Below are 115,343 nucleotides of genomic sequence, written 5' to 3'. Positions count from 1 at the left end.
GCTATTTTTGAATTCGCTGCTGGAATTATTCCTCAGCGAATAACGCAACTTATATATTTGCCGTTATTAATAACGGCAAATATATACCTAATTTATTCCGAGTTATCTGGGCTAATATTAACGAATAATTTCGATGTAAACATTTCAATAAAATATTAATAACCAGTTATGGATATTAAATAAATATAACCCAGCACACAAAAATCGCATTTAACGTATAGACAGGTTAAAAATGTGAGAGCGCTATCGTGAAGTTGTCTGACAACCAGGATAATATGTCATACAGAAACACAAGCTATCCCGACAGATATAAACCACGATAATTAATGTGCATGGAGCCTATTAATGAAACCTCTCTCTTTTAGCAAAACGCTGATGTGCGTTTCTCTGCTCGCGTTACTTTCCACCGGGGCCAGTGCCGCAGAAAAGGTGACGCTGAAACTCGCACACAACCTTGAGCGCAGCCACGTTGTTCACCAGGCTTTTGAGGAAATGGCGAAAGAAGTTAAGCAGCTATCTGACGGCAAAATGACGCTCCGTATCTACCCAAGCAGCCAGATGGGCAGTGCGCGAGAAACCATGGAGCTGTTGCAAAACGGGGCGCTGGATTTAACCAAAGGGTCTGCCAGCGATCTGGAATCATTTGATAACGTGTACGCTATTTATAACCTGCCATTCCTGTTTAAAGACCAGAACCATTTTAATAAAGTCGTCTTTGGTGATGTCGGCAAAGAAATTATGGAATCCACGAAAGAGAAAGGATTCTTTGCACTTTCGGCTTATGTCGCCGGTACCCGTAGTTTTTACGCTAAACAGCCTATTACCAAACCTGAAGATTTAAAAGGGCTGAAAATTCGCGTTCAGGCCAGCCCAACGACGATTAAAATGGTGGAATTAATGGGTGGTTCACCAACGCCTATTTCGTTCGGAGAAGTCTATACCGCCATGCAGCAAGGTGTCGTCGATGGTGCAGAAAATAACGTGCCGTCATGGGTGCAAACGCGCCATATCGAAATTGCCAAGGTGTTCTCCGAAGATGAGCATGCCTCTATTCCAGATTTTCTGGTTATTTCTACCAAAACCTGGAACAAGCTGACGCCGGAGCAGCAGCAGATTCTCGCCAAAGCGGCCAAAGCCTCAGAAGCTTATCAGCAGAAGTTGTGGGATCAGGTCGATGCCGACACCCGCGCACAGGCTAAAGCCATGGGTGGAGAGATCGTCAAGGTCGACAAAGCGCCGTTCCGTGCCGCCGTTCAGCCGCTGTTCGATGATTTCAGCAAAGATCCAAAACAGGCCGCGCTGCTGGCCAAATTTGAAGCCGCCGCAGAATAATCCCTTGCGGGCCAGCCCCTGGCCCGCCTTCACCAGGATAACAAACGATGATTTTTACCCGCACTAAACAGGCGGTGGACCGCGCGATCGCCGCATTCTCCGTCGCGGTCATGATCGCGCTGGTTGTATGTGTCGTCTGGCAGGTCTTTAGCCGCTATGTGTTAAGCCAGCCCAGCACGCTCACCGATGAACTGGCGCGCTTCTTGATGATTTGGGTTGGTCTACTCGGGGCCGCCTATACCGTCGGTGCTCAACGCCATCTGGCCATCGATTTACTGGCAATGACGCTGAAACCACAAAAACAAAAGCTACTCAGCGTCGTCATTAATCTGCTGATTTTTCTCTTTGCTGGTTCGGTGATTGTCACCGGCGGCCTGAAGCTTATCGCTAAAACGCTCGCCACCTCGCAGGTGTCCGCTGCGATGCAGATCCCGATGGGCTACGTCTATCTGATCCTGCCATTAACCGGTCTCATCATGATGTTTTACGCCCTATGGTTCATCGTTAATGGCTTACTGAGCCTGAAAAATTCCGCGCAAGGAGCGTGCTAATGGACGGGTATATTGCCTTAACGCTGTTTGGCGCTTTCTTCGTGCTGGTGTTTATCGGCGTGCCGATTTCGTTTTCCATCGGGATTGCCACCGTCGCCTCCATGCTATTGATGTTCCCGTGGGATATCGCGGTGATTACCGTTTCCCAACGCCTGGCGAACGGGCTCGATAACTTCGCCCTGCTAGCGATCCCATTCTTTATTTTCGCCGGTACGCTGATGAACAGCGGCGGCATTGCGATACGGTTAATTAATCTCGCGCAGGTGATGGTTGGTCGGGTGCCCGGCTCGCTGGGCCATGTCAACGTACTCGCCAATATGATGTTTGGATCCATTTCAGGTTCAGCGGTTGCGGCGGCGGCAGCCGTCGGCGGAACGCTGCATCCGATCCAGAGCAAAAAAGGCTACGATCCGGCATTCTCTACGGCGGTTAACGTCTCTTCCTGCATCACCGGCTTGCTGATCCCGCCGTCAAACGTACTCATTGTTTTCTCCCTTACTGCTGGCGGGGTTTCAGTCGCTTCGCTCTTTATGGCGGGCTACCTGCCCGGCATCTTGATGGGCCTGGCTATCATGATCGTCTGCGCGGTTATTGCCAAACGCCGCGGCTATCCGGTTTCTGAGCGCCCAACCTGTGCGCAAGCGGCGAAAGCCTTCCTCGACGCGCTGCCAAGCCTGCTGCTGGTCTTTATCGTGATGGGCGGCATCCTCGGCGGGATTTTCACCGCCACCGAAGCCTCTGCCATTGCAGTGGTTTATACCTTTATTCTATCGGTGCTTATCTACCGCGAGGTGAAGTGGCGAGACCTGCCTAAGCTTATCCTTGAGTCGGTGGTGACCACCTCCATCGTTCTGCTGCTGATCGGTTTTTCTGTGGGCATGTCATGGGCAATGACCAACGCCGATATCCCTTATATGATCAGCGACACGCTGATGGGGATCTCCGACAATCCGCTGGTGATTCTGCTGCTGATTAACATCGTGCTGCTGATCGTCGGTATCTTTATGGATATGACGCCTGCGGTGCTGATCTTCACGCCGATCTTCCTGCCGATCGCTCAGGATCTGGGGATGGACCCGGTACATTTCGGGATCATGATGGTGGCTAACCTGTGTATCGGTCTGCTGACACCACCGGTAGGCAGCGCCCTGTTTGTCGGCTGCTCAATCTCTGGGGTGAAGATCCAACAGTTGATCAAGCCGCTGCTTCCTTTCTATGCAGCACTGCTGATTGCGCTGATGATGATTACCTATATCCCGCAGATTTCCCTGTTTATTCCACAGATTCTGGGGCTGATGTAAATTTTTCTGAAAGGGAGGCGAGCCTCCCTTTCATCCTGAATTACGGAATCACGCCATTTTCGCGCAATTTCGTTGTCTCTTCCTGCCAGACCTTAGCGTCGCGTTCAAGGTCATCAATACTGAATGACACCCCCATCATCTGTTCATACAGCGCCTGACGCTCTTTCTGCAGCGGTGCCAACTGTTTATCTTTTTCCGCCATGTCAGCGGTCAGTTTGTCCCGCAACTGGGTATGCTGGCGGTAGTACTCCTCTTTTGTTTTCTCTAGCGCCACGTTAAGGGCTGCGTGAATAGGAGCGCTATCGCAACCCGCTTTTTTCTGGCAGGCTGCCAGCGCAGGTTCATAAACGTTGAGGTAATACTGAGACTCAAATTTGGCAATGTTATTTTTACGGTCGAGTTCATTCAACTGTTGGACTTGCGCTCGTTGAACCGCACCGCGATCGAGCGGCTTGCCGTTTGCATCCGTTCCCCATGCACGTTTGATTTTCTCATCTTGCGCAGCGAGCTTTTGCTGTAGCGCTTCGTATTCTTTACGCTGTTTCTGAACGATTGTCTTACTGGCCGCAAACTGCGCATCTATTTTGGCAAACTGCGCCATAAAGCCGCTGTCGTTAACCACCAGCACCTTTGAGAGATCCTCTTTCTCTTTAAATGGCCTACCCGCGTTTTTGGCCGCCATCTGCATGGAGAAAAACTCGGTTTTCCAGCTGGAGGCTTTGGTTCCCACCGCCGTCATCATCGCCGAGAACTTGACCGGCTGGCCTTTAGTCCAGGTTCGTTCGTAGAAGAGGTAATCCCCCGCCATACCAACCATGCTATAGAGGTTATCGGTTGCAGCCATATCGCCTTCCACCATGTAGGTGGCACGATTGCCTACCGCTTCCAGCGGGCGAAGCGTCAAGGCGTCCAGACGCATTTCACCACCGGACTGCGCGGCAAACTGCTGCTTGATGACCTCATCGGTAGGCGTGTTGTCTTCGGCGAAGGCGTGAAGGGAGATACTGCTGAGCAGGAGTAGCCCGCATTTCCAGGCGAGTGTCATCGGCAAATTCCTTTTTATGAGTGAGGGTGCATCATACGGAATCTGCGAAGGGAAGAAGGATAAACGAAATCTGATTCTGGCTACCGGCGAAAAGCAGGCAGCCAGTGAAGAAGGGATTATTTCAGGGTGCTAACCAGCGCCTTACGGCTCTCTTCCAGCGACACCACGCGACCACAAACGTCTTTACCGAAAGCCTGGAAATCAGCCTCCTGGTTTTTCCATTCATTCTGAATGGCCGTTTGCAGGCCGCCTAAGCTCCCCAGCACGCCCTGAAGCGGGTTACCGCCGCCTTTTAGCACGGCCTTAGCACCCATTTCGTTGATGCTGTCCTGGAGAATACCGCCCATCGCCTGATTCACCAACTGCTGGCCATCGGCACGAACTTCGTCGATAGCTTTATAGTGGAAGGTCAGACCGTCGGTGCGGTGTTCAATAATACGGTTCATCTGTGCTTTGAGCTGCGCATCAAGCTTGGTCAGACGACCACGCATATTGCTGCTTTCACCCACTTCTTTGGCGATGATTTTATCCAGCGCTACGCGACCTTTTTCTACGCGGCTGCGAGCCCCATCGTCAATCCACGGCAGCGCGCTGCGCAGTTCGGTCTGGTAGTCTTTCGCCTGCTCGCGCTGGGCGGCACTCAGCGTGTAGACCTTACCGTTGTAGGTCACATCGCCGGTTGGGGTAATCACCAGGTTGCCGTTTTCACCTTTGACCTGCACGGTTTTCGGGCTAAGGACGACGTCATCGCGGGGGGTTACGCTGCACTGGTAGTCAGCATGGGCGGACATCGCCGTGAAGGTTAAAACTGCCGTCAGCAGCGTTTTGCGCATCATCACTCTCCCTCAAAACAAATCGGGCCAGCGAATGCCGGCCCCTTATGCTTTATTAGTCCCACCAAACGTCGAAAAGTTCGCTGGTGCGGACTTCTTCGTACTTGCGGTCTTCCAGCCACTTACGGACCAGAGCCTGGTGTTCTTCGGTGCATTTACCGATTTCCTGGGTGCAAATCAGACCTTCCCAGGCCAGATAGCCGCTGCCGTCAAAGGCCAGTTTGTTCGGCTCGATCACTTCATCGATAAACTGGTCGACTTGATTATCGATCTGCTCTGCGCTGGTGCCTTCCGGGAAGCGCCATGCAACGGAGAAACCAATTTCCTGAAACTCATCGATGTGCATCTTTTTACGCAAACGACGGCTACGATTCTTTGCCATTTTATTTCACCCTCTCGAACATTAAGTCCCATACGCCGTGGCCAAGACGATGACCACGCTGTTCAAATTTGGTTACCGGGCGCGATTGCGGGCGCGGTACATAGTCTTTACTTTCAGACAGGTTCTGATATCCGTCAATGGAGGACATCACTTCCAGCATGTGTTCTGCATAGGCTTCCCAGTCGGTCGCCATGTGGAACACGCCGCCCAGCTTCAGTTTGCTTTTTACCAGTTCGGCAAACGGTACCTGAACGATACGGCGTTTATTATGACGCGCTTTGTGCCATGGGTCAGGGAAAAAGAGCTGAACCATGTTCAGGGAGTTGTCCGGGATCATCTTGTGCAGCACTTCGACCGCATCGTGGCACATCACGCGCAGGTTATCGACACCTTCTTCGTGAGCGGATGCCAGGCAAGCACCTACGCCCGGTGAGTGCACTTCAATGCCGAGGAAGTTCTGCTCTGGACGCGCTTTGGCCATCGCCACCAGCGACGCCCCCATCCCAAAACCAATCTCCAGCGTGACCGGTGCTTCACGGCCAAACAGGGCGGCGAGGTCGACAGGCTCTTCGCTGAATTCAACGCCCATCACCGGCCAGTAGTTTTCCAGCGCGTGTTCCTGCCCTTTTGTCAGTCGCCCCTGGCGACGAACAAAACTACGAATGCGGCGCAGTGGGCGGCCGTTTTCATCAAATTCCGGTGAAATGACGTCGTTCTTCATAAAAATTAAGTCTGCTTGTGAGAGTGTTCGGGAAACGGGCATTATCCAAAGTTAGTTGCCGGATGCAAGCACCGGAAAGTTCCTGTTTACAGCATAGTACCGCTGTGCTGCAATCTGGCCCCTGAATAGTACGATACTGGAAGCACAGCTTTGACCATGCAAGCGTCTCAATTTTCAGCCCAGGTGCTGGAGTGGTACGACAAATACGGGCGTAAAACCCTGCCCTGGCAAATTGAAAAGACGCCTTACAAAGTATGGCTGTCCGAGGTAATGCTGCAACAAACGCAGGTTACCACCGTCATTCCGTACTTTGAACGGTTTATGGCACGTTTTCCAACCGTGACCGATCTCGCTAACGCGCCGCTCGATGACGTGCTGCACCTGTGGACCGGGCTCGGCTACTACGCCCGCGCGCGTAACCTGCATAAGGCCGCGCAGCAGGTGGCTACGCTCCACCACGGACGCTTCCCGGAAACCTTCGATGAAGTCGCCGCGCTGCCCGGCGTAGGGCGCTCTACCGCCGGAGCGATTTTGTCGCTGTCGCTCGGCAAACATTTCCCGATTCTCGACGGCAACGTCAAGCGCGTGCTGGCACGCTGCTACGCCGTGGGCGGCTGGCCGGGTAAAAAAGAGGTGGAGAAAAAGCTGTGGGATATTAGCGAGCAAGTCACCCCTGCGGCTGGCGTATCGCGCTTTAATCAGGCGATGATGGATCTCGGCGCCATGGTCTGCACCCGCTCTAAGCCGAAGTGTTCGCTCTGCCCGCTGGAGAACGGCTGTATCGCCACAGCGAATAGCAGCTGGGCGCAGTATCCGGGCAAAAAACCCAAGCAGACCATCCCTGAACGTACTGGCTATTTTCTGATGATGCAGAACGGCCGTGACGTCTTTCTGCAACAGCGTCCGCCCAGCGGACTGTGGGGCGGTCTATACTGTTTCCCGCAGTTTGAGACCGAAGAAGCGCTGCGAGACTGGCTGGAGGCACAGCACATCCCTGCTGATACGCTGACCCAGCTTATCGCGTTCCGCCATACTTTCAGCCATTTCCATCTGGACATCGTGCCAATGTGGCTTACTGTGTCCTCATTCACGTCTTGCATGGATGAAGGCAACGCTCTCTGGTATAACTTAGCGCAGCCGCCCTCCGTGGGGCTGGCCGCACCGGTTGAGCGCCTGTTGCAGCAGTTACGCGCCGATTCACTCGTTTAGCGAGCGGCGACATAAGAGGATTGATTATGAGCAGAACCATTTTTTGTACTTTCCTGCAGCGCGACGCCGAAGGACAGGATTTCCAGCTCTATCCAGGCGATCTGGGAAAGCGTATCTATAACGAGATCTCAAAAGAAGCCTGGAAGCAGTGGCAGCAGAAGCAGACCATGCTCATCAATGAAAAGAAACTGAACATGATGAACCTGGAGCACCGTAAGCTGCTGGAAGAGGAAATGATCAATTTCCTGTTTGAGGGCAAAGATGTGCACATTGAAGGCTACACGCCGCCTGAAAAACAGTAAGGGCCCAACGGCCCTTTAAGACATCAACAACACGCGCTCCCGGAATAATGAAAAAATTACTCGCTCTGGCACTGATAGCGCCGTTGCTGGTCTCCTGTTCCTCAAAAAATAAAGGCGATACCTATAACGAGGCGTGGGTCAAAGACACCAACGGTTTTGACATTCTGATGGGGCAGTTCGCCCATAATATTGAAAACATCTGGGGCTTTAACGAAGTTCTGATAGCGGGCCCGAAGGACTACGTTAAGTATTCCGATGGCTACCAAACCCGTAGCCACATCAACTTTGACGACGGTACCATCACCGTTGAAACCATCGCCGGTACCGATCCTGCCGCTCGCCTGCGTCAGACCATCGTCACCACGCTGTTAATGGGCGATGACCCCGGCTCGGTCGACCTTTACTCCGACGCCGACGATATCCAGATTTCCAAAGAGCCGTTCCTCTACGGCCAGGTGGTCGATAACACCGGCGAAGCCATTCGCTGGCAGTGGCGCGCCGAGCGCTTTGCCGACTATCTGCTGCAAACGCGGATGAAAAAACGCACCAGCGGCCTGCATATTATCTACAGCGTGACCATCAATCTGGTGCCAAACCACCTGGATAAACGTGCACATAAATACCTGGGCATGGTGCGTCAGGCGTCCCGTAAATACGGCGTCGACGAGTCGTTGATTCTGGCGATTATGCAGACCGAATCCTCCTTCAACCCGTATGCGGTCAGCCGTTCCGACGCGATGGGGCTGATGCAGGTGGTACAGCATACCGCCGGGAAAGATGTGTTCCGTTCGCAGGGGAAATCCGGCACGCCAAGCCGTAGCTACCTGTTCGACCCGGCCAGCAACATCGACACCGGTACCGCCTATCTGGCGATGCTGAGCAACGTCTATCTGGGGGGTATCGATAACCCAACGTCCCGTCGCTACGCGGTGATCACCGCCTATAACGGCGGTGCGGGCAGCGTACTGCGCGTCTTCTCCAACGATAAAGTTCAGGCGGCAAATATTATCAACAGCATGGCACCGGGCGACGTTTACCAGACGCTGACCACCCGCCATCCATCTGCGGAATCACGTCGCTATCTGTATAAGGTGAATACCGCGCAGAAGAGCTATCGTCGCAAGTAATCATTCTCACACCATCGGATACGCTCATCCCGGACTCACCGGGGTGAGCGCGCCTTCCCACCGCCCTTCCCCATAAAAATGTTACTTTTGTCACTAAATCGTTTTGCAAAGTAAAAATAATTGCAAAATTTTGCGGCGCTTAACAATGTCCCATCATCAGCGTTGATAGAATCAGCGCAAATAACGCCTCTGAATGTTATCTAAGTAACACACCACACCAAATTTTGTGAGGAAAGCAACATGAATTTAAAGCTGCAGCTTAAGATACTGTCGTTTCTGCAGTTCTGTCTTTGGGGGAGCTGGCTCACCACGCTCGGCTCATACATGTTTGTTACGCTTAAATTCGACGGCGCAGCTATCGGCGCTGTTTATAGTTCCCTCGGTATCGCTGCCGTCTTTATGCCAACGCTGCTCGGCATCGTGGCGGATAAGTGGATCAGCGCCAAATGGGTTTACGCTTTCTGTCACCTGGTCGGGGCCGGTACGCTGTTTATGGCGGCCGAGGTCACCACGCCAAGTGCGATGTTCTTCGTTATCCTGCTCAACTCGCTGGCCTATATGCCAACGCTCGGCCTGATTAACACCATCTCTTACTACCGCCTGAAGTCTGCCGGTATGGATATCGTGAACGATTTCCCACCGATTCGTATCTGGGGCACCATCGGCTTTATTCTGGCAATGTGGGCGGTGAGCTTCTCCGGCTTCGAACTGAGCCATATGCAGCTGTATATCGGTGCCGCACTGTCGGTCGTGCTGGTGCTGTTTACCCTGACGCTGCCGCATATTCCGGTCTCTAATCAGCAGCAGAAACAGAGCTGGAGCAGCATGCTGGGGCTGGATGCGTTTGCGCTGTTTAAAAACAAGCGCATGGCAATCTTCTTTATCTTCTCCATGATGCTGGGCGCAGAGCTGCAGATTACCAACATGTTCGGCAACACCTTCCTGCACAGCTTCGATAAAGACCCGCTGTTTGCGACCAGCTTTATCGTGCAGCACGCGTCGGTGATGATGTCGATTTCGCAGATCTCTGAAACCCTGTTCATCCTCACCATTCCGTTCTTCTTAAGCCGTTACGGCATCAAGAACGTGATGCTGATTAGTATCTTCGCGTGGATGCTGCGCTTCGGCCTGTTCGCTTACGGCGACCCAACGCCATTCGGCACCGTGCTGCTGGTCCTGTCGATGATTGTTTACGGCTGCGCCTTCGACTTCTTCAACATCTCCGGTTCGGTGTTCGTGGAGAAAGAGGTTCGCCCGGAAATCCGCGCCAGTGCGCAGGGTATGTTCCTGATGATGACCAACGGCTTCGGCTGTATCCTTGGCGGTATGGCGAGCGGTAAAGTGGTTGAGATGTACACCGTGGACGGCATCACCGACTGGCAGAGCGTATGGCTGATTTTCGCCGCCTACTCTCTGGTTCTGGCGGTCGCGTTTGTTGGGCTGTTTAAATATAAACATGAGCGTACGCCTGCGGGTGTGCAGACGGTTGCTCACTAAGTTCTCTACCAACGTAGCCCGGCCGAGCGAAGCGACGCCGGGTTTACGTTCCGAGCAGCCCCGGCGTCGCTTCGCTCGGCCGGGCTACTTCCCTACTTCAAAACATACCCATACAACCGACTAATCCCATCAGCATCCTTCTCGCTGTAAACCCCCTGAAGCTCCGGCGAGAAGCCCGGCAGCAGATTCACGCCCTCTTCCAGCGCCAGGAAGTAGCGCTGCACCGCGCCGCCCCACACTTCGCCCGGCACCACGCATAGCACGCCCGGCGGGTACGGCAGTGCCCCTTCGGCGGCAATGCGCCCTTCCGCTTCGCTGATACGCACCAGCTCCACGTTGCCGCGAATAAACTCGCTGTTGGCATCCTGCGGATTCATCACCACTGCAGGCAGGCTGGCTTTGCGGAACATCGCCTTTTGCAGATCCTTCACGTCGAAGCTGACGTACAGGTCGTGCATCTCCTGGCACAGTTCACGCAGGGTGTAGTCGCGATAGCGCACCGGGTATTTGTTGTAGATGGTCGGCAGCACGTCAGCCAGCGGCGTATCGTCTTCAATATGCTGCTCAAACTGACCAAGCATCGCCACCAACTGCGCCATTTTCTCCGCGGATTCCGCCGGCGTCAGCAGGAAGAGGATCGAGTTGAGATCGCACTTCTCCGGCACAATGCCGTTTTCACGCAGGTAGTGCGCGAGGATCGTCGCAGGGATGCCAAACTCGGTGTACTCGCCGGTTTGCGCATCAATGCCCGGCGTAGTCAGCAGCAGCTTGCATGGATCGACGAAGTACTGGTCCTGCGCGTAGCCTGCAAAGCCGTGCCAACGTGCCCCCGGCGCAAAACTAAAGAAACGGCGTTCGCTGGCGATCGTTCTGGTCGGATGATCCTGCCATGGGCGGCCGTCGACGATCGGCGGGATAAACGGCTGGATCATCTTACAGTTCGCCACAATCGCTTTACGCGCTTCAATGCCCAGCTCAACGCACTCCACCCACAGGCGGCGGCCGCTCTCCCCTTCATGGATTTTGGCGTTCACGTCCAGCGCCGCAAACAGCGGGTAGAACGGGCTTGTTGAGGCGTGCAGCATAAAGGCGTTGTTCAGCCGCTTGTGCGGACAAAAGCGTGCCTGACCACGAATGTGGTTATCTTTCTTGTGGATCTGCGAGGTCTGCGAGAACCCGGCCTGCTGTTTGTGTACCGACTGGGTGACAAAAATGCCAGGATCGTTTTCGTTAAGATCCAGCAGCAGCGGCGAGGTGTCCGCCATCATGTCGATAAACTGCTCGTAGCCCACCCACGCGGAGTCGAACAGGATGTAGTCGCAGAGGTGGCCGATTTTATCCACCACCTGACGGGCGTTGTAGATAGTCCCGTCGTAAGTGCCAAGCTGAATGATCGCCAGACGGAACGGGCGCGCATCATCGGCTTTCTCCGGTGCCACCTCGCGGATCTGCTCGCGCAGATAGCTATCGTCAAAACAGTGGTCGTCAATGCCGCCGATAAAGCCGAACGGGTTGCGCGCCGCTTCCAGATAGACCGGCGTCGCCCCGGCCTGAATCAGCGCGCCGTGGTGGTTGGATTTGTGATTGTTGCGGTCGAATAGGACCAGATCGCCACGGGTGAGCAGCGCATTGGTCACGACCTTGTTGGCCGCCGAGGTGCCATTCAGCACAAAGTAGGTTTTATCGGCGTTAAAGACCTTCGCCGCGAATTTCTGTGCGTGCTTGGCGGAGCCTTCATGGATCAACAGATCCCCGAGCTTCACGTCGGCGTTACACATGTCGGCACGAAACACGTTCTCGCCGAAGAAGTCATAGAACTGACGTCCCGCTGGGTGCTTTTTAAAGAACGCACCGTGCTGATGGCCTGGACAGGCAAAGGTACTGTTGCCCATCTCGACGTACTGGGTTAGGGTGTCGAAGAACGGCGGCAGAAGGTCTTCTTCATAGCGACAGGCCGCCGATTCCAGCTCCAGCCACTCCTGCTCTTTTCCGCTAATCACTGCATTCACGCCTTCCGGCACGCCGATCGCGTCCGCCGTCAGCACGAAGACCGGCAGGTTAAAGCCGGTACGTTTGAGTAATGCCAGAATGCCGCTGTGGCTGTCCGCCACCGTAATGACGACTGCTGCCACATCGGTAAAGTCGGTACCGTCCAGCGCCACCACGCTGCGATGGGTGGAGAGACGGGAAACCAGTTCACGACTGGCAGCAATATTCATTGATTTCATAAGCGCAACGACCCACTCAGGGAGAGTAAAAGCCCCGGACAAAACCTCTGGCTTTGCCCCATAAAGCGTCTGGGTGCAACTGGGTTACAGCTCCGACCGCCAGACATCAGTAAAAGCAGACATGGTCTAATCTTACTGTTGTCCTGCAGTGAGCATGCGTTGGCTTCACCGCATGGTGAGCAATGAGAAAGGGGCAGACCTTCGCGAGCAGGCGAAGTGGCACTGGCGATGTAATGGCAAAGATGTCATTGCAGGCGGCCCCGATTCAGGAAAGGAGAAAATTCGCGCAATCATGGCACCATTCACCAGGGGGCGCAAGACGAAATTTTTATGCACTGATACCACGGGAAAACAAGCACTGAACCGATTAATCAGTCCATAATAATGCAGGACTTATCGATAAGTAACAGGAGTTAACGTGGTAATAGGCCCATTTATTAATGCCGGCGCGGTGCTGGTCGGTGGTTTGCTCGGCGCGCTGCTCAGCCAGCGTTTACCGGAGCGCATTCGTGTTTCAATGACCTCTATTTTTGGTCTTGCCTCGTTGGGGATTGGCCTGCTGCTGGTGATTAAATGCGCCAATATGCCGGTGATGGTACTGGCAACGCTGGTCGGCGCGCTGATTGGTGAGTTTTGCTTTCTGGAAAAAGGCATCAATAAAGCGGTTTCCAGCGTACAAAAGCGGATGCTCAAGCCGGGCAAAAGCAGTCAGCACGAGAACTTTATTCAAAGCTTCGTGGCGATTATCGTGCTGTTCTGCGCCAGCGGGACGGGGATTTTCGGGTCGATGCATGAAGGTATGACTGGCGACCCGACCATTCTTATCGCCAAGTCGTTTCTCGATTTCTTCACCGCGATGATCTTTGCCTGCTCGCTCGGTTTTGCCGTCTGCGCCATCAGCGTGCCGATGCTTATCATCCAGCTCTCACTGGCGTTCTGCGCCTTCCTGATCCTGCCGCTGACCACCCCCGCCATGATGGCCGACTTCACCGCCGTCGGCGGCCTGCTACTGCTGGCAACCGGGCTGCGCATCTGCGGGATTAAGATGTTTGCGGTAGTGAATATGCTGCCCGCACTGCTGCTGGCGATGCCGATTTCTGCGGCCTGGACGGCGTTTTTTGCCTGACGCAGTGTGCAAAACGGGCAAAGTGGTGATAGATTGTGCGACTCGCCGCAAATTTTATAAATTTCGTTGACGAGTCGAGGCGATTACGGTTTAATGCGCCCCGTTGCCCGGATAGCTCAGTCGGTAGAGCAGGGGATTGAAAATCCCCGTGTCCTTGGTTCGATTCCGAGTCCGGGCACCACTATTTAAAGAACCCAGCCTATGGCTGGGTTTTTGCTTTCCGGGGTTCCCTGGCCGCAGATGTTACCACCCTGCTTCTGCGATCCAGCATTAACATTTCTCTTAAGTATCTACCACCCTCTCCGGTCACTGTAGCCCTATCTGTCAGAATTCAAATTCCCAATAGACACTATTTCCATCATGCGTCATGGCTAGTTAATTCCTTGACACAAGTCTTTGTCCGGTCTGAAGTAAAGCGAGAACCGGCTTTGTTGAATAAATCGAACTTTTGCTGAGTTGAAGGATCAGATCACGCATCAATTGGCCCATCTACAATAAAGCCCTTATCAACCGTGGCTCCGTCACTTTCTGGTTGGACGATGAGGCGATGCAGTCTACAACGCCCTCATCACGGGGACGACCTCAGTGCTATTCTGACCTCGCCATCACCACCGCTCTGGTGGTTAAACGTGCATTCCGGCTGATCCTGCGTGCTGCACAGGGCTTTATTGATTCTCTTTTTGCCATGATGGATGTCCCGCAGTGCTGCCCAGATTACACTTGCGTCAGCAAACGGGCAAAGTCGGTTAACGTCAGGTTTAAAACGCTCGCCCTGAGTCTGATTTATTCAACAAAGCCGCATTCATATCACATTCTCCTGTTACCATCTTCCAGAAATACTCAATATCATCGCAAGTTAAAAACTAAACACTATGAAAAACTATATACTGAATCTCGTTACTTAATTATGAAAACTAAAAAAATAATAAATAATTATAAAAAAAAGAATCTCATTGGACGTGTGAATGTAACGTTTTATTTTAACATCCATATTTCCAGACATATAAACATGATAATATTTCAGGCTAAATGATCATAATAGATATCTACAATTCATAAGAGAACAAAATATATGAACGCAAGGTTAACAATATTTATTTGCCTGTTAACATTTTTATTGAATGGTTGCGCACGCTCCCCTATTGATGCAAAAAAAAAGAGCGTCGATAGGGTAGAGAGCAGTATCAGTAAAAATACTGTCTCTCAGTTGACAGACAAAGACATCTTCGGCAACGAGACCACACTGGCCATTTCAGAAGAAGACATTCAGGCAGCACTGGGAGGAGAAAAATTTAGCGCCCCGCTAAATTCCACCATTATTCTTGTTCAGTCAGGTAGTCGCGCGCCAGAAATGGTTATGCAGCAAGAAATGAGCAAATACTACCGAATCTCAACATTCTCCGGTATCCCCGACAGGCAAAAAGCCATTTCCTGTAATAAGGCGAAGAATGAAGAAGGGGAAATCGCCTCCAGCGAAAATATGAACTATATGCAGGCACTGCGTTATATTGCAGCAAAAGGACAGCAACAGACGATCATTGTTTACTGGGACACATTACAGGCGGGCAGATATGATACCACAACCAAAACGATAATCTGGTCGGACTATCGAAATGAAAAATTATCTGATTCGGCCTCGCTGCGTTACCTGGTACGTTTCGCCCTGGTAGATGTGGCGACGGGAGAATGGGCGACCTGGTCTCCAATCAATTACGAATACAACACTCTCCAGCCTCTGGCTGGCAAAACGTCTGTAACAGAACAACAAATCGCCCTGCTCAAACAAAAAACCTTTGCAGCCGTCGTTAAAGATCTGGTGAATCGCTACCAGTATTGACCATTTAAATGGTGGTATTCCTGAAAGGCGATCTTAAAAGCCGCCATTGCAGAATAGATTTAAAAAAATGTCGTATGAGGTTACTGATAAAATCAGCCTTCTGGTAATTCTGGTTTCTTTCGGACGTTGGCGGCGCTTTATCTCTCCCTGCATGGAAGTGATGATGAACTGGGATGTACTTTCACCTTCATGAACAAAGTACTGACTCTGCCAGTCACGGCATCTGCTGATTTATTCCAGTTGGCGGAATGTGTGTCACCTTTGTTGTATCGCCAGGTGCCCAGCACCTGGCGTTTTTGTATCTCCCGCCACATTTTTCTTGTGAACTGGCTACGCTGTTTACCCATAAACAACATTATCCAGTGACTTTCCGGTAAAAAACACCAGTATGGCCAGTCGGGTATTTCCTGGCCTTTCATTAACCGGACTTTTTCAATTCCGGCAACAGCCTCCGGATAACACTTACAAAAAGTACCAGCGATCCCAACAGGGTTAAACATAAAATTATTAATGGATATCCCCAATACTGACTCTACAGCTCATCATTATTGCCAAAAATAAATATTGAGACTATAGCCAGCACAAATGGAACAATTAAAATTATTGGGAAAAAAAATATATCAATATAATCAGGAAAACATACCGCAACTACAACTAAAATACCGACAAGAACCCACCCAATGATATTAATAATTAAGACTTCTTTAATTACACTTCTCACCCTTCTGGCTAACAAAAAAATAAAATCCTTCATTTATCTCCTCCTGGATAAACCTGATTTTAAGTTGTCATAAACCCGTTCCATTTCTCCCGAGTCATGGATGCCCATTGCATTTTGACGAAAACACATCACGCCAAAAATCGAAAAAAAACCACCAGGCAGAGAATTGCATATGAGCATATCCAGAGATGTATTTACAAAAATACCGGCACCCTCAACCAGTTTAAATATAAAGAATTCATAGACACTCGCTGATTTATGCTATCGGCCTTTAGGCATAGGATAAATAATGGCGCAGACAATTAACGGCACGCCAATCAATATTGGAAGAAATAAAATATCAAAACAACTAGGGAAAAAAGTCAGTACAATAGATAAAAGACCAAGAACAAATATAACTGACAACATACGTGAAGCAACATCTTGAAAAATCGTGACAACCACCCATCGAATAAATGCTTTCACTTTATCATCCCTTTGAAAAATCGTACTGCATCTTCTTCATTAGCAAAGGCGTAATCACCCTGATATATTGCAGATGGAAGGTACTTATCAAAAAGAAAGAAAAACATTTCCAGATGATTGATATACAATAAATGATAGAGTTTTGGGTTACACAATTTTAGTCTTTCTGTAGTACCGGTAGCCTGAGTAACCTTACCATAATTAGAAACAAAACTAATTATAGTCCCTCCACTCCGGGACAATACAGTTTTTACGGACTTACTCAGGCTTGCCGAACCAGCAATATAGGTCGCAGCTGTGTACGCCAGAATGCCTTCTGTAACCATATCTGTTGCCAAACGAGCAGCGCCCTTCGCGGCCATCTTCTGTAACCTGGCTGTAACAGGATATATGGACTCTCCGATCAGATTTTCAAGAATCTCCTCTTTTTCGTCGGGATCCTGAAGTCGCCGTAAAACCTCTTCGATTTTCCCATCATCAAGTTCAAGGTTTTGGCACAATGAAGATGAATAATTCTTACAGTCGGCCATATACCAGATTATCTTCGCCAGTATTCTGAGCTGCATTTTATCATCATATCGTTGAAGAACGTAAACAATACACAAATACAACATATCAAGAATAGCATCAGTACGTTTTATTAACTCAGCGATGCATATCATCATTCTTTGATCATAATAACGTAGTCCACTACAGGTTTCATTATCTCCCAGAAACAAGCAGACTCCTCTTCCTGCCAGGCGCCCTGCTCCATCCCCCACTGACGCAAGCGTATCCATAACATTTTCACTGAATCGTTCACTGAAAGCACCCACGCCTTTCTCCAGTGACAGGGCCATAGATTGGTTACGTAGTTCCTGTTGAAGGTATGCTTTTACATACAACGAATTGTTCGTTCTCGTCAGATAGCCCATTTTTCACTCCTGATATAAAATGGTTAAAATACCCGCTCGCTCCACAGGCTGTATGCACTGGTTCCGGCTACGCAATGTTCCTGAGTGATACTCTCATAAGTGAACGATACCGATTCTTCCGGTTGCCCACCGCTGTCAGTAATGGAATGAGGAACACTGCTGCGTATACTTGCTATCCTTGCATTGATAAGTTTTACCCGATAATACAATTCGTTAATCCCAAACCGGTTAGTACGATAATATTCAAAATCACAGGTCAGACATTCATTTTCGTTAATAGCTTTGCTCAGCAGCGGTGAAGATTTATCCACCGGCTTGGTAATATTCAGTGACTGATGATTGACGTTCTGCGCCCGGCTTAAACCATGTTTGAGGCTGGTTACCATAATCTGATCCAGATGTGCAAGCTGCGCCTTATTTCCGATAGACGCCAGCGACGAACACCCCGCCGAAATCAGCCCCTGTAACTGCCCGTTTAATGTCATATAAACAAGATTTGCCATAATAATGCTCCTTTATTTTTCTGGTTCACCATCTGCCGTTTCTTGAGAGTGGTTCTGTGATAACAACAACCACCGGTTTAATACGCCATCCAGCCTTTCGTTGATCTGTTTTTCCAGTATCCCAGTATTTTTCCCGGCAGACTGCGCCTGCTGGTACTGCGTCAGCAGATATTCCAGCGGTATCTCCTGGTTCAGCGTGCGCTCGGCCTGATAAACAATGGTTTTGATATAAGAGAGCGTGAGTCCTTCTTTCGCCTGCTCACGCTGTAGCAGCAGTTCAGCGAACTTTCGTAAATCGGTTCGCGTCTGCTGCCAGCCCACCATCTGCGGACTGTTTGCCGCCCGGTCTTTCAGGGCGGTACTCCACTTCACTGTGGCCTGCTGCTGTTGCAGGCTTTCCGGCCAACGGCTGTCTGCCATCCGGGCCATTCGCTGACCGGCTTCCAGCGCCTGCAACGGCGAAGCACCTGTCAGTAGCTGTAGGCGCTGCGGGTAGTCGCTCAGTTGTGGCGATGCCAGCCAGACCGTTGCCGCCCCCAGTGCCGTATCACGTGCCGCCGCCACCTGCTGTTGCAGTGGATACACCTGCCACCACCAGACGACAGCCATGACGAGCACACTACAGAATACCCCGGCGATAAAGCCTTTCACGGTGTTTCCCGATTTCACTGAAGCTGGGGGCAGCGGCAGAGTTGTCACCCCGTGAACCACCACCTTCACCTCCGGCAATTCCGGCAGCGGAGGCTCCGGAAGTAGCGGAGTTGCCGGACTTTCCGGCATATACATCAGTGTCCGGACTGTTGTTTTTGCAGCCGTATCCGCCGTAGGCATTTTTGACGGCGGTTCACACCGTTTGCGCGTGTTCTGCACAAAATAAAGCAGGTTTTCCACACGGGGGACGCGTTTCAGTTCCACCTGCTGGAGCTTGTCGCATATCATCTGCAGGGCGCGTTCAGCCCGGTACAGCAGTGGCAGGTCGGCTTCGGAAAAAGACAGTTGCTGGCGCAGAATATTGCCGGTCCGGGTGTTAAACCAGTCCAACATTTCGGTCCGCGCCACTCCGCCCTGCGGCCAGAATTTATCCCATTCGCGACTTATCAGCGCCGCCAGCAGCTCCACGCCCTCGCAGAATCCCGCCAGCCCCTGCGTGCGTGCGCGAGCCAGCGTGTAGTAGCTGGCAGTGTGCAAATCCACACCGTTGGACTTAAAAATGGTCAGCGCCAACGACTCCACCAGCATCCAGTTCATCTCCGGCTGCGCCGGATGACTGGCCTTGTTGATTTCTTCACGCATGGCGCTGAATTCCGGCAGGCCCCGGGGATCCTGGCCGGTGATAATCGTCTGAATATCCGTACTCATCGTAATATCCTCATCAGTACAGCGTATCCGGCAGCCGGAACCGGCTGAACAGCCCGCCAGCAAACGGGTTGTCCTGCGTATCGCTGTGGATACGGTAGGTCATGGTGCCGCCGTCCACGTTGAAGCGGGCGGTAAAGGTACCGTCCTGCACGCTGGTCAGTTGTCCTGCGCCAAACAGGCGGAACTGCGCCCACGGGCCACTGAAAGCGATGCTGCGCGGCGACGTGTTACCGCCGGCACCCACCAGCGTCAGTTTGCTCTCATTGCCTTCACGCATGTTGTTCGGCCACACCAGATGCACCGTGTAGTTGCGCCCCTGGGCGTAATCCACCAGTTGCCCGTCAAGATTCAGCACGCTGCGCCGCTTGTTGCCCGACAGGGCCACGGTTTCCACCGCATACTGCGCCCCCAGTCCGTTCTGCGGACTGAAGAAGATGTCGCGGATTTTCTGCGCGGTATCCAGCTGATTAAGGACATCTTCGCGGATCACCACATTGTCCCCCCCGTTCAGCCCCTGACTGTTTTCCACGAACAGCTTCAGATGCTGCTGGTAGAACGCGTCCAGCACGCCGCCCGGCTTAAAGAAGCGTTCAAACGCATCCAGCGAAGCGTCCTCTTTCGACTGGGGATTAAACGGATATTTATCAGCCAGTTGGGAGTTAAAGGTCTTCACCACGTTGTCGCGCCAGTCCAGCTCCATATAGTGAACCGCTTCGATCATCACCACGTGCCAGGCCTGATCTGCCAGCTTGGTCACCCAGCGGTTAAGCGGTGCGGGCAGGGTTTTCGCCATCTGCCGGGTGACGAAAACCGGGTCGCTGCTGTTCTGATCCAGCCGGAGCTGTACGGCCTTCAGGGCCGATTTCCCCGGTACGGGCGCATTCTGTATCGCCAGCAGATAGCGGTGCAGATCGGTCAGTTGCTGGTAAACCGCCTGTAAGGTACTGCCTTTATCCTTCTGCTCTTCCAGGACGCTGATTTCCGGTGCAAACTCATGCCCTACCCGGTTCAGCAGCTGCCACTCCGGTTCACTCTGCGCCTGCGCGCGTTCTTTATCGTCCAGTTTTTCAGACAGGACAGGAGGACGGGTATTGTCGCGCAGCGCCGTCAGTATGCGCTGAAGGGGCTGATCGCCGCTGATAATCTGCTCCAGCACGCCAGTCAGCGCCGTCAGCGAGTCATAGTCGCGGATATTCAGGTTATCCATACCCGCCCGCCAGGTGGCGGTATAGTCACTGATATACTGTTCAGTAAGCTGGCGCTGGATCTCCGTCCGGTCAGCCTCGCTGTAAGTCACATTGTGCGTTAGCGCTAGCACCCAGGAATCCATTGCCGTCAGTTTCACCAGTTCATCGCGCTGCTTCACAAAATAACGTTGCAGGCCATAGCGGGTGAGAAACTGCGGAATAACCAGCTTATTGTCGTCAGCCGCGATAAACGCCAGATCAAACGTCGGTCCGGTCTGGTCACGCAGGCTGAGATCGGCGGGTAGCACCCCCAACGCCCGCGTTTTCAGACTCTGGTACACCCGCTGGTAAACCGGCAGCTTACTCAGCTCTTTCTGCGCGGCAGCAACGGTTTTATCGTAAGGTGTCCACAGGCTGACGGCATCGGCGTCACCCTGCTGGCGCTGCGCGTGCCAGTCGGTGTGCGCCAGCGCGTAGTCAAGATGGGACATCAGTTGCGCCTGAATATCACGCTTCCCGTGGAACTGCTCGCTCCAGCGTTTTGCCATAAACTGTTTCACCACCGCATCATTCCGTCCGCTCCTGTCTTCCAGCATCCGGATGACACGCAGTGCGGCGAGCTTCTCTTCCGACTCCGGCGGCGCGCTGTTCATCTGTTTCACCAGCCCGTTCAGTAACGCCGGGAGGTAACGCTGCTCCAGCAATTTAAGGTAGGTCTGCTCCACATACGGCCCGACCCGCGCGCCCTGATAGAGTCCCATATCCGCCAGCCAGCTTCTGTCGCCCCAGTCGCCATAGGCCAGCGTGGCGTCGCGCACCGGGTTCAGCAACGGCAGTTGCAGGTAACCGCTTTCATCCGTTCCCTGCGGCGGCGGCACGTCCATAAAAGATTTCGCCTGCGCCAGCACCGTCTGCCCTGCACGGTAATTTTCGTTATACCCGTGATGCCAGCCCCAAATAAGCAGTCCCCCCACCACCGCGCCGCATCCGACAAAGAGATTCATCCGGCGACGGGAACGGGCCAGCCACAGGCGATTCTCCCCAGCTAGATTCGGCTCGGCCAGCAACACCTCCGGAAACAGCGTGCGGGTGAAGTACGGCGTGGTGTCCACCAGCGGCCAGGTCGACAGAGAGCCATGCTCCAGCCCGTACTGACGGGCGGCGGACTGGGTAAAGATGTCATCCATCTGGCCGCGTTGCAGCGAAGAAGTCAGGTATACGCCACGCAGGCAGATATCCTGATGCTCTCCATCCAGTAACGCCTCCAGCAGGTGGGTAATGCTCTCCCCTGCGCCCTGCATCTGGCGACAGAAACTGAATGCCGCACTGCGCGCCGCCGGGCTGACCTGGGCGAGCATCTGATCCGCCAGCGCCCGGTTCATCTGCTGCCCCCATGTCTGCCAGAAGGCATCCAGCTCACTGTGCCAGGCATTGCTTTCATGGGCGTTGCGGGTAAAAGTGACACCCAGGATACTGTCGCGCTCGTTCCAGTCCAGGGCACGGAACCACGCGGCAAACCCGGTCAATAAATCCAGCCTGGTCAGCACGATATAGACCGGCAGACGGGCATGCAGCGACTGGCGGATCTCCTGCAACTGGCCGCGCAATGTCTGTATCAGTTGCTCGTGACGGCGTTTGTCTGCGGTCAATAAATCCAGCAGATCCAGCGTCAGGATCAGACCGTTAAGGGGCTGGCGCGTGCGCTTTTGCAGCAGCCACCCCAGCCAGTGTTCACGTAGGCGACGGTGTAGCAGGTTGCCGTCATCCGGATCCGCCAGTGCGCCATCGGCATCGAAAATCACCGCCTGTCTGCCGACATACGGCGTGATATATATCTGCTGGTCGATTCCCCGACTGGCGTCCGGCGTATAGATCACATCCGCTGGAAAGCCTTCGCGCAGAAGCGTTGTTTTACCGCTACCCGCTGGCCCCGTGACCAGATACCACGGCAATTGCCACAGGTAGCGTCGGTTGTCCAGATGCCGTTGCAGGCGCAACAGCCAGTGGTCCAGGCAGCGCTGCTGAAAATTAACGGCAACAGAAAGCGGATCCTGATCTTCCTGCCGCTGCTTCTTTTGCTGCCTCTCGATCAGTTGCAGGCGCATCACCACACTGACGGTCAGCCAGATAAGGGCCAGCAGCACCCAGACAGCGGTTGCCAGCCAGCGATTCGCCAGCGGTTTCAGCCAGTATGTCTCGTAAAACTGCCATGCAGGGCCTTTCCACCAGACCCATACCAGCAACATCACCCACGCCAGCGCCAGCAGCCAGATCACAGAGACCTTAAATTTAGGCATTGCGGGTCTGAGCATAGAAGCCATCCCACTGAAAATACGGGGGGTCGGTATTCTGAACACAAAACGCTCCTGTTTTATTAACTCGTCATTTCCGTCGCGAGTTTCGTTTCCAGTTGTTCCAGCAAGGCCGGCTCCCAGTCAGACAACATCACGTGCAACCCTGCATTAAGCAGCATCTGGTAGTGGTGTCGAGCAAGCTGCGTCATGCCGGAGGCTTCCAGCAACTGTGCCGTCAGATACTGGCGGTAATACTGCGCGCGCGGCGTGTTGCCAGGCTGCCGTTCAGCCAGCGCCAGCGCCGCCTCCAGCCCCTGCTCCTGCCAGCACTGCCAGACCTGCTGCGTCATATCATCCATGGCAACCACAACGGCAGCAGGTTTCTGCGGTTCATCTGCCAGCCACTGCCGGGTGACATCGCTGACAAACGGCGAACGGTCGTTAAACAGCAGGGAGCCAAGCGAAGGCAGACGCGCCACAAAACGGCGAACCTCATCACGCACCGCCTGCGCCACGTCGTCGTGGCCGAGCTGCTGCGCTATCTGCGCCGAAAGGTGATGGCCGTCCAGCCAGTAGGGCGCCAGCAGCAGACTCTGCTCCACCTGCTGCCAGAGCGTCATATCCGCACGGGCAAGACGAGCCTGGTAGTCGGAAACCATATCGGCAGAGACCGCCGCCAGCGGAGTACGCCCGTCGCTCTCCGCCTGCGGGACGGAGGTAATGTTCTGCCACAGACCATGACGGCGCAGGCGATATCCCTGCGGCGATGCAGGCTGGCGTTCGCAAAGAATAGCCGCCACCTTCAGCAACGTGTCGCGCCAGGTTTTATCATCATGGCTGTCGATACTCACCACCGGCGCTGCCGTCGTCATCGGGGATGTGGCCGGAATGGCTGCCAGTGCGGCAGTCGATACTGCGGGCGGTACTGGCGCAGGTAAACTGTCACGAAACGCTCTCTGGTACTGAGCAAACAGGTCATCAGCGGCAGACACCAGTTCCGGCACCCCGGACGCTTGCCAGCACTGCGCCAGCCTGGCCAGTTCCCCCAGCAGAGCATCACGCAGCTCCGGGGTGGATGCGGCAGCAAAACCGGCGATACCGGGTTCAAAACGTTTCAGGATCTGGTCGGCAAAGCGCTTTTTATTCGCCGCATTCTGCGGCCAGGCAAGGGTCCAGTAGCGCGTGACGTACTGTGTCAGCATCCTGAGCGCAAGCAGATGATCGCCCGCGTGTTGCAGTGTTCGCAGCAGGTGCGACACCAGGCGAAAATCCTTACTCTCCGAGGCCAGAAGCTCCAGCCCCTGCCGCTGGAGTTCCGCAACATCAAGCTGCGCATGGCTCAGCGACCCCAGTCTGACAATTTCACCGTCGATATATTCCCACTTTGGATTTTCATCGCTGAGCTTGCTGGCCAGTTTCTCTTCCGGCAGACCTTCCTGCAAATTCGACAGCCAGACGTCCGGGTTGTGTATATCCATATTTATTCCCCCGCCCAGTGGCAGGCTTCACGCAACGGCGCGATAGTCTGCGCCAGTCCGTCAATGTTAAAGGTCAGCGTTCCGACAGCACTTCCGGTCCCGGTATCGAGCGTCAGCGCTTTTGCGCCAAAAAGCTGTTTAATCTCATCAATCCCTGCCAGCCCCCGGCTGGCTTCCAGCAGAAAGCCGTTCTCACGCACAAACCAGCGAGAACGGAACGCCCCGTTTTCCGTTTTCAGCGTGACCGGAATATCGCTTTCCTGCCGGGAAGCGGTGAGCGCCACCTGCATCCGGGTGATGTTATCCACACAACTGAAAACCAGCACAGGACGCGGAGGCAGACTGCCGATGGCAGGTGTGGTGATAATCACCGTCTGACGTTCTCCCTCTGTACGGGTAAGCAGCAGCCCGGTGGTGTTATCCTGGCGTTGTTTCTCTTGATCAAAAGCCCGTCTGCGCGCCTCGCCGTCATAACGCGCTTTTACCAGCGCCCCGGCAAAACCGGCGTCGGGTTGTGGCGACAGAATGTTGTCGTAGCAGTCCAGACGTTCCAGGGCAGCAGGCTCTTTCCGGCAGACATTCATGGCATCAAGCGTCACCTGTTCATCCCCGGCATATACCGGAGATATCATCAGCAACAGCGGCAGCAGCCAGCGGGCGGAAAGTCTCATACCACGCCTTCTTCCTCTGTCACCGCATCCTCAACGTCTGCGGTAAACGCGCAGTCCTGCACATCAAGCGAGATACGGGCAATAGCTGTGTTCGCCGCCATTTTCTGCAACAGCAGCAGCGAGAGCGGCGGCAGCATGTCACCGTCGATAACCGATTCCAGCATTCGCGCCCCATTTTCGGCGCGGGTAACGCGCTGCATAATTTCATCGGTAACATTCGGCGTAATCACCACCTCCGCGCCAAAGCGGGCACGCAGGACATTATCCAGACGAGCGAGTTTTCCGGCGATAATGGTGGTCAGTGTTTCCCTTGAGAGCGGCAGGTATGGCACCACCTCCATTCGAGCCAACAAGGCCGGTTTAAAGAAATCCGCCAGCACCGGATACAGTGCATCGTGCATCGCCTCCGGGTTGTCTGCCTGTTCCACAATCACCTGATAACCGAGGTTGGAGGTCAGGAAGAAAACAATGTTTTTGCAGTCAATAACCCGCCCTTCACCGTCGGCCATTTCCCCCTTGTCGAACGCCTGGTAGAACAGGTTGAGCACGTCAGGATGCGCCTTTTCCACTTCATCGAGCAGCACCACGGAATACGGTTTCTGGCGAATCGCTTCGGTCAGCACGCCCCCTTCACCGTAGCCGACATAGCCCGGCGGCGAACCAATCAGGCGCGAAACGGTGTGTTTCTCCTGGAATTCACTCATGTTGATGGTGGTGAGATACTGACGACCGCCGTAGAGCAGGTCTGCCAGCTGCAGCACGGTTTCGGTTTTACCCACACCGCTGGGACCGGCCAGCAGAAACGCGCCGAGCGGACGCCCCGGACGACGGAGATCGGCCCGCGCCGTCAGCAGGTGTTTATGCAGGTGCTTAATTGCCAGGTCCTGGCCTTTAATCGTCTCACCCAGCCACTGTGGCAGGTCAGTGATGACCGACATTTCATTCTGCGACAGGCGGTTAAGCGGCACGCCGGTCCATTCAGCAATCACCGCCGCAATCTGCTTTTTGTCCACATGGGGGGATACCAGCAACTGCGTATGGTGCAAAACCTCCAGCTCAGCGCTCAGGGAGGCCAGGCGTTCAGCCGCTGCGGTTTTATCTTCCGGTACGGTATCCGCCTGCGACGGCGAATCATCATTTCCCGCATCGTCCTCATCCTGCACATCTGCTTCCGTCAGCAATGCCTGACGCAGGACGATAATCTCCTGCACCAGCATCTGCTGCTGATGCCACGCGGCATCCAGCGCCTGAAGCTCTGCCTGCGCCGCTTCATACTGTGTGTAAGCCTCGTCCCGTCGCCCACCGTCCGTGCGCAGGCCAATCCGCATTTCCCGCTCAAGCTGGCGGATTTCCGCTTCACACTGCTGGCATTGTGTGGTCAGCGCCGAAATCTGCTTCGGCGGTGAGGAAAGATTAATCGCCACGCGGGCGCAGGCCGTATCCAGCACGTCAATGGCCTTGTCAGGCAACTGACGCCCGGAGAGGTAGCGCTCGCTCAATGTCGCCGCCGCCTGTAGCGCGTCATCGTCAATCAGCACGCCGTGCGCCTGCTCATACACAGCCGCCAGACCGCGCAGAATAATGGTCGCTTCAGCGGCGTTCGGCTCGCTCACTTTAACCAACTGGAAACGACGCGACAGCGCGGCGTCTTTTTCGAAATACTTTTTATACTCACTCCAGGTGGTGGCGGCGATGGTTTTCAGCTCGCCGCGCGCCAGCGACGGTTTCAGCAGGTTGGAAATATCCAGTCCGCCCTGCTGGTTGCCCGCGCCAATCAGCGTGTGCGCCTCGTCGATAAACAGAATGACGGACTTTGGTGACTGAATGACTTCCGCCATTAATCCTTTGAAGCGTTTTTCAAACTCCCCTTTAACGGAAGCCCCCGCCTGCAGTGCACCGAGATCCAAGGTCATAATGTCGGTATTTTTCAGCTTATCCGGCACCTGACCGGCAATGATGCGCAGCGCCAGCCCTTCAATCAGCGCGCTCTTACCGACACCGGCTTCGCCGACCACCACCGGGTTGTTCTTACGACGACGGCAGAGAATGTCGATCATCAGGTCGATTTCGTTGTCCCGGCACAACACCGGATCGAGCCGTCCCAGGCGGGCATCTTCGGTCATGTTTTTTGCATAGCGCCCCAGCAGACTGTCATCTGTATGGGCTGCGGCAGGCACAGATTTATCCGCATTTTGCATGACCGATTCCGCCGACTCCCGCGTCCAGTCGGCAAAATCCTGCTGTAGCCGGTCACGGTTAATGCCGGTCAGCAAACGGGCGGCGGCGGGCGGCACATAGCGCGATACCGAATGCAACAACGCCAGCAGCAGAATACCGCCACGCAGCTCGCTGGACTGCATTTCTGCCGAGGCCAGCAGCCAGCCGTCGCGCAGCCATTCAACTAGCAGCGGTGAAAAGACCGGATAACTGTCTGTGTGTCGCATGGTGGAAAAGTGTTCCACGGTCAGCGCCTGCCCCAGTTCTTCTGTACCAATCCCGGCTTTACCAATAATGACGCGCAGGTCGCTGCGGCGAATAGCCAGCATCTGCAACAATACATGGCTGACGGTGATTTCGGTGGCCTGCTGGCTCACACAGGCCGTCGCGGCCATTTCCAGCGCCTGACGCGAGAATGGGTTCAGCCGTTTTACCAACGTAGAGAGTTCAATCTGAATCATACGGTGTCCTTACCTGGCAAGCAGCCGATTTAACTGGTGGAGAATGTCCTGAGTCTGGCCGTCGAGGCGCAGCAGATAAAGCAGATACACCAGGGCGAGTACAACTATGCCGCCCAGCAGAAGGTGTCTGACGGTCAGGCGTTTTATCAACCGGTAGCGTCCATCCTGCGCTTCCTTATTCTGGTGGAGTAGTGGAAACGGCGCGTCGCCACGCAGTGGGTGCAGTACGTGATGCAGGCGACGGTATATCTGTTCAAACTCATCCTGTCCCTGCTGCGCCACTTTGTAGCGTCCGCGAAAGCCTAGCGAGAAGCAGAGGTATAAAAACTCCAGCAGATCCTGATAACGCTTTGGCTCTCGCATCAGGCGCTCCAGCAGGATGAACACCTTCTCACCACCCCAGGCTTCATTGTGGAAATGGACCAGCAATGATTGTTTAATCCATTCGTTTTTATTCGACCAGCCGTTGCCGAGCGCAGCTTCATCGATAAACGTACAAAGAACATAGCGAAATGACACAATCACGCCTGGTTCATAGCCCTGCTCCTGCAACAATTGCTCCACTGCCTGCACATCCGTCACCACCTGCGCGAACAGGTGTTCCGGCATACTCTGGCTGTTCATACCCGACAGACGCATCACCATCCCCAGCAACGGCGTGGCGGCGTCAATCATCGGATTCAGGCTATTGCCACGCAGTGTCAGACGGTACTGGCGACCGGAGTCCGGTTCTGACGGAAGCACGAATTCGCTCATCGTCTTATCCTCTTATCGCCCACAGCTGCATATCCAGCTCCGGAAAAGTCCCGGAAATATGCATCGCCAGCGCCCCGGCGTTCACCACGTCCTGCCAGGCAGAAGTGCCTTTTTCCAGTTCAAAGTAGACATAGCCGTCATGGTACGGTAACTGGCGGGGGGCAGCCGGAAGCGCGCGCAGCGGAATACCCGGCACCTGCACGCTGACCATATTGCGGATTTTATCAGTGGCGGCGATTTTCGACTGCTGGGTAAATTGAAGAATAAGCTGGGCATGCGGCATCCGGGCGCGAACCGCCAGCACAAAGACACCGGACTGTAGCAGCGCCGGATCGTTAACCGTCGCCAGGTAAACACCCTCGGTAAAGATCAGCGGCAGGTTCTGTGCGCGGGGTTGCAGCACAATGTTAAGCGCCCGGCGAAGCTCCGGGATCACCGTTTTAAAGGACTGCGTTAAATCGCGATGGTCATAAGACTCGACAGCGCAGGGGAGACGGCTGTTTTCGGTGAACGTCATCAGTTCGCCCAGCAGGCTGACCAGATCCAGATAAAAAATTTCCGGATGCAGGGTATGCAGGCGTGCCCGGTGCGAGAAGAGCATTTGCCAGCGGTTGAGCATCTGCAGCATCATAAACTCGGCCACGTCCGCGATCCCGCTCTGCTCCGGCGAACCAATCCTTTTCGCCAGATCGGCGGCGCGGGTGGCGATCAACCCCTGTACATCCCCAACAAATCGGTTCAGTACCGGACTGACACGCAGCGTCTGGCAGGTGGGTATAAACTCCTCGTCAAGCACCAGCGCGCCACCCGGCTGATGGCTGCGGATGCGGCACAGCGGCAGGACCACCAGCGCACTGAGATCTTCCGCGCCGCTGACAATTTTCGGCACTAACTGGCCCAGCGTCAGCGACTGCATATCACCGTCATCACTGTGGACGTCACGCACATCGTTCCGGGTTTCGCTGTAGCGCTCCGAACTCTGGCCCGCGCTGCGGATCCCCTGTACTTCGCTGACGTTATGGGTGGCCACCGGCAGCGCCAGATAAATATCGTAGCTTGCCGGCGTGGTGAGTTCCCGTGGCTGATACGGCAACGGCAGCAGATCCTGTTCGGGAATGCGGAACACGGTGCCATCCGGCAGACATCCCGTCGCCCGGTCGAGCATCACCTTGCCCTGCGCCAGCAGTTCAGTGTTCAGCGACAGCTCCGTGAATCCCCAGGCAAAATCACCCAGCGCATCCAGCCGCTCGCGCAGCATCGCATCGTTATGGCGCTGCTGCTGCTGAAAGTGCTGAGGCAGCGCAAACATCCCTTCCTGCCAGAGCACCCGGTTTTTCATTGTGGCCATCGTTATTTGTCCTCGGTCTTCATTTCAATACTGTTCTGGCGTACATGTACCAGAAGGCGGTAGTGATGCCCGGTCCCTTCCACCGGCACGATTTGCTTCCATTCGCTGGTCTGGTCGTCAGAAAAATAGGCGACAATGCCAATAAACTGCGTTTTTGCATCCAGATTCACATCCGGCAGCGTTTTGAGCGTGTCCGGCAGCAGGGTGAAATCCTGATGATCGAGATAGTTTTTCCCCAGCGCTTCCGGCAACGGCGTGGACGCCATCAGGTCGTAATCCGCCGCCTGAAATTTTGAGTCATCAGTCAGATACACCAATTGCACATCCACCGGGGTGGGATCGCCCTCGCCGTTCAGGTTGCTGTCCGGCTCGGTCAGCAGCATGATAGTTACTGCTGAAGACTGCTGTTTCAGATCCCCGACCTGAATACCGGGATCGGCGATTACCTGTCCGATCTTTTTGGTCATCGTGCAGCCGCTAACGCAGAGCGCCAGCATCAGCATGACAAAAACGCGCTTCATGCTTCCGGTTCCCGCTGCTTCTCTCGTAATACCCGGTCGTACACCTGGGCATAAACTTCATTAAACAGCATCGCGAACCCCTGCTGCCTGTCCGACGCCAGTTCAGCGTAATAGTGGCGGTACATGCCCCATGCTCCGGCATCATCCAGTTCGCGGCGCAGTTCATGGCTGCGGCGATACTGCACAAAACGGCGCAGCAGGCTCTGAGGAGAGAAAGCCTCAAGCATCATCCGCAGCGCTTCGTCAATCGCGGCCCGATTGGCCTCTTCGTGGTGGCGGACGTTACGCAGGCTCTCGCGAATGGCGGCAGGTGCCGCCAGATGCACCGGGCTTTTGCCTTCGGCGAACATCACCTCCAGCGCGGCGGCATAGTCAAGATTCAGGCGCAGCGGATTATCTTCCAGCGGACGCAGGTGTTTGTCCGACAGGCTGTTCTGGCTGTGCTGCAAATCCAGCAGCCCCTGAATCGCGGCCTGCAACGCACGTCCGGTTTCTTCCAGGAAGGCATCGGCATCCTGCGAGTTCTGTACGCTGAGCGTGCTACCCAATCCACGCAGCAGCGGCGTCACCGCCAGATGTTTCTGCGCCATTTCAGCCGGAGTGAATTCGTCTTCATCATGCGGATCGGCATAAACCGGCGGCAGATCCATAAACGCCGTGTCGATCCCGCCGTTCACCCGCAGATCGGACAGCGGTACGGTTCGTTGCCCGTTAGCCAGGGATGAGACTGTCAGACTTTCACTTTGCAGTACCTGCAAAGGATCGGAGGAGAAACTGTTCACCACCGTGGACGTCAACTGATGACGCTGCTGCATCCCTGGATACTCCGGCTGGCCGTCAGTGGAGATCAGCGCCTCCACCAGACCGTCGCGTTGCGTCACAATACTTTCCGGCGTCACCATCTGTTCGTCATAGCTGATACGTTTGCCTTCGTGCAGAAAGACTTTCAGCGCCAGCGCGCCGAGGCTGATTTCATCCCCCTGACGCAGGCGTACCAGACCGGTATCCGTCGATACCGGCGCAAGGTTAATCATCACTCCCGGCATCAGGCTGCGTAAGCAGTAAGCCCCATCGTGCAGCACAATGGCGCAAGCGCGCCCGGCAACCGAGCCGACACGATCCTGCACCGGCCAGTGGCACCCTTCGGCATGGCCTATTTCGCCGCCATCACCGGAAAATAGGCATTTCGCCGCGCGACCGCTTTCCAATTCATTGCCGTTCATCACCTGTAAGGTCAGTGATAAACCACCGTATTTTTGCTTTTCCTCAACCACAGACTGCTCCATAACATTACTCCCTGATGTGGAGGGTGACGGATGGCGAGGTGACCGGCTGACCGATAAAACAGGTCCGCCCCAGCCGGGAACATGATTTATCCCCCAGCCGCATCCTCCTGGCCTGCTCCGGTGCCAGACACAACTGCAGATCCCAGGCAAACTGGTCTCGCAGCAGGAACGAAATAAACATTTTCAGCGCCTGATGATGATCACCGTCCGGTAAAAATGACAGATAACGCCCCATCTCCAGACCGTTAATCCGCAGCAAAAATTTGCCGCTACGATCCGGTACCCGTGCACCAAGAGTAAAATTGACGCCCAGTACGGAACGTCCGGCGACATGCCCGGCAGTTCGTATTTTCAGATTACGCACCCCCACCCTGTTCTGCTCTGACGGCACAATCGCCACCTTACGCAGTTGCCAGTTGTCGATAGTGACATCCGGCAGATCAAAACAGTGGGAAACCAGATTGCATACCACGTCCGGCGAACGACCCGGCGTCGCCAGAACTCCGGCATAGGCCAGCATCTTGCTGTGGTTGATGGCGAGCCGGTCGCGCACGCTCTGGTTACCCAGTCCCACAAGGGAATACATGCGCCGTGAAAAGATATCCGTCCCGCCATTGCGAAAACAGATGTAGTAGCGGTACTTACGCCAGGCGTGATAAGCAAACTGCGTCCAGCGGTGGCTGAACAGATCAAGGAACGCTTTCAGACCTTGCTCGTTCTGTGCTGATTCCTGTGCCATCCGATCCAGGTAATAGCCGGGCAGCGGCGACTGGCTACCAGAAAAACCGAGAAATTTTGAGGTCAGCACGAACTGCCCCCTGTCGCTGCGCGTGAGTGATGTTAAATCACTGCCCGGAAAGGCGATGCTGGCGTCGGATTTAAACAGCACCACCTCATCTTCCGGCTCGTTGCGCAGGGAAGGTTCACTGCCCGGCCCACCGTAGCGACGGTACAATGATTCCAGCAACACATAGAAATTGATGTCGCGCACATCTGCCGGAAACGTTACATCAGGGCGTGCTGGCCGGTACTCTTCCATTCCCAGACCTCCTGACTTTCCGTGTTGATAATTTTCAGGCAGTGAAACGAATTGATGCTGGCGTACAGAGCAAAAAATTGCGACAGCACGACCCCCAGCAAATAGATCTCACCCTCACAGACAAACGGGGCCGGGTTGATCCACAGCGTGCTGGCCAGTCCTCTTACCGGGACACCCTTAAACAATCGATCCACCGGTTGAGTTTCCATCTTCTCAATGGCATCCAGCTTTTGCTGCGACAACCGGGCCTGCTGCGGATGGTGAATCCCCGGCAGATCGAAGGTACGCAGGATCTGCACCAGCGCATCACGGTCCAGCAGGGAGAGATAGTTCAGGTTCATGCTAGAAATGAGCGACCAGTGCATATCGCCGTCTGTGACCGGATACAACGGACGCGTAGGGCGCGTGACGTTGCTGAAAGAAGCGACCGCAGGATTTTTACCCACCGCGATACAGATATCACCAGTATGCAGCTCTTTGGGGAGCATCCTGTTGGTGCAGACCAGTGAAGCGGTAACCACCTCACCTTCCAGCATGGACGGCTCAGGCAGCCTGCCATCGGCGTGAACAAAGGCGATGGCGTGCTCAAGGCCGCGATGAAACAGGGACGTTTTTGTCCGGTGGTGCCAGTACACCACCTCACGCTGACGACTGTACTCAATCTGGTGGTTAAAACTCTCAAACTCCGGCCAGAAGCGGGTCTGGTTGCCTTTTCCTGATATATTCTCTGAGTCTGCGATATGACCGGAAACAGATTTAACCCTGAAAATGTCATAGGCGTCAGGGTGCTGATGACTGGCTTTCAATGGATACTGTGGCGTACTGCCATCCGGTCTGACAGGTTCAGCATGGTGAACAAACAAGTTGACAGCAGGTGTACAGTAAAGCCGCAATGAACTCTGACGTAACTTTATATCAACCGGCAACGGCTGATTAAAATGAAGACGTAATGTGAACGCGCCTGACGGAAAATCTTCCGGTAACGGTGCAACATCCCGCAGATGGATGAAAAAGAAACTTTCCGGGTAGCAAAAATACTCCTGAAGCACCCGGTAGCCATTATGGACATTTTTAGGCCATGGCAACAAAGCATCTTCACGCTCAAACCCGGCTGCATCCAGCCACAGCTCCGGTAACGGTATACAACGCTCTCCCGCAACTAGTTCAGCATCCATCAGGTGTTCACTGAACCACAGATAGAGCTGATGACGGGTATAGTCATCGTCATTCCCCAGCCAGAAAGTAAGTTTATTAAAATCAATTGCTTGTGGAGAAAATCCGGCACCCACGAAAAAATCAATATCAATGGTGCCTTTTTTGAGAGTGCTGGTGTTACGCACATTGCGAAGTTGCAGCGGCTGCAGCCATGTATCCCGCGCCAGAGTGAAATGGCAGGCAGGAACAAAGGCACCGTCTCCGTCTGTTAATGCCCCTTTATGTCCAGACGCGCCATAATTATTCGGGCGGGTTGCCACCAGCTCATCACGGGAAACCTGAACCGGCGCTTTCAGATCGTTTTCCGGCTTATATTCGATGACCGTCATGGATGGAACAGGGCGCAAATAGTTCGGCCACAGCATCCGGATGATCCCATGAGTGAACTCCGGGAACTCGTCGTCCAGTTTCTGCCTGAGGCCACCAGACAGGAAAGCAAAGGCTTCCAGCAGGCGCTCCACGTCCGGGTCGCCTTCCTTTTCCGCCAAAAAACGGGCCAGATAAGGTTTATCCTCTGCCAGCAGTTTGCCCAGTTGACGCAGATAATCCAGCTCTTCCCGGTAGTAACGTTCTTCAAAAGCCATGATGTTCACTCCACCCGATAGCGCTGGCGGTTATCCAGCAGAATGTCAAACGCCAGAACATCCCTGGCATCGTTGAAATTCACCTGTGCCACAATATGAAAACGCAGTTCCTGCGACGCATTATCATCCGGTATGTCTGCGTCCACCGTCACATCAGCAAGCCGGGGTTCATAACGCAGAATGCAGTCACAGATCCCCCGGCCAATTTCCTGACGAAAATCGCTGGAGATCAACGCATCATCATTCAGGTCAGGAATACCCAGACCCGGCGAGCCATAACAACTACCGGAACGGGTATTCAGGATGTTCACCAGATTGTGTCTGATGGACTGTAACAGTCGTCCGGTCGATGGTGAGTGACGTGACGACCTGGCCGCATTCCCCACCCGCTCAAACAGGCTGCCCTGCATCCTGATATCTCGTTCCGCCATAGCCGTTAATCCCGGTCCAGACGACCGACGAGAGAAAGTTCAAACGAGGCACCCATATATTTGAAATGAGGACGCACGGAGAGCGCCACCTGGTACCAGCCCGGCTCACCTTCCACATCCAGCACTTCAATTCTGGCCTGACGTAGTGGCTTACGGCTGCGCACTTCAGCTGGCGGATTTTCCTGATCGGCCACATACTGGCGGATCCAGGTGTTCAGTTCTCGCTCCAGATCGCCACGCTCTTTCCAGGAGCCGATCTGTTCGCGCTGCAGAACTTTGATGTAGTGCGCCAGACGGCTGATAATGAAGAGGTAAGGTAACTGCGTACCCAGCTTGTAGTTGGTCTCCGCTTCTTTACCTTCCGGGGTATTAGGAAAAACTTTTGGCTTCTGTACCGAATTTGCCGAGAAAAAGGCAGCATTATCACTGCCCTTACGCATGGTCAGGGTGATGAATCCCTCCTCCGCCAGCTCAAATTCACGACGGTCAGTAATCAATACCTCGGTCGGGATTTTGGCCTGTAACTGCCCCATTGCCTCATACAGATGGACCGACAGGTCTTTAACCGCCCCGCCGTTCTGCGGGCCGATAATATTCGGGCACCAGCGGTATTGTCTAAAGCTCTCCGCCATATTGGCGGCAAGCAAGAACGCGGTGTTCCCCCAGAGGTAATCATCATGACTGCGGCTGACATTTTCACGATAATTGAAACTTTTCACCGGATTGTCCCCAGGCGCATACGGCTGACGCAGCAAGAAACGTGGTGAGGTAAGACCGAGATAGCGTGAATCTTCGGCTTCGCGTAACGCGCGCCATTTGGTATATGCCGGCCCTTCAAAAATCGCGCCAACATCCTTGATGCCCGGCAGCTCAGTCCAGGACTCCAGACCGAGGAATTCCGGTGCGACCGATGACAGGAATGGCGCATGTGCCATTGCGCTGACCGCGCTGATGTATTTCAGTAATTTCAGATCTGCCGCATTATTTTTAAACGCATAATTACCGATAATTGCGGCAACCGGCTCACCGCCGAACTGACCGTAACCACTGGAATAAACATGCTTATAGAAACCGGACTGGGTGATTTCTGGGGCGAACTCGAAGTTGTCCAGTAACTCTTCTTTGGTGGCATGCAGCAGGTAAATTTTGATGTTTTCGCGCGGATCAGTACGCTCAACCAGCAATTTCAAGGAGCGCAGCAGTGATTCCAGTTCCTGGATCACCGGGTCGTGAAGAATCAAATCCATCTGACGACTTGTACGATCGTCAATATCCGCAATCATGGCGTTAACTGCCAGAATATCGACTGACTCAGCTTCATTTTGCAACAATGCCGAAATAAATGCAGTCACGCCCTGACGGGCAATACCATAACTTTCAGACTCAGGCTGAAAACGACTCTGTGCCATAATATTGTCCAGCAATGACGATCCCACTTCTGGCGCGACACTGACGGGGGCAACTTCTTCCTGTAAAGACATAGTGAAATCCTTGTGCAAAGTTATTTCTGACTGGCAAGCCCCAGTTCCTGAATCAGTTGTTCACGTGTTTCCTCGTTATCCAGAAGCGCCTGCAGCTGAGCGCGAAATGCCGGGATATTGCCCATTGGCCCTTTTAGGGCAACCAGCGCTTCACGCAACTCCAGCATTTTTTTCAGTTCAGGTACCTGACTGGCGATGCTGTCTGGCGAGAGATCGGCCATCGAGTTGACTTTCAGGTTGATATCCATGCGTGCACCCGTCTTTTCGCTAAGCACAGACGGCACCGAGACGTTCCGTTCAATACCAGACTGAGCCAGTACTGCGTTTAAGGTGTTGCGGTCAACAGCAACTGGCTGACGCTCATCCAATGGCGTGTCATCTGACCTTCCTAATAAATCCCCGGTGACTAGCAGGCTCAACGGGAGTTCAACCTCAGCCGTCTGTCCGCCCGTTTTCGGGATGTAGCGAATGTTAATGCGCTCCTTTGGAGCTATACTTCCTTCTTTGTTATTACTCATAAATATATTCCGTCAATTTATATTTCTATATTAACCCAGGGCTATAAAAACAATCTCCTCAATATATTGAGGAATTTCTTAAACGATGTCCTTATAGTATATAAAATATGATGCAGAATTAATTTCATGGCGTATGATACCCATGAATAGAAAATTTTAAACCCTTTCATTAAAAAACAAACGAGATATTTTTGCTTGTATAAATTTTCATCGAAACGATTTGGGTTCACATGTTCCAATAGATAGCCTCACACTTTAAAAAGGCACCACAAATAAGATTGACAATAAAGAATTAAAATACTGTAATTGATACAACAACTATTCACATTGCAAATCTAAAAAAAAATAAATTAGACAAGGTGAATCAATAAATAGCAGACAAAAAACAAAGAGTGAAGAATATAATATTTATTTTTGATACAAAACTATTCAGAAAAATTAAAAAATCGCCTCATGAGAGCACAAGCGGGCCGCATTGATATGAAATAAAAAGCCCTGCTTATTATTATCAGCGATTACGACAAGAGAAACAATGCAGTTACAAATCCACACAAAAGGAGCTACAAAATGCCAACCCCATGTTATATCTCAATTAAAGGGCAAACCCAGGGACTGATTACCGATCGCGCGTTTACCGCTGAATCTGTAGGCAACATCTATGTACAGGGTCACGAAGATGAAATGCTGGTGCAAGAATTCAGCCACAACGTCACCGTCCCGACCGATCCACAATCCGGTCAGCCAAGCGGTCAGCGTTCTCACAAGCCATTTATCTTCACCGTTGCGCTGAATAAAGCGGTTCCACTGCTGTACAACGCACTGGCCTCCGGTGAAATGTTGCCGACGACCGAACTGCACTGGTATCGCACGTCTGTCGAAGGTAAACAGGAGCACTTCTTCACCACCCGTCTGACCGACTCCACTATTGTCGATATCGACTGCACTATGCCGCACTGCCAGGACGACGCCAAACGCGAGTTCACGCAACTGGTCAAAGTCTCGCTGGCTTACCGCAAAATCGAGTGGGAACACGTCTCAGCCGGCACCTCCGGAGCTGATGACTGGCGTGCGCCTCTGGAAGCATAAGAGTAAATCCACAGCATTCTGCCTCAAGGGTGGAATGCTGTTTGGTCATATCACCGCGAAGCAAGTTGTGTCAGTACCGAGTTACTTTTTACATACGGGAGATGGCGGACGCCGGAAACTTCGGCGGAGGCGTTCCTAAAAGAGAACCTAACGCCGTACTGCTACAGCATTCAGATTGACACACAAGGGAGGGGGTTATGTCGCTAAGTGGGTTGCGTTTTACACTGAAAGTGGATGGTCAGGAGTCCGGTGTTTTTGCTGTCGTAAGCTTCTGGTTAATACAAAATAATTCCAGCCCGTTTGTGCTGGAGGTTGATGTTGCCAGCAAATCGTTTAACCAGGAAGCAAAGAATTTACTGGAAAAAAAGGCCACGCTGACTATCTGGCAGGGACCCAAAGCGCTTCGCTTCATCAGTGGAGTGGTATCCGCCTTTGGAATGAAAGAGAACAATGACTGGCAGATGCAATACCGCCTGCGCATCCAGCCCCCCTTATGGCGTTGCGACCTGCGAAAAAATTTCCGTATCTTTCAGCAACAGAATATTAAGGCCATCTCAACGACTCTGCTGAACGAAAACGGCGTAACCGACTGGACATTCAATTTTAAAACCAATCATGCCTCCCGTGAGTTCTGCGTACAGTATGGCGAATCAGACCTGGCATTTTTGACGCGGTTATGGTCTGAAGAAGGTATTTTCTTTTTTGACAAACCAGAGGGTTCTGACCAAAAGCTCACATTGTGCGACGATGTGGCGGGGCTTGGGAAAAGTGACCTGTTTCTGCCTTTTAACCCGAATATTCAGGCTGGTGTTACAACTGACTGCATCAGTGTATTTCACTATGGGGCAAATGTACGCCCTTCATCAGTTATAAGTCAGGACTATACCTTTAAGGTTCCAGGCTGGCCCGGGCAATATACCCGTAAGGGCGAGAATCTGAATAATCAGCTCTCGCAATATGAAATTTTTGATTATCCCGGACGTTTTAAGGATGAACAGCACGGACAGGATTTTACCCGCTATCAGATGGACGGTCTGCGCAACAATGCGGAAACCGCCACTGGCTCCAGTAATTCTCCTCGGTTGTGGCCAGGAAATCGTTTCACACTAGCAAAACACCCGCAGGAAACCCTGAACAAGGAATGGCAGATTGTCAGTAGCATTCTGACAGGGGATCAACCGCAGGCTCTGCACGGCAGCCAGGGTGACGGCACAACGCTGGATAATCAATTCACCGCAATTCCGGCAGACCGGACCTGGCGACCTTCACCCTTGTCCAAGCCTAAAGTTGATGGTCCACAAAGCGCTATCGTGACTGGCCCTGACGGAGAAGAAATCTTCTGTGATGAACATGGTCGGGTGCGGGTGAAATTTCACTGGGACAGAAACCGCCCCAAAAGTAGTGAAGACAGTTCCTGCTGGGTCCGCGTATCTCAAGCGTGGGCGGGAGCAGGTTTTGGCAACCTGGCGATCCCACGCGTAGGGCAGGAAGTGATAGTGGATTTCCTCAACGGCGATCCGGATCAGCCGATCGTCATAGGGCGTACCTATCATCAGGATAACCGTTCTCCAGGTAGCCTGCCGGGCACCAAAACGCAGATGACCATCCGCTCAAAAACCTACAAAGGTGATGGCTTTAACGAACTGCGCTTTGAAGATGCCACCTCGAAAGAACAAATTTACATGCACGCGCAGAAGGATATGCAGACTGAGGTGTTGCATGACAAGACTACAACGGTTGACCACGACCATAACGAAACGGTGAAGAATAACCAGACGGTCACCATCGTTGTGGGTCAAACGATCAATGTGGGTAGTAAGAAAGAAGGTGGGCATGACCAGAAGGTCACCGTTGCCAACGATCAGACGATTACCGTTCTGAATAATCAAACTGTTAGCGTAAAAGAAAAACGCGAGAAAAACGTTGGAGGAGATCAGAAGACAATCATCACTGGCGAAGATATTGAGACCGTGAAAAAGTCCCAAAAAGTGAGGGTGGAAAAGAACTATAAACTCGATGTGGACCACGAAACACTTGTTAAATCCGGCGACAAAATCGAACTGATATGCGGTGCCAGCGCCATCACACTGGAAAGCGGCGGGAAAGTGACGATCAGAGGCACAGAGTTTGAATTTACTGCCACCGGACCAGCCAGTATCAAAGGCAAAGACGTATTCATTAACTGAGGCGTAAAACATGGAATTTCGTAATCTGACGCCCTTTTCAGTGATGCAGTACGCAATGGATGACAAACACAACGAGCGTCATTGTGTGGTTGCTATGAAAACAGGCTTCCGGCTGATACAGGATGCTGAAGGTCAGTGGCAGGCTCAGTTGATGGAAAACCCGGTGCTCCCCCTGTGCGTGGAAGATGAATATGCCGGAGAAATCAACCTGTCTCCGGTACTGCGTGAAAGCGACCTCGCCCCCCTCAAACCCGCCTGTGACATCATTATTAACGGCACGGCGTATACGCCGGATGGCATCGCCGTACCGGAGATAACGGCGGGTTTACTGATGCGCTCATCGACAGGTGAAGTGCTGATAGATAAAAAGCTGCGGATAACCGGCAGACGGTTTTTCCGGCAACAGCCGCTAACCGGTCAATGGTACGAAACAGAGCCTGAGCCGTTCACCTCCCTGCCGCTGGACTACCGTTACGCCTTTGGCGGTGAATGCCGCATCGAAGCCGACAGCGACGATGCTGACCGCATCCCGGAAGAATACCGTCTTACCGACGAACAGCGGCGTGAACACCCGGAGCCGGATAACCCGCCGCTGGCACATATGGCCTGCCCGGTCAATCCGCTGGGACTTGGGTATACGCAGGCATGGTATCTGCGGGCTGGTGAATGCCGAGAGGTGGAAGCACCGCGTATTATTGCGGTAGACAGCCCGTTCACCCTGAAACAGTTTACTGACTGCCTTAACGGGCATGGCGACTGGTTTGCCCCGGAATACCAGCCTGCGGGGTTTGGCGTGATAGGCCGCGCCTGGTTGCCGCGTCTGCCTCTAGCGGGAACCTATGACCAGGAGTGGCTGGAAACACAGCACCCTGACCTGCCGGATGATTTTGATTTCAACTACTGGAACTGCGCCCCGGATGACCAGCGCATCCCCTTTCCGCTGCCCGGCGGCGAGTTTGTGCTAACAGGGTTCCGCCCGGAGGGCGATATTCGCTTCTCCCTGCCAGCACACCAGGCTCGCCTGCTGATCCGCGCCATGAGCGGACACCGTTTACCGTTGCCGATGCTGCTGGACACACTGGAAATCAATACTGACATGCTGACCGTGGCACTGACCTGGCGTTTTCTGCTGCCAGGTAACACACCACCGATACGTGTGCTGGAAGCGAGATACCGGACAAGGAGTGCATAAGGATGGCCGATAACTATACCGCACGTCAGAGCGGCGACTGGAAAGTTGTCAGCACCAAACCGGACGTATGTAAAACGCCACGCGGCGATTCCACCCCGCCCGTCCCCTACCCTGTCACGGCGAATATGGGTACGGCGGTCATGGTGGTAGCGTCAGTTAAACTTAACGGCTGCCCGGCAGTGGTGCTGGACCAGAGCAAAATCCCGCAGACCATCGGCGATTCGCCGGGGGCGGCAAAAGGCGTAAGCAGCGGTACCGTCGGTGATGTGTGCGAACCTCTGGGACACAGTGAAACGGTATTCTTTGGCGGCAAACCCATGCTGCGGCATAACGATGAGTTCTGGATGAACAACAGGAACACTATCGGGTTGATAGTGGGTCAGCCGCCACCGGGCGGGGTTCCGGCAGAAGAAGCGGATCCGCCGGACGAACCGGAAACGGAGGAGGAAGAAGAGGAAGAAGGCGGCGGATGGCTGGACTGGTTACAGACAGGACTGGATATCGCGGGATTTATTCCGGTGGTGGGTAGTCTGGCAGACCTGGCAAACGCGGGCATCAGCGCAGCGCGTGGGAATTACGCTGAGGCGGCGATGTCACTGGTGGCGGCAGTACCGGGTGTCGGGGATGCGGCGAAGGCAGCGTCGATGGCGGTGAAGGGAGCAAAGGCTGTCGGGAAAATGTCGGCAAAAGATGCTGCAAAGCTGGCAGCCAAAGCGGCAAAGGCCGCAAAAGCTGCAGCAAAGGCAGCCGCAAAAGCAGCGAGGGAAGCGGCAAGGAAGGCGGCGGCGAAGCTTAAGGGAGGAATAGTTAAGGGGGAAAAAAAAGTCGGAGAAGGACTGGGAAAAGGCGCAGAAGGAAATAAATGTACCAAGAGCGGTGAACCTATCGACGTCGGAACTGGCGATTTTCTCCAGCATTTTAGTGTGCTTTCTCTACCGGGTTCCCTGCCGCTGACACTTTCTCGTTTTTACCGTTCACAGGCCAGAAGTGGAGGGATATTTGGCCCGAAATGGACGGATGAATGGGCTGTTTCACTGACGGTACACGATGACACACTGCACTTTACTGACAATGAAGGTGTGGAACTGTATTACCGTATTCCGCAGGACGGTATTTTCCGCAATATCAGCAATTCCCGCCAGGCGTATTATCGGTTATCAGGGGACATGGCCGGGGAGCTGCGGGTTTTTGACCGTCGTTCACAGCGGACGCAGGTTTTTACCTCAACAGACCGTGGTACATACCTGCTGTCAGCTATCCACGACCGCTACGGCAACCGGATTGATTTTCTCCGCGCAGATAACCTGCTGACGAAAATTTGCCACAGTGATGGCTACATACTGGCCCTCAGTTGGCAGCAACAGCAACTGATGAGTATCGACCTGGTAACGCCACAGCGCCAGCGTCTTGTGACCTGTCATTACGACAGCAACGGCTATCTTGCAGAGTGCGACACGTTTCAGTTCACCCATCTCTGGCATGAGTATATGCCGGACGGGTTTATGACCCGCTGGCGGGATACAGATAAAACCTGTGTGGATATTCATTATGACGCACAAGGTCGAGCCATCAGCACGCTGTCAACGGAAGGCTATTACGACGACCGTTTTATCTATGACGATCAAGAACACTGCACCACGTACATTGATGCCGAAGGTGGCGAAACCCGTTACTGGTACAACGAGGATGGCCTGGTCACCCGCAGTATCGACCCGCTTGGACGGGAAGAAACCACAGTATGGGAGAACACTCAACTTCAGTCCCGCACCGACGCGCTGGGGCGCACCACGGCATATGACTATAGCGGTGAAGGCGATATCAGCCGGATTTCCCTGCCGGGTGGTTACAGCCTGTCTTACGATTATAGCGAGAACGGACAATTAGCCCGGCTGACGCTGCCGGGTAATCAGATATGGCAATGGGTTTACGACGACCACGGTAGTATGGTCAGCCTGACTGACCCGCAGGGACGCCAACAGCAGTTCAGCTACAGCGAACAGGGTGATTTGCTGGCGCGAATTATGCCGAACGGGGCCACCTGGCGCTGGAGCCACGATGCGCTGCACCAGGTACTGGAAGCCACCGCGCCGGATGGCGGGGTGACGCAGACCGAACAGGATATTCTGGGTCGTCTGCTGAGCATGAAAGACCCTCTGGGATTCACCACACAGTTCCGCCACAGTAAAACCCATGCCGGACAGTTGGGCAGCATCGAAGAAATCAACCGCCCCGATGGCGTGCGAGAACTGATGCGCCAGAACAGTGAAAAACTGCCGGAAAGCTTCACCGATGGCGAGGGTAAAACCACCCGCTATGAGTACGGCGCATTTGACCTGCTGACGGCGGTGGTCCGTCCCGATGGTGAACGCCTGGAATGCCGCTACGATAAACTCACCCGCCTGACCGACATCACCAACGCCGAAGGCGAAAGTTACCGGCTGACGTATGACAAAGCCGGACAGCTTGTCGCCGAAACCGATTTTACCGGACGCACACTGGCCTATGAATACGATGCTGCCGGGCGCTGTATCCGCACCACCTTCCCGGACGGTACACATCTGAACCGCCGCTATAACGTGACCGACCAGGTGACGGATGAAGAAGTCACCCAGAGCGACAGTAACCACATCCTCAGTGCCACCACCTTCCGTTTCGACACGCTGTGTCGTCTGGTGGAGGCGAAAAATGACGATGCCACTGTCACCTATGAATACGATAACGCCAGCCGGATAACCGCCGAAACCATTAACGGCAGACGGACGGAATACCGCCACGACGCTGAACTGGACACGGTGGCGCGGCGTACCACCGCAGGGATTACCGAACGCTTTACCCGTGGTCTTATGGGCGAACTCACTTCGTGGCAGATAGCTGACCATGCGCCGCTTACTTTTGAATATGACCTGCGCGGCCAGGAAATATCGAGAAAAAGCCAAACCGGGTTTTACCAGACGCAGGGCTACACGCAGACGGGGATGCTGACCACGCAGCACGCGGGAAGTCAGGCAGAACCGCAGGCCAGGAACAAAGACCTGCAACGCCAGTGGCTGTACGACAAAGCCTATAACCTGACGATGATATCGGATTCGCTGCGCGGGACGATGGTCAACAGCGTGACGAAGAACGACCAGATAAACCACGCCACCTGGACGGGCAGCGGCAACACGCAGATGTGTGAGGAGCGCTTCACCTACGACAGGAACCTGAATATCACCCGACGCCAGACCTGGGTGAACGAGGTGCTGGAGAGCGAGACACATCAGCAGCAACTGCATGGCCGGGTGGTGTCGCGGGAGCACAAAGGCTGGCGGTATCAGACAAGCCGAATCAACCCGGAGACCGGCAAACCGGAGGAAGGGAAGTTTGTGAAGGTGGTGAATGCACACGGCATCACCTGGAAATACGATGTTAACGGGCGACTGGTGGAGAAACGGGTCGATAAAGGCGGTTACCGCCCGCTCACGTGGCGTTACCGCTGGGATGCCAGAAGCCAGCTGACCGGACTGGAAACACCGGAAGGCGAACGCTGGGAATATCAATACGACCCGTTCGGCAGACGCATCAGCAAGCGCTGCACCAACCGCGACAAGCCGGGAACGGACTTCCACTGGAACGGCGACCAGCTAACCGAAGAAATCCCGGTTAACACCAACGGTACACCGGAACAAGAAAACGCCATTCGCTGGATTTATGCGCAGGGAAGTTTTACGCCGCTGGCGCGTTATGAGAAAGAACAACTGCACTATGCGGTGACGGATACGGTGGGTCGCATTCAGGAGTTGCTGGCCGAAGACGGCGAAATTATCTGGCGAGGTAAACAACAGCTATGGGGCCGGGAAGAAGCAGCAAACGACGATAACCTCTCATGCAGATTACGCTTTCCGGGGCAGTATGAGGATGCGGAGTCAGGGCTGTACTATAACCGGTTCCGGTACTATGATTGCGAGACGGGGCAGTACCTCAGTGCAGACCCGATAGGGCTACGTGGCGGGATAAATCCATACTCATATGTCAAAAATCCGCTGATGTGGATTGATCCTCTTGGATTAACTGGTTGGCAAATAGATGGCGATAAGACTACAGCTATTTTGCAAGGTGGTCCTTTTAAAGAGAAATATTATAAAGATGGAAGAACAGGTTTGTGGTGGTCTAAAGACACTACCGGGCACGGTGGGTCTGCGTACAAAGTATATAGAGAAACATCAACCACTCTAGAATGGATTGCAGATGCTGATGAAAATGGTCAGTTTATGCCTGATAAACATAAAGGGAATACGGGGCGAAGTATCCCTAAAAAAGGTTGTAAAGGAATAAAGTGAGTTAATGCCATGATAAAAAATAGCGCAGAATTTGTTTCATTGAGAAATAGTGATATTCCTGATGAGTATAACCGAGCGGCCACAGAAGAGGCTCCTCTTGATGTATGGATGGACCTTATTGAAAATCATCATGATATGAAAGTATGGGTTGCAAGAAACAAATCCATACCAAAAGAAATAATTAATATTTTGTCAAGAGATATAAATCCTATTGTTAGGGATGCTATATCATCGAAATATCCTTTGGATTTTGATATTTATTTGCTGTTATCAAAAGATCCCGATGATGGGATTAGAGTTAGATTAACTTATAATAAAAAATTACCAACATCTATTTTAAAAGAAATGGCTGACAATGATCCTAGTGAATTTGTGAGGAAAGAAGCACGGCTGAAATACAAACAGCGGATTAAATAATGATAAACATTTAAATTTTTTGAATGAACACATCATGTAATTTTATTTTCATTTTTGAAATTTAACAAATCAAAAACTAGTTAAGAAATTACCTCTTCCCATTTTATGAGTAAATTTATCTATGGTAGTTGGCATCATACATCTGTTTTGAAGCCGAATGGTCCGAATTATAATCCTGGCGCTGCAAATGATACGCACATACCATTACCTGGAGGAATTATTCCATGAGTGAGCAAGATATTATAGATGATATAAAAAAACATAATTGGAAAGAGAGTTGGTTAGATTTCTCAGTTTTCCTTTATGAAAGAAATCGACTAATTATCGTAGGAAGCGACGATCTTTCTTACTATCATACTCTGGAAATAATGGCGGAGGTTCCATCTTATATTAGTGGTGTTATGGATTGGTCATGTGGCCTTGATGAGGAGTTTATTAAATCATCAACTTACGCTGATGATTCTAGTGACATTTCCGTCCTGGAATTCTATTCTGATTCTGATTCTGATTCTGATTCTGATTCTGATTCTGAATTGAAATTTAAAGTTGTCGCGGAAAAAATATCCGTTAATTTTGATACTGTTTTTTACTATAAAAAAGAAAATTTAAATATTGGTGAGAGGTTAGCATATTGTATTAAATAGCTATGCACAAAACGACGATAACCTCTCATGCAGATTACGCTTTCCGGGGCAGTACGAAGATGCTGAATCTGGACTGTATGTTCATAATCTTTCCCTGGTCTCAATAAAACAATATATAAACGTTCTATTTCATTTAATTCCTAATTAATATCAAATAATAGTGATAATAATTAATGATTTTATGTACCGAAGAAATTAAAGAGAAATTTATATGAGTGAAAATAGTCAAAAAAGTAATTATAACGATGGTGCCATAAATGGCTTTCTCAGGTCGCAGGGTGATCTTGAGGCCGCTGCTTTAAAAAAACTGACCATCACAGCTTCTGGTTTTATCAAAAATGATAAGGTGCGATATGATTTTTTGACAAATGTTGAAGCATTTACGGAAGCCCAGCTCGAATGTATTCGTGGAAATGGTTCACAGGGAGAAAAAATTCTGGCCCTGGATTATTTGCAACAAGAACAAGAGTATCTTGAGAGACAGGTAACTTGGTTGCAATCTAAACAGGTAAAACCAGCTGCGTCTGTTGAAGTAAGAATTGTAAATGGTGTATTGTCCTATATCGTCAAAAGTATTGGACTGATCGGTGGAGTGCTTCAAATTGTGTCCGGAGGATTCCTTGTTTTAGCTAGTTCACCAACAGTTGTGGGTTCAGCAGTTGGTGTCATGCTAATTTTACATGGAGCTACCAACGTATGGGAAAATGGTCGTAGTTTGTTTTTTGGAGATGATGATGCTATTGGGCCAGCAACTTATCTATATGGAGAGGCTGCCAATTTATTAGGTTTTGACAGATCCTATGGAAAGTTAGCATTTGCCGGAATAGACCTGGGACTCTCCGCAGTTGCGTTATTCGGAACTAAGTTAGTGCCCGACGCATGGAGACTGTTTCGTTATATCCCTTCGGACTATGAGATGGAATTCAGAACGATGAGTGCACTGGAATTGTCTGCTGAAATTTTCCCTGATGCGGCGACCCTGTATTCTGGAACTCAAACCTACTTTTCTTTACCAGAGTCCGAACCTGACGCCCCTCCTCAACCACTTGTTCCATTTTATGATTACTAGTTGCAAAAGCATTTAGCCATAATATATCCTGACTTCTGGAAATTTGATTATAGATATAGAGAGAATTAGAATGACTGAAGATGAATTAATAAAAATAATGTACGAAAAAAGCTTTTCAAAAAAAAACAAATCGATAAACTAAAGAAACTCTCAGAAAAATATTCGACGTCACTATATGATACTGTTTCTGAGCTTGCACGGCGTTTCTATCGATCTTTATTTATGCACATTTTAACGTTTATTTTAATTTTTCATTCATATATCCGTCTCAGCGAAGAGCATGGACACACTTTAGGAAACATTTTGTTTGCCATTGGCATCTTATGCATTATATATATAATACTTGATTTATTTGCCCCATTATTTCAGGGATATAAAGCCAGAAAGGTCATAAAGGAAATCCAGAGAAAAGAGAATTCTAAATAGAATACTCTGCTAGTTGATAATAACACTGGGTCATCTGTACGTGGTAAAAATAAAACTGGTGACAAGTGTAACTGGTTTAAATTATGTATACATAAATATTTTCTCACCCAACTTTTATGTGTATAATTACATATATCAGGAAAACAAGTGCAACCGATCCCCCCCAAAGAAAAATAAAATCTTAACAGACATTGCTTATTATATTATAGTTTAATGGCCAGCTTTATAAGTTTATATTGCACGCACACTGTCACATTCCTTAGCTTACCTGACAAATAAACAACCAAATATATAAAAAACATAGTGGCTACCGATACAAATAAAAAATCAAGTCTTCTGAGAAGAATTTCCGAAACAATGAATGGAATTTGAAAAAATAGCAGGCCAAAAAAAACCTTCAAGGTATCCAGAAACGCCCTCTTTGCAGAGGAGTGAATTATAATATGTAAATCATTTGCACTAACTCTACATTGAGAATTTCCGGCCTTTATTTTTCCTCTGAACATATAGAGTTCCTTTGGAGAAAATTCGACCTCTTTTATTTTGTTTTTCAGCTTAATATTTTTAATTTCCATTCCCCCATCCAATGATTAATCAACAAATATGATTTATTTTTATTTTATTCTAAAAAAATGATGATGATACATATCAATCTCTTGTATATAAATTCAATATGGATTACAAAAAATATCACTATAAATCAATATACACTTACGAAACCTTTCACCCTTTTAAGGTATCTTATTTAAGGAGAAAATAAACCGTAAAATGAAAAAACATCTTTAATAGTTCTGGAAGCGCTTGTTGATGCGTTCCCGTTTCGCCAGAATTCCTTCCCGGTTGTTCGGTTTTTTCACTTCAATAAAAATCAGCAGCAGCCCGTTAATCGTGGATTTGAATTCCGAGTCCGGCACCACTATTTAAAAAACCCAGCCTATGGCTGGGTTTTTGCTTTCCAGGGATATCACAACGCGTTCAATACCCCCTCCTTCACCGCGTTTACCATTTTCTTCATCTGCTTAATCTCTTCGCGCAGCGCTTTCATTTCGTCGTTATCCGGAATCAGCACAATGCAGTCTCCGGCAATCTTCACCGTGACGCCTGTTCCCGTGTCGAAACCGGCCTCTTTTAGCCATTTTCCGCTGAGGTTCAGTGCGGGCGTGCTGGTATTGCCTTGCTGAGGGACGTAGCTGACGGTGTAACGGCGCTCGGTTTTTATCGGTGTGGTGGATGATGGGTGAGTCTGGGTAGGGATCGTAGCCATAAGGGGCAACCTCCAGTAAGTGATTATTTGAACCACCACCGAAGAGACCAATCTACGGGTGGCGGAACCGGACGGAGTTGGTCTTGCCGGCCTTACTGGACACCGGTGCGTCTTACGACGCCTCCGCCCGGCCCACCATTGAGATGTGACTAGGCAAACGACATAAAAAAGACGCAAAGCGCGTCATATGCCGCCAGTAAGGAATATGCTCAGGAGACCAATCCCGGCACCTGATTTTGCAGATGCCAGGCAAAGGTACTGCTATCACTTACAGGCCGCAAGCGGTTTTCATACGCTAATCAAATCATCACATTAATCTGGAATTCGCCTCGCAAAACGTGCCTACACTGCGCCCTCATTGATACACAAACGTCACCCCAATAATCGACTGCACGTTCCCCGCCGTCACCTGGCCGCTGGTTCGCGCGTAGTTGGCCGTTAACCCCAGGCTGACGGACGACGTGCTCACCGTGCCAAGCGACACATTATGGTTAGCAGGAAGCACGCTGCCGTTGCGCGTAAGCTGCACGCCAATCCCCTGTGCCGGTGAGGCCGAGGCGGTATTGGTGAAGATAGAGTTCGCCGCATCCGCCGTGGTGCCTGAAAGGTAGTAACCCAACTTCTGACTCTGCGCACAGTAAACCGTCAGCGGGATGGCCGTGGAGCCGGGGTAATCCGGCAACGTCACCGTCACATTGCGCGAGGAAACATCGCAGCCGCCAGTCGGCACCACCACGTTGTTGTTGGCGTAGATATTCCAGATAAACTGAAAATCATCGCCGTTCTTGTTGTTGGTCTGTCGCAGGATCAGCACCGCAATCAGCGTGCCGGAGCTAATTGCCACACCACCAGCGGAGCTAATCGGCGTCAGGTAGAGCACCGTAGGCCACGGTTTGTCGGTCCTGGAGTTATAGATCAGGCGAGACGTTTCCGTGGTGGTGGGAAACGGGTAGCTGGTACCGTTGTATTTTACGGTGCCGGAAAAGCTCGACAGCACGCCGCCGTAGGCCGAGCCGCGCTGCAACGTCACATAGTCGGTGATGGTCTCTGGATAGTCGTTATGGCAAAAAATCTGCGTCGAGAGATCGACCACCAGGTTTTGCCCCACGTTCACCGCAGGCGCAAGATCCACGTAGACGTTAGCGCTACCGCCGCCGATAGGGATCGTCGTACCGTTGGCCGTCTTACAGGCAAACGACCAGGCGTTAAACGACCAGCCAGCCAACAGCAGCGTCGTCAGTAAGGCTATCACGTTTTTCATTACTCTCTTCTCCTGGTCAGGCGTAGGTATAGGTGACGTTGATGATCGTCTTAATGGTGCCCTGGGTTGCGCCGCCGTTAACCGACAGCGCCCTCACCTGCAGCGGAAAGTGCGCGGACTGCGATGCTTCGTCCACCGTCACCGTCGTGGTCGCGCCGGTATTCAGCGTCTTTCCGCCGTTGTCCTGGAGCTCAAGCTGGATGTTTTTGGCGGTGCCCTGATTCTGGTAATAACCAGTGGCGTCCGCCGTGCCGCTAAAGCTGGCAATCACCCTTGACGTGCCGACCGGGCAGTTGCTGAGTTCAAGCGCCACGCTGTGCCACGCGGAGACCGAGCCCGCGGAAAGCAGGCTAAAGGTATAGAGGTCGCCAAGCTCGACGCTGGCGTTGGTGGTCGATACCGTGCAGGGCTTCGCCACCACTTTGCCGTTGACGGTGATGGTGACATCGGCAGCCCATAGCGCCGGAGAGACCGCCATCAGGGCTAACGCCCATAGCCAGCCGTAATAAACCCGTTTCATCTGCGCCTCCGCTTACTGAAATTCAAGAGTGAACGTCGCCGTGGCGTTAACGTGGCCCGGGGTGACCGGAACCTGCGTCGCCATCAGGCGGGCGTAAAAGTTCAACGTGTTAGTCTGGCCGGGGGTGAGCGTCGTCCATGGAATGGTCGATGAGGCAGCGTTAAGCGGCAGCGTGGTCTGCTGCCCATTGAGGATCTGTACCCCCATTCCTGCCGCGGCAGACGCACCGGTGTCCAGCTTTAACAGGGTGGTATTGCCATTATCCGCTACGCCGGTAAATCCCACCTTCACGGCGGAAACCGCCCCGCCGCACGGCGAGAGCACGATGCGAAACGGGACGGCGGGCGTAGTGGCGCCAACGGCGTTGAACTGTTTAGCGGCGTTGTTCATCAGATCAACAATAAAGTCTTTTGATTCTCCCGCCACGGCGCAGCCGTTATCCCTGACGTTGCCGGTAATGGTTATCGTGCTATCCGCCGCCAGCGTGCAGGTAGCCGTCAGCGCAAAGCACGCGCTGAGCAGATAAAAGGGGGTTCTCATTCTTCTGTCCTTAGCGGCACACGGCCGATAGCTGAATCAGCGTCTGTTCCAGGCTCTCATTTGGGATGCGGTAGTCCGCCACGCAGCGAGCATCGTCGCCTTCGCCCCAGACCACCTGAACCTTCCCGGCGAGCGGCATACCGCTCAGGTAAACGAGGCCGTTATCCGCCACGATGCTGCTGTTCTGATTGTCTGCTGAAGTCACCACCGCACCGAAAGGCACCAGCTTGCCGCGATGTGTGAGCGTCATTAGCAGCTTCATCCCTACCCGCGTTTTAAATTTCGCCCGCACAATCGCCCCGTGAGTGGGCACCACGTTGACCACCGCGTCGTCTAAATCGACGTTATCCGCCAGCGAGTTGGTGTCCAGCGCCACGCGGTTTTCGCGATACTCGGTGGCGTACGGCAGGACGGCGTAGCCGCGCCAGTCGGTGCGCACCCCGGTCTGGTTTTCCACCCTTGTCCCTTCTGCGCCCGGCGCACTCACCAGCACGACCGTGTCGTTCAGCGGCTGACTTAACGTCACACCATTGGCATGCGCCAGCACGCCGCCGCTCATGCCGTAATAGAGCTGCTTCAGACCGTCGCTGTGGCTGTAACCAACGTTGGCGTTGCCGTAGCCACCGCGATAGTTCAGCGCCGCATAACCGGTGCTGCCGCTACTGCCTTCCCCGCCGCTGGCGTAGCCGGTCTGCACGCTGTAACTCAGGTTGTTATCTTCCAGCAGCGTGCCGTACAGCCCGGCGAGGTTGCTCATGCGACCGTTAAGATCGTCAGACATGCTGTAGCTGGCACTGGCGTGTCGCCAGACGGACTGGCTGTCGGAACGCAGCCAGTGGCTGAACGGAATGTTGACGTTCACGGCCAGCATCTGGTCACGCCCGTCCTGCCAGGCGTTTTTGGTCAGGCTATAGCTCAGCGTCCAGTTGATGTCGCTAACGGCGGTATTCAGCCCAACCTGGAACTGTTCATCCGCATTGTCGGTTCCCCAATAGCTTTGATGGCTACCGCTCACATAGAGGGTGGCAGTACGCCCTAGCTGCTGGGTCACGCTCACCTGCACCTTGCCGCGTTTGCTATAGGCCAGGTTGTAGTAGTCGGTAAATGTCGGCTTCACGTACATCGGGCCGTCTTCGGTCACCACGCTATGGCCGCTCATGCGCTGATAGGTGGTATCGGCAAAGCTGTAGTAGCCCTGCGTGGAGTAGCGGTAGCCCACCAGCTGAATATTGGTGCCAAGCTCGCTGAGCGATTTGTTATAGAGGAATCGTACCGACTGGCCCTGCTGCTCGCTGTCATCGGGCAGCGTGGCGTTGGCCTGGGTGATATCCACCGACAGCGCACCCAGATCGCCCATATTTTTCCCGACGCCCAGGTTAAAGGCGCGATAGCGGTCTGCCAGCTGGGTACCGCCATAGAGCGTCCATCCTGCCGGTAGCCCGTGCATCAGCGTGCCTTGAAAGAAGGTGGGATCTTCCTGGAGATCGTTGCCGCTGCGGTATTTCCCGGCGGTCAGCGCGTAGCGGGTGTGGCCTTCACGCTGCAGGACCGGAACCGAAGAGTACGGCACGGTGAAGCTCTGAACGCTGCCGTCCGCCTCTTTGATGGCTACCTGGAGATCGCCGCCGTTGCCCGCCGCATAGAGATCGTTAATCGTGAAGGGGCCCGGCGGCACCGTGCTGTGGTAAATCTCGTAGCCGTTCTGCTTGATAGAGACCTGCGCCGTACCACGCGCAATGCCGTGAATCACCGGCGCAAAGCCTTTCTGGCTATCCGGCAGCATATTGTCATCGGACGCCAGCTGCGCACCGCGAAAGTTAATGCCGTCAAAGACGTCGCCGTTGGTATAGCTGTCGCCAAGCGTCAGGCGCGAGCGAAACGGCGTGATATCACGCTCCAGCCAGGTGTTGACGTGCTGCCATTTATTCTCGCTGCTTGAACCGCTGCTGTAGCTCCAGGTGCTGTTATCCCGCAGCCGCCACGCGCCAACGTTCAGCCCGCTTTGCAGGTTTAAATAGGCGTACTGGCTGCTGCCACCAACGCGGTTTTGTACGTTATTACCGGTGAAGTTGTAGTTCAGCAGCCCGGCGGTGATCCCGTTATCCCACAGCTCCGGCGAAATATAGCCACGCGCCTGATTTCCCATATAGGCCTGAGGAATGGTCAGGTACAGACGCTGCTGGCCAACGTCCAGGCGGACGGTCGCATCCTTGATCATCGCCGTAAACGGTACGCAGGCGTCAGGCTCCAGCGCATCCATTCCCTTAATCGCAGCCGTGTTAAGCCCCATGCTGGCAAGCTGGCCGCGCGTCAGGCACGGCATCAAACCGTGGCCGTTTTCACCGGCGCTGAAGGTGACATCGCGGGTGGTCATAAAGCCATCGTTCAGATAGATATCCATACGATAGGTGCCCGGCGGTAACTCCTGTCCCTTCTCAAAGCTGGAAAGATCCGCGACGGCTGCCGGGTCGTCGGCTAAAAATCGTGGGTTAAAGTAGAGCTCCGCCTGAGCAAGAAAGGCCGGTGATGCGAGCAAAGTCGCAACGGAGAGTTGCGTCAGCCGTATACGTCGGGCCTGCAAATGGTCGAGGCCAAATTTCAGATATGACATAGTCCCTCCGGTTCGACATCGCCCGGCTGTCTGTTCTTATTCTGTTCAAGGGATACGGGAAACTCCCGTTGTTTAACGCATCACGCCGATGACGCGCGGCGTCAGCGCACCGTAGTCATTGATAGTTCTGTAAGTAATCTCACCGCTCGCATCATCCGGAATTTTCACGCTGGTTTCGCCCAGCGGTGGCACCAGCGTGTTTTCCAGCCCGCGCGTACCCACGCTAAGCTCGGTAACCGTCAGGTAATACGGTGAAGGGTTGATAAGCGTGAGCTTGCCAGCGCGGCGACTAAACGTCAGTTTCTGAGCAGCCTCTTCCGGCGGCATGGCAAGCTTAGCCGGGCGATAGTAGAGCTTGATACGGCTGATAATCGCCAGCTGCAGGGTGTTGTCGTTGAGCTTAGATTTGTCCATCGCCGGAATCGCTTTGACGTTCATCCAGAACAGGCTTTCTCTGTCTTGCGGCAGTTGGTTATTGGAGGCGTCGAGAATGCGTAAGGTGTTCTCTTTTTTTCCCTGCATCGCAAACAGCGGTGGCGTCACCACAAAGCGCCCGTCTTTGGTGCCCGCCGCGTTTTCCACCCATGACTGGATCAAGTAGGTGCCGTTTTCATCGGTGTTGGTGACCGCCAGCGGAACCTGCTTTTGCCCGGCCGGGTAAATGACCCGAGTTGCCCCCAGCGCCACGCCCGCTTCCGCGCGCGAAACCAGCCCGGTTACCGCCATCAGCAGCCCGAACACCATCATCAACGTTCTTTTCATGTTTACCCTTGTTGTACTCACCGTCATATCCTGCGTTCGGTTAATTACTGGTAGGTCAATGCAAACCAGGCCTGCGCATTGGCCGTACCGCCGACGACCTGTCGAGCGGTCGATCGGTACTTCGCCACAAAGTGCAGCGTGGTCGGTCCATCGTGGAGCCGTACCCAGCGCACGGGATCATCATTCAGCGCAATTCGTCCGCCCTGATCATCAAACAGTGCGATACCAATGCCGCTAGCAATCCCCGCGCCTTCACCCACCGAGAGCACGTTCGGGTCTTTGCCATCAGCAACGCCCTGAAATGACACGCCGACGTGTTGACTGACTTCGGTGCTGCAATCTTCAAGATGAATATCAAAAGCAATCGGGTTGGACTCTTCGCCTACCGCATGAAAACGATGGCTGCTCACCTGCCCCATTTTTACCGTCATCAGGCGGTCACCCGCCGCGACGCTACAGGCTTCAGCGACGACGACGCCCTGAAAGCGCATATTTCCGCCGAGTACCGTCACGTTCCAGTGATTTCCTGCCAGCGCTACGGCTGGCAACATAGAAGCCAGCAGCCCCCATTTCATCCATTGCATCGTTATCATCTCCGTTCCTTCACGGATAACTGGGCCCCCCTGGCCCCGAACGTCGTCCCTGCCGAATGGGTTACTCGTACTGCACTTTGAAGGTAGCGTCTGCGTTCGCCGAACCTGCAGTGGCCGCACCGGTGGCGTAGTAACGTGCCTGGAACGGAATCACGTTGGTGCCATCGTTCAGGGTGGTCGCGGTGCTGAAGGTGGCGCCATCTAATGCCAGCGGTTTGCCTTTGTTGTCGAGGATCTGAATACCGACGTTAGACGCGCCGCCGGACGCTGAACCTTGCAGCGCCAGAACGGTGGTATTGGTGGTATCAATCGCCGTGCCGGAGAAGGCAACTGACGCTTTAGTAGAAACGGTGGTATCGCAGTCGTTCAGCTGGATGTTAAAGCCCACTGCGGAGCTGGTGCTGCCCGCCGTCGCCAGTTTTGCGGAACGCACCTGGCCCATCTGCACGGTCTGGTCGATAGAACCGGCGTCGACGGCGCAGGCAGCGTTAACCACATCACCTTTAAAATGAACGGTACCGCCATTTACAGTCGTGGTGTCCGCCGCTAATGCAGCCGCTGAAGCCATAGACAGCGCAGAGATAATAACCAGCGCAACTTTATTAATTCCCATAAAACCTACTCCTTATTAATAGAGAATCTTATTCTCATTTTGTTAAAAACAGCGATGAAGGGTGATGAGGTAAGCATCACCAGATACGCATTTATTACTTAAGTGAAATTTCCTTACTCGTGGCAATAGTGCCATTGCTGACCACCCGCAATGGCACTACCACCGTCGATTGAGCTTAGAAATATCGAGATAAAAAGAGAGCGCCGCAGCATTATTTCCGCGTAAGCCAAACATCCTTTTTGTTTTCTGCCTCAAATAATAAATATGCTTTTCACTAAACCCTGCTAGCTTATTTATTTGGGATACTGAATACCCTTCGCATAGGTAGCGAAAAACAATCAGCTCCTTCTCAGAGAAATCTCTCCGATCGTAAATAGATTTGCCCGCTTTATACAGGCATGCATACCGATCTGAAAATCCTATCTTTTCAGAAACTAACCAAGGGAAAGGCCCCTGAAAATCGCACCCGGAAGAAGCTTCCATCTTGTATAGCAGTACAATTCGACAACGAGAAGTCGGTGAAGCCAATAAACTAAGTATTCGATGCCGCTCTACAACATCCGAAATATAAACAACGAAGATATCCCTAGCCGATGTGCGTAAGTAGCACCTCGACCGCAATTGCCGAGAATGGATCGTTGAAACGTTGCCGTCCTGGATAACATCATCATCCTGTAATGCCAAAAGAAAAAAACTGTTATCCGAGATAATACATTGCCTCATATATTACCCCACCGTCCTGGTCTGAGTTTTTATCTCATATTCCCGGTTCCTGATTCTATAAATCCGTTCGCTAAAATTCGGTTTAATTATATACGCAGTGAATATATATCGTCAAAAACGATCAATTAATTATTATTGATAGATATAATCAATTGATCTAATGAATATAGATCGTCTTGATCGATCAATTATTAAATAAAAACAAGTAGATCAATGAAATAGATAATCGTATTTTAGGATTTTTCCATTAATAAGATCTTATTACTACTGATACGCCCGCCATGAGATTTGTAATTTTATGTAAAGAGCGTGTTCAGATTCATAATTTAACTTATTTTTCACATTCCTATAAATTGATCTAAATCAATTAACAACAGTAAAACAAAAATACAATTATTGATCCAAACCAAATTTACCCAATAGATTTAGTCTATTAAGGGTAGTTATTGTCGTAATAAAACCCCTCAATGGGAGTATAGATGTGGTTTTGCAGTAAGGAGGGATAGGGAGCGGCGGGAAATGACCAATGACGACAAGCGCAGCCCATAATAGGCGCTGCGCTGTAAAATAGATTCAACGTTGCTATTTCAGGCTTTCAACCACGGCATGCGCCAGCGTTTCCGGGCAGGCAAACCCTGACTCCACACGATGTGTCAGCAGTTTAGATCCGTACTGGCGGGTAATCTGCGGCAGGCAGGCATCGTGGAACGCTTTAAGATCGGCAAAATAGTCCAGCGTATATTCGCTCTCACCCGCCCGGCCACGCGCCATGCAGGCGTTAAAGCACGCCTCCACGTCCCTATCCACGTAGACCACCAGGTCAATCTGCGGGTAGCTCTTCAGGTAATGCTTAATCTGATAGAAATAGGACATATAGCGGGCCGAAGGCTGTTCGGTCATCAGGAAATTCACGTGGCAGAACACGATATCGCTAAACAGCGAACGCTCAATCACGTAGTTACCGTCCGGAATATCCTGTAAAAGCGCCTGGCGGCTGCGGGTAATATAAAGCTGGAACGCCACTCTCGCATCCGCATCGCGAGGGTTTTCAACAAAGACCTGCAGCAGTTCGAGAAATACCGGGTCTTCATCCACCGGCTCTCGAATGACTTTCCAGCTGGCGCCCGTTTTCTCAGATAGCGCCTGAGCCAGAGGTTCAAGCAGCGTGGTTTTTCCTGCGGCAATATTTGCCTCAATGGCGACAATCTTCATGTCAGCCCCCTGATGAATTAACGAATTGATGCGGCGTCAGCAGGACGCTCCGTGTGGTTTGCGTGACAATCAGGCCCTTCGCAGTATAGATATTCCTGATATTCGGCAACGTGGAGTACAGGCTGTTCACGGCAGCACTCCTGCTCGCCGTAATCGACTCGCGTCGATGCGTTGGTGAAGAATGACATCATGGCGTTTTACACTATCAGGAGGGCTTCCCCATCAACGATGATGGGGAAGCGGTAGAGTTAGGATTTTTTCGCACTGTAGACTTCGTCGCCGGTGAATTCAGGTTCGGCCCAGAAGTTAATGTTGAACTGCGCATCGTCGGTCATCTCGATACGGTGCCAGTACTGTGGTGGGCTGGTCGCGAAGCTACCGGCATTAATCACCACTTTGACCTCCGGCTCGGTGGCATCGCCATCGGCGAAACCGTAGTAGGTCACCGTACCTTCCATGACGCAGAGCTGGCCGAAAATACCGGCGGCAGTGTTGTGGTGGCTGAGCAGCGCAGCAGGCACGTTTTCTTTCGTAAAGAATGGGGTGGAACGTTTGATGGTCCAGTTTTTTGGAATTCTGAGATGGCTCATAATGACCTCCGCTTCATAAGATGCATTTAAAATACATCTTATGAATTTCACTGTAAAGGCTTTATTGCGAATAAATCTCATTACCACGAAGTTATTCTGCTACCAGAAACGACAAAACCAGCCTGGCGGCTGGTTTCGTGGTGACGGTTTGTGCGTCCTATGCTTTGGTTATCAGCACCGGTACGCTCTTGTAGGCTGGCGTCAAACTTTTAGTGTCCACCGCATCCAATGAGAGCAGTACATTCGCTTCCGGCAGGTAGGCACCAATCGATCCGGTCGCCATGCTGTACACCACCACTGTCAGGCCGTACATCGTTCGGCCTTCGCTCGGCTTGCCGTGATCGTCCAGCGCCTGAATATTAATCACATCACCTTCAACAAGCCCGCGCGCATCGGCTTCCGCTTGACTTAAGAACGCCACGTCGCGGCGACCGGTGATCCCACGATAGCGGTCGTTCATGCCATAAATGGTGGTGTTGTACTGATCGTGGCTGCGTAATGTTGCCAGCACCAACGCATCAGCGGGCTGCTGCTCGCGCTCCACGGCACGCTGGCGGCTCACCACAAAGTTGGCCTTGCCGGTGGGGGTATTCCACTCACGGCGTGAGGCTGGCGTATCCATGCGGAAACCGCCTGGCTCAGCAATGCGGGCGTTATAGTGGGCAAATGCCGGGATCACGTCGGCAATCGCGTCGCGGATCAGCGCATAGTCTCCCATCATCGCTTCCCAGTTCACCGGGGAGTGCGGCAAAGTGGCGCGCGCCATCTCCGCCACAATCGCCGGTTCTGACTTCAGCCAGCGCGAGGCCGGTTTCAGCGCCCCGCAGGAGGCGTGCACCATCGACATCGAATCTTCCACAGTCACCGACTGGATCCCGCTAGCCTGCATATCGCGCTCGGTTCGGCCCAGCGCTGGCAGCAGGTAATTGTGCTTCGCCATCAGCAGATGCGAACGGTTAAGCTTGGTGGCGACGTGTACCTGCAGGTCGAGCTTTTTCATCGCCTCGAAGGTGCGCTGGGGCTGCGGCATCGCCACCGCCAGATTACCGCCCATGCAGATAAGCGCTTTGGCGTCGCCACGTTCAATAGCGCGAATGCTCTCCACGCTGGAGCGACCGTGTTTGCGAGATACGCTGATGTTAAAGCGCCCTTCGAGCCGTACCAGAAACTCCTCTGATGCCGCTTCGTTAATTCCTACCGAGCGGTCGCCCTGCACGTTGGAGTGACCGCGCAGCGGGCAGATCCCTGCCCCTTTCTTGCCCATATTGCCCTTCAGCAATAGCAGGTTCACCAGCTGCTGGACGTTCTCCGTGCCGTTCTTGTGCTGGGTGATGCCCAGCCCGTAACAGATGATGGTGGCGTTCGATTTGTCGTAACGGTCGGCGAGGTCTTCCATCTGGCTACGAGTCAGGCCGGAGTCTTGTTCCAGTTCCGCCCAGCTACAGCGATGCAGGTCGTCGTACAGTTCCTGATAGCCGTGGGTATGCTCAGCCAGAAACGCGCGGTCGAGGCACGGTTCCTGACCAAGCAAAATCCGGGCTTCATCCATCTCGATCAGCGCTTTCATGATCCCTTTGAGCAGCGAGGCATCGCCGCCCATTTTCACCTGGTAGTATTCGTTGCTGAGGGTGGTGGCGTGACCTTTGAGCATATCCGTTGGGCTTTGTGGGAAGCTAAAACGTTCAAGCCCCCTTTCCGCCAGCGGGTTGATAGAGATGATGCGAGCGCCACGCTGCGCCACTTCACGCAGCGTGGTGAGCATGCGCGGATGGTTGGTGCCTGGGTTGTGGCCGATGCAAATCACCAGGTCACAGTGTTCGAAATCGTCGAGTTCAACGGTGCCTTTACCCAGGCCAATAGCGGGCGTCAGGCCCGCACTGGTCGGCCCGTGGCACATATTGGAGCAATCCGGGAAGTTGCTGCTGCCGTATTCGCGGGCAAACAGCTGGTAGAGGAATGCCGCTTCGTTGGAGGTACGCCCGGAGGTATAAAACTCTACCTGTTCTGGGGAAGCCAGGCTGCGCAGCTGCTCGCCGATTTCCGCGAAAGCTATCTGCCACTCCACCGCCTGCCAGGTGTCGGTGGCAGTGTCGTATTTCATGGGGTGGGTCAGGCGGCCAATGTTTTCCAGCGCATAGTCGCTGTAATGCCACAGTTCAGCCACCGTATGCTGGCGGAAAAATTCCGGGGAGGCTTTCTTGCTGGTCGTCTCCCAGGAAACGGCCTTCACGCCGTTTTCGCAAAGCTCCATCGGTGAACGGTGGCCTGGGTCTGGCCAGGCGCAGCCGGGACAATCAAAACCTTTGACCTGGTTCATGCGGAACATCGCGATGATATCGCGTGCGACGGCCTTTTGTGAAAACACCGAGGCGGTCACCGCTTTGACCGCACCCCATCCACCCGCTGGCCCTTGATAGCCGCTTACACCTGGAACGACATTGCTCATTTTTACCGCTTATTTTGTACCCAATTTCAATGGGGAATACGGTAGCAAGTTCACTGGCGTAAAGATTTCCTCTTCACGAGGTACGCCCGCCCTACAATGAACGGGTTAGAGAGGGATTCCCTTCTGGTAGCAGATAGCGCTCTTATCCGGGTGGATTGCAGCGGAGAAATGCGCCACGCTAAAACGAAAATCTGCGGCCTAAGTGAAATCAGACATTATCTTTTGCCCGTTAACATCATCAGGATTTCATTTGATAAAGACCCCAGGAAAAAGTAGTTGATCTGATAAACGCTAGCTCTTATTTTCTTCTCAGTTTTCTAATAGGGTCCTACGATGTCTACCATTACAGCCAACAGTATTAGTGAAGCGAAAGAATTAATTACCTGCGGAAAATATAAGGAAATCATTCTTAATTTCGATATTGATGCCGACAGTTTCTTTACCCTCGCCAGCGCCCCGCATGATATTAAAATAACCCTCACGGATAGCAATAATCACGCTGCGGAAATAGCAGAATAATAAAAAAATAAATCGGGATATGGGTATGTTGTTATTTATGGGTACCGCAGCGGCGGCCTTTCTGGCCTCGCTAATGCTTATCTGGGTTGATGACCGGATGGCTGACCAGGATTAAGAGAAGTGACTCCGCGCTAGCGTTCAGCGCGGAGTACGAGCAGATTACAGTGATTTCGCCAGGCGTTCCACGGCGGTCATCAGCCCTTCCTGTGATACCGTCGAGTACGACAGACGCAGGGTACGGGTATCCGGATTATCGTTGTAGAACGCTTCACCCGGCACATACACCACGCCGTTTTCCAGCGTTTTTTCCAGCCACTTCATGGTGTCGAATGGGTAGCGGAAGCGCGCCCACAGGAACATCCCGCCCTTCGGACGGCTGAACTCGATATGTTCGCCCAGACGGCTTTCCAGCGCGTCGGCCAGCGCATCACACTTCTTACGGTAGTCTTCGCGGATAAGCGCAATCTGGTTTTCCAGGCGGCCCAGACTCAGGTATTCAGCGGTAATCACCTGCGACAGCATATTGGTGTGCAAATCAGCGGCCTGCTTGACGATCACCGTCTGCTGCGCCAGCCAGTCCGGCATCACAATCCAGCCAATGCGCATGCCCGGCGCCAGAATTTTAGAGAAGGTTGAAGTGTAGACCACCTGATCTTCGCAGCCCAGTTCCACCGCGTGCTGGTACAGCGGGCGCTGCACTTCATCGGTAAAGCTGATTTCACCGTACGGGTCGTCTTCGATGATGACGAAATCATGTTGCTTCGCCAGTTCTACCAGACGGCGACGACGGTCGTCGCTCAGGGTTTTACCACCTGGGTTACCAAAGGTTGGCACCAGATAAACGGCCTTCACGCGGGTGGTGGCAAGCAGTTCGGCGAGCTGTTCCACCAGCATGCCGTTGTCGTCGGTATCGACGCTCAGAATGTTGGCCTGCGCCAGCTGGAAGACCTGTAGCGCCGCCAGGTAGGTTGGGCGTTCGACGACAATCGCATCGCCCGGGTCGAGCAGCGTACGGGCCACGATATCCAGTGACTGCTGCGAGCCAGAGGTGATATACACATGGCTTGCCTGACAGGCCACACCGCGCGCCTGGCACAGTTCGCTGACGGCCTGACGCAGCGGCGGGTAGCCTTCGGTCAAACCGTACTGGAATGCGTCGTTAAAGCGTTCGCTCATCACCTTCTGCACCGCCAGCTCCAGCCCTTCGGTATCAAAAAGCTCCGGGGCTGGAATGCCGCCACCGAGAGAAATCACGCCGGGCAGTTTACTGTGTTTTAAGAGTTCGCGGACGGCGGAGGGTTTGAGTTCACCCGCGCGCACGGCGAGTCGCCGATCGTGCATATTCATTTCCTTTTCTGTCTTGTTGTTGTGTTTATTGCAGGCTTTCTTTTACCGTAGCCCGGCCGAGCAACGCGACGCCGGGAACATCCCCGGAGTCGGCGCGTTTAACGCCTCGTCCGGGCTACTCACCTTTATTCGTTATCTTTTATTACCACCAGCGGTTCAATATCGCTCTCTTTTTTAATCACCAGAGATTCGTCACCGCGTAAACAGGTGCCGCCATAATTACCGCCGACGGTAAAGGTACATACCTGAATATATTTTCCTGCGACGTTTGGCAAGCACCAAAGTTGCTGGTAAATATTTTTTCTATCAACAAATTTACCGCTGGTTTGATCCAGTAACCGATCGTTCCCGCTGACCAGGTCGATATTACTGCCGCAGCGACCGGAAATAGGCTTAATCGCATAACCCGTTTTTGCCAGGTGTTCGCTCACTTCAAAATCGGTATCCAGCAGATATGGATGATTCGGGAACAGCGACCACAGCACCGGCAGAATCGCCTTGTTGCCCGGGATAACCGTCCACAGCGGCTCAAAGACCATCACTTCCGGGCGCAGCAGCACATCAATCAGCCGCACTTCGTTATCCGGGTTACCGGTGCGAATCGGCACGGCGGCGTATTCATCTTCGTCAACCTCACGCACCTGTTCGATGGCGGTTTCCCACGCCCAGGTTTTCCACACGCAGTTCACCAGACGACCATCCCCGTCAATCAGTTGACCGGCAGCGTCCCAGCGCAGCTCGTCCAGGCCATAGAGAATTTTGCTCTCAAAGCCCGCCTGTTCAAGGGCACGCTGCATAAACTGGGCGTGGTAATTCTCTTCCAGATCGTTGTCCTGCATGATGTGCACGAACGGTCGCGCCTGGCTGTGTTTCCACGCCCCCACCAGTTCGCCCAGCAGGTCTTCTGCCGGGTTATGGCCATTGCCGCGATAGCCGGTTTTCAGCCACTGTTCGAGGATCAGGCCACCTTCGGTGTGGCAGGAGGCGGAGTCGGCGTTGTACTCGTAAACCTTCAGCCCGCGCTCGTCCATGCAGAAGTCCATGCGCCCGGTGATCATATCGTGGCGACGGCGCTGCCAGGATAGGCGCAGACGCGGCCAGAGGATTTTCGGGATGTCGAACAGCGCCAGCAGGTTGTCATCACGCATCACTTTGTCGGTGGCGTGGAGATACATCAGGTGCATCTCGTTGGTTGCTTTGATCAGCTCCTGCTCAGCGCTTTCGGTCATGGTGAAGTACTGATACGGATCGGCGTTAATCACGTGACCGTTGGCGGCGATATAGGCCTGCTGGAGCGAATCTTTTTCATCCAGCCATTTACCCTCAAACTGGCCTTTGTTCTCCAGTCGCGCCCCGCCAAGCTTCAGCGCTTCACCGGCAATGGCGGGCTGCGGCAGGCCGTAGCGTGCGTCGTCGGTCTGAATCATCCAGCCCAGAATGGTGGTGTCGTCAAAGGTGTCCTGCAGCGTGTAGTGACCGTCTTTAACCTCGAGCGTCAGCTCACGGGTCCACTGCTGGCCTGCGGGCAGCGGCGAGTGCAGTACATTTTGCTCCGCAATGCGCACCTTGTTGCCCAGCAGTTGCGTCACCACCGCCACGTGGCCGGTTTCATTAAACTCACCGCCCTTTTGCCAGATCAGCAAAGAGCCGACGAGCGGCGCACGGCGGGAGCCGTTAGCAAACGCCTGAAGCGGGAGAATCGCGTCGTTCACCACCTGGCGCAGATAGCGCAGCGAGAAGATCTCGTAGGCCATGCCAACGTCGGTGAAGACAAATCCGTAGTTGATAAACAGGAAACGGCGGGCGAACTCGACGCACTGCCACTTGTGGCCCATGTATTCGTTGTCGATGTAGCTACGAAACGATGCGTCATCAGGCATGTCGCCCGGTTTTAAGCTGCTGTAATTTGAAGAGTAAATCGCTACGCCACCCGGCGCATACCCCAACAACGTGCCAAATGGGGCGTCACTATTGGTACTTCCCTTGCTCATGAACCTTCCTCAAACATACCGTGCGATTTTCTCGCCCGCACGTTGAAATTAATCCAACAAAAGTGGATTAATCATACACCCGTGTATGCGAGGATGACCCATCGGGGGCAAAAATATTCATCCGAAAAATGCACACTTAACCATCAGGAGTCCACATGAGTTTACAGGCACAACCGCTGGTCTGGGGCCACGGCGCACGCACGTTTGAGGTGTTCCTGGAGCCAACCTGCCCGTTTTCCGTTAAGACTTTCAACAAGCTGGACGCGCTGCTGGAACTCGTCGGTGAAGAGAACGTCAGCGTCAAAATTCGCTTACAGTCACAGCCGTGGCATCTATTTTCCGGGGTGATTGTTCGCTGCATTCTGGCCGCTTCCACGCTGCCGGACGGCAAAAATGCAGCGCACAAAGTCATGAAAGCGGTAGCCGACCATCGCGAAGAATTTGAGTTTACCGACCACTGCAGCGGTCCGAATATGGACACCACGCCGCGGGAAATTATTGCCCGTATTGAACGCTACAGCGGTGTGCTGCTCGCCGACGCCTTTGCCGAGCCGGCGCTGCAAAAAGAGATTAAGTGGCATGCGCGTTATGCCCGCCAGAACGGCATTCACGTCTCCCCGACCTTTATGGTTAACGGGCTGGTACAGCCAGACCTGGGCAGCGGCGACGACGTCAGCGTCTGGGCGGCACGGATTTTTGCCTGAAGCTGCTAAACTTCACTACCTCAACACATCATCAAAATAAGGCGAGCGATTATGTCAGAGAACACCTATCAGCCACCCAAAGTCTGGGAATGGAATCAAAGCAACGGCGGCGCATTTGCCAACATCAACCGTCCCATTTCCGGTGCCACTCATGAACAAGCGCTGCCGGTAGGCCATCATCCGCTCCAGCTTTACTCCCTGGGCACGCCAAATGGCCAGAAAGTGACGATTATGCTGGAAGAGTTGCTGGCGGCGGGCGTAACGGAAGCGGAATACGACGCGTGGCTGATTCGCATTGGCGAGGGCGACCAGTTCTCCAGCGGCTTTGTGGAAGTGAACCCGAACTCGAAGATCCCGGCCCTTAGCGACCACTCCACCACGCCGCCAACCCGCGTGTTTGAGTCCGGCAATATCCTGCTCTATCTGGCGGAGAAATTTGGTCACTTCCTGCCAAAAGATCCGGCCGGGCGTACCGAAACCCTGAACTGGCTGTTCTGGCTGCAAGGCTCAGCCCCGTTCCTCGGCGGCGGTTTTGGTCATTTCTATAACTACGCGCCGGTGAAGATTGAGTACGCCATCAACCGCTTCACCATGGAAGCAAAACGTCAGTTGGACGTGCTGGATAAGCAACTGGCGCACGGGCGCTACGTGGCGGGTGAAGAGTACACCATCGCTGATATCGCTATCTGGCCGTGGTACGGCAACGTGGTGTTGGGGAATGTGTACGGGGCAGATGAATTCCTGGATGCGCAGAGCTACAAAAACGTGATGCGCTGGGCGCAGGACATCGCCAGCCGTCCGGGCGTGAAGCGCGGTCGTATCGTCAACCGTACTAATGGCCCGCTGAACGAACAGCTGCACGAGCGTCATGACGCCAGTGACTTCGATACCAATACCGAAGACAAGCGTCAGCAATCATGATGAAAAGCCGGGTGCCTGGCACCCGGTTTTATTGACCTTCCAGCCGGTAGCCCGCCATAAAGTAGCGAACGGTGGTGCTGGAATCATGCTCTTTGAAGAAATCCATCACCATCTCTTTATCCAGCCCGTAGCGGCGCGTCAACACCCCCGCCTCCCAGGCACTCAGCTGACGGTCACCGGTTTTCTCAAACATACGGTGTGAAAAGCCCAGCACAAAGCCACGCTTATAGTCGGTGCAAAACCCGACCACCTTCTGCGCGCTGTCGGCATAAGGCGCCTTCAGTCCCGCAATTAACCCTTTGCCAAAATGGTTGTCCATCTCTACACCCTCAATCGTTATATATAAAATTATATAGCGATTTTTTGAGCGATGGCTAGCGCTATTTAAGGACTACTCACAAAGAGGAATAGCGTGCGTATTTTTCGTCCTCATCCACGACAGTGTGATCGGCACAACGGGCGTGCATCACAAAAATAAGTACGCTGGGAACAGTGTTTCAAAATAAAAAGAGAAGGAGACCTTATGGCCTGGCAAGCAAACCCAGCCCGTTACCAACAGATGCAGTATCGCTACTGCGGCCGCAGCGGTTTACAGCTTCCGGCACTGTCCCTCGGCCTATGGCACAGTTTCGGCCATATCGCTGCCATCGACGGCCAGCGCGCGCTGCTGCGCAAAGCCTTTGACTGCGGCATCACCCATTTCGATCTGGCGAATAACTACGGGCCACCGCCGGGCAGCGCCGAGGAGAACTTTGGTCGCCTGCTGCGGGAAGACTTTGCCGGGTATCGCGATGAGCTGATTATCTCTACCAAGGCCGGTTACGACATGTGGCCAGGGCCTTATGGTTCCGGCGGCTCCCGTAAATATCTGCTGGCAAGCCTCGACCAGAGCCTGCAGCGCATGGGGCTGGAGTACGTGGATATCTTCTATTCCCACCGCGTCGATGAGAAAACGCCAATGGAAGAGACCGCCGCGGCGTTAGCGCAGGCGGTGCAGAGCGGGAAAGCGCTCTACGTAGGCATCTCCTCCTACTCTTCCGAACGCACCCAGGCGATGGTGGAGCTGCTGCGCGAGTGGAAGATCCCGCTGTTGATCCATCAGCCTTCTTATAACCTGCTTAACCGCTGGGTGGATAAGAGCGGCCTGCTGGATACTCTTGAGCACAACGGCGTTGGCTGCATTGCTTTTACCCCGCTGGCGCAGGGGCTGCTGACCGGCAAATACCTGAACGGTATCCCGGAAGGTTCCCGCATGCAGACGGAAGGAAAAAAAGCGCGCGGCCTGACGGAGAATATGCTGAGCGAGAGCAACCTCAACAGCCTGCGTCTGCTCAACGAGATGGCGCAGCAGCGTGGTCAGTCGATGGCGCAGATGGCGCTAAGCTGGCTGCTGAAAGACAGCCGCGTGACCTCGGTGTTGATTGGCGCAAGCCGCCCGGAGCAAATTGAGGAGAACGTGAAGGCGCTGGAGAACCTAAGCTTTACGGCAGAAGAGCTGGCGCAGATTGATAAGCATGTCGCCGATGGGCAGTTGAATTTGTGGCAGGCGTCGTCAGATAAGTAGCAAACCCCGGCGGCGCTTCGCTTGGCCGGGCTACAGGGAATGTAGCCCGGGCGAGGCGTTCACGCCGACCCCGGGGATGTCGAAAGGCTATTTTTTCCCGCGAGTCAGGCTATCCAGATAGCCCATCACAAACGCCGACAGCACAAACGTCAGGTGGATAATCACGTACCACATCAGCTTGTTGTCCGGCACGTTCTTAGCATCCATAAACACGCGCAGCAGGTGAATAGAAGAGATAGCCACAATCGATGCAGCAACCTTGTTCTTCAGCGAGGTGGCATCCATCTTACCCAGCCAGTTGAGCTTCTCTTTGTGCTCGCTGATATCCAGCTGCGACACAAAGTTTTCATAGCCGGAAAACATCACCATCACCAGCAGCCCGCCCACCAGCGTCATATCCACCAGCGACAGCAGCGTCAGGATAAGATCCGCTTCCGCCATACTGAAGATATTCGGCAGAACGTGAAGGATCTCCTGAAAGAACTTCAGGGATAACGCCAGCAGCGCCAGCGAAAGACCAAAGTAGACCGGGGCCAGAATCCATCGCGATGCGTACATCGCATTTTCCAGAAAACGTTCCATAATGTCCTGTTCGTCAGTCAAATTCGGCCTAGTATATCGCAACTATGCAACATCATAACAACAGATGTAATCACACATCATGGGGACGAATAAACGGACGCCGATAGTCAGGCCACACCAGCCCTACCAGTTCCGGATAAGCTTCGTGAGCGAACTCCTGGTAACACTGCTTTAAGCTCTCCACCACTGGATCGACCGGCGCAACGCGCTCGCCTTTGAGGCAGCGACGTTTGATTTCATCATAATACTCATACACCGCGCCGTTGAGGTTGCGGCAGCGATCCTGCGCTTCGAACAGCCCAGGCGTCTCTTTTAGCTCGTCTATCGACATGCGCTTGATGGTGGATTGCAGGAAGTCGATATACTCATGATTAATACGCCAGTACCACACCGGGGTGATACTGCTCATCAGGCTGGCGAAATGATTTTCACCTTCATCTTTGCTGAGTGGCGCAGGGGCCAAAGGCGTAACGGTTTCATTATTGGTATCAGACGATTCGTTATTTTGACCATACAGAAAAATTAAAATAACGGCGGTGAGTAGCAGCAACACCATCACAAAATAAATAATACCGCTCATGGTTTTCTCCACTTTTTTTGATTTTAAAAGTGCACCATGATAATGTCAACGAACCTCACTATAATAAAAAACACTTTCCAGCCATTCGAAAGATGACAGGTATATGATCGCTGAAACCCTTATCCCAGCCCGCTTCTGTATCTCTGCCGTAGACGGCGAGCCTCAGGAGGTAAAGGCCAGCACGCAGGCAGAGCCGGAAAAGGCTTCGCTGGCAGACTGGCAGGATGAGATATTGATAAGCGGTGGTCAATCACGTAACCCATTGCTGGAAGAGCGCGATCGTCATATTAAGGACAGATTATATCGCGTTGCAAAAATTGAAGCCTTTGCCCTTATGCTAAATAACCTGGTTGTTCAGGGGGAGATCTCCTCACTGGAGTTAAGTCAAATTATTGAGTTAAAAACCCAGGAGATAAATGATAATGGCAATGAAATTTGGCTTAATTTAATGACGCAGGAAAAAGTCACGCCGCTGTTTTATAATTTAACGGATAAGTAAGTATGAAACTTGTCGATGTTAATCAGGCTAATATATCGTTAAGCCCACCGGTAAGCGACGAGACGCTCCTGCAACGTAACCTTCAGGTATTGCGCGAAGAAAAAAGCGCCGAGGGCCGCCGCATCTCCAGCCCATCCGTGCCGCTCACCGCCGCGCTGGTCAAAATGAAGTGGAAGAATCGCCGCGAAATTTATGCCTACCAGGTGAAAGAAGAGATCTTCGGTGCCGCACTATGCGAAGTGATGGAACGCTATCCGCACCTGCGCGATAAAATCCTCGCCCATACCGAAGCCAGCTATCAGCATGTGCTGCACCGCGAAACCGCGACCCTTGAAATCAGCCGCGGCCTCGCCGATGGCGACTACCGGACTTCCAACGTCATCCTTAAACTCGATAAAGATGACGAGAAGCGCCCGGATCAGCCGGTAATCTCCGTCGCAAAGTAGTCAAACCCGCAGCTCCCCTGCGATGCCGCAGCTTCCAGCGTCAGCGCGACAAGCCCCACTTTAGCCCCCACCCATTTACCTTTGCCCGCCGCAAACGGCGGTGTCACCGACTGCCAGTTTCCCTCAGGCTCACGCCAGGCGAAGCGGCAAATGCCTCCTCGGGTCACGCTGACCTGTAGCTCGCAGCGCCCAGCGTTCAGCGGCGCGATAACCTGACGGCTTTCGCGCACGATACCGGCATCGCTCATCCAGCCCGTCACCCAAAGCAGCTGATGCTGCCCGTCCCGTCTCTCCAGCAGCAGCGCCGCGTAGCGCTCGCCGTAGATAATCAGACCGCCCGCATCACCGTTTTCCGCCGCCTTCAACGTCAGCGACGTCCGGGCGGTAAACTGCCAGGCGGGGAATTTTTGCAGCAGCAGGTTAGGTAGCCAGTAAAAGTTGCCTTTATCCTCACCCTGCGGCAGCGGACAGCAGCGTAAATTGAGGCGGTCGTTGCCCGGCAGCAGCCAGTCTGCACGCGGGTTAGCCTGCCATTGCCACTGCAGGCCCGGTACGCCGTGCACGAAGCTATCGTCGGTTTGCGGCAAGCCACGCGGCGACGGCGGCAGGCTTGTCGGACGCGCCCAGCGCATCACCGGCTGCCCTTCCCCTTCATCGCCCATCGGTTCACCGATACGCGGCCAGCCATCCTGCTCCCAACGCATCGGCTGCAGGTGAACAATCCGCCCATAGAGGTGCGCATCCTGGAAGTGCACAAACCAGCATTCACCGTCGTCCAGCTCCACCCAGCCGCCCTGATGCGGGCCATTCACCGGCGTGTCGCCCTGGAACAAGACGTTTCTGGCCTCCCACGGACCGGTCATACTGCTGGCGCGCAGCACGGTTTCCCAGCCCGTCTCGACGCTGCCCGCTGGGGCGAAAATGTAGTACCAGCCGCCGCGCTTATAGACTTTCGGCCCCTCCAGCGTCGGCTGATCGCAGCTGCCGTCATAGATGATGCGCCCTTCGCCCAGAAGAGAAGTACCGTCAGGCGACATGGCAAACAGCTGCAGCTTATGCTTGATGCCGCTGCGGCTATGGGCAAAAGCATGCACCAGCCAGGCGTCGCCGTTATCATCCCAGAACGGGCAGGGGTCAATCCAGCCTTTCGCGGGCTGCACGCAGTGCGGCGCGCTCCATTGACCCCAGGGATCGTCAGTCTGGCACATGAAAATGCCTTCATCCGGCGTGCTGAAAAACACCCACAGCTTATTGTCATGCCAGCGAATCGAGGGGGCCCATACGCCTTTTCCCGGCTGATATTCGTCGTAGCCCGGCAGCGGCAGCGCGTCGAAAACGTGGTTGATAATCTGCCAGTTGACCAGGTCCGTCGAATGCAGAATCGGCAGCGCGGGCATATGGTTAAAACTGGAGGAGACCATAAAGAAGTCATCCCCGACCCGGACGATATCCGGGTCCGAATAGTCTGCGCACAGAATCGGGTTCTGATATTCAGATTGCGTCATCTCACCCTCCTCAGGCTTTACTCAATTCGCCGTCAACCGCGTGCGGCTCCGCGGTTGTCGCCGGAGAACCTGCCTGCTGGCGAGCGGAGAGGTCACGTTGAATCATCGCCATTTTCTGGTCGTCGAGCTTATAGAAGCGGGACAACCACCACAGCACCAGATAAGAGAGCGATGGCCCAAGCGTCAGCAGGCCAACGATGCCCATCGTCGCCATCGGCGTTTGTTCGCTGACGCCCGCCTGATAGCCAAACAGCCCCAGCGAGAAGCCCACTACCGCACCGGCTACCGCCATGCCCATTTTCAGCGCAAACAGGTTGCCGGAATAAGAGAGGCCAGTAATGCGGCGACCAAATTTCCACTCGCCGTAGTCGGCGGCGTTGGCCATCATGTTCCACTTAAACGGTTGATACATCTGGTGGAAGAAGCCGACGAGGAAATAGAGCGGGAAGACGACCGGCAGCCAGGTCGGCGGCACAAAGAACATCACCACGCCCACCGCCACCAGCAGCAGGTTGATATTTTTGAACAGCGAAACCGCGCGATATCGCTTCGCCAGCCAGCCGGCGGCAATACTGCCGATAATGGTGCCGACGACGCTGGTTGAGACAAAGGCCGACTTCATCGCCGTCCCCGCCGCGGACTCCACGCCGCCCATCATCAGGTAAGTGGCGTAGTAGAGCGTGGCGGCGCTGCGCATTACGCCCGCCATACTGGAGAAGAAGGTAATGATCGCCACGATCCGCCACTGATCGTTCGCCAGCAGCGAACGCAGATCTTCACGGATGCTCCCCTGCTGCTCAACCGCTGGCGCCACGCGCTCTTTGGTAGAGAAGAAACAGAACGCCAGCATCACGATGGCAATCACTCCCATAATCCCCATGGTGGCCTGGAAGCCGAACTGCTTGTCCTCTTTGCCGAGATAGTCGACCAGGAACAGCGTTGCCACGGAGACCATCAGCCCGGCAATTGAAGAGATGGTGAAGCGGTAGGACTGCGCCGACAGACGATCTTTTTCGTCGCGAGTGATCACCCCGCCCAGCGCGCAGTAAGGAATATTGATAAAGGTGTAGCACAGCATCAGTAAGGTGTAGGTCAGGTAGGCGTAAACCAGCTTACCCGAAGCACCAAAGGCGGGCGTGGTGAAGGTCATCACCGCCAGTACCGCGTAGGGAATGGCAAACCAGATAAGCCACGGGCGGAAGTGGCCCCAGCGGGTTTTAACCCGGTCGGCGACGATGCCGGTCAGCGGGTCGGTGATGGCGTCCAGCACGCGGGTCACCAGGAACATCACCCCTACCGCCGCGGCGGAGAGGCCGTAAATATCCGTGTAAAACCAGGTCAAAAACATCGTTACAGAAGAGTAGACGATGCCGCAAGCGGCGTCGCCCATGCCATATCCCAGCTTTTCTGCGATAGACAATTTGCTGTCATTTGCCACGAGAATATCCTCCGGAATTGAAGAGGCTTCAATGTAGGAGGATGCCTAAGACAATCATATTGTCATTTTTCGTACTGGTATTACGTTTTCTGGCAACTGCGGAAGTTGTCACATAACTGGATGATTTATCATACCACTTTCATTTTTGTGACCTTACACCAGGCGGAAAACGGAAATCGCCGACTTCAGTTCGCCGGTATGACGCTGCTGCTGATGCGCCACCTGAATGGTTTGGGCCACGTGCTGGATGTTCTCCTGCACGCTGGCATCGATGGTGGCAATGCTGCCTTTCATCTGCAGCACGCTGGTTTTCTGCTGGTCGCTCATTGAGAACAACACATCGACGCAGGGCTGCAGGCTGTCGATATTGCTGATAATCGACGCCATCGTTTTCCCCGCCCGTTCAACCTGCTCCGCTCCTTGATGGGTACGCTCGACGGAGGTAGCAATCATCTGGCGAATATCGCGGGCCGCTTCTTCGCAGCGCAGCGCCAGCGTACGTACTTCGGCGGCTACTACCGCAAAGCCTTTGCCGTGCGCGCCCGCCCGCGCCGCCTCAACGGAAGCGTTCAGCGAGAGAATATTGGTCTGGAAGGCAATACCGTCGATAAGCTCAAGAATCCCGTTGATTTTCAGCGACTCATCGCGAATATGCGCCATTGAGGCCATCGCCGAGCGAATATTCTCCCCGCCCTCCTGCGCTACGCCGCTCGCCTGCTCCGCCAGCGTTCGCGCTTCGCTGGCCTTCTCGCTGGTGAGCGACGCCGCCCCGGCAAGCTGTTCCATGGCGCTAGCGGTGACCGCTAGCGAGCGGGCCTGGTTATCCGTACGCTCAGAGAGCGCAGTGTTGCGCTGGAGCAGCGTTTGCGAGGCTTCCAGCAGTTCAGAGACATTGCCGCTGACCTGCTCAAGGGTATTTCGCATCGCATCCAGTGTCAGGCTAAAGGTACGGGCAAACGGAGAGCGGCTGGTTTTGCTGTCACGCTCAAGCGTCAGGAAGCCCGACTCGCGGTTAATCACCGAGGCCAGCTTCGCCACTTCGCTGGCCGAGCGGGCATCCTGCTCCATCCGCACCGCCAGCAGCACCAGAAATATCGTCTGCGCGACAACGTACAGCCCGTGCATCACCACCATTTCCAGCCCGGTATGCATGAATACGGTAATATTGAACAGGCCATATTCCTGTAAATAATTAAACACCAGATGATGTACGGCAATAACAGCCGCGCCCATAATTAATGGTCGCCAGTCTCGCCATGCCAGCAGCGCAGAGAGCAATACAAACACCGAGAAGTGGTATTCGGTTTCACCACTACCCAGTTGAATAAGCAGCGCGGAATAAGCCATCATAATAAAGGCGTAGACCAGCCGGGTAATTAATCTGCCGGGAAAAAGGAGCGTCATCAATGTGCCCAGTACAGAAAGCAGCGTTGCCGCCAGCAGCGCCAGGCTGAGGTCATCGTTCATCGCCCCGACGCCTAGCGAAACGCCCCACATCACCCAGGCCAGCACCATCAGCAGCCGGTCCGCTCTGCGGCGAATAGAGGATAAAGAGAACAGATCCTGAGACAGCCCGTTGGGCTGCCACAACGTCATTATTGCCATGATATATTCCGCCCGCGCAGGTGTCATTTCACATCATATTATTGTTAGCGTTCAGAATTAAGCGTAGAGGGGTTATTTATCGCTAGCCAGTATATTGTTAGAAATATACCGACAAGATTAAGCCGCACTTAATTTTATTTAACAGCGGGTTGGAATAGATAAGACTTAAGGGAAATATTATATTGCCGGGGCAATAATAACGGATGGCGCAGAACGCGCCATCCGGGATACTTATTTTTTCGCGACGGTTTCTTCGCCAACGAGGCCAATCTTCAGATAGCCCGCCTGGTGCAGGGTATCCATGACCTTCATCATCGTTTCGTAGTCCACGGTTTTATCCGCGCGGAAGAAGATGGTGGTATCTTTCTTACCTTCCGTGAGCGTATCAATCGCCGTCACCATGTTGTCGTCGGTGATAGGATCATTGCCGAGGAACATCGATTTGTCCGCCTTCACCGACAGATAGACCGGTTTATCCGGGCGAGGCTGCGGTTGGCTGGATGACGCTGGCAGATTCACTTTGACATCGACGGTTGCCAGCGGCGCGGCAACCATGAAGATAATCAGCAGTACCAACATGACATCGATAAACGGCGTCACGTTGATATCATGCATTTCGCCATTATCGTCCAGATTTTCATTAAGACGCATTGCCATGGGGCGTTAACCTACTCGTAATTTCTGGGCGGTACGCACCGGATGTACGCCGCTGGCGCTGAGGTCCAGGTCACGGCTTTGCAGCAGCAGAACCTGCGCCGCAACGTCGCTCAGGTTGGCTTTAAAGCCGCCAATCAGACGCGCAAAGATGTTATAGATGACCACCGCAGGAATCGCGGCGAACAGACCAATCGCGGTCGCCAGCAGCGCTTCTGCAATACCCGGCGCCACAACCGCCAGGTTAGTGGTCTGGGTCTGGGCGATGCCGATGAAGCTGTTCATGATACCCCATACGGTACCAAACAGGCCGACGAACGGGGAGATAGCACCGATGGTCGCCAGGAAGCCGTTACCACGGCCCATATGACGACCCACGGCCGCCACGCGACGTTCCAGACGGAAGCCGGTACGTTCTTTAATGCCTTCGTTATCTTCGGAACCCGCAGAGAGCTCCAGCTCGTTCTGCGCTTCGTTGATTAACTGGGAGCTCAGGCTATTGGCATCAAATGCGCCTGCCATTTCAGTCGCCTGATTCAGAGAACGCGCATCCGCTAACAGTTTCTGTTCGCGCTTGAGGCGGCGCTTATGGGAAAGAAGCTCAGCACCCTTGCTGAAGAAAAGAGCCCAGGTGACGACGGATGCCAGTATCAAGCCAATCATGACCACTTTAACCACGATGTCGGCATGATGATACATACCCCAAACGGAGAGATCCGCCTGCATCAAATTATTACCCACTGTGTATCTCCAGGACATAAATCACAAATTCTGAGCACAATAATATCAAAACATCGTCGAATTGATAGTAGTTCTCATTAGTATTTACATATTGACCCAAATCACACTTATTTTCCTTGCGCTTACGCAGTAAAAAAGTTTTCAGCCGGTTTTTTAGCAAAATTTTCTGCTGTTCGCGCAGGTAACGGTAGATCCCACGCGCAATCGTGTTAATTTAGCCATCCAGACGTATAAAAATAGGCAGATAAAAAATGGCAGACAAGCACCTCGATACCGCGCTGGTTAACGCCGGACGCAGCAAAAAATACACTCAGGGATCGGTGAACAGCGTCATTCAGCGCGCCTCCTCGCTGGTGTTCGACACCGTCGCCGCCAAAAAACATGCGACCCACAACCGCGCTAACGGCGAACTGTTCTACGGCCGTCGCGGCACCCTCACCCACTTCTCATTGCAGGAAGCGATGTGTGAGCTGGAAGGCGGCGCTGGCTGCGCGCTTTTCCCATGCGGCGCGGCAGCGGTCGCCAACACCATTCTGGCGTTTGTGGAACAGGGCGATAACGTGCTGATGACCAACACCGCCTATGAACCAAGCCAGGACTTCTGCACCAAAATTCTCGGTAAGCTGGGCGTCACCACCAGCTGGTTCGACCCGATGATCGGCGAAGGGATTGCCGAGTTGATTAAGCCCAACACCAAAATCGTGTTCCTGGAATCCCCTGGTTCTATCACCATGGAAGTGCACGATATTCCGGCCATCGTTGCCGCCGTGCGCCGCGTCGCGCCTGAAGCGATCATCATGATCGACAATACCTGGGCGGCGGGGATTCTGTTTAAAGCGCTCGATTTCGGTATCGATATTTCTATTCAGGCCGGCACCAAATACCTTATTGGCCATTCGGATGCGATGGTCGGGACGGCGGTATCTAACGAACGCTGCTGGGCGCAGCTGCGCGAAAACGCCTACCTGATGGGCCAGATGCTCGATGCCGACACCGCTTATATGACCAGCCGCGGTCTGCGTACGCTGGGCGTGCGTTTACGTCAGCATCATGAAAGCAGCCTGAAGGTTGCCGAATGGTTGGCGCAGCAGCCGCAGGTTGAGCGCGTGAACCACCCTGCACTGCCGGGCAGTAAAGGGCATGAATTCTGGAAGCGTGATTTTACCGGCAGCAGCGGCCTGTTCTCGTTCGTGCTCAAAAAACGCCTCAATGATGAAGAACTGGCAAACTACCTCGATAACTTCTCGCTGTTCAGCATGGCCTACTCCTGGGGTGGATTTGAGTCGCTGATTCTGGCGAATCAGCCGTCCGAGCTCGCCAGCATTCGTCCGGAAGGAAAAATCGATTTCACCGGCACGCTGGTGCGCGTCCATATCGGTTTAGAAAACGTTGACGATCTGATTGCGGATTTAGCGGCAGGATTTGCCCGCATCGTGTAACATGGCCTCAGCCCGGTAGCCTAGGCCATCGGGTGGGTTAACACTGTTTTTGATGCGTCGGTCAGGCGCGTCACCGATGTTGAGAACAGTCGGTCCCCGAAGTGATTGACCACCGTCGGCGTAAACCGTTTCCGCGTTGTTGTCAGTAAATCAGAACAGCGCGGCTTCATTTGTTGCGCACGCGATCAAGGTGTTCTTAATCTTTCGGGCGTACAATAAGCAAAAACGCTGTTCCACAGGAATGTTCATGGTCGTTATTCAAGATATTGTCGCCGCGCTTTGGCAGCACGATTTTGCTGCTCTGGCGAATCCGCACGTCGTGGGGGTCGTTTATCTGGTCATGTTTGCCACTCTGTTTCTGGAAAATGGCCTGCTTCCCGCTTCATTCTTACCCGGCGATAGCCTTCTGCTATTAGCGGGCGCGCTCATTGCGAAGGGCGTGATGGGCTACGTCCCCACTATTGCCATTCTGACCGCAGCCGCCAGCCTCGGCTGCTGGCTGAGCTATATTCAGGGTCGTTGGTTGGGTAATACCCGCGTGGTGAAAGGCTGGCTGGCGCAGCTGCCGGATAAATACCATCAGCGCGCAACCTGTATGTTTGACCGTCACGGTCTGCTGGCGCTGCTGGCGGGGCGTTTCCTGGCGTTTGTCCGTACCCTGCTGCCAACGATGGCAGGTATCTCCGGTCTGTCGAATCGTCGTTTCCAGGTGTTTAACTGGCTGAGCGCGCTGTTGTGGGTTGGCGTGGTGACGAGCTTAGGCTATGCCATTAGCATGATCCCGTTCGTCAAACGTCATGAAGATCAGGTGATGACCTTCCTGATGATTCTGCCCATCTTCCTGCTGGTTGCCGGGCTTCTGGGCACGGTGATTGTGGTGATTAAGAAGAAGTATTGCGACGCGTAATATTGTGTAGCCCGGCCGAGCAGCGCGACGCCGGGAATGGCTTCCGAGCTACCCCGGGGTCGGCGTAAACGTCTCGCCCGGGCTACGAATTACATTCCCCGCAGCCTTGCTGCATCCTCTCCCGGCGTCGTGCCGAAATAACGCTTAAACTCCCGGCTGAACTGCGACGCGCTTTCGTATCCCACCTGCATCGCCGCGGCGCTGGCCTTCAGCCCGTCATGTACCATCATCATCCGCGCTTTATGCAAACGATAGGTCTTCAGATACTGTAGCGGTGACGTGCTGGTCACCGACTTAAAGTTGTGGTGAAACGCTGACAGGCTCATATTGGTCTCAGCGGCAAGCTGGTCCACGCTGAGCGTTTCGGTGTACTGACTCTCGATACGCTTGAGCACCCGACTAATCTGGCTGAAATGGGTCTGGCGGCTAACCAGCGCCATTAACGCACCGCCTCGCGGCCCGGTCAGCACGTGGTAGAGCATCTCCCGAATAATCTGTTTCCCCAGAATGCGCGCGTCCAGCGGGCGCTCCATCACGTCCAACAGGCGTTCCGAGGCGCAGAGAATCTCTTCGGAGAGCGTGGCTGAGTTAATCCCACTTTCCGCCATCGACGACGGGTGAAACAGCGGGTCCTCGCCGATATCCATCAGCAGCTCCTGTAGCTGCAGAATATCGACATCCAGGCGTAACCCGGCCAGCGGCGCATCCTCAGTCGCAAAAGTTTCACATTCGAAGGGTAAAGGTACTGTCAGCAGCAGATATTCGTTGGCATCGTAGCGGAAGGTGCGCTCGTTGATATAGCCAATCTTATAGCCGGAAAAGAGAAAAACGATGCCCGGGCGATACATCACCGGCGTGCGCCCGCTCGGCTGATTACCATAGATAAGCTGAATATCCGGCAGCAGGGTTCTCAGGTTTTGTTCGTTATTTTTCAGCTGCTTAATCTTTTCTGTCAGCAGTGCACAGATCTCTTCACGGTTCATCAACGAGGGCTCCAGGTACCTTTTCTAACGCTTTCATTGTGGCTTTGTTTAACGCATTTCTCCAGAGCTATGGAGAAATGGGCAAGACAATCGCAGAAATGTGCATTGAGAGGTACGACAACGAAGACCACAATGATGTCATTCGGCGATGACCCCTCACCGCCCTCTTTTTCCACCCACACTATAGGGAACGAGCAATGTTTAATTTTGATCTTCATACCCCAACCCGCATTCTGTTCGGTAAAGGTGCTATCGAAAACCTGCGCGCTCAGATCCCCGCTGACGCTCGCGTACTGATTACCTACGGCGGCGGCAGCGTGAAAAAAACCGGCGTGCTGGACCAGGTGCTGAGCGCACTGCAAGGTCTGGACGTGCTGGAGTTCGGCGGTATTGAGCCAAACCCATCTTATGAAACGCTGATGAATGCGGTGAAAATCGCCCGCGAAGAGAAAGTCACCTTCCTGCTGGCCGTTGGCGGCGGTTCCGTACTGGACGGCACTAAGTTTATCGCTGCCGCCGCACACTACGATACCAGCATCGACCCGTGGGAAATTCTGGAAACCTACGGCAGCCACGTCACCAGCGCTATCCCAATGGGTTCCGTGCTGACGCTGCCAGCGACCGGTTCCGAGTCCAACAAAGGTGCCGTTATCTCCCGTAAAACCACCGGTGACAAACGTGCCTTTATGTCCCCACACGTTCAGCCGCTGTTTGCGATTCTGGACCCGGTTTACACCTACACCCTGCCGCCGCGTCAGGTTGCTAACGGCGTTGTGGATGCATTCGTTCACACCGTAGAGCAGTACGTCACCTACCCGGTTGACGGCAAAATTCAGGACCGCTTCGCGGAAGGCATTCTGCTGACGCTGGTTGAAGATGGCCCGAAAGCGCTGCAGGAACCGGAAAACTACGCCGTTCGTGCCAACATCATGTGGGCTGCCACTCAGGCGCTGAACGGCCTGATTGGTGCTGGCGTGCCGCAGGACTGGGCAACCCATATGCTGGGCCACGAACTGACCGCAATGCACGGTCTGGATCACGCGCAGACGCTGGCTATCGTGCTGCCTGCTCTGTGGAATGAAAAACGTGATACCAAACGCGCCAAACTGCTGCAGTACGCAGAACGCGTCTGGAACATTACCGAAGGTTCTGACGATGCGCGCATCGATGCCGCTATCGCCGCGACCCGCAGCTTCTTCGAACAAATGGGCGTCCCAACCCGCCTGTCCGACTACGGTCTGGACGGCAGCTCTATCCCTGCGCTGCTGAAAAAACTCGAAGAACACGGTATGACCAAACTGGGTGAAAATCAGGATATTACCCTGGACGTGAGCCGTCGTATTTACGAAGCAGCACGCTAAGAGCTTCTCGCTTTACCTTTCGTTTTTGCATATTTCGACCAGACTTAATCCTACAAACCTTGCCAGGGTCATGCCCTGGCAAGCTCGTAAAAAGGAGAAATGCATGACACATCCAACCGTGATTAAACTGCACGATGGCAATGTAATGCCGCAGCTCGGCCTCGGGGTATGGCAGGCCACGAATGAGGAAGTCGTCACCGCGATTCATAAAGCGCTCGAGGTGGGCTACCGTTCCATTGATACCGCCGCCGCTTATAAAAATGAGTCGGGAGTCGGTAAAGCGATTAAGAGCGCGGGCGTTGCTCGTGAAGATCTGTTCATCACCACCAAGCTGTGGAATGACTCCCATCTCCGCGCGGCGGATGCCCTACAGGAGAGCCTGGAGCACCTGCAGCTGGACTATCTCGACCTGTATCTGATCCACTGGCCGGTTCCCGCAACCGATCACTATATCGATGCGTGGAAGAGCCTGATTGAACTGCAAAAACAGGGGCTGATTAAGAGCATCGGCGTGTGTAACTTCCAGGTGCCTCACCTGCAGCGGCTGATCGATGAAACCGGCGTCGCACCGGTTATCAACCAGATTGAGCTACATCCGTTGATGCAGCAGCGTCAGCTGAACGCCTGGAACGCCACGCATAAAATCCAGACCGAGTCCTGGAGTCCGCTGGCACAGGGCGGTGAAGGGGTGTTTGACCAGAAAGTGATCCGCGCTCTGGCGGATAAATACGGTAAGACGCCAGCGCAAATCGTGATTCGCTGGCACCTCGACAGCGGACTGGTGGTGATCCCGAAATCGGTTACGCCGTCGCGCATCGCCGAAAACTTTGCCGTCTGGGATTTCCGTCTGGATAAAGATGAGCTGAGCGAGATTGCGAAGCTGGATCAGGGTAAGCGTTTAGGCCCGGACCCGGACCAGTTTGGCGGTTAAGCGAGAAGTCTGAATGTCAAAAGCCCGGCGAAATGTCGGGCTTTTTTTGTGGCTTAGGTGCTGTCCCGGCGTCGCTGCGCTCGGCCGGGCTACCGCCAAATGTAGCCCGGGCGAGGCGTTTACGCCGACCCCGGGTTAAGCTCAGCGGGATGCTGGTTTAGGACGCTTTTTGATGCCGTTTGGCGTCTGACGCTGGTGCGCCACCGGCGTATGCTTGGTCAGCGCCGGGCGGGTATTGCGGTTCTGGCGACGCGCTTCGCGCATCTCGTCCAGCGTTGGCGCAGGCACCAGGCAGTCACGACGGCTGCCGATCAGATGTTTTTTACCCATCGTCTCCAGCGCCGTACGGATCAGCGGCCAGTTAGCCGGATCGTGATAGCGCAGCAGCGCTTTGTGCAGACGACGCTGCTTATCGCCTTTCGGGATCACCACGTCTTCACTCTTATAGCCAATTTTACCCAGCGGGTTCTTGCCGGTGTAATACATGGTGGTTGAGTTCGCCAGCGGCGACGGGTAGAAGTTCTGCACCTGGTCCAGGCGGAAACGGTGCTGCTTCAGCCACAGCGCCAGGTTCACCATATCTTCATCGCGCGTCCCTGGGTGGGCGGAGATAAAGTACGGAATCAGATACTGCTCTTTACCCGCCTGCTTCGAATAGGTGTCGAACAGCTCTTTAAAGCGGTGATAGCTGCCCATCCCCGGCTTCATCATCTTCGACAGCGGCCCTTCTTCAGTGTGCTCTGGCGCAATCTTCAGATAGCCGCCCACATGGTGGGTTGCCAGCTCTTTGATATAGCGCGGGTCTTCCACCGCCAGATCGTAGCGCACGCCGGAGGCAATCAGGATCTTCTTGATGCCTTTCAGGTCGCGGGCGCGGCGATAGAGGTTAATCGTCGGCGTGTGGTCGGTATCCATATGCGGACAAATTTCCGGGTACACGCAGGAGAGACGACGACAGGTCTGCTCCGCACGCGGCGACTTACAGCGCAGCATATACATGTTAGCCGTTGGGCCACCCAGGTCGGAGATAATGCCGGTAAAGCCAGGCACCGTGTCGCGAATAGCTTCGATTTCGTTGATGATCGAGTCTTCGGAGCGGCTCTGGATAATACGGCCTTCGTGCTCGGTGATAGAGCAGAAGGAGCAGCCACCGAAGCAGCCGCGCATGATGTTGATAGAGAAACGAATCATCTCATACGCCGGGATACGCGCCTTGCCGTATGACGGGTGCGGAATACGCTGGTACGGCAGCGCAAACACGCTGTCCATCTCTTCGGTGGAGAGCGGGATCGCCGGCGGGTTAATCCAGATGTAGCGGTCGCCCTGCTTCTGCATCAGCGCACGGGCGCTGCCCGGGTTGGTTTCATGGTGCAGAATACGGGAAGCGTGGGCATACAGCACCTTGTCGCCTTTGACCTTTTCAAAGGACGGCAGCAAGACATAGGTTTTCTCCCACGGCTTAGGGCGCGGCGGCTGCACGGTAACAGCTTTGGCTTCCTGCTTTTTCGGTGCTACCGGTTTGTTATCGGCGCACGGCAAGTCTTCACCATACGGATGCGGAATCGGGTCGATTTTCCCCGGGGTGTCGATGCGGGTTGAGTCGACGCCAGACCAGCCCGGCAGCGCTTCTTTGACGATGATGGCGGTGTTACGCACGTCGCGGATCTGCGCGATTGGCTCGCCTGCCGCCAGACGGTGCGCCACTTCAACCAGCGGACGCTCACCGTTACCGAACATCAGCATGTCGGCCTTGGCGTCAATCAGCACCGAACGACGCACGGTATCAGACCAATAGTCATAGTGCGCGGTACGACGCAGGCTGGCTTCAATGCCGCCGAGAATAACCGGCACATCTTTCCACGCCTCTTTGCAGCGCTGGGTATAGACCAGCGTCGCGCGGTCCGGACGTTTGCCCGCGACGTTGTCTGGGGTATAGGCATCGTCATGGCGCAGCTTGCGGTCTGCGGTATAACGGTTGATCATCGAGTCCATGTTACCGGCGGTGACGCCGAAGAACAGGTTCGGTTTGCCAAGACGCATAAAGTCGTCTTTGCTGTTCCAGTCAGGCTGGGCAATGATCCCCACGCGGAAGCCCTGTGCTTCCAGCATACGACCACAAATCGCCATCCCAAAACTCGGGTGATCAACGTAGGCGTCGCCGGTGACCAGAATGATGTCGCAGCTATCCCAGCCAAGTTGATCCATCTCTTCACGTGACATTGGCAAAAACGGAGCCGGCCCAAAGCAGGCGGCCCAGTACTGCGGCCAGGAGAAAAGGTCGCGATCCGGTTGGATCAGGGAGATAGCGCTCATATTGCTTCCGAAAAAATTGGCAAAAAAATAGACAAAGGCCGGGGATTATAAGCCCGTTCGCCTTACTAATGAAGTGGGAATTTTTAGCGCGGTGCGGGTCCCGGCGTCGCTACGCTCGGCCGGGCTACCATAAGCGCAGCGACGCCGGGGGTTCTTGATTACGGCGCTGGGTTCACCAGAATCTGCCCAATAGAACCACGGTCGGCAAGCTCCAGCGTCTGGCTGGAGAACTGGAACGGGAAGTGCGGCCATGACGGCTGTGAGTAATAGACCAGCAGCTCCACCTGACCGTCAATCCAGACCGTATCTTTCCAGCCCCGGTCTTCCGGCAGCGGCGTCGCGCCGTTGACGTTGCGAACCTGGAACATCACCCCTTCAATATGGAACGACTGCGGCGCATCGGCACGAACCGTCCAGCGCTCCCAGGTGCCCTGTTGCGCGGTGATATCAATGCGCTGCGGGTCCCACAGCTGACCGTTGATACCTGGATCGTCGCCCAGCAGAATATCGCGACTGCGAATCGGCGTACCGCTCAGCACTTCCGTTGGCAGTATGCGCATCGGTAAGTTATCGGTCACTAACGGCAGCAGCCCCGTTGGGCGCAGGGTCAGCACCAGCGTGGAGATCAAAATGCTCGACGGTTCGAAGAAGCCGCGAATACGCTCCATGATGCTGGCAGACTCACCGCAGGTCATCGACACTTCGTCGCCGTTGGTCATATCAACCAGCACTTCGCGACGTTCGCCCGGTGCCAGCGAGATTTGAGTGGTGGAGACCGGTGCAGGCAGGAAACCCTGATCGCTGGAAATCACGTGCAGCGCACGGCCATCGCTCATCCGCAGCGAGTAGCGGCGGGAGTTGGAGGCGTTCAACAGGCGCAGACGCACCCAGCCGCGCGATACTTCGACATAGGGTCCCTGGACACCGTTGACCAGCAGCGTATCGCCAACAAAGCCACCGCTGCCCGGCTCGTCGTACACCGGCGTGCCAAAGTTATCCAGGCGCTTATCCTGAATGATGACCGGGAAGTCATCGACGCCGTAGTGGTTGGGGAATGGTAAGGACTTACTAACTTCATCCTCAATCAACCACATCCCCGCCAGACCGTTATAGACCTGTTGCGCTGTGTGGTTTGGCGTATTGGCCTGATACCACAGCGTTGACGCGTTCTGGCGAATGGGCAGCACCGGCGCCCAGTCGGCGTTTGGCGTCATCATGCGCGCCGCGCCGCCAATCAGCGGCCCCGGCACCTGCAAACCGCGCACGGTCATGGCGACGTTTTCCGTCAGACGGTTGCTGTAGATGAGTTTGACATCGTCACCCTTCCAGACGCGGATCGTCGGCCCAAGATAGCGGCCGTTGACGCCCCAGACGGAGGCGCGCGTGCCCTGGGTAAAGGACCAGTGCGCACGCTGCAGCGTTAAGAATAGCGGTTGCCCACGGCGAGACTCCAGCAGCGGAGGCACCGGCAATGCGGGTTGCTTCCCTGCGGCCTGTGCCCTCAGCGGCACGGTGCCGGCACAAAGCGCAACGCCCGAAGCCTGAATAAACTGACGCCGACTGAGTGACATATAAGCTCCATCAAAACTGACAAATCAAACGCGGGAAATCATTTTCCCGATAGCAAAACCGCCGCGACACGGGCATTCGCCCGCGACGTCAGCAGAGAATTACGCTTTACCCGCAGACTCACGCTGGGCCACTTCCTGGTCCAGTTCGTCTATTTTGGCCTTCATCACTTCACGGCAGTGTTTTGCCAGGTCGCGAACCTGATCCTTACCCCACGCGCTGGTGTCGATAGGCTCCAGCATTTCCACAATCACCAGACCATTATTCCAGCGGTTGAGTTTAATCTTATTGGAGGTATTCGACACACATACCGGGATAATTGGCACACCGGCAGCGATCGCGGCGTGAAACGCACCGGTTTTAAACGGAAGCAGGCCACGGCCGCGGCTGCGGGTACCTTCCGGGAACATCCAGATCGAGATTTTGCGTTTCTTAAAGGCATCTGCCACTTCGGCAATGGTACTGTGCGCTTTCGCTCGGTTGTTACGGTCGATCAGCAGGTTGCCGGTCAGCCAGTACAGCAGACCAAAGAACGGCACCCACACCAGGCTCTTTTTACCGACCGTCACGGTGGGCGGCTGGACGATATTCGCCGCCGTCACCATATCGTAGTTGTTCTGGTGGTTGGCGATATAAATCGCGTTGCCATAGCGCTCCGCGTCAGCCGGTTTGCGGGTTTCTACCTTTAAACCGAACACCGGCGCCATACGGCCAAACATATGGCCAAAGGTGGCGACGTGTTTTGGGTTACGCGGACTGAACAGGCAATAGATGCAGCCAAAGATGCATACCAGGATGCAATAAATGACGACAATAATGACACGTAAAATAAATAGCATAGCGTCCTCTGAACCCTGAACCACTTAGAATGATACCGATCAGACGGGTGCTGACAGGATATATAGACCGGACAGGGCTTTGTTACTTGCAGACCCCTGCAAAGGGGTATTGTTAATCGCAACGGCTGAATTAACAACGGTTTCACGGTAATTTTTCCCCCGCCTGACGACGGGGGAAATATATTACTCTTCGCTGTCGCCCGCCGAGGCGCGCTGCGGTGAATCAATCTCAACGCGATCGATTTTTTGCAGGCCGCGCATCAGGGTGCCGCGACGACCGCGTTCACCCGTCACTTTTTGCAGCTCTTCCGGGCGCAGTTTGATCTTACGCTTGCCCACGTGGAAGGTCAGCGTGCTCTGCGGCGGCAGCACGTAAAGGTGCGCCAGGCTATCGACACCGCTGGCGGCTTCCGCTGCCGGGATGTTGATAATCTTGTTGCCCTTACCTTTCGACAGCTGCGGCAGGTCGCTCAGCGGGAACATCAGCATGCGGCCTGCGGAGGTGATCGCCAGCAGCATATCGCTCTCGTCTTCAATCACCACCGGCGGCATCACGTGTGCGTTATCCGGCAGTGAAATCAGCGCCTTACCGGCACGGTTACGTGCGACCAGGTCGTTGAAGGTACACAGGAAACCGTAGCCCGCGTCGGAAGCCATCAGCAGCTTGGTATCGTCGCCTTCCATCAGCATGTGCTCGACGGTCGCGCCAGGCGGCAGCGTCAGCTTGCCGGTCAGCGGCTCGCCCTGCCCACGGGCGGACGGCAGCGTAATCGGGTCGATGGCGTAGCTGCGGCCGGTGGTGTCGACAAACACAACCGGCTGGTTGCTCTTGCCTTTCACCGACGATTTCCAGCTATCGCCAGACTTATAGTTCAGCCCCTGAGCATCAATGTCATGGCCTTTCGCGCTACGTACCCAGCCCATCTGCGACAGCACGATGGTCACCGGTTCGGACGGCAGCATGTCATGGTCGCTCATCGCTTTCGCTTCTTCGCGCTCGCGCAGCGGAGAACGACGATCGTCGCCAAAGGCTTCGGCATCGGCCTGCAGCTCTTTCTTCAGCAGGTTACTCATCTTACGTTCGGACGCCAGGATCGCCTGCAGATGATCGCGCTCTTTGGCTAAATCATCCTGCTCGCCGCGGATCTTCATCTCTTCGAGCTTCGCCAGGTGGCGCAATTTCAGCTCGAGGATCGCTTCCGCCTGGGTTTCGCTGATGCCAAAGCGCGACATCAGCGCCGGCTTCGGCTCATCTTCGTGACGGATTATCTCGATCACTTCATCGATGTTGAGGAACGCCACCAGCAAACCTTCGAGGATATGCAGGCGTTTAAGCACTTTCTCGAGGCGGTAGTTCAGGCGACGACGGACGGTGTCGCGGCGGAACGCCAGCCATTCGGTGAGGATCTCCAGCAGGTTTTTCACCGCCGGACGACCATCCAGCCCGATCATGTTCAGGTTGATGCGGTAGCTCTTTTCCAGATCGGTGGTGGCGAACAGGTGGTTCATCACCTGATCCATGTCCACGCGGTTGGAACGCGGCACGATAACCAGACGGGTCGGGTTTTCGTGGTCAGATTCGTCGCGCAGGTCATCGACCATCGGCAGCTTTTTGTTACGCATCTGGGCGGCTATCTGTTCCAGCACTTTGGCGCCGGAAACCTGATGCGGCAGCGCGGTAATCACTACCGCACCATCTTCTTTATTCCACACCGCGCGCATGCGCACGGAGCCACGGCCGTTCTGGTAAATTTTGCGGATTTCCGCGCGCGAGGTAATGATTTCCGCCTCGGTCGGGTAGTCCGGGCCCTGAACGATATCCAGCACCTCGTCGAGCGTGGTCTGCGGTTTTTCAATCAGGGTAATCGCGGCTTTCGCCACTTCACGCAGGTTGTGCGGCGGAATGTCCGTCGCCATACCGACGGCGATGCCGGTGGTGCCGTTCAGCAGGATGTTAGGCAGGCGCGCAGGCAGCATTTTCGGCTCCTGCATGGTGCCGTCAAAGTTCGGCACCCAATCAGCCGTGCCCTGCCCCAGCTCGCTTAACAGCAGCTCGGAATATTTCGACAGGCGGGATTCGGTATAACGCATCGCTGCGAACGATTTCGGATCGTCCGGTGCCCCCCAGTTCCCCTGGCCATCGACCAGCGGGTAACGGTAGGAGAACGGCTGCGCCATCAGCACCATCGCTTCGTAACAGGCGCTATCGCCGTGCGGATGGTACTTACCCAGTACGTCACCAACGGTACGGGCGGATTTTTTAAATTTTGCGGTGGCGTTCAACCCCAGTTCCGACATTGCGTAAACAATGCGGCGCTGCACCGGTTTCAGGCCATCGCCAATAAACGGCAACGCGCGATCCATGATGACGTACATGGAATAGTTTAAGTAGGCGTTTTCCGTAAATTCATGTAGCGCAAGGCGCTCTGCCATATCGCTCATTAACAGTGGATCCTCAATCTGCATGCTGACCGTTCGGACGGCAATATTGCCGCAGATAATACCCTATCTCACGGTCTGAGTCACAAACCGTGAGATAGGTTGGGAGCGGGTTAACGAAGCGGTAAATAAATATCCGTCAGCAGCGCATGTTCCGGCACCTCATGGACAAAGTTGAGGTACTGGAAAAAGACCGGGAAGTCGCGCGGCGTCTCGCCGCTGCCCGGCAGCCACTCGCGGAATAGAGACCAGACGCTGTCCGACAGCGAGTCCAGCGAGCCCTGATGGCGCAAGACCGCGCATCGCCCGCCGGGAATCTCAGCGTTGACCACGCCAAACGTATTCTCCGGTATCGGTTCAGACACACTGCCGCAGATATCAAAGCGAAACTGCTCCGGCGGCGTGGTCTGCGGGTCGTGCCAGGCCATACCGTAGGTCTGGCTGCTCGCCACCGGCGAAAGCCCGGTGGTGCGTCGCCACTCAATAAAGGTTGCCGCGCTGTCGTTCACCCGATCCGGATGCCCCTGATGGGTCAACATGGCGACGTTGGTTTGCGGAAATTCAACAATTTTCACGTCCATTACGTGCTGCTCCTGTAAAGCCAGTTTAGGAACGCGCTGGTGCCAGGCCGCCCAGTCCGGAGTTTGTCGGAACTGACGTGGGCTTTGGCCAAACGCGGTTTTAAAGGCACGAGTGAACGACTCCGGGTTCTGAAACCCGGCATCCAGCGCAATATCGATAACCTTATCCTGCGGATTAAACGCCAGCCGCCACGAGGCGCGGCGCAGGCGTAACCACTGGATATAGCGATACAGCGGCAGGCCGCTCCAGGCGGTAAATTGCCGATGGAAATGAAATGGCGAACTGTGCGCCATCCGGCTTAACGCCTCAAGCGAGAGAGGCTCATCCAGATGACGCTCAATGTGGTCGCAAACGCGCCGCAGGCGTTCGGAATAAGCCGCGCTTAATAAGTCACTCATCACTGCCTCCTTGCGGGACATTCTGCCCACCTGGCCGCAGTGAATCCTGACCGATCTTGCGCAGTCTTAGGGGATTATGGATTCACTTTGCGGATCTGCTTCACGTCGATTTCAACGGAGTTCCAGTCTTTATCCACTTCGCCCTGGATTTCAACCACATCCTGCGGGGTGATGGTCTGGCCGTTCCAGCGCTTGTGATCAATATCCACATTTACGGTGCCGCTGGCATCTTTAAAAATATACAGATCGTCGGAAACGCGCTCAATGATGTTGCCACGCAGCGTTACCCAGGTGTCATCACGCATGGTTTTGGCGTTCGCCGCAGTGGTCACGGTGCCGTTAGGGCCAACGAAGCCGCCGGTCTGCGTCGTCGTGGTGCTGGACGGGCCGGAAAATCCGCCCTGAGTGGCGGCAAATGCTGGTGCAGAAGCCAGGGCCAGGATAGCGGCGATAGCAGCAAGTTTCTTCATGATTTGTTCTCCCTTTTGTGGTGTATGAGCACTATTACACCCGCTATTTCTTAACAACTTCTTAAGGCAAAAAAAGATTTATTATTGCTGTACATAGGCAGTACAGGCGCGCTTTACTTGGTAGACAGGGCAGCAGGCAAGGAGCAGCAGATGCGTATTTTATTAGTGGAAGATGACAAGCTTATCGGCGACGGCATCAAAACCGGGCTCGGCAAAATGGGCTTCAGCATTGACTGGTTTACCCGCGGTGAAGAGGGAAAAATTGCGCTCTATAGCGCCCCTTACGACGCGGTGATCCTTGACCTGACGCTGCCCGGCATCGACGGGCTGGATATTCTGCGCGAGTGGCGCGAAAAGTCCCGCCGCGAACCGGTGCTCATTCTTACCGCCCGCGATGCACTGAGCCAGCGCGTCGAAGGGCTGCGCTTAGGCGCTGACGACTATCTCTGCAAACCGTTCGCGCTGATTGAAGTCGCCGCCCGTCTGGAGGCGCTGATTCGCCGCGCCCACGGCCAGCCGAGCAGCGTGCTGCGCCACGGCGAGGTGGAGCTGGATCCCAATCGCCTGACCGCCACCTTGAACAACGAACCACTCATACTGAAGCCGAAAGAGTTTGCCTTGCTGGAACTGCTGCTGCGCAACGCCGGGCGAGTGCTGCCGCGCAAGCTGATTGAAGAGAAGCTCTACAGCTGGGATGAAGAGGTCACCAGCAACGCCATTGAAGTGCACGTCCACCATCTGCGCCGCAAACTCGGCAGCCACTTTATCCGCACCGTCCACGGTATCGGCTACACGTTGGGTGACCAATGAACCTGTTCCGCCGTCTGAGCCTCCGCGTTCGCCTGACGCTGCTGTTTATGCTGCTCTCCGCCGTGGCCTGGTGTTTTGCCAGCGCCATCGCCTGGAAACAGACCACCGACAAGCTGGATAAGCTGTTCGATACCCAGCAAATGCTGTTTGCCAAACGCATCAGCGCAATGGATTTCGCCGACCTGCCCACTTCGCGCCAGTGGATTCGCGCGCCGAAGAAGGTCAAACACGGGCATCTTGATGATGACGCGCTGGCGTTCGCCATCTACACCGTCGACGGCAAGATGGTGCTGCACGACGGTGAGAACGGGCCGTACATCCCTTATAGCTATCGCCGCGAAGGCTTTGACGATGGCCCGCTGAGCAACGATGACGATAGCTGGCGCTTTTTGTGGCTGACCACGGCCGATAAAAAATATCGCATCGTGGTCGGCCAGGAGTGGGATTACCGCAAGGAGATGGCGCTGGATATCATCACCAGCCAGCTGACACCGTGGCTGATTGCCCTACCGGTGACCTTTTTGCTGCTGATTCTGTTGATTAGCCGCGAGCTGGCGCCGCTCAAAAAAATAACCCGTACTCTACGCCAGCGCCACCCGGACTCCGGTGAGCCGCTGGATACGCACGGCGTGCCAAACGAAGTACGCCCGATGCTGGACGCGCTCAACCTGCTGTTCCGCCGTATCCACGATATGCTGACTCGCGAGCGCCGCTTCACCTCCGATGCCGCCCATGAGCTGCGCAGCCCGCTCACCGCACTGCGGGTACAGGCCGAAGTGGCACAACTGTCGCAGGACGACCCGGAAAGCCAGCAAAAGGCGCTGATGCAGCTGCATGCCGGCATCGACCGCGCCACGCGCCTGGTGGAGCAACTGCTGACCCTTTCCCGCCTCGATTCGCTGGAACAACTGGCGGACGTGCAGCCGGTGAATCTCGGCGATCTGCTGCAATCTTCAGTGATGGACATCTACCACACCGCGCAAAAAGCGGGCATCGAGATTCGCCTGCACCTGAACACGCAGCAGGTTACCCGCACCGCCCAGCCGCTGCTGATGAGCCTGCTGGTGCGTAATCTGCTGGATAACGCCGTGCGCTACAGCCCCGCGGGCAGCGTGGTGGACGTAACGCTCGACGACCACGGTTTCAGCGTCCGCGATAACGGGCCGGGCATCAGCCCGGAAGCGCTGGCGCGCATCGGCGAACGTTTCTATCGCCCGCCGGGGCAGGATGAAACCGGCAGCGGGCTCGGGTTATCGATTGTGCAGCGCATTGCGGCGCTGCATGGGATGACGGCGACGTTTGCTAACGCATCCGGCGGCGGCTTTGAAGTGACCATTCGTGGGTAGCTAATTATTGCTCATTTAGCAAAAGACTTTGCACATTTTGCACATTTAATCGTTACAGCAAGGCGAGTATCATGCCCCTCAAAAGCCAACTTTTGAGGATTTATAATGAGCAACATTCTGATTGTTAACGGTGCGAAAAAATTCGGCCATTCTAACGGCCAGTTGAACGACACCCTGACTGAAGTCGCGGAGACCTACCTGCGCGACCTCGGGCATGATGTTAAAGTGGTTCGCGCGGACGGCGACTATGACGTCAAAGCCGAAGTCCAAAACTTCCTGTGGGCCGACACCGTTATCTGGCAGATGCCAGGCTGGTGGATGGGCGCACCGTGGACCGTGAAAAAATATATCGATGACGTGTTCACCGAAGGTCACGGTTCTCTGTACGCCAGCGATGGTCGTACCCGCTCCGACGCCAGCAAAAAATATGGTTCCGGCGGCCTGATTCAGGGTAAAACCTATATGTTGTCCCTGACCTGGAACGCCCCAATGGAAGCCTTTACCGATAAAGATCAGTTCTTCCACGGCGTGGGCGTTGACGGCGTTTACCTGCCGTTCCACAAAGCCAACCAGTTCCTGGGAATGGAAGCGCTGCCGACCTTTATCACCAACGACGTGATTAAAATGCCTGACGTTCCACGTTATGTTGCAGAATACCGCGAGCATCTTGGGAAGATTTTTGCTTAACTGTTAGCCTGGAATTAGAAGGAGTTAATCATGTTGACCATTATTGCTGAAATCCGTACTCGTCCAGGACAACATCACCGTCAGGCGGTGCTGGATCAGTTCACCAAAATTATCCCAACCGTGCTGAAAGAAGACGGCTGCCACGGCTACGCGCCGATGGTTGTTCACGCCGCAAACGTGAGCTTCCAGACCACCGCACCGGACTCTATCGTGATGGTTGAAGTGTGGGAAAGCGTGGCGCACCTTGAAGCGCACCTGCAGACGCCGCACATGAAAGCCTGGAGCGAAGCGGTGAAAGCCGACGTGCTCGATACGACCATTCGTATTCTGGAATCAGGCGTTTAAGACTGACGCATTAACGTAGCCCGGCCGAACGCAGTGACGCCGGGGACATCCCCGGCGTCGGTGCTTACGCACCTCGTCCGGGCTACGTGTTAAAGGTAGCTATCGATTTACCAGTACAGCTTCCAACTCTGCGTCATGCGCACCAGCGCTTCCACATAGAAATAATCCCCCCAGCTACAGCACTCATCCACACCCTTATCGCTCGCGAAGTGATACACCGAATGTTTCAGCACGCCGGTACCCGGTTCGTCCACGCCCATCAGATAGTGCTTCGACAGCGATGACATAATCCCCATCGCCCACTGCTGATAGCGCTCGCGGTCCGGATCGGTGGTCGGCAGATGCTTCACCAGTTCCAGCAGGCCGCACACCGCAATCGCCGCTGAGGATGAATCACGCAGCGCATCGGTGCCGACCAGCGCCAGATCCCAATGACAGACATAGTCTTCCGGCAGGCGGTTGAGGAAGTAGTTCGCCAGCTTTTTCGACAGGCTAATCAGCTCTCGGTCGCCGGTATACAGGAAGCTCAGCATAAAGCCGTAAATGCCCCACGCCTGCCCGCGCGACCAGCAAGAGTCGTCGGCATAGCCCTGCTGGGTTTTACCAAAGCGCGGCGCGCCTGTCTGCACGTCCATATAGTAGGTGTGGTAGGTCGAAGCATCTTCACGCACCAGATATTTTGCCGACTGGCGCACGTGAGCGCGCGCGGCATCGGCAAATCGCGGATCGCCGGTCTGTTCCGTCGCCCAGTAGAGCAGCGGCAGATTCATGGTGCAGTCGATAATCATGCGCCCCGCCTGCTCCGGGTCGGTCAGCACACCCCAGGCCTGAATAATTTCCGCTTTACGATGGAAGCGCTCCAGCAGGGCTTCCGCCGCTTGCAAAGAGAAGCCACGCGCATCGCGATTACCGGTCAAACGCCAGGCCGACACGCAGGAGAGCGTGTACAGGAAGCCCAGGTCATGAGTATTGGTGTCGCAGCGCCCCGCAATACGCAGACCGAACGAGCGCACGTGCTGCTCTGCCAACGCCCGGTATTTCTCCTCGCCGGTCATCTCCCAGGCCAGCCACAGCTGTCCGGTCCAGAAGCTGGTCGTCCATTCAACGTTTTCGGTCAGCGGATAGTAGCCGTCCACGCAGGCTTCGCCCGGAAATTTATCACCGAAATCCGTTAAATGACGGCTAATCAGCTTAAGGACATGGCTACGCGCCGAGCACAGCTCATCGTTAAACGTCTGAAGATTAACGGGAGCACCCGGAAATTCACGCAGGATTTCCTCAACGATAGGGTTTAACATATTCGGTTCCTTCATTCAGTAAGGCTTATTTAGAAATACCATTTTCAGCGACATCAAGTGCAGGCTGGCGATGATTCTGACGTTTACAGGCGGATAACGTGAATGCTGAGATCAGCGTAAAGAACAGCGCAATTCCCCCCATGATGATATAGGTCTTTTCAAATCCAATGCGGTCGTATAATAAACCTGCCGGCGAAGAGACCACGACGTTACCGATATACAACATGGCCTGGTAACCCAATAAATACATGGTGGCGTTGACGCGTTTATCGAAATGCTCAGCAATATATTTAAAGACCGAGACCAGCAGCAGACAAATTTCCAGACCGTACAGCGGTTTAATCACGGAAATCAGCAGATGCGACTCGCACAGGCCGGAAATCACCAGTCGCGCGCCCACCAGTACACCCACAATAATCAGACCGCGCTTCGCGCCGATATAGTTGACGAACATCGGCATAAAGATATACATCACGAACTCGGTGCCGGACTGCACGGTACCCAGCAGGCCAAAGAGGGTGTTACCTTCATGCACATCGCTAAAGAAGGTGACGAAATAGCGCGAGAACTGCTGCTCAGCGACGAACATCATCCACGCCACGCCGGCCACATACAGGCAGAATGCCCAGAACTTGCCACTTTTCAGTAGGTCAAATACGTCTTTCAGGACAATCTTATCCTTCGAAATAACCGCACTGGCGTTGCTGGTTGCAGTATCCACTTTCAGGCTGATTAACACCGCCAGCATGACCAGCGATGCCACGCTGCCGAGGATAAAGTTGTAGGCCGGAGAGATATTAAACAGCAGGCCGGAGAACGATGATGCCACCGCCCAACCGAGCGAGCCCCACATACGAATCTGACCAAACTCCATGCTGTTCAGGCGACTGTAGCGATCGGCATAGGATTCACAGGCCGCCACGCCGGCATACCACGCGAAGCTCAGGTAAATAGCACCAACAATAATCCCCACGGTGGTGTAGGAGAGCAGCAGCGGCTGATAAACATAAATAAAGAACGGCGCCATCAGGGCGGACATCACCACCACAAAATAGAGCAGATATTTACTCATGCCAATTTTATCGAGAATATAACCGTAAATAGGCTTGAGAATAACGGAGAATATGCCGTTTACGGCAAACACGGTGCCAATCACTGCGCCGCTGAGTTCTGCTTTTTGCCCAAGCCAAATCGCAAATAAACCAATACTGGCTGACCAGGTAAAAAAGTACAAAAATATAAACGAGCTTATTTTGTAATATTCCAGTCTGTTTGTAGACGATATTTTTTCCATACGGTCCTCGACAAAACGATGTAGGTGTACAGACTCTGCATCATAATGATGCAGAGTCTGTCAGGAGGTATTCCGGTTTAATGTTGTATCCGGATAGTTAAAAATTCAGCGTTGTTATTTTCCCGCTGACGTTATCCGTCACGTTCAGCGTATTATTTTCAATGTGTAGCGTGGGTAATGCGGGCAACGTTGCGTTGTGGTGACCGCTTGCCACTACCGCGCAGCACAGCCAGTGTTCGCCGGGCGCTATCTCGCCCGTTAGCGTCGGAATCGCCGCGCACTCGGCAAACATCACGCTGCTGTTCGGCGGGGTAATCACGCTGTCGGCAAGGCGCACGGCGTGAGGCGAGAGATCCACTACCGCACTCATCCCGTTGGCAGCCCTCACCCGGCTCTGGCGCACGGTCAGTTCCGCATCGGCTTTCATCACCGCAAAGCCGCCCTCCACCGTCTGCAAGCGACGCGCCGTATTCACCCGATGCACGCGCACGTGCCAGTCGCCGCATGGGATAAGCCAGGTATCAACCTGCACGTCGTGCCACGGCAGCCAGCGCGAGTAGATGGCGCCATCCAGCATCTCAACGCTCTCGCATTCGCGGCGGCCGCGCCAGTAATTGTCGTTATCCGACAGCAGCAGCATGGAGTCGCAGGCAGCGTGCTTAATACCGTAGCGCCCCCGCTCGATGGTGAAGCCAAAGCGCGTGGAGTAGGCAAATTTGGTGTACTTGGCCTCGGTATTCACGTAGTTGTTCAGCTCGAGCTGGCCGGAGGTGAGCATCACTACGTGCTGCGAGTGTTCGCTGTGCTGCAAAATTTGCTGAGCGGGCACAATCGCATGCACCGGCGCCAGGCTCGGCAGCGGCATCTCTTCCGCCTGCCAGAAGGGGTGGGTCTCCGGCAGCGCCATGATCAGGAACACCTTCAGCGCCCAGTACGGTGAGCCCGGCGAGTTGTAGTCTTCGCACATCGCCAGGTTCGGATAGGCGAATCCCAACGTCAGAATACCGTCGCGCTCGAAAATTGGCTGATCCAGCCACCAGCGCAGGTGGCGCAGAATAATGCCTTTCACTACGCCCGGCGAGAAGACGTCGAGCCCGGCGAAGGCCACGCCGCTCCAGAATGCCACCATCGCAAAGCGGTAGGTCAGGCTGCGGCCAAACGGCACCGACGCCCCGTCGGCGGCGGAAAGGTAGATAAAGTCTTTGGCAAACAGGCAGGCACGTTCACGCAGCGTCGCAGCGCGCGTTGGGTCGTCGTCCGCGTTCAGCGTGGCGTAAATCAGGCCGTAAAAGTGGAACGCCATCGAGATGTAGTAATCTTTCGGGCGGCCCGGGCCATCGGAGTACCAGCCACCGCCAAGATAGTAGGCTTCCATCATCGTGAAGCGGCGGTCGATAGCCGCCTGGTCATACGGCAGCCCGGCGCGCTTAAAGCCCAGCTGTACGATAATCGCAAAGTAGTTCCAGTTGCTGTCCGGCATCTGGGCATCGGTGATTTGATTCAGCCAGCGATGCAGGTTTTCCAGTTCGGCAGCGCTGAAATGGCTGGTCAGCTTATCCTGCAGCAGCGCGAGACCAAGACCGTAGGCCGCCATCTCAACCAGACGCTGATCGTATGGCCCGGTTTCGCCCCAATAGGATGGGCTTTGCGGGTCAGTGCCCAGCTTAATCGCGGTGAGATATTTGTCGCTAAACGGCACCGCTTCCCCACCTGCCAGCAGCGGGAACAGACCCCAAAGCGCTCTCGATAAGCCCTCCATTTCCGCAATATCCGTGCCGTAGTGCGCGCAGGTTTTACCCAGCGAGAACTGCGCTACGTTTTCGGGAAACTGTTTATCGAGAGCGCTCAGCATCGCCGTCAGCGTCTGCGCTACCTCCTGTCGTGATGACAATATTTTTGATATTTCCGTCACTGTCCTGCCCCCTGATTTACCCATCCTCGAAAGTGGCTAAAGCATAGAGAATTGGGGTGACTGAGAAATGTTAACCCGGTCACAACTGATATCATTCGATGAACCGCTGCTTGATAAAATTTAAAACAGTGGTTTAGTAGTAAGATTAACCCGGTAAAAATTTAAATTTATTGCACATGACTTCGTCCTGGAATGCCGAGCATCTGGAGCTGATCACCCTGAATGACGCCGTGGCGTCGTTTAGCCGTCTTTTTGCCAATACCGTGCGCTACCAGCACTGGCATCAGTGTCTGGAAATTCTCTATGTCGAAGAGGGATTTGGCGTGGTGATCGTCGATAATCGCCAGTACACCATGCGCCCCGGCAGGCTCTTTTTCTTCCCCCCGTTCACGCTGCATAAAATCATGGTCGATGAAAAAGCGCAGGATAGTTATCGGCGGACGATTATCCATGTCGATCAGCACGCCATCGCGACGCTGCTGCGCCACTTCCCGGAAAATCATCAGCGCTTACAGGCACTTTCAGCCCGTGGCCGCCCAGCGTTCGTCGCGGATTTAGCCAACCAGCACGCACATATTGACCACCTGTTCAGCCTGTATGCCCGCATGTCCAACGCCTCCGGCCTCAGCACCGAGCAGATAACCTGCATGCTGATGACCCTGTTCAATATGCTGCCGCCCACCCAGGAAAAGATGCCGGAAGCCGGTCGCGGTATCGCCAGTTCAGTGATGTTCTGGATTGAAGAAAACTATCGGCAGAAATTCAGCCTCGACGCGCTGGCGCAGGAGTTGGGGAAATCACGTAGCTATCTGTCGCGCCGCTTTCACGCCGAGACGGGCGAGAATATTCACGATTATCTCAATACTATTCGGCTGCGACGCGCCTGCGAACTGCTGCTGCACAGCGTGCTGCCGGTGAGCGAGATTGCCGCACAGGTAGGTTTTTCTGAGGTGACTTACTTTATTAGCTCATTTAGAAAGGGGATCGGTGAGACCCCCTTGCAGTATCGAAAAAATCACGTCGCCCGGGCCTAGTGGAAACGCCCTGGCAGCCACAGGGAGATGCTCGGAATATAGGTGATAGCAATCAGCACCAGGAACAGCACGCAGTAGAACGGGATCATGGCCTTCACCACCGTCTCAATTTTCTGCCCGCTCACGGCGCTGGCCACGAATAGTACCGAACCCACCGGCGGCGTGATGAGGCCAATCCCCAGGTTCATCATCATGATGATACCGAAGTGCACCGGGTCGATGCCAAGCTCAACCACCACTGGCAGCAGAATCGGTGTCAGAATCAGAATCAGCGGCGCCATGTCCATCAGACAGCCCAACAGCAGCAGCATGATGTTGATAATCAACAGGATGACGTACTTGTTATCCGACAATGACAGCAGCGCGGCGGAGATCTCCTGTGGCAGGCCCACCAGCGTCATCACCGAGCCAAACGCGGCGGCGAAGGCAATCAGTACCATCACCATGGTGACGGTTTTGATGGTGCGGTGAATCAGCTTCGGGAAGTCCTTAAGCTTGTATTCGCGATAGACAAAGAAGGTGACAAACATCGCCCACACGCAGGCAATTGCCCCGGACTCCGTTGGCGTGAAGAAGCCGGAGAGAATACCGCCGGAGATGATCACAATGGTAACCAGCCCCCAGATGGCGTCTGAGGCAATCTTTATCTTGCGCTTAAGTTCGACGCGTTCCTCTTTCGGGTAGTTGTTTTTACGCGCGGCAATCAGGCACATGACGATAAGCGTCAGGCACAGCACCAGCGTCGGGATGATCCCGGCGAGGAACATCGCCGGAATAGTGACCGCCGCGGTGTTCGCCACGATAGCAAACAGCACCGAGTTATGGCTCGGCGGCACGAGGATCGCCTGCACTGAGGCGCTGGCAGTCAGCACCGCACCGAATGAGCGCGGGTAGCCTTTGCGCTCCATTTCCGGGATCAGCACCGATCCGATCGACGCGGTATCCGCCACCGACGATCCGGAAATCGCACCAAACAGCGTCGAGGCGAGGATGTTCACCAGCGACAGGCCGCCACGGATCCAACCAACAAACAGCCCGGCAAAATCCACCAGCCGTCGCGCCATCCCCCCTTCCGCCATAATCGCCCCGGCAAAGACGAAGAACGGAATGGTCAGCAGGTTGACGTTATCGGTACTGTGGAAAATGGTGATGATAAGCCCGTCGAGGGAGAAGTCGGCGAAGGCAGTGACCACCACGGCGGTCAGGCCGACAGCATAGGCCACTGGCATACCAATCGCCATCAGCGTCACGAAAGTGACGACAAAAATAATCAGCGTTAAGTCCATTGCGTTCGCTCCTTAGTGACCGACTTTCGGCGAGCCAAACTGCACCAGTTCACGGTGCGTTTGTGGGCCACACAGCATTTTTTCGACCACGAACAGCAGCGTAAAGAACGATCCCAGCGGAATCGGCAGATGGGTGATCCCCGAGGTCAGGAACGGCAGCGACGGCACCACGTCCTCCCAGGCATCCATACAGCCGATGATCCCCCAGTGAATGATAAACAGGCAGGTGGCGAGCATCGCCAGATCGACAAACACCGCCAGCCCCTTTTTCATCGATGGATTGATATGATCGACCAGCATGGTGATCGCAATATGGCTACCTGCCCGATAGGCCGCCGCCGCCCCCACAAAGGAGAAGGTGATCATACAGATCTGCGACAGCGGTTCCGGCCAACTGGTCGACGCGTGTGGCAGAAAGTCCAGCCAGGCAGGAAGATCGGGACGAAAGCGAGCGTAGATCCCCACCAGATAGATAAACGTCATAAATAACAGGCTGATCCCTGACAGCCAGATACAGAGCCGATACACAGCATCCATCGCCAGGACATAGTAATTTTTCATTGTTATCCCCAGATCAAAACGGGCAGACCAGCCCACGCTGGCCCGCCGCTAAGTGGATTATTTGGTGTCCTGAATTTGCTGCATTAAGTCGCTGAACTGCTTACCGTATTTCTCACGAACCGGTGCAGTAGCGTCGACAAACGGCTTTTTGTCGACCGGAAGGAATTTGACGCCCTGGCTTTGCAGGCGCTGTTTGGATTTCTCCACGTAGTCCGCCCACAGCACGCGCTCTTCAGCCTGTGCTTCTTTCGCCAGCTTCATGATCAGCGCCTGATCGTCCGCCGAGAGTTTGCTCCATTTACGCTTCGAGAAAGCGAGCACTTCCGGGATCATAAAGTGTTCAGTGAGATCGAAATATTTGGTCCCGGCCACCACGTAGTTTTCGGTATCAAAGGTCGGTTCGTTGTTTTCCGCCGCATCGATCACCCCGGTTTGCAGGCTGGCAAAGACATCCCCCACCGGCAGGACGATCGGGTTTGCCCCTAGCGCTTTAAAGGTATCGAGGCCGATCGGGTTGTTTTGCAAACGGATCTTCACCCCTTTCAGATCGTCGAGGCTGGTAACCGGTTTTTTCGTGATCAGACTACGCGAGCCCGCGTCCATCCAGCCGAGGAAGACCAGGCCGAGGTTGCTGTCGGAGATCTCTTTGGCCAGCGTGTTACCAATATCGCCATCCAGCACCTTGTGCTGATGGTCGGTATCGCGGAACACAAACGGCATGTTGAAGACGCTCACCTGAGGAAGGATACCGCCGACCGGGGCCATCGAAACACGCAGGATATCAATAGCGCCCGCACGGGTTTTCTCGAGCGTGGTGCTCTCGTCGCCCATCTGCCCGCTTGGGAACATACGGATGGACAGTCGCCCGTCGGTTTGTTGGCTGAGTTTTTCACCCATGTGAATCACCGCCGCCGTGGTCGGATAGTCAGCCGGGTGCACATCGGAAGCGATGAACACCGTTTTTGCCATCGCCGCCGCAGACCCCATCAGTAACGAGAAAGATAAAACGCTTACTGCCAGTTTTCTTCTTAACATAGACGATTCTCTTTTGATTAAAGATAAAATTCACCATGCGAATCAATAGCCAGCACAGATTGACGTCCATGTTCAGAAGTATGTTTTATATCCAGCGCAAGAATATGGTAGAAGTCATACAACTAAACTGTGACCTGTCATACCAAATTTTAAAATGGCATTTCAGAAAGCGCAGAAATTAGAATTGAATCGATTAATTAAGCGGCGGTTTTGGCAATAAAAAAGGAGACGCAAGCGTCTCCTTTTCAATCGTAGGCCGGCTTCACTGCGTGACGCCGGGGAAATCCCGGAGTCGGTGCTAACGCACCTCGTCCGGGCTACAAGCGAGTCTGTAGGCCGGGCAAGCGAAGCGCCCCCGGCAATTTATCAGGCTTCCAGCTCCGCCATATCGCCTTTCTCCTGCAGCCAGTTACGGCGATCTTCCGAACGCTTCTTGGCCAGCAGCATATCCATGGTGGCATCAGTCTGCTGTTCATCTTCATCGGTGATGTACAGCTGCACCAGGCGGCGGGTGTTCGGATCTAGCGTCGTTTCGCGCAGCTGCATCGGGTTCATCTCACCCAGACCTTTAAAGCGCTGTACGTTCGGCTTGCCTTTTTTACGCTTGAGCTGCTCCAGCACGCCCGCTTTTTCCTCTTCGGTCAGGGCATAGTAAACCTCTTTGCCCAGATCGATACGGTACAACGGCGGCAGCGCCACATAGACGTGACCTTCTTTCACCAGCGCACGGAAGTGCTTCACAAATAGCGCGCACAGCAGCGTCGCGATGTGCAGGCCATCGGAGTCAGCATCGGCGAGGATACAGATCTTGCCGTAGCGCAGCTGGCTCAGATCCGAACTGTCCGGATCGATACCGATCGCCACAGAAATATCGTGCACTTCCTGCGAGGCCAGCACTTCATCAGAAGAGACTTCCCAGGTGTTGAGGATCTTACCTTTGAGCGGCATGATCGCCTGGAATTCACGATCGCGCGCCTGTTTCGCAGAACCGCCTGCGGAGTCACCTTCGACGAGGAACAGTTCGGTGCGAGCGAGATCCTGCGCGGTACAGTCGGCCAGTTTACCCGGCAGCGCCGGGCCGCTGGTGAGCTTTTTACGCACCACTTTTTTCGCCGCGCGCAAACGACGCTGGGCGCTGGAAATCGCCATTTCAGCCAGCAGCTCGGCGGCCTGAACGTTCTGGTTCAGCCACAGGCTGAAGGCATCTTTCACCACGCCAGAGACAAACGCCGCGCACTGACGGGAAGAGAGACGCTCTTTCGTCTGTCCGGCGAACTGCGGATCCTGCATCTTCACCGACAGCACGTAGGCGCAGCGGTCCCAGATATCTTCCGCCGACAGCTTCACGCCGCGCGGTAAAATATTGCGGTATTCGCAGAACTCACGCATCGCGTCGAGCAGACCCTGACGCAGGCCGTTGACGTGCGTCCCGCCCTGCATGGTTGGGATCAGGTTAACGTAGCTTTCGGTCAGCAGCTCGCCGCCTTCCGGCAGCCACAGCAGCGCCCAGTCCACCGCTTCGGTTTCGCCGGAGAAGTTACCGACAAACGGTTTTTCCGGCAGCAGCGGCAGGCCGTTCACGGCTTCGCAAAGATAGTCGTTCAGACCGTCGGCGTAGCACCAGGTCTGTTCGGTGTCGTTCACTTTGTCTTTAAAGACGATTTCAACGCCGGGGCAGAGTACCGCTTTCGCTTTCAGCAGGTGGCTTAAGCGGGAAACGGAAAAACGCGGGCTGTCGAAGAAGCTTTCGTCCGGCCAGAAGTGGACGCTGGTCCCGGTATTGCGTTTGCCGCAGGTACCGGTGACGTGCAGGTCTTCCACCTTGTTGCCGTTTTCAAACGCGATGGTGTAGACCTGACCATCACGGCGAACGTTGACCTCAACGCGCTTCGACAGGGCGTTGACCACCGAGATCCCCACGCCGTGCAGGCCGCCAGAGAACTGGTAGTTTTTGTTGGAGAACTTACCGCCCGCATGCAGGCGACAGAGGATCAGCTCAACCGCCGGTACTCCCTCTTCCGGGTGGATATCGACGGGCATGCCGCGACCATCGTCGATCACTTCCAGTGATTGATCGGCATGAAGAATAACCTCAACACGCTTCGCGTGTCCGGCAAGCGCTTCATCCACACTGTTATCAATCACTTCCTGACCAAGGTGGTTCGGACGTGTCGTATCTGTGTACATCCCCGGGCGGCGGCGAACCGGCTCAAGCCCGGTGAGTACCTCAATGGCATCAGCGTTATAAGAAGATTGCGTCATGATCTATTCGTAGGTAGTTGGCGCTGCTTAATGCAACCCCAGAAAATCGATAATCTGTGTGAAGTGATCTTCAAAGCCGGTAAATGCGTGATTACCGCCCTCCTCTACCGTTTGTCGGCAGGAGGCGAAATAGTCCACGGCCTGGCGGTAATCAAGCACTTCGTCGCCGGTCTGCTGAAGCAGCCAGATAAGATCCGGTGCCTCCAGTGGCTCAATTTGCATGACTTTGAGATCGTAAATATGGCGTGACTCTAGCACATATTGCTGCCCGGTGTAGGGATTCTCGTTCGGGCCGAGGAAATTCACCAGCAGCTCAAACGGGCGTATCGCCGGGTTCACTACCACCGCTGGCAGCATGAAACATTGGGATAGCCAGGTGGCGTAATAACCGCCCAATGACGACCCCACGATGCCCAGCGGTTCACCGCCGTGTTTCAGCACCAGCGCTTCGAGCATCTCCGCCGCTTCCGCCGGATAGGCTGGCAGCTGCGGGATAACCATATTCACATCAGGATAGTGTTCCGTCAGCCACTGCTTAAGCGCCGTGGCCTTTGCCGACCACGGAGAGCTGTTGAAACCATGCAGGTAAAGAAGCGTCGACATCAATAGCCTTCAGATGCGGTATCAGGATGGAATTCACACCCGGCAAGGCGGCAGACTTCGGTGGTGAGTGAACCATCGGCATGCAGCTCAAGCCAGCGCCATCCAGGGGAAACGGTATCCAGCGTGAAGTTGGCGCAGTGCGGTTTAAACTGCACGCAGGTTGACGGTGTCGCCATAATGCGGCGGCCGTTCCAGTCGACGTCCAGCTCCTGATGAATGTGACCACAAAGCAGGTTTTTTACGCGTGGGTAGCGCACCAGCACATTATCCAGCGCCCCTGCATTACGCAGGCTGTGCTGATCGAGCCAGCTGCATCCCGCCGGCAGCGGATGATGGTGCAGCAACAGCAGCGTGTGTCGGTCTGGCGCTTCTGCCAGCCGCTTTTCCAGCCACTCAAGCTGGAACTCGCTCAATTCACCGTGCGGCACGCCGAACACCTGACTGTCCAGCAGGAGGATCTGCCAGTTTTCGCCCACCAGTACACGCTTGGCCGGGGAGATCCCCGCGTCCTGAAGCGTACTGTACATCGATGGCTGGAAGTCATGATTCCCCGGCAACCAAACGCAGGGTGCAGCGAAACTCGCGATGCCGTCAGCAAAGTGCTGATAGGCCGCGGATGAGTGATCCTGCGCTAAATCGCCCGTCGCCACCACCAGGTCAACGTCACGCGCCGAGGCATGAATAGCCTGCAATACGGCGTGATAGCTTGCCCAGGTGTTCACGCCTAACAGCGTTTCATCTTTTTCCGCAAACAGGTGAGTATCAGTAATTTGCAGTACCCTGACACTGGCCCCACCAGCCAGAGGAAGGTTTAAAAGGCTTTCCAAATGGTGTCCTTAGGTTTCACGATGCAAACATACACATCATCCTTTCATGCTGCGTCATCGCTGGCAGCGTCCCAGATACCGCCTGAAAGGTGCTATGTACAAACCGGAATCGCCATCGCTCCATGTGCTAAACAGTATCTTAGCCAATCAGCTAAAAACTGATTAATTTGATGCTTTTCGTCGCGTTGATGCAACTTTTTATTTGGATAATCATATCGCGCTTTGAAGCGAAAGATCTGCTGACTTGAACACACTTCAGCCACCATCGCATCGTGATACAGCCGCACGCTCATCGACGGCAGGCTCCAGTAGCTCACCGCCGGGTGCGTCTGCTCAATCGCTACCAGCGTAGTGTAGCGGGTTGATTCCGTTATCGTTAACCGATATTGCGCATTGGCCACCTGATAGTTCACCGTTTCGCCGGCTTCATCAACGCGCGGCAGTAAGCGACGTAATTGTGCGAAATTGGTCTCGCACAGGCGCATCATTTCTGGGAAGTCAGGTGTATAACGCTTCATTTGGTCCACTCTTTTCGTAAGTCCTGATAATGCAGCTGTAGCCATTGCAAAGCGATGACAGAGGCTGCGTTGTCAATTTTTCCCTCTTCTACACATTGATAAGCGTACTCCCGGCTTACCACATGAACCCGGATATCTTCGTGTTCATCCGCCAGGCCATGAATACCTTTGGCCGTTGTTGCATCCACTTCGCCCACCATAATGGTCAGGCGCTCGCTGGTGCCGCCAGGGCTAGCCAGATAACTCAGGCACTCTTTTACCCGTCCGAGTTCAAGCCCGGCTTCTTCCTGCGATTCACGACGCGCCACGTCCTCTACGCTCTCGCCCTCTTCAATCATACCGGCCACCATTTCCAGCAGATAAGGGGTTTCGCTGGTGTCGTAGGCCGCAATGCGAATTTGTTCAATCAGCACCACTTCGTCGCGCACTGGGTCAAAGGGTAGCAAGACTGCAGCGTGACCGCGCTCAAAAATTTCGCGCCGGACTTCACCGCTCATCTCGCCGTTGAACAGACGATGGCGAAAACGATACACATCAATCGAAAAAAAACCGCGATATACCGTTTCTCGTGCAATAATTTCTACATCGTTTTTCGAGAGGGTAACCACTGAGTTACGTGATTTTGTCATGACCTTGCCTATGCTGTAATTGTGGTGAAATTGTGGATTTAAAGCCTGTTTATCTTAGGTTCCACATTCTCTGTGGTAGATTGGTGCAAATTAACGCCAGATGGCACATTACGACAACTTTTTAACGTGGCAGACTCTGGTACAATCGGCGAATATTTTTTCTGTGAATTAGATCAGCGCTAAGCTTCACAACAAGGAATGCAAATGCAAATGAAGAAATTGCTCCCCATCCTTATTGGTCTGAGCCTTACGGGTTTCAGTACAATGAGCCAGGCAGAGAACCTGTTACAGGTCTATCAGCAGGCACGTACCAGTAACCCAGATCTCCGTAAATCTGCAGCAGACCGCGATGCCGCATTCGAAAAGATCAACGAAGCGCGTAGCCCACTGTTACCGCAGTTAGGTTTGGGTGCCGATTATACCTATACCAATGGCTTCCGCGACAGCAACGGCGTGAACTCCAACGCGACCAGCGGCTCGCTGACGTTAACGCAAAGCCTGTTTGATATGTCCAAATGGCGTGCTCTGACCCTGCAGGAAAAAGCGGCAGGCATCCAGGACGTGACTTATCAGACCGATCAGCAGACGCTGATCCTGAATACCGCCACGGCGTACTTTAACGTGCTGAGCGCGATTGACTCGCTCTCCTACACCGAAGCGCAGAAACAGGCGATTTACCGCCAGTTGGATCAAACCACTCAGCGCTTTAACGTGGGCCTCGTAGCGATTACCGACGTGCAGAACGCCCGTTCACAGTACGATACCGTGCTGGCGAACGAAGTGACCGCGCGTAACAACCTCGACAACGCCGTTGAAGCGCTGCGTCAGGTCACCGGTAACTACTACCCAGAGCTGGCGTCTTTGAACGTCGACAGCTTTAAAACTGACAAGCCGCAGGGCGTTAACTCGCTGCTGAAAGAAGCAGAAAACCGTAACCTCTCCCTGTTGCAGGCTCGTCTGAACCAGGACCTGGCGCGTGAACAGATTCGCCAGGCGCAGGACGGCCATCTGCCGACGCTGGATTTGAACGCCTCTACCGGGGTATCCAACACCTCCTATAGTGGTTCTAAAACCCGTAACTCGTCTCAGTACGACGACAACGACGCTGGCCAGAACAAAATTGGCCTGAGCTTCTCCCTGCCGCTGTACCAGGGCGGGATGGTTAACTCGCAGGTGAAACAGGCGCAGTACAACTTCGTCGGCGCCAGCGAGCAGCTGGAAAGCGCGCACCGCTCCGTCGTTCAGACCGTGCGTTCTTCCTTCAACAACATCAATGCCTCTATCAGCAGCATCAACGCCTACAAACAGGCCGTGGTCTCTGCGCAGAGCTCATTAGACGCGATGGAAGCGGGTTACTCCGTGGGTACGCGTACTATCGTTGATGTGTTGGATGCAACCACCACGCTGTACAACGCGAAGCAACAGCTCTCCAGCGCGCGTTATAACTACCTGATCAACCAGCTGAATATCAAAAATGCGCTGGGTACGCTCAACGAGCAGGATCTGATTGCGCTGAACAATGCGCTGGGTAAAAACGTCGCAACCTCTACCGACAGCGTTGCGCCGCAGAACCCGCAGCAGGACGCTTCAGCGGACGGCTACACCTCTCCGGCGACCAGCAAAGCGCGTCTGCGCTAAGGCACCTCGCCGTACTGAAAAGGGCCCGCTTTATGCGGGCCCTTTTTTCATTCTCTTGCGCTAACGTAAGGCAACGTAAAGATCCGCCGCTTTACGCCCTTCTTCGCTTCATTTTCAACCACTCATCCACTATCCTGAGCGTTATTGCAATACCACTCTACTGGGTCCAGGAAGAACACAATGAAACGGACGAACAATATTCAACACGCCGCCTTTCGTAAAAGCTGGGGCGCGCGTCACCTCACTCCGGTTGCATTAGCCGTTACCGCGGTATTCATGCTGGCGGGCTGTGAAAAAACTGACGAAACCGTCACGCTGTACCAGAACGCGGACGACTGCTCTGCGGCAAACCCGGGCAAAAGCGCCGAGTGTAAAACCACCTTCGATAACGCGCTGAAAGAAGCTGAACGTACCGCACCGAAGTACGCCAGCCGCGAAGACTGCGTGGCTGAATTTGGCGAAGGCCAGTGCCAGCAGGCACCGGCACAGGCCGGTATGGCGCCAGCCAGCGGTGAAAACCAGGCGCAAGCGCAAAGCAGCGGTAGCTTCTGGATGCCGCTGATGGCGGGCTACATGATGGGTCGTATGATGAGCGGCGGCATGGGTGGCTACCAGCAGCAGCCGGTCTTCACCTCGAAGAACCCGTCCAGCCCAGCCTACGGTAAATACACCGATGCCGGTGGTAAAAACTACGGTGCAGCGCAGCCGGGCCGTTCGATGAACGTACCGAAAACCGCGATGGCGCCAAAACCGGCAACCACCAGCACCGTAACTCGCGGCGGCTTCGGTGAGTCCGTGGCAAAACAGTCCACCATGCAACGTAGCGCGTCGGGCACCACCACCCGTTCAATGGGCGGCTGATGACCATGGAAAGAATCAGCATTACTGAACGCCCGGACTGGCGTGAAAAGGCAACAGAGTACGGCTTCAACTTTCACACCATGTACGGCGAGCCGTACTGGAGCGAAGAGGCGTACTATAAGCTGACGCTGGCGCAGGTTGAAAAGCTGGAAGAGGTTACCGCTGAACTGCATCAGCTGTGTCTGAAAGTGGTTGAACGCGTCATCGCCAGCGATGAGCTGATGGCGAAATTCCGCATTCCAAAGCACACCTGGACCTTCGTGCGCCAGTCATGGCAAACGCAGCAGCCGTCGCTCTACTCGCGCCTCGATCTGGCATGGGACGGCACCGGTGAACCGAAGCTGCTGGAAAATAACGCCGATACCCCAACGTCACTGTACGAAGCGGCGTTCTTCCAGTGGATCTGGCTCGAAGATCAGATCAACGCGGGCAACCTGCCGGAAGGCAGCGACCAGTTCAACAGCCTGCAGGAAAAGATCATCGAGCGCTTCAACGTGCTGCGCGAACAGCACGGCTTCCAGCTGCTGCATCTGACCTGCTGCCAGGACACCGTGGAAGATCGCGGTACCGTGCAGTATCTGCAGGACTGCGCCGCTGAAGCTGGCGTAGCGACCGAGTTCCTCTATGTTGATGAGATCGGCTTGGGCGAAAAAGGCCAGTTTACCGATCTGCAGGATCAGGTCATCAGCAATCTGTTCAAGCTCTATCCGTGGGAATACATGCTGCGCGAGATGTTCTCCACCAAGCTTGAAGACGCTGGCGTGCGCTGGCTGGAACCGGCCTGGAAGAGCATCATCTCTAACAAAGCGCTGCTGCCGCTGCTGTGGGAGATGTTCCCGGATCACCCGAACCTGCTGCCAGCCTACTTTGCCGAAGACGATCATCCAGAGATGGACAAATTCGTGGTGAAGCCGATCTTCTCCCGCGAAGGCGCGAACATTTCGATAGTCGAGAACGGTAAAACCATCGAGCAGGTGGAAGGGCCGTACGGCGAAGAAGGGATGATCGTGCAGCAGTTCCATCCGCTGCCGAAGTTTGGTGATAGCTACATGTTGATTGGCAGTTGGCTGATTAACGACGAGCCTGCCGGAATTGGCATTCGTGAGGACAGAGCGCTGATCACTCAGGATCTGTCACGCTTCTATCCCCACATTTTCGTCGAATAATCGTTAACCGATTAGCACCGACAGCATACTCAGGGAGCCCATTTCGATACCGTCTACCGGGATCGTGATGGGCTCTTCGCCATCCCAGGCACCCAGCACATAAAGCAGCGGCAGGAAGTGATCCGCCGTTGGGTTCGACAGCGAACCGCCCTCATGCGCCAGATAGTTCACCAGCGGATGCTCTTCTACCGGCCCTTTCCAGCTCAGATTCGCCTTCACATAATCGTTAAACGACGTGGCCCACGGGTAAGGCGTTGAATCGCCATGCCATTTCGCCGTACGCAGGTTGTGCACCACGTTACCGCTGGCCACCAGCATAATGCCTTCATCGCGCAGGCTCGCCAGCTTACGTCCGATCTCAAAGTGCCAGGCTGCTGGCTTCGTGCTGTCGATACTCAACTGCACCATTGGGATGTCCGCATTCGGGTACATCTTAATCAACACGCCCCATGAGCCGTGGTCAAAGCCCCAGGCCTCTTTATCCAGCGCCACCGGAACCGGTGCCAGCAGTTCAACCAGCTGTTGCGCCAGCGCCGGGGAACCCGGAGCCGGGTAATGGGTATCGTACAGCGCCTGCGGGAAGCCGCCGAAATCGTGGATCGTTTTCGGGGTTTCCATCGCCGTCACGCCCGTGCCACGAGTGAACCAGTGCGCGGACACCACCACAATGGCTTTTGGACGCGGCAACGTTTCACCCAGATGCCGCCAGGTACGGGTATAGAGGTTATCTTCCAGTACGTTCATCGGGCTACCGTGACCTAAAAACAGTGCTGGCATTCGGCTACGAGACATGATGTTATCCTTCCAGAGGGCATAATTTAATAACACCACATTAACCCGTTTTGAGTGAGGATAAACTCAGATAAGCGTGATGATGATCTTCAGAAAATTTGAATGTAAGGATGAAGTAAAGAATAGCGTCGCCTCTCGCCACGGCTGACGATTTTCAATATCATGAATGATAATCATTATCATAAGGAGTAAGCGATGTCGGTACCGCTGATTCTGACATTACTGGCAGGAGCTGCCACCTTTATCGGCGCCATACTCGGGGTGATCGGGCAAAAGCCGTCTAACCGGGTACTCGCCTTCTCGCTCGGCTTCGCCGCTGGCATTATGCTGCTGATCTCATTAATGGAGATGCTGCCCGCCGCGCTCGGCACGCCGGGAATGTCGCCGGTGTTGGGCTACGGCATGTTTGTCGTCGGCCTGATTGGCTACTTTGCGCTCGATCACGCCCTGCCGCATGCGCATCCGCAGGATCTGATGCAGAAAAACACTCAGCCGCTGCCGCGCAACATTCGCCGTACCGCCGTGCTGTTAACTCTTGGCATCAGCCTGCACAACTTCCCCGAAGGTATCGCTACCTTCGTCACCGCCAGCAACAACCTTGAGCTAGGCTTCGGCATTGCGCTCGCCGTGGCGCTGCACAATATTCCTGAAGGTCTGGCGGTTGCCGGGCCGGTCTACGCCGCCACGGGCTCAAAGCGCAAAGCGGTATTCTGGGCAGGAATTTCCGGCATGGCGGAAATACTGGGCGGCGTGCTGGCGTGGGCGATTCTTGGCAGCATGGTGTCACCGGTGCTGATGGCCTCGATTATGGCGGCGGTCGCCGGGATTATGGTCGCCCTTTCCGTCGATGAACTGATGCCGCTGGCCAAAGAGATTGACCCTAACAACAACCCCAGCTACGGCGTGCTGTGCGGCATGTCGGTCATGGGGATGAGCCTGGTGATTCTGCAATCGATGGGCATTGGCTAACGTCAGGCAATAAAAAAGCCCGGTGCGTATCGCAAACCGGGCTTCATCACGTAGGCCGCTAGATTAGCTGGCTTTACGCTCGTGTTCGCGACGGTAGGCTACCAGATCTTCGATGGTCACCAGCGCCATGTTATGTTTCTTCGCAAACTCGATGCACTCTGGCGCACGCGCCATGGTGCCGTCGTCGTTGGTCAGTTCACACAGCACGCCTGCTGGTTTGAAGCCTGCCAGCGTCACCAGATCGATAGTCGCTTCGGTGTGACCGCCACGGGTCAGCACGCCACCCGCCTGCGCGCGCAGTGGGAAAACGTGGCCAGGACGGTTCAGATCGGAAGGTTTCGCGTTGTCGGCAATCGCCGCGCGAACGGTGGTCAGACGGTCAGCGGCAGAAACGCCGGTGGTCACGCCATGAGCCGCTTCGATGGTGACGGTAAAGCCAGTGCCGTAAGCGCTGGTGTTGTTTTCTACCATCATTGGCAGATCCAGCTGTTTACGACGTTCGTCGGTGAGACACAGACAAACGATGCCGCTACCGTGACGGATAGTCAGCGCCATTTGTTCAACGGTCATGTTTTCGGCGGCAAAGATCATGTCGCCTTCGTTCTCGCGATCTTCGTCGTCCAGCACCATCGCACCGCGACCTTCGCGCAGAGCAACAAGCGCGTTTTCAACGCGTTCGAACGGAGTACCAAAAGAGGAAAGTAGCGTCTGATTCATGGTAAAAAAACCTCATTAATATTATGGTTACCAGAATCAGGGCAGTCTTAGGAGTGCCGATATAACGGCAAATAGATAACGCGAGCGGGTGCTTAACCCAACTGAATCGTTACTCTCTCCCATCCGGACTCTAACCGTCGGCCCCGGAATTACACCGGATCTGCTGACCTTCCCATGTTCATAGGAAGCGCTCGCGGGCTTTCAGCCGTAGCTGATTTACCGCCGGTGGGGAATTTCGCCCCGCCCTGAGAATAAGCGTACTTACTATAACGCCAATGACTATCTTCGGCAATGCATAAGCTTCGAACAATTCTGGTTTATCGCACCGGGATAAGACACTACAATAGCCTTCATGCCGACAGAATCAGGGAACAAGAGATGATCGACCCGAAAAAAATTGAACAAATCGCCCGCCAGGTCCACGAGTCTATGCCGAAAGGTCTGCGTGAGTTCGGTGATGATATTGAGAAGAAAGTTCGCCAGGTTATCCAGTCGCAGCTGACGCGCCTTGATGTGGTGAGCCGCGAAGAGTTTGATGTGCAGACTCAGGTTCTGCTGCGTACGCGTGAGAAGCTGGCGCTGCTGGAACAGCGGATTAGCGAGCTGGAAAACCGTGCGGCGGCACCGGCTGCGGACGATAAAGAGTAAATCGTTGTTGAGTGCCGGATGGCGGCTACGCCTTATCCGGCCTACAAATCGGATGCTCGGGAAGTGGTAGGCCGGATAAGCGTAGCGCCATCCGGCATCAATAGCGCACTACTTCTCGCTATCTTTCTGAATCTTCTTGATAATATTGGTTGTAGAACAACCATCTTCAAAGTTCAGCACCAGCACTTCACCACCGTTCGCCCACACTTCTTCGCTACCGGCAATTTGCTCTGGCTTATAGTCACCGCCTTTGACCAGACGATCCGGCAGGATCCCGGCAATCAGGCGCTGCGGCGTATCTTCTTCAAACGACACCACCCAGTCGACGGACTCGAGCGCACCCAGCACGATCATGCGCTGATCCAGCGGGTTAACCGGGCGAGTTTCGCCTTTCAGGCGCTTGGTTGACGCATCGCTGTTCACCGCGACGATCAGACGATCCCCCAGCTTGCGTGCATTCGCCAGATAGGAAACGTGCCCCGCGTGCAGAATGTCGAACACGCCGTTGGTCATCACCACTTTCTCGCCGCGACGACGGGCAGCGGCAACCGCCTGCTTCAACTCTTCTTCGCTCATCACGCCAAAACCGGTATCTGCACGACCGCGCACGGCGTTTTCCAGTTCGATAGGCGAAACGGTAGACGTACCCAATTTACCCACCACCACGCCCGCTGCGGCGTTAGCAAAGAAGCACGCCTCTTCCAGGGTTTTGCCGGAGGCCAGCGTCGCTGCCAGCACACCGATAACGGTATCACCCGCACCGGTCACATCGTACACTTCCTGCGCCTGCGTCGGCTGATGCAGCGGCGCTTTGCCCGGCTGCAGCAGCGTCATACCCTGCTCGGAACGCGTCACCAACAGCGCGGAGAGATCGTAATCAGCAATCAGCTTCATGCCACGCTCAACGATCTCGGCTTCGTCTTTGCACTTACCGACCACCGCTTCAAATTCAGAAAGGTTTGGCGTCAGCAACGTTGCGCCACGGTAGCGTTCGAAATTGGTGCCTTTCGGGTCGATCAGCACCGGCACGTTCGCTTTGCGCGCCAGTTGGATCATCTGCTGCACGCTTTCCAGCGCCCCTTTGGCGTAGTCGGAGAGCACCAGTGCGCCAACGTTCGGCAGACCGCTTTGGATACGGTCATGCAGCGGCTGTGGATCCACGCCGGCAAAGCCTTCTTCAAAGTCCAGACGGATCAGCTGCTGGTTGCGCGACAGCACGCGCAGCTTGGTGATGGTGGGGTGCGTCGGTACAGAAACGAAATCACACTTCACGTTGACGTCGCTCAGCGCTTTATTCAGCGCGCGCGCCGCGTCGTCAATGCCGGTCAAACCAACAAGACGCGAACCCGCCCCCAGGGACGCAA

The 115,343-nt window shown here is 54.3% G+C and carries 104 protein-coding genes, 1 tRNA gene, 1 pseudogene and 1 riboswitch (2 of these 107 cut by a window edge); of the genes and pseudogenes, 40 read left to right on the top strand and 66 right to left on the bottom strand.

The annotated features are described in order from the left end of the window. The 4 genes from hemW to V6944_RS09895 all read left to right on the top strand — a co-directional run. A protein-coding gene (hemW, locus tag V6944_RS09910; RefSeq protein WP_333498828.1) for a radical SAM family heme chaperone HemW crosses the window boundary here: on the top strand, nucleotides 1-43 show its final stretch. The gene continues 1,094 nt to the left of window position 1, outside the view; only the last 43 of its 1,137 coding nucleotides appear in the window; its start codon lies off the left edge, out of view; the stop codon is at nucleotides 41-43. A gap of 302 nt (nucleotides 44-345) precedes the next feature. After that, nucleotides 346-1,332 (top strand): TRAP transporter substrate-binding protein, encoded by a 987-nt coding sequence (locus V6944_RS09905; RefSeq protein ID WP_333498827.1) that lies wholly within the window; start codon nucleotides 346-348, stop codon nucleotides 1,330-1,332. A 47-nt stretch (nucleotides 1,333-1,379) separates the two neighbouring features. Further along, complete coding sequence (locus V6944_RS09900; RefSeq protein ID WP_333498826.1) at nucleotides 1,380-1,883, top strand: TRAP transporter small permease; 504 nt, start codon at nucleotides 1,380-1,382, stop codon at nucleotides 1,881-1,883. Next, the gene (locus tag V6944_RS09895) at nucleotides 1,883-3,184 is read left to right on the top strand and encodes a TRAP transporter large permease (protein ID WP_333498825.1); all 1,302 of its coding nucleotides are present in this window, start codon (nucleotides 1,883-1,885) and stop codon (nucleotides 3,182-3,184) included. The genes V6944_RS09900 and V6944_RS09895 overlap by 1 nt, the downstream gene beginning before the upstream one ends. A gap of 40 nt (nucleotides 3,185-3,224) precedes the next feature. Here V6944_RS09895 and V6944_RS09890 read toward each other — a convergent pair whose 3' ends face one another. From V6944_RS09890 to trmB, 4 genes are all read right to left on the bottom strand, one after another. Next, nucleotides 3,225-4,229, bottom strand: a complete 1,005-nt coding sequence (locus V6944_RS09890) for a DUF1202 family protein (protein ID WP_333498824.1) — start codon at nucleotides 4,227-4,229, stop codon at nucleotides 3,225-3,227. A 116-nt stretch (nucleotides 4,230-4,345) separates the two neighbouring features. After that, a complete protein-coding gene (locus V6944_RS09885) occupies nucleotides 4,346-5,065 on the bottom strand; it encodes a DUF2884 domain-containing protein (RefSeq protein WP_333498823.1) in 720 nt (239 codons plus the stop codon). A gap of 52 nt (nucleotides 5,066-5,117) precedes the next feature. After that, entirely contained in the window at nucleotides 5,118-5,444 is a 327-nt protein-coding gene (locus V6944_RS09880) for a YggL family protein (protein ID WP_333498822.1), read from the bottom strand. 1 nt (nucleotide 5,445) lies between these two features. Continuing rightward, the gene (gene trmB, locus V6944_RS09875; protein ID WP_185668332.1) at nucleotides 5,446-6,165 is read right to left on the bottom strand and encodes a tRNA (guanosine(46)-N7)-methyltransferase TrmB; all 720 of its coding nucleotides are present in this window, start codon (nucleotides 6,163-6,165) and stop codon (nucleotides 5,446-5,448) included. A gap of 156 nt (nucleotides 6,166-6,321) precedes the next feature. Between trmB and mutY the strand changes: the two genes are divergently transcribed. The 4 genes from mutY (at nucleotide 6,322) to V6944_RS09855 (ending at nucleotide 10,300) form a co-directional block, all read left to right on the top strand. After that, a complete protein-coding gene (gene mutY, locus V6944_RS09870; RefSeq protein WP_333498821.1) occupies nucleotides 6,322-7,374 on the top strand; it encodes an A/G-specific adenine glycosylase in 1,053 nt (350 codons plus the stop codon). Nucleotides 7,375-7,400: 26 nt separating this feature from the next. Continuing rightward, complete coding sequence (locus V6944_RS09865) at nucleotides 7,401-7,676, top strand: oxidative damage protection protein (protein ID WP_035892037.1); 276 nt, start codon at nucleotides 7,401-7,403, stop codon at nucleotides 7,674-7,676. A gap of 47 nt (nucleotides 7,677-7,723) precedes the next feature. After that, nucleotides 7,724-8,803, top strand: coding sequence for a membrane-bound lytic murein transglycosylase MltC (gene mltC, locus V6944_RS09860; RefSeq protein WP_333498820.1), 1,080 nt, complete (start codon nucleotides 7,724-7,726; stop codon nucleotides 8,801-8,803). 240 nt (nucleotides 8,804-9,043) lie between these two features. After that, nucleotides 9,044-10,300: a nucleoside permease gene (locus V6944_RS09855; protein WP_333498819.1), complete on the top strand. Its 1,257-nt coding sequence runs from the start codon at nucleotides 9,044-9,046 to the stop codon at nucleotides 10,298-10,300. 92 nt (nucleotides 10,301-10,392) lie between these two features. On the opposite strand, the gene V6944_RS09850 is transcribed toward V6944_RS09855, so the two are convergent. Then, nucleotides 10,393-12,528: an ornithine decarboxylase gene (locus tag V6944_RS09850; protein ID WP_333498818.1), complete on the bottom strand. Its 2,136-nt coding sequence runs from the start codon at nucleotides 12,526-12,528 to the stop codon at nucleotides 10,393-10,395. Nucleotides 12,529-12,946: 418 nt separating this feature from the next. Here V6944_RS09850 and V6944_RS09845 point away from each other — a divergent pair, with 418 nt between their 5' ends. The 4 genes and pseudogenes from V6944_RS09845 to V6944_RS09830 all read left to right on the top strand — a co-directional run bounded on the left by V6944_RS09845 (nucleotide 12,947) and on the right by V6944_RS09830 (nucleotide 15,491). Beyond that, on the top strand, nucleotides 12,947-13,654 hold the full coding sequence (locus V6944_RS09845) for a DUF554 domain-containing protein (protein WP_333011296.1): 708 nt from the start codon (nucleotides 12,947-12,949) through the stop codon (nucleotides 13,652-13,654). Nucleotides 13,655-13,759: 105 nt separating this feature from the next. Then, nucleotides 13,760-13,835 (top strand) — tRNA-Phe (locus V6944_RS09840). 282 nt (nucleotides 13,836-14,117) lie between these two features. Then, nucleotides 14,118-14,420, top strand: a pseudogene (locus V6944_RS09835) (transposase); the annotation flags it as partial. Between the two features lie 306 nt (nucleotides 14,421-14,726). Beyond that, a complete protein-coding gene (locus tag V6944_RS09830) occupies nucleotides 14,727-15,491 on the top strand; it encodes a hypothetical protein (protein WP_333498817.1) in 765 nt (254 codons plus the stop codon). Between the two features lie 532 nt (nucleotides 15,492-16,023). On the opposite strand, the gene V6944_RS09825 is transcribed toward V6944_RS09830, so the two are convergent. Beyond that, complete coding sequence (locus V6944_RS09825; protein ID WP_333498816.1) at nucleotides 16,024-16,245, bottom strand: hypothetical protein; 222 nt, start codon at nucleotides 16,243-16,245, stop codon at nucleotides 16,024-16,026. Nucleotides 16,246-16,501: 256 nt separating this feature from the next. Between V6944_RS09825 and V6944_RS09820 the strand changes: the two genes are divergently transcribed. Continuing rightward, nucleotides 16,502-16,639, top strand: a complete 138-nt coding sequence (locus tag V6944_RS09820) for a hypothetical protein (RefSeq protein ID WP_333498815.1) — start codon at nucleotides 16,502-16,504, stop codon at nucleotides 16,637-16,639. A gap of 34 nt (nucleotides 16,640-16,673) precedes the next feature. Here the strand turns inward: V6944_RS09820 and V6944_RS09815 are convergent, their stop codons facing one another. From V6944_RS09815 to tssB, 16 genes are read right to left on the bottom strand one after another with little or no spacing between them, the layout of a single operon-like run. Beyond that, a complete protein-coding gene (locus V6944_RS09815; RefSeq protein WP_333498814.1) occupies nucleotides 16,674-17,591 on the bottom strand; it encodes a hypothetical protein in 918 nt (305 codons plus the stop codon). Nucleotides 17,592-17,614: 23 nt separating this feature from the next. After that, nucleotides 17,615-18,094, bottom strand: coding sequence for an Hcp family type VI secretion system effector (locus V6944_RS09810; RefSeq protein ID WP_333498813.1), 480 nt, complete (start codon nucleotides 18,092-18,094; stop codon nucleotides 17,615-17,617). 12 nt (nucleotides 18,095-18,106) lie between these two features. Continuing rightward, the gene (locus V6944_RS09805) at nucleotides 18,107-19,453 is read right to left on the bottom strand and encodes a VasL domain-containing protein (RefSeq protein ID WP_333498812.1); all 1,347 of its coding nucleotides are present in this window, start codon (nucleotides 19,451-19,453) and stop codon (nucleotides 18,107-18,109) included. A 13-nt stretch (nucleotides 19,454-19,466) separates the two neighbouring features. Then, nucleotides 19,467-22,997 (bottom strand): type VI secretion system membrane subunit TssM, encoded by a 3,531-nt coding sequence (tssM, locus tag V6944_RS09800; protein WP_333498811.1) that lies wholly within the window; start codon nucleotides 22,995-22,997, stop codon nucleotides 19,467-19,469. 17 nt (nucleotides 22,998-23,014) lie between these two features. Further along, on the bottom strand, nucleotides 23,015-24,418 hold the full coding sequence (gene tssA, locus V6944_RS09795; RefSeq protein ID WP_333498868.1) for a type VI secretion system protein TssA: 1,404 nt from the start codon (nucleotides 24,416-24,418) through the stop codon (nucleotides 23,015-23,017). After that, nucleotides 24,415-25,044 (bottom strand): type VI secretion system-associated protein VasI, encoded by a 630-nt coding sequence (gene vasI, locus V6944_RS09790; protein ID WP_333498867.1) that lies wholly within the window; start codon nucleotides 25,042-25,044, stop codon nucleotides 24,415-24,417. The genes tssA and vasI overlap by 4 nt, the downstream gene beginning before the upstream one ends. Nucleotides 25,045-25,079: 35 nt before the next feature. Continuing rightward, the gene (gene tssH / locus V6944_RS09785) at nucleotides 25,080-27,761 is read right to left on the bottom strand and encodes a type VI secretion system ATPase TssH (RefSeq protein ID WP_333498810.1); all 2,682 of its coding nucleotides are present in this window, start codon (nucleotides 27,759-27,761) and stop codon (nucleotides 25,080-25,082) included. A 9-nt stretch (nucleotides 27,762-27,770) separates the two neighbouring features. Then, nucleotides 27,771-28,517, bottom strand: a complete 747-nt coding sequence (gene icmH, locus V6944_RS09780; RefSeq protein ID WP_333498809.1) for a type IVB secretion system protein IcmH/DotU — start codon at nucleotides 28,515-28,517, stop codon at nucleotides 27,771-27,773. A 4-nt stretch (nucleotides 28,518-28,521) separates the two neighbouring features. Next, on the bottom strand, nucleotides 28,522-29,865 hold the full coding sequence (tssK, locus tag V6944_RS09775; protein WP_333498808.1) for a type VI secretion system baseplate subunit TssK: 1,344 nt from the start codon (nucleotides 29,863-29,865) through the stop codon (nucleotides 28,522-28,524). A gap of 2 nt (nucleotides 29,866-29,867) precedes the next feature. Further along, nucleotides 29,868-30,386, bottom strand: a complete 519-nt coding sequence (tssJ, locus tag V6944_RS09770; protein WP_333498807.1) for a type VI secretion system lipoprotein TssJ — start codon at nucleotides 30,384-30,386, stop codon at nucleotides 29,868-29,870. Beyond that, nucleotides 30,383-31,660, bottom strand: coding sequence for a type VI secretion system-associated FHA domain protein TagH (tagH, locus tag V6944_RS09765; RefSeq protein ID WP_442910731.1), 1,278 nt, complete (start codon nucleotides 31,658-31,660; stop codon nucleotides 30,383-30,385). The genes tssJ and tagH overlap by 4 nt, the downstream gene beginning before the upstream one ends. Nucleotides 31,661-31,676: 16 nt before the next feature. Further along, nucleotides 31,677-32,711 carry a type VI secretion system baseplate subunit TssG gene (tssG, locus tag V6944_RS09760; RefSeq protein WP_333498805.1) on the bottom strand — a complete coding sequence of 345 codons (1,035 nt, stop codon included), beginning with the start codon at nucleotides 32,709-32,711 and terminating at the stop codon, nucleotides 31,677-31,679. Further along, nucleotides 32,678-34,510, bottom strand: coding sequence for a type VI secretion system baseplate subunit TssF (gene tssF, locus V6944_RS09755; protein ID WP_333498804.1), 1,833 nt, complete (start codon nucleotides 34,508-34,510; stop codon nucleotides 32,678-32,680). Before tssF ends, tssG begins: the two co-directional genes overlap by 34 nt. 5 nt (nucleotides 34,511-34,515) lie before the next feature. Then, a complete protein-coding gene (gene tssE, locus V6944_RS09750; RefSeq protein WP_333498803.1) occupies nucleotides 34,516-34,941 on the bottom strand; it encodes a type VI secretion system baseplate subunit TssE in 426 nt (141 codons plus the stop codon). Nucleotides 34,942-34,946: 5 nt separating this feature from the next. Beyond that, on the bottom strand, nucleotides 34,947-36,422 hold the full coding sequence (gene tssC / locus V6944_RS09745; protein ID WP_333498802.1) for a type VI secretion system contractile sheath large subunit: 1,476 nt from the start codon (nucleotides 36,420-36,422) through the stop codon (nucleotides 34,947-34,949). 20 nt (nucleotides 36,423-36,442) lie between these two features. Then, nucleotides 36,443-36,940 (bottom strand): type VI secretion system contractile sheath small subunit, encoded by a 498-nt coding sequence (gene tssB, locus V6944_RS09740; RefSeq protein WP_333498801.1) that lies wholly within the window; start codon nucleotides 36,938-36,940, stop codon nucleotides 36,443-36,445. Between the two features lie 567 nt (nucleotides 36,941-37,507). On the opposite strand from tssB, the gene V6944_RS09735 reads away from it, so the two are divergent. From V6944_RS09735 to V6944_RS09705, 7 genes are all read left to right on the top strand, one after another. Further along, entirely contained in the window at nucleotides 37,508-38,026 is a 519-nt protein-coding gene (locus V6944_RS09735) for an Hcp family type VI secretion system effector (RefSeq protein WP_049011564.1), read from the top strand. A 197-nt stretch (nucleotides 38,027-38,223) separates the two neighbouring features. Then, a complete protein-coding gene (locus tag V6944_RS09730) occupies nucleotides 38,224-40,212 on the top strand; it encodes a type VI secretion system Vgr family protein (RefSeq protein WP_333498800.1) in 1,989 nt (662 codons plus the stop codon). 10 nt (nucleotides 40,213-40,222) lie between these two features. Further along, complete coding sequence (locus tag V6944_RS09725; protein ID WP_333498799.1) at nucleotides 40,223-41,404, top strand: DUF2169 family type VI secretion system accessory protein; 1,182 nt, start codon at nucleotides 40,223-40,225, stop codon at nucleotides 41,402-41,404. Nucleotides 41,405-41,406: 2 nt separating this feature from the next. After that, on the top strand, nucleotides 41,407-45,723 hold the full coding sequence (locus V6944_RS09720) for a PAAR-like domain-containing protein (protein ID WP_333498798.1): 4,317 nt from the start codon (nucleotides 41,407-41,409) through the stop codon (nucleotides 45,721-45,723). Nucleotides 45,724-45,732: 9 nt separating this feature from the next. Next, entirely contained in the window at nucleotides 45,733-46,140 is a 408-nt protein-coding gene (locus V6944_RS09715; protein WP_048215566.1) for a hypothetical protein, read from the top strand. A gap of 224 nt (nucleotides 46,141-46,364) precedes the next feature. Then, nucleotides 46,365-46,784 carry a hypothetical protein gene (locus tag V6944_RS09710; protein WP_333498797.1) on the top strand — a complete coding sequence of 140 codons (420 nt, stop codon included), beginning with the start codon at nucleotides 46,365-46,367 and terminating at the stop codon, nucleotides 46,782-46,784. Nucleotides 46,785-46,995: 211 nt separating this feature from the next. Beyond that, the gene (locus tag V6944_RS09705) at nucleotides 46,996-47,853 is read left to right on the top strand and encodes a DUF4225 domain-containing protein (protein WP_333498796.1); all 858 of its coding nucleotides are present in this window, start codon (nucleotides 46,996-46,998) and stop codon (nucleotides 47,851-47,853) included. Between the two features lie 629 nt (nucleotides 47,854-48,482). Here V6944_RS09705 and V6944_RS09700 read toward each other — a convergent pair. The 13 genes from V6944_RS09700 to V6944_RS09640 all read right to left on the bottom strand — a co-directional run bounded on the left by V6944_RS09700 (nucleotide 48,483) and on the right by V6944_RS09640 (nucleotide 61,414). Then, nucleotides 48,483-48,854: a hypothetical protein gene (locus V6944_RS09700; protein ID WP_333498795.1), complete on the bottom strand. Its 372-nt coding sequence runs from the start codon at nucleotides 48,852-48,854 to the stop codon at nucleotides 48,483-48,485. Nucleotides 48,855-49,061: 207 nt separating this feature from the next. Further along, nucleotides 49,062-49,193 carry a hypothetical protein gene (locus tag V6944_RS09695; RefSeq protein WP_333498794.1) on the bottom strand — a complete coding sequence of 44 codons (132 nt, stop codon included), beginning with the start codon at nucleotides 49,191-49,193 and terminating at the stop codon, nucleotides 49,062-49,064. A 50-nt stretch (nucleotides 49,194-49,243) separates the two neighbouring features. Further along, the gene (locus tag V6944_RS09690; protein ID WP_333498793.1) at nucleotides 49,244-49,543 is read right to left on the bottom strand and encodes a SymE family type I addiction module toxin; all 300 of its coding nucleotides are present in this window, start codon (nucleotides 49,541-49,543) and stop codon (nucleotides 49,244-49,246) included. 355 nt (nucleotides 49,544-49,898) lie between these two features. Then, nucleotides 49,899-50,804 carry a fimbrial protein gene (locus tag V6944_RS09685; RefSeq protein ID WP_333498792.1) on the bottom strand — a complete coding sequence of 302 codons (906 nt, stop codon included), beginning with the start codon at nucleotides 50,802-50,804 and terminating at the stop codon, nucleotides 49,899-49,901. 16 nt (nucleotides 50,805-50,820) lie between these two features. Then, complete coding sequence (locus tag V6944_RS09680; RefSeq protein ID WP_442910727.1) at nucleotides 50,821-51,324, bottom strand: fimbrial protein; 504 nt, start codon at nucleotides 51,322-51,324, stop codon at nucleotides 50,821-50,823. Between the two features lie 12 nt (nucleotides 51,325-51,336). Continuing rightward, a complete protein-coding gene (locus V6944_RS09675) occupies nucleotides 51,337-51,864 on the bottom strand; it encodes a fimbrial protein (protein ID WP_333498791.1) in 528 nt (175 codons plus the stop codon). 10 nt (nucleotides 51,865-51,874) lie between these two features. Beyond that, on the bottom strand, nucleotides 51,875-54,475 hold the full coding sequence (locus V6944_RS09670; protein ID WP_333498790.1) for a fimbrial biogenesis usher protein: 2,601 nt from the start codon (nucleotides 54,473-54,475) through the stop codon (nucleotides 51,875-51,877). Nucleotides 54,476-54,547: 72 nt separating this feature from the next. Beyond that, complete coding sequence (locus tag V6944_RS09665) at nucleotides 54,548-55,258, bottom strand: fimbria/pilus periplasmic chaperone (protein WP_333498789.1); 711 nt, start codon at nucleotides 55,256-55,258, stop codon at nucleotides 54,548-54,550. A gap of 23 nt (nucleotides 55,259-55,281) precedes the next feature. Next, nucleotides 55,282-55,821, bottom strand: a complete 540-nt coding sequence (locus V6944_RS09660; RefSeq protein WP_333498865.1) for a fimbrial protein — start codon at nucleotides 55,819-55,821, stop codon at nucleotides 55,282-55,284. A gap of 70 nt (nucleotides 55,822-55,891) precedes the next feature. After that, nucleotides 55,892-56,443: a type 1 fimbrial major subunit FimA gene (fimA, locus tag V6944_RS09655; RefSeq protein WP_333498788.1), complete on the bottom strand. Its 552-nt coding sequence runs from the start codon at nucleotides 56,441-56,443 to the stop codon at nucleotides 55,892-55,894. Nucleotides 56,444-57,748: 1,305 nt separating this feature from the next. Beyond that, entirely contained in the window at nucleotides 57,749-58,378 is a 630-nt protein-coding gene (locus V6944_RS09650) for a deoxynucleoside kinase (protein WP_333498787.1), read from the bottom strand. 248 nt (nucleotides 58,379-58,626) lie between these two features. Next, a complete protein-coding gene (locus V6944_RS09645; protein ID WP_333498786.1) occupies nucleotides 58,627-58,968 on the bottom strand; it encodes a DUF1971 domain-containing protein in 342 nt (113 codons plus the stop codon). Nucleotides 58,969-59,125: 157 nt separating this feature from the next. Next, nucleotides 59,126-61,414: an FdhF/YdeP family oxidoreductase gene (locus V6944_RS09640; RefSeq protein ID WP_333498785.1), complete on the bottom strand. Its 2,289-nt coding sequence runs from the start codon at nucleotides 61,412-61,414 to the stop codon at nucleotides 59,126-59,128. A gap of 333 nt (nucleotides 61,415-61,747) precedes the next feature. On the opposite strand from V6944_RS09640, the gene V6944_RS09635 reads away from it, so the two are divergent. Continuing rightward, nucleotides 61,748-61,933, top strand: a complete 186-nt coding sequence (locus V6944_RS09635) for a hypothetical protein (RefSeq protein ID WP_333498784.1) — start codon at nucleotides 61,748-61,750, stop codon at nucleotides 61,931-61,933. 159 nt (nucleotides 61,934-62,092) lie between these two features. On the opposite strand, the gene V6944_RS09630 is transcribed toward V6944_RS09635, so the two are convergent. After that, nucleotides 62,093-63,274 (bottom strand): aminotransferase-like domain-containing protein, encoded by a 1,182-nt coding sequence (locus V6944_RS09630; protein ID WP_333498783.1) that lies wholly within the window; start codon nucleotides 63,272-63,274, stop codon nucleotides 62,093-62,095. A gap of 131 nt (nucleotides 63,275-63,405) precedes the next feature. After that, on the bottom strand, nucleotides 63,406-65,271 hold the full coding sequence (gene gss / locus V6944_RS09625) for a bifunctional glutathionylspermidine amidase/synthase (RefSeq protein WP_333498782.1): 1,866 nt from the start codon (nucleotides 65,269-65,271) through the stop codon (nucleotides 63,406-63,408). Between the two features lie 155 nt (nucleotides 65,272-65,426). Between gss and V6944_RS09620 the strand changes: the two genes are divergently transcribed. Together V6944_RS09620 and yghU are read left to right on the top strand one after the other, a co-directional pair. Continuing rightward, nucleotides 65,427-65,975 (top strand): DsbA family protein, encoded by a 549-nt coding sequence (locus V6944_RS09620; protein WP_333498781.1) that lies wholly within the window; start codon nucleotides 65,427-65,429, stop codon nucleotides 65,973-65,975. Between the two features lie 51 nt (nucleotides 65,976-66,026). After that, complete coding sequence (gene yghU, locus V6944_RS09615) at nucleotides 66,027-66,896, top strand: glutathione-dependent disulfide-bond oxidoreductase (protein ID WP_333498780.1); 870 nt, start codon at nucleotides 66,027-66,029, stop codon at nucleotides 66,894-66,896. A gap of 28 nt (nucleotides 66,897-66,924) precedes the next feature. On the opposite strand, the gene V6944_RS09610 is transcribed toward yghU, so the two are convergent. Further along, nucleotides 66,925-67,215: a DUF2623 family protein gene (locus V6944_RS09610; RefSeq protein ID WP_185668353.1), complete on the bottom strand. Its 291-nt coding sequence runs from the start codon at nucleotides 67,213-67,215 to the stop codon at nucleotides 66,925-66,927. A 204-nt stretch (nucleotides 67,216-67,419) separates the two neighbouring features. On the opposite strand from V6944_RS09610, the gene V6944_RS09605 reads away from it, so the two are divergent. Further along, entirely contained in the window at nucleotides 67,420-68,460 is a 1,041-nt protein-coding gene (locus tag V6944_RS09605) for an aldo/keto reductase (RefSeq protein ID WP_333498779.1), read from the top strand. Nucleotides 68,461-68,547: 87 nt separating this feature from the next. Here V6944_RS09605 and V6944_RS09600 read toward each other — a convergent pair whose 3' ends face one another. Together V6944_RS09600 and V6944_RS09595 are read right to left on the bottom strand one after the other, a co-directional pair. Beyond that, a complete protein-coding gene (locus V6944_RS09600; RefSeq protein ID WP_185668355.1) occupies nucleotides 68,548-69,042 on the bottom strand; it encodes a TIGR00645 family protein in 495 nt (164 codons plus the stop codon). Nucleotides 69,043-69,112: 70 nt separating this feature from the next. Next, on the bottom strand, nucleotides 69,113-69,622 hold the full coding sequence (locus V6944_RS09595; RefSeq protein ID WP_185668356.1) for an ESA_00282 family adhesion-associated protein: 510 nt from the start codon (nucleotides 69,620-69,622) through the stop codon (nucleotides 69,113-69,115). A gap of 103 nt (nucleotides 69,623-69,725) precedes the next feature. On the opposite strand from V6944_RS09595, the gene V6944_RS09590 reads away from it, so the two are divergent. Then, entirely contained in the window at nucleotides 69,726-70,121 is a 396-nt protein-coding gene (locus V6944_RS09590; protein ID WP_185668357.1) for a hypothetical protein, read from the top strand. 2 nt (nucleotides 70,122-70,123) lie between these two features. Continuing rightward, nucleotides 70,124-70,567: a cytoplasmic protein gene (locus tag V6944_RS09585; RefSeq protein ID WP_333496140.1), complete on the top strand. Its 444-nt coding sequence runs from the start codon at nucleotides 70,124-70,126 to the stop codon at nucleotides 70,565-70,567. Here the strand turns inward: V6944_RS09585 and V6944_RS09580 are convergent. From V6944_RS09580 to exbB, 5 genes are all read right to left on the bottom strand, one after another. Further along, nucleotides 70,540-72,072 (bottom strand): glycoside hydrolase family 43 protein, encoded by a 1,533-nt coding sequence (locus V6944_RS09580; protein WP_333498778.1) that lies wholly within the window; start codon nucleotides 72,070-72,072, stop codon nucleotides 70,540-70,542. The genes V6944_RS09585 and V6944_RS09580 overlap by 28 nt on opposite strands. Nucleotides 72,073-72,082: 10 nt before the next feature. Next, entirely contained in the window at nucleotides 72,083-73,462 is a 1,380-nt protein-coding gene (locus V6944_RS09575) for a glycoside-pentoside-hexuronide (GPH):cation symporter (protein ID WP_442910730.1), read from the bottom strand. Between the two features lie 201 nt (nucleotides 73,463-73,663). Next, nucleotides 73,664-75,115 carry a methyl-accepting chemotaxis protein gene (locus V6944_RS09570; RefSeq protein ID WP_442910726.1) on the bottom strand — a complete coding sequence of 484 codons (1,452 nt, stop codon included), beginning with the start codon at nucleotides 75,113-75,115 and terminating at the stop codon, nucleotides 73,664-73,666. A gap of 231 nt (nucleotides 75,116-75,346) precedes the next feature. Continuing rightward, entirely contained in the window at nucleotides 75,347-75,772 is a 426-nt protein-coding gene (gene exbD / locus V6944_RS09565; RefSeq protein WP_333496143.1) for a TonB system transport protein ExbD, read from the bottom strand. A gap of 6 nt (nucleotides 75,773-75,778) precedes the next feature. Continuing rightward, the gene (gene exbB, locus V6944_RS09560; RefSeq protein ID WP_333498776.1) at nucleotides 75,779-76,510 is read right to left on the bottom strand and encodes a tol-pal system-associated acyl-CoA thioesterase; all 732 of its coding nucleotides are present in this window, start codon (nucleotides 76,508-76,510) and stop codon (nucleotides 75,779-75,781) included. 251 nt (nucleotides 76,511-76,761) lie between these two features. On the opposite strand from exbB, the gene metC reads away from it, so the two are divergent. Both metC and yghB read left to right on the top strand, forming a co-directional pair. Then, entirely contained in the window at nucleotides 76,762-77,949 is a 1,188-nt protein-coding gene (metC, locus tag V6944_RS09555; RefSeq protein ID WP_333498775.1) for a cystathionine beta-lyase, read from the top strand. A 247-nt stretch (nucleotides 77,950-78,196) separates the two neighbouring features. Beyond that, nucleotides 78,197-78,856, top strand: coding sequence for a DedA family general envelope maintenance protein YghB (yghB, locus tag V6944_RS09550; RefSeq protein ID WP_185668365.1), 660 nt, complete (start codon nucleotides 78,197-78,199; stop codon nucleotides 78,854-78,856). Between the two features lie 89 nt (nucleotides 78,857-78,945). Here yghB and V6944_RS09545 read toward each other — a convergent pair whose 3' ends face one another. Continuing rightward, complete coding sequence (locus tag V6944_RS09545) at nucleotides 78,946-79,839, bottom strand: AraC family transcriptional regulator (RefSeq protein ID WP_333498774.1); 894 nt, start codon at nucleotides 79,837-79,839, stop codon at nucleotides 78,946-78,948. Nucleotides 79,840-80,036: 197 nt separating this feature from the next. Here V6944_RS09545 and yqhD point away from each other — a divergent pair, with 197 nt between their 5' ends. Continuing rightward, nucleotides 80,037-81,200, top strand: a complete 1,164-nt coding sequence (gene yqhD / locus V6944_RS09540; protein ID WP_333498773.1) for an alcohol dehydrogenase — start codon at nucleotides 80,037-80,039, stop codon at nucleotides 81,198-81,200. Nucleotides 81,201-81,303: 103 nt separating this feature from the next. Continuing rightward, nucleotides 81,304-82,131, top strand: a complete 828-nt coding sequence (gene dkgA, locus V6944_RS09535) for a 2,5-didehydrogluconate reductase DkgA (RefSeq protein WP_123652371.1) — start codon at nucleotides 81,304-81,306, stop codon at nucleotides 82,129-82,131. A gap of 141 nt (nucleotides 82,132-82,272) precedes the next feature. Here dkgA and V6944_RS09530 read toward each other — a convergent pair whose 3' ends face one another. The 6 genes from V6944_RS09530 to V6944_RS09505 form a co-directional block, all read right to left on the bottom strand. Further along, complete coding sequence (locus V6944_RS09530) at nucleotides 82,273-84,444, bottom strand: YgiQ family radical SAM protein (protein ID WP_333011260.1); 2,172 nt, start codon at nucleotides 84,442-84,444, stop codon at nucleotides 82,273-82,275. Between the two features lie 158 nt (nucleotides 84,445-84,602). Further along, nucleotides 84,603-86,015, bottom strand: coding sequence for a cell division protein FtsP (ftsP, locus tag V6944_RS09525; protein ID WP_333498772.1), 1,413 nt, complete (start codon nucleotides 86,013-86,015; stop codon nucleotides 84,603-84,605). 99 nt (nucleotides 86,016-86,114) lie between these two features. Then, on the bottom strand, nucleotides 86,115-86,852 hold the full coding sequence (plsC, locus tag V6944_RS09520) for a 1-acylglycerol-3-phosphate O-acyltransferase (RefSeq protein ID WP_333498771.1): 738 nt from the start codon (nucleotides 86,850-86,852) through the stop codon (nucleotides 86,115-86,117). 183 nt (nucleotides 86,853-87,035) lie between these two features. Next, nucleotides 87,036-89,294, bottom strand: coding sequence for a DNA topoisomerase IV subunit A (gene parC, locus V6944_RS09515; protein ID WP_333498770.1), 2,259 nt, complete (start codon nucleotides 89,292-89,294; stop codon nucleotides 87,036-87,038). A 110-nt stretch (nucleotides 89,295-89,404) separates the two neighbouring features. Then, entirely contained in the window at nucleotides 89,405-90,271 is an 867-nt protein-coding gene (locus V6944_RS09510; protein WP_333498769.1) for an AraC family transcriptional regulator, read from the bottom strand. 74 nt (nucleotides 90,272-90,345) lie between these two features. Beyond that, nucleotides 90,346-90,741 (bottom strand): YgiW/YdeI family stress tolerance OB fold protein, encoded by a 396-nt coding sequence (locus V6944_RS09505; protein ID WP_333496150.1) that lies wholly within the window; start codon nucleotides 90,739-90,741, stop codon nucleotides 90,346-90,348. A gap of 150 nt (nucleotides 90,742-90,891) precedes the next feature. Between V6944_RS09505 and qseB the strand changes: the two genes are divergently transcribed. The 4 genes from qseB to V6944_RS09485 all read left to right on the top strand — a co-directional run bounded on the left by qseB (nucleotide 90,892) and on the right by V6944_RS09485 (nucleotide 93,929). Continuing rightward, nucleotides 90,892-91,551 carry a quorum sensing response regulator transcription factor QseB gene (gene qseB / locus V6944_RS09500; protein ID WP_185668375.1) on the top strand — a complete coding sequence of 220 codons (660 nt, stop codon included), beginning with the start codon at nucleotides 90,892-90,894 and terminating at the stop codon, nucleotides 91,549-91,551. Then, nucleotides 91,548-92,897 (top strand): quorum sensing histidine kinase QseC, encoded by a 1,350-nt coding sequence (qseC, locus tag V6944_RS09495; protein ID WP_333498768.1) that lies wholly within the window; start codon nucleotides 91,548-91,550, stop codon nucleotides 92,895-92,897. The genes qseB and qseC overlap by 4 nt, the downstream gene beginning before the upstream one ends. A 105-nt stretch (nucleotides 92,898-93,002) precedes the next feature. Further along, nucleotides 93,003-93,584: an NAD(P)H-dependent oxidoreductase gene (locus V6944_RS09490; RefSeq protein WP_220440988.1), complete on the top strand. Its 582-nt coding sequence runs from the start codon at nucleotides 93,003-93,005 to the stop codon at nucleotides 93,582-93,584. A 30-nt stretch (nucleotides 93,585-93,614) separates the two neighbouring features. Further along, on the top strand, nucleotides 93,615-93,929 hold the full coding sequence (locus V6944_RS09485; protein WP_333498767.1) for a putative quinol monooxygenase: 315 nt from the start codon (nucleotides 93,615-93,617) through the stop codon (nucleotides 93,927-93,929). 107 nt (nucleotides 93,930-94,036) lie between these two features. Here the strand turns inward: V6944_RS09485 and V6944_RS09480 are convergent, their stop codons facing one another. The 3 genes from V6944_RS09480 to V6944_RS09470 all read right to left on the bottom strand — a co-directional run bounded on the left by V6944_RS09480 (nucleotide 94,037) and on the right by V6944_RS09470 (nucleotide 98,457). Beyond that, nucleotides 94,037-95,227 carry a glycoside hydrolase family 88 protein gene (locus tag V6944_RS09480; protein ID WP_333498766.1) on the bottom strand — a complete coding sequence of 397 codons (1,191 nt, stop codon included), beginning with the start codon at nucleotides 95,225-95,227 and terminating at the stop codon, nucleotides 94,037-94,039. 25 nt (nucleotides 95,228-95,252) lie between these two features. Beyond that, complete coding sequence (locus V6944_RS09475) at nucleotides 95,253-96,521, bottom strand: oligosaccharide MFS transporter (RefSeq protein ID WP_333498765.1); 1,269 nt, start codon at nucleotides 96,519-96,521, stop codon at nucleotides 95,253-95,255. 97 nt (nucleotides 96,522-96,618) lie between these two features. Then, the gene (locus V6944_RS09470; protein WP_442910725.1) at nucleotides 96,619-98,457 is read right to left on the bottom strand and encodes a DUF2264 domain-containing protein; all 1,839 of its coding nucleotides are present in this window, start codon (nucleotides 98,455-98,457) and stop codon (nucleotides 96,619-96,621) included. A gap of 152 nt (nucleotides 98,458-98,609) precedes the next feature. Between V6944_RS09470 and V6944_RS09465 the strand changes: the two genes are divergently transcribed. Then, complete coding sequence (locus V6944_RS09465; RefSeq protein ID WP_333498764.1) at nucleotides 98,610-99,467, top strand: helix-turn-helix transcriptional regulator; 858 nt, start codon at nucleotides 98,610-98,612, stop codon at nucleotides 99,465-99,467. Here the strand turns inward: V6944_RS09465 and V6944_RS09460 are convergent. The 8 genes from V6944_RS09460 to nudF form a co-directional block, all read right to left on the bottom strand. After that, nucleotides 99,464-100,753, bottom strand: coding sequence for a TRAP transporter large permease (locus tag V6944_RS09460; RefSeq protein ID WP_333498763.1), 1,290 nt, complete (start codon nucleotides 100,751-100,753; stop codon nucleotides 99,464-99,466). The genes V6944_RS09465 and V6944_RS09460 overlap by 4 nt on opposite strands. 12 nt (nucleotides 100,754-100,765) lie before the next feature. Continuing rightward, nucleotides 100,766-101,314 (bottom strand): TRAP transporter small permease, encoded by a 549-nt coding sequence (locus V6944_RS09455; protein WP_333498762.1) that lies wholly within the window; start codon nucleotides 101,312-101,314, stop codon nucleotides 100,766-100,768. A 57-nt stretch (nucleotides 101,315-101,371) separates the two neighbouring features. After that, nucleotides 101,372-102,349, bottom strand: coding sequence for a TRAP transporter substrate-binding protein (locus tag V6944_RS09450; protein WP_333498761.1), 978 nt, complete (start codon nucleotides 102,347-102,349; stop codon nucleotides 101,372-101,374). Between the two features lie 366 nt (nucleotides 102,350-102,715). Beyond that, complete coding sequence (gene parE, locus V6944_RS09445) at nucleotides 102,716-104,611, bottom strand: DNA topoisomerase IV subunit B (RefSeq protein WP_333498760.1); 1,896 nt, start codon at nucleotides 104,609-104,611, stop codon at nucleotides 102,716-102,718. Nucleotides 104,612-104,638: 27 nt separating this feature from the next. Beyond that, complete coding sequence (gene yqiA / locus V6944_RS09440; protein WP_333498759.1) at nucleotides 104,639-105,214, bottom strand: esterase YqiA; 576 nt, start codon at nucleotides 105,212-105,214, stop codon at nucleotides 104,639-104,641. Then, on the bottom strand, nucleotides 105,214-106,041 hold the full coding sequence (gene cpdA, locus V6944_RS09435; protein ID WP_333498758.1) for a 3',5'-cyclic-AMP phosphodiesterase: 828 nt from the start codon (nucleotides 106,039-106,041) through the stop codon (nucleotides 105,214-105,216). Before cpdA ends, yqiA begins: the two co-directional genes overlap by 1 nt. A gap of 92 nt (nucleotides 106,042-106,133) precedes the next feature. Further along, nucleotides 106,134-106,559 carry a DUF1249 family protein gene (locus tag V6944_RS09430; RefSeq protein WP_333498757.1) on the bottom strand — a complete coding sequence of 142 codons (426 nt, stop codon included), beginning with the start codon at nucleotides 106,557-106,559 and terminating at the stop codon, nucleotides 106,134-106,136. Next, entirely contained in the window at nucleotides 106,556-107,188 is a 633-nt protein-coding gene (nudF, locus tag V6944_RS09425; RefSeq protein ID WP_333498756.1) for an ADP-ribose diphosphatase, read from the bottom strand. The genes V6944_RS09430 and nudF overlap by 4 nt, the downstream gene beginning before the upstream one ends. 210 nt (nucleotides 107,189-107,398) lie before the next feature. Between nudF and tolC the strand changes: the two genes are divergently transcribed. From tolC to V6944_RS09410, 3 genes are all read left to right on the top strand, one after another. After that, nucleotides 107,399-108,826, top strand: a complete 1,428-nt coding sequence (tolC, locus tag V6944_RS09420) for an outer membrane channel protein TolC (protein ID WP_333496162.1) — start codon at nucleotides 107,399-107,401, stop codon at nucleotides 108,824-108,826. A 180-nt stretch (nucleotides 108,827-109,006) separates the two neighbouring features. After that, a complete protein-coding gene (locus V6944_RS09415) occupies nucleotides 109,007-109,687 on the top strand; it encodes a DUF1190 family protein (protein WP_185668391.1) in 681 nt (226 codons plus the stop codon). Between the two features lie 5 nt (nucleotides 109,688-109,692). Continuing rightward, entirely contained in the window at nucleotides 109,693-110,853 is a 1,161-nt protein-coding gene (locus V6944_RS09410) for a glutathionylspermidine synthase family protein (RefSeq protein WP_333498862.1), read from the top strand. A 3-nt stretch (nucleotides 110,854-110,856) separates the two neighbouring features. Here the strand turns inward: V6944_RS09410 and ygiD are convergent, their stop codons facing one another. Continuing rightward, nucleotides 110,857-111,645 (bottom strand): 4,5-DOPA dioxygenase extradiol, encoded by a 789-nt coding sequence (ygiD, locus tag V6944_RS09405; RefSeq protein ID WP_333496163.1) that lies wholly within the window; start codon nucleotides 111,643-111,645, stop codon nucleotides 110,857-110,859. Nucleotides 111,646-111,840: 195 nt separating this feature from the next. Here ygiD and zupT point away from each other — a divergent pair, with 195 nt between their 5' ends. After that, the gene (zupT, locus tag V6944_RS09400) at nucleotides 111,841-112,614 is read left to right on the top strand and encodes a zinc transporter ZupT (RefSeq protein WP_333496164.1); all 774 of its coding nucleotides are present in this window, start codon (nucleotides 111,841-111,843) and stop codon (nucleotides 112,612-112,614) included. A gap of 63 nt (nucleotides 112,615-112,677) precedes the next feature. Here the strand turns inward: zupT and ribB are convergent, their stop codons facing one another. Beyond that, nucleotides 112,678-113,331, bottom strand: coding sequence for a 3,4-dihydroxy-2-butanone-4-phosphate synthase (ribB, locus tag V6944_RS09395; protein WP_333498755.1), 654 nt, complete (start codon nucleotides 113,329-113,331; stop codon nucleotides 112,678-112,680). 107 nt (nucleotides 113,332-113,438) lie between these two features. Beyond that, a riboswitch (FMN riboswitch) is annotated at nucleotides 113,439-113,588 on the bottom strand. Between the two features lie 121 nt (nucleotides 113,589-113,709). Here ribB and ubiK point away from each other — a divergent pair. Beyond that, entirely contained in the window at nucleotides 113,710-113,979 is a 270-nt protein-coding gene (ubiK, locus tag V6944_RS09390) for a ubiquinone biosynthesis accessory factor UbiK (protein ID WP_333498754.1), read from the top strand. 108 nt (nucleotides 113,980-114,087) lie between these two features. Here the strand turns inward: ubiK and hldE are convergent, their stop codons facing one another. Further along, a protein-coding gene (gene hldE, locus V6944_RS09385) for a bifunctional D-glycero-beta-D-manno-heptose-7-phosphate kinase/D-glycero-beta-D-manno-heptose 1-phosphate adenylyltransferase HldE (protein ID WP_333498753.1) crosses the window boundary here: on the bottom strand, nucleotides 114,088-115,343 show its 3' portion. Its footprint extends 178 nt past the window's final position; only the last 1,256 of its 1,434 coding nucleotides appear in the window; the start codon falls outside the window, past its right edge — the gene reads right to left on this strand; its stop codon occupies nucleotides 114,088-114,090.

Source organism: Kluyvera sp. CHPC 1.2972, from assembly GCF_036759925.1.
In the GTDB taxonomy this organism is placed as follows: domain Bacteria; phylum Pseudomonadota; class Gammaproteobacteria; order Enterobacterales; family Enterobacteriaceae; genus Kluyvera.
Note: the sequence above shows the minus strand (reverse complement) of the source record. Positions and strands in the feature narration are given on the sequence as shown.

Excerpts from the sequence above, each read along its gene's own strand:
- V6944_RS09905 (WP_333498827.1), top strand. The coding sequence starts at position 346 with ATGAAACCTCTCTCTTTTAGCAAAACGCTGATGTGCGTTTCTCTGCTC.
- V6944_RS09900 (WP_333498826.1), top strand. The coding sequence starts at position 1,380 with ATGATTTTTACCCGCACTAAACAGGCGGTGGACCGCGCGATCGCCGCA.
- V6944_RS09895 (WP_333498825.1), top strand. The coding sequence starts at position 1,883 with ATGGACGGGTATATTGCCTTAACGCTGTTTGGCGCTTTCTTCGTGCTG.
- V6944_RS09890 (WP_333498824.1), bottom strand. The coding sequence starts at position 4,229 with ATGACACTCGCCTGGAAATGCGGGCTACTCCTGCTCAGCAGTATCTCC.
- V6944_RS09885 (WP_333498823.1), bottom strand. The coding sequence starts at position 5,065 with ATGATGCGCAAAACGCTGCTGACGGCAGTTTTAACCTTCACGGCGATG.
- V6944_RS09880 (WP_333498822.1), bottom strand. The coding sequence starts at position 5,444 with ATGGCAAAGAATCGTAGCCGTCGTTTGCGTAAAAAGATGCACATCGAT.
- trmB (WP_185668332.1), bottom strand. The coding sequence starts at position 6,165 with ATGAAGAACGACGTCATTTCACCGGAATTTGATGAAAACGGCCGCCCA.
- mutY (WP_333498821.1), top strand. The coding sequence starts at position 6,322 with ATGCAAGCGTCTCAATTTTCAGCCCAGGTGCTGGAGTGGTACGACAAA.
- V6944_RS09865 (WP_035892037.1), top strand. The coding sequence starts at position 7,401 with ATGAGCAGAACCATTTTTTGTACTTTCCTGCAGCGCGACGCCGAAGGA.
- mltC (WP_333498820.1), top strand. The coding sequence starts at position 7,724 with ATGAAAAAATTACTCGCTCTGGCACTGATAGCGCCGTTGCTGGTCTCC.
- V6944_RS09855 (WP_333498819.1), top strand. The coding sequence starts at position 9,044 with ATGAATTTAAAGCTGCAGCTTAAGATACTGTCGTTTCTGCAGTTCTGT.
- V6944_RS09850 (WP_333498818.1), bottom strand. The coding sequence starts at position 12,528 with ATGAAATCAATGAATATTGCTGCCAGTCGTGAACTGGTTTCCCGTCTC.
- V6944_RS09830 (WP_333498817.1), top strand. The coding sequence starts at position 14,727 with ATGAACGCAAGGTTAACAATATTTATTTGCCTGTTAACATTTTTATTG.
- V6944_RS09825 (WP_333498816.1), bottom strand. The coding sequence starts at position 16,245 with ATGAAGGATTTTATTTTTTTGTTAGCCAGAAGGGTGAGAAGTGTAATT.
- V6944_RS09820 (WP_333498815.1), top strand. The coding sequence starts at position 16,502 with ATGGCGCAGACAATTAACGGCACGCCAATCAATATTGGAAGAAATAAA.
- V6944_RS09815 (WP_333498814.1), bottom strand. The coding sequence starts at position 17,591 with ATGGGCTATCTGACGAGAACGAACAATTCGTTGTATGTAAAAGCATAC.
- V6944_RS09810 (WP_333498813.1), bottom strand. The coding sequence starts at position 18,094 with ATGGCAAATCTTGTTTATATGACATTAAACGGGCAGTTACAGGGGCTG.
- V6944_RS09805 (WP_333498812.1), bottom strand. The coding sequence starts at position 19,453 with ATGAGTACGGATATTCAGACGATTATCACCGGCCAGGATCCCCGGGGC.
- vasI (WP_333498867.1), bottom strand. The coding sequence starts at position 25,044 with ATGATATCTCCGGTATATGCCGGGGATGAACAGGTGACGCTTGATGCC.
- tssH (WP_333498810.1), bottom strand. The coding sequence starts at position 27,761 with ATGATTCAGATTGAACTCTCTACGTTGGTAAAACGGCTGAACCCATTC.
- icmH (WP_333498809.1), bottom strand. The coding sequence starts at position 28,517 with ATGAGCGAATTCGTGCTTCCGTCAGAACCGGACTCCGGTCGCCAGTAC.
- tssK (WP_333498808.1), bottom strand. The coding sequence starts at position 29,865 with ATGGCCACAATGAAAAACCGGGTGCTCTGGCAGGAAGGGATGTTTGCG.
- tssJ (WP_333498807.1), bottom strand. The coding sequence starts at position 30,386 with ATGAAGCGCGTTTTTGTCATGCTGATGCTGGCGCTCTGCGTTAGCGGC.
- tssG (WP_333498805.1), bottom strand. The coding sequence starts at position 32,711 with ATGGAAGAGTACCGGCCAGCACGCCCTGATGTAACGTTTCCGGCAGAT.
- tssF (WP_333498804.1), bottom strand. The coding sequence starts at position 34,510 with ATGGCTTTTGAAGAACGTTACTACCGGGAAGAGCTGGATTATCTGCGT.
- tssE (WP_333498803.1), bottom strand. The coding sequence starts at position 34,941 with ATGGCGGAACGAGATATCAGGATGCAGGGCAGCCTGTTTGAGCGGGTG.
- tssC (WP_333498802.1), bottom strand. The coding sequence starts at position 36,422 with ATGTCTTTACAGGAAGAAGTTGCCCCCGTCAGTGTCGCGCCAGAAGTG.
- tssB (WP_333498801.1), bottom strand. The coding sequence starts at position 36,940 with ATGAGTAATAACAAAGAAGGAAGTATAGCTCCAAAGGAGCGCATTAAC.
- V6944_RS09735 (WP_049011564.1), top strand. The coding sequence starts at position 37,508 with ATGCCAACCCCATGTTATATCTCAATTAAAGGGCAAACCCAGGGACTG.
- V6944_RS09730 (WP_333498800.1), top strand. The coding sequence starts at position 38,224 with ATGTCGCTAAGTGGGTTGCGTTTTACACTGAAAGTGGATGGTCAGGAG.
- V6944_RS09725 (WP_333498799.1), top strand. The coding sequence starts at position 40,223 with ATGGAATTTCGTAATCTGACGCCCTTTTCAGTGATGCAGTACGCAATG.
- V6944_RS09720 (WP_333498798.1), top strand. The coding sequence starts at position 41,407 with ATGGCCGATAACTATACCGCACGTCAGAGCGGCGACTGGAAAGTTGTC.
- V6944_RS09715 (WP_048215566.1), top strand. The coding sequence starts at position 45,733 with ATGATAAAAAATAGCGCAGAATTTGTTTCATTGAGAAATAGTGATATT.
- V6944_RS09710 (WP_333498797.1), top strand. The coding sequence starts at position 46,365 with ATGAGTGAGCAAGATATTATAGATGATATAAAAAAACATAATTGGAAA.
- V6944_RS09705 (WP_333498796.1), top strand. The coding sequence starts at position 46,996 with ATGAGTGAAAATAGTCAAAAAAGTAATTATAACGATGGTGCCATAAAT.
- V6944_RS09700 (WP_333498795.1), bottom strand. The coding sequence starts at position 48,854 with ATGGAAATTAAAAATATTAAGCTGAAAAACAAAATAAAAGAGGTCGAA.
- V6944_RS09690 (WP_333498793.1), bottom strand. The coding sequence starts at position 49,543 with ATGGCTACGATCCCTACCCAGACTCACCCATCATCCACCACACCGATA.
- V6944_RS09685 (WP_333498792.1), bottom strand. The coding sequence starts at position 50,804 with ATGAAAAACGTGATAGCCTTACTGACGACGCTGCTGTTGGCTGGCTGG.
- V6944_RS09680 (WP_442910727.1), bottom strand. The coding sequence starts at position 51,324 with ATGAAACGGGTTTATTACGGCTGGCTATGGGCGTTAGCCCTGATGGCG.
- V6944_RS09675 (WP_333498791.1), bottom strand. The coding sequence starts at position 51,864 with ATGAGAACCCCCTTTTATCTGCTCAGCGCGTGCTTTGCGCTGACGGCT.
- V6944_RS09670 (WP_333498790.1), bottom strand. The coding sequence starts at position 54,475 with ATGTCATATCTGAAATTTGGCCTCGACCATTTGCAGGCCCGACGTATA.
- V6944_RS09660 (WP_333498865.1), bottom strand. The coding sequence starts at position 55,821 with ATGCAATGGATGAAATGGGGGCTGCTGGCTTCTATGTTGCCAGCCGTA.
- fimA (WP_333498788.1), bottom strand. The coding sequence starts at position 56,443 with ATGGGAATTAATAAAGTTGCGCTGGTTATTATCTCTGCGCTGTCTATG.
- V6944_RS09650 (WP_333498787.1), bottom strand. The coding sequence starts at position 58,378 with ATGAAGATTGTCGCCATTGAGGCAAATATTGCCGCAGGAAAAACCACG.
- V6944_RS09645 (WP_333498786.1), bottom strand. The coding sequence starts at position 58,968 with ATGAGCCATCTCAGAATTCCAAAAAACTGGACCATCAAACGTTCCACC.
- V6944_RS09640 (WP_333498785.1), bottom strand. The coding sequence starts at position 61,414 with ATGAGCAATGTCGTTCCAGGTGTAAGCGGCTATCAAGGGCCAGCGGGT.
- V6944_RS09635 (WP_333498784.1), top strand. The coding sequence starts at position 61,748 with ATGTCTACCATTACAGCCAACAGTATTAGTGAAGCGAAAGAATTAATT.
- V6944_RS09630 (WP_333498783.1), bottom strand. The coding sequence starts at position 63,274 with ATGCACGATCGGCGACTCGCCGTGCGCGCGGGTGAACTCAAACCCTCC.
- gss (WP_333498782.1), bottom strand. The coding sequence starts at position 65,271 with ATGAGCAAGGGAAGTACCAATAGTGACGCCCCATTTGGCACGTTGTTG.
- V6944_RS09620 (WP_333498781.1), top strand. The coding sequence starts at position 65,427 with ATGAGTTTACAGGCACAACCGCTGGTCTGGGGCCACGGCGCACGCACG.
- yghU (WP_333498780.1), top strand. The coding sequence starts at position 66,027 with ATGTCAGAGAACACCTATCAGCCACCCAAAGTCTGGGAATGGAATCAA.
- V6944_RS09610 (WP_185668353.1), bottom strand. The coding sequence starts at position 67,215 with ATGGACAACCATTTTGGCAAAGGGTTAATTGCGGGACTGAAGGCGCCT.
- V6944_RS09605 (WP_333498779.1), top strand. The coding sequence starts at position 67,420 with ATGGCCTGGCAAGCAAACCCAGCCCGTTACCAACAGATGCAGTATCGC.
- V6944_RS09600 (WP_185668355.1), bottom strand. The coding sequence starts at position 69,042 with ATGGAACGTTTTCTGGAAAATGCGATGTACGCATCGCGATGGATTCTG.
- V6944_RS09595 (WP_185668356.1), bottom strand. The coding sequence starts at position 69,622 with ATGAGCGGTATTATTTATTTTGTGATGGTGTTGCTGCTACTCACCGCC.
- V6944_RS09590 (WP_185668357.1), top strand. The coding sequence starts at position 69,726 with ATGATCGCTGAAACCCTTATCCCAGCCCGCTTCTGTATCTCTGCCGTA.
- V6944_RS09585 (WP_333496140.1), top strand. The coding sequence starts at position 70,124 with ATGAAACTTGTCGATGTTAATCAGGCTAATATATCGTTAAGCCCACCG.
- V6944_RS09580 (WP_333498778.1), bottom strand. The coding sequence starts at position 72,072 with ATGACGCAATCTGAATATCAGAACCCGATTCTGTGCGCAGACTATTCG.
- V6944_RS09575 (WP_442910730.1), bottom strand. The coding sequence starts at position 73,462 with ATGGGCGACGCCGCTTGCGGCATCGTCTACTCTTCTGTAACGATGTTT.
- V6944_RS09570 (WP_442910726.1), bottom strand. The coding sequence starts at position 75,115 with ATGGCAATAATGACGTTGTGGCAGCCCAACGGGCTGTCTCAGGATCTG.
- exbD (WP_333496143.1), bottom strand. The coding sequence starts at position 75,772 with ATGGCAATGCGTCTTAATGAAAATCTGGACGATAATGGCGAAATGCAT.
- metC (WP_333498775.1), top strand. The coding sequence starts at position 76,762 with ATGGCAGACAAGCACCTCGATACCGCGCTGGTTAACGCCGGACGCAGC.
- yghB (WP_185668365.1), top strand. The coding sequence starts at position 78,197 with ATGGTCGTTATTCAAGATATTGTCGCCGCGCTTTGGCAGCACGATTTT.
- V6944_RS09545 (WP_333498774.1), bottom strand. The coding sequence starts at position 79,839 with ATGAACCGTGAAGAGATCTGTGCACTGCTGACAGAAAAGATTAAGCAG.
- yqhD (WP_333498773.1), top strand. The coding sequence starts at position 80,037 with ATGTTTAATTTTGATCTTCATACCCCAACCCGCATTCTGTTCGGTAAA.
- dkgA (WP_123652371.1), top strand. The coding sequence starts at position 81,304 with ATGACACATCCAACCGTGATTAAACTGCACGATGGCAATGTAATGCCG.
- V6944_RS09530 (WP_333011260.1), bottom strand. The coding sequence starts at position 84,444 with ATGAGCGCTATCTCCCTGATCCAACCGGATCGCGACCTTTTCTCCTGG.
- ftsP (WP_333498772.1), bottom strand. The coding sequence starts at position 86,015 with ATGTCACTCAGTCGGCGTCAGTTTATTCAGGCTTCGGGCGTTGCGCTT.
- plsC (WP_333498771.1), bottom strand. The coding sequence starts at position 86,852 with ATGCTATTTATTTTACGTGTCATTATTGTCGTCATTTATTGCATCCTG.
- parC (WP_333498770.1), bottom strand. The coding sequence starts at position 89,294 with ATGAGCGATATGGCAGAGCGCCTTGCGCTACATGAATTTACGGAAAAC.
- V6944_RS09510 (WP_333498769.1), bottom strand. The coding sequence starts at position 90,271 with ATGAGTGACTTATTAAGCGCGGCTTATTCCGAACGCCTGCGGCGCGTT.
- V6944_RS09505 (WP_333496150.1), bottom strand. The coding sequence starts at position 90,741 with ATGAAGAAACTTGCTGCTATCGCCGCTATCCTGGCCCTGGCTTCTGCA.
- qseB (WP_185668375.1), top strand. The coding sequence starts at position 90,892 with ATGCGTATTTTATTAGTGGAAGATGACAAGCTTATCGGCGACGGCATC.
- qseC (WP_333498768.1), top strand. The coding sequence starts at position 91,548 with ATGAACCTGTTCCGCCGTCTGAGCCTCCGCGTTCGCCTGACGCTGCTG.
- V6944_RS09490 (WP_220440988.1), top strand. The coding sequence starts at position 93,003 with ATGAGCAACATTCTGATTGTTAACGGTGCGAAAAAATTCGGCCATTCT.
- V6944_RS09485 (WP_333498767.1), top strand. The coding sequence starts at position 93,615 with ATGTTGACCATTATTGCTGAAATCCGTACTCGTCCAGGACAACATCAC.
- V6944_RS09480 (WP_333498766.1), bottom strand. The coding sequence starts at position 95,227 with ATGTTAAACCCTATCGTTGAGGAAATCCTGCGTGAATTTCCGGGTGCT.
- V6944_RS09475 (WP_333498765.1), bottom strand. The coding sequence starts at position 96,521 with ATGGAAAAAATATCGTCTACAAACAGACTGGAATATTACAAAATAAGC.
- V6944_RS09470 (WP_442910725.1), bottom strand. The coding sequence starts at position 98,457 with ATGGGTAAATCAGGGGGCAGGACAGTGACGGAAATATCAAAAATATTG.
- V6944_RS09465 (WP_333498764.1), top strand. The coding sequence starts at position 98,610 with ATGACTTCGTCCTGGAATGCCGAGCATCTGGAGCTGATCACCCTGAAT.
- V6944_RS09460 (WP_333498763.1), bottom strand. The coding sequence starts at position 100,753 with ATGGACTTAACGCTGATTATTTTTGTCGTCACTTTCGTGACGCTGATG.
- V6944_RS09455 (WP_333498762.1), bottom strand. The coding sequence starts at position 101,314 with ATGAAAAATTACTATGTCCTGGCGATGGATGCTGTGTATCGGCTCTGT.
- V6944_RS09450 (WP_333498761.1), bottom strand. The coding sequence starts at position 102,349 with ATGTTAAGAAGAAAACTGGCAGTAAGCGTTTTATCTTTCTCGTTACTG.
- parE (WP_333498760.1), bottom strand. The coding sequence starts at position 104,611 with ATGACGCAATCTTCTTATAACGCTGATGCCATTGAGGTACTCACCGGG.
- yqiA (WP_333498759.1), bottom strand. The coding sequence starts at position 105,214 with ATGTCGACGCTTCTTTACCTGCATGGTTTCAACAGCTCTCCGTGGTCG.
- V6944_RS09430 (WP_333498757.1), bottom strand. The coding sequence starts at position 106,559 with ATGAAGCGTTATACACCTGACTTCCCAGAAATGATGCGCCTGTGCGAG.
- nudF (WP_333498756.1), bottom strand. The coding sequence starts at position 107,188 with ATGACAAAATCACGTAACTCAGTGGTTACCCTCTCGAAAAACGATGTA.
- tolC (WP_333496162.1), top strand. The coding sequence starts at position 107,399 with ATGAAGAAATTGCTCCCCATCCTTATTGGTCTGAGCCTTACGGGTTTC.
- V6944_RS09415 (WP_185668391.1), top strand. The coding sequence starts at position 109,007 with ATGAAACGGACGAACAATATTCAACACGCCGCCTTTCGTAAAAGCTGG.
- V6944_RS09410 (WP_333498862.1), top strand. The coding sequence starts at position 109,693 with ATGGAAAGAATCAGCATTACTGAACGCCCGGACTGGCGTGAAAAGGCA.
- ygiD (WP_333496163.1), bottom strand. The coding sequence starts at position 111,645 with ATGTCTCGTAGCCGAATGCCAGCACTGTTTTTAGGTCACGGTAGCCCG.
- zupT (WP_333496164.1), top strand. The coding sequence starts at position 111,841 with ATGTCGGTACCGCTGATTCTGACATTACTGGCAGGAGCTGCCACCTTT.
- ribB (WP_333498755.1), bottom strand. The coding sequence starts at position 113,331 with ATGAATCAGACGCTACTTTCCTCTTTTGGTACTCCGTTCGAACGCGTT.
- ubiK (WP_333498754.1), top strand. The coding sequence starts at position 113,710 with ATGATCGACCCGAAAAAAATTGAACAAATCGCCCGCCAGGTCCACGAG.